General features: G+C 49.5%; 130 protein-coding genes, 1 other RNA gene and 1 riboswitch (2 of these 132 cut by a window edge). Of the genes, 18 read left to right on the top strand and 113 right to left on the bottom strand.

Annotation, left to right across the window (positions count from 1 at the left end):
• The 26 genes from RQP18_RS07250 to RQP18_RS07125 form a co-directional block, all read right to left on the bottom strand.
• Nucleotides 1-378 carry the 5' end (the start) of a HAMP domain-containing sensor histidine kinase gene (locus RQP18_RS07250; RefSeq protein ID WP_342387073.1) on the bottom strand. 987 nt of this gene lie to the left of the window's left edge, so the window shows 378 of its 1,365 coding nt (coding positions 1-378); its start codon is at nt 376-378; the stop codon falls past the left edge of the window.
• Nucleotides 375-1,049: a response regulator transcription factor gene (locus RQP18_RS07245; protein WP_342387072.1), complete on the bottom strand. Its 675-nt coding sequence runs from the start codon at nt 1,047-1,049 to the stop codon at nt 375-377. The genes RQP18_RS07250 and RQP18_RS07245 overlap by 4 nt, the downstream gene beginning before the upstream one ends.
• Before the next feature lie 248 nt (nt 1,050-1,297).
• On the bottom strand, nt 1,298-1,924 hold the full coding sequence (locus tag RQP18_RS07240) for a phosphatase PAP2 family protein (protein ID WP_342387071.1): 627 nt from the start codon (nt 1,922-1,924) through the stop codon (nt 1,298-1,300).
• The gene (locus RQP18_RS07235; RefSeq protein ID WP_342387070.1) at nt 1,921-3,000 is read right to left on the bottom strand and encodes an undecaprenyldiphospho-muramoylpentapeptide beta-N-acetylglucosaminyltransferase; all 1,080 of its coding nucleotides are present in this window, start codon (nt 2,998-3,000) and stop codon (nt 1,921-1,923) included. Before RQP18_RS07235 ends, RQP18_RS07240 begins: the two co-directional genes overlap by 4 nt.
• 98 nt (nt 3,001-3,098) lie before the next feature.
• On the bottom strand, nt 3,099-4,706 hold the full coding sequence (locus tag RQP18_RS07230) for a S41 family peptidase (RefSeq protein WP_342387069.1): 1,608 nt from the start codon (nt 4,704-4,706) through the stop codon (nt 3,099-3,101).
• A gap of 103 nt (nt 4,707-4,809) precedes the next feature.
• Nucleotides 4,810-5,529 carry a purine-nucleoside phosphorylase gene (gene deoD, locus RQP18_RS07225; RefSeq protein ID WP_342387068.1) on the bottom strand — a complete coding sequence of 240 codons (720 nt, stop codon included), beginning with the start codon at nt 5,527-5,529 and terminating at the stop codon, nt 4,810-4,812.
• Nucleotides 5,530-5,569: 40 nt separating this feature from the next.
• Entirely contained in the window at nt 5,570-5,791 is a 222-nt protein-coding gene (locus RQP18_RS07220; protein ID WP_342387067.1) for a YozE family protein, read from the bottom strand.
• Nucleotides 5,791-6,291, bottom strand: a complete 501-nt coding sequence (locus RQP18_RS07215; RefSeq protein ID WP_342387066.1) for a PTS sugar transporter subunit IIA — start codon at nt 6,289-6,291, stop codon at nt 5,791-5,793. The genes RQP18_RS07220 and RQP18_RS07215 overlap by 1 nt, the downstream gene beginning before the upstream one ends.
• A gap of 36 nt (nt 6,292-6,327) precedes the next feature.
• Nucleotides 6,328-6,753, bottom strand: coding sequence for a peptide-methionine (R)-S-oxide reductase MsrB (gene msrB / locus RQP18_RS07210; RefSeq protein WP_342387065.1), 426 nt, complete (start codon nt 6,751-6,753; stop codon nt 6,328-6,330).
• Nucleotides 6,754-7,275, bottom strand: a complete 522-nt coding sequence (gene msrA / locus RQP18_RS07205; protein ID WP_342387064.1) for a peptide-methionine (S)-S-oxide reductase MsrA — start codon at nt 7,273-7,275, stop codon at nt 6,754-6,756.
• Between the two features lie 16 nt (nt 7,276-7,291).
• Nucleotides 7,292-7,837 carry a DUF2140 family protein gene (locus tag RQP18_RS07200; RefSeq protein ID WP_342387063.1) on the bottom strand — a complete coding sequence of 182 codons (546 nt, stop codon included), beginning with the start codon at nt 7,835-7,837 and terminating at the stop codon, nt 7,292-7,294.
• Nucleotides 7,834-8,331 carry a dihydrofolate reductase gene (locus tag RQP18_RS07195; RefSeq protein ID WP_342387062.1) on the bottom strand — a complete coding sequence of 166 codons (498 nt, stop codon included), beginning with the start codon at nt 8,329-8,331 and terminating at the stop codon, nt 7,834-7,836. Before RQP18_RS07195 ends, RQP18_RS07200 begins: the two co-directional genes overlap by 4 nt.
• A gap of 10 nt (nt 8,332-8,341) precedes the next feature.
• Complete coding sequence (locus RQP18_RS07190) at nt 8,342-9,295, bottom strand: thymidylate synthase (protein WP_342387061.1); 954 nt, start codon at nt 9,293-9,295, stop codon at nt 8,342-8,344.
• 207 nt (nt 9,296-9,502) lie between these two features.
• Nucleotides 9,503-9,940 carry a BrxA/BrxB family bacilliredoxin gene (locus RQP18_RS07185; RefSeq protein WP_342387060.1) on the bottom strand — a complete coding sequence of 146 codons (438 nt, stop codon included), beginning with the start codon at nt 9,938-9,940 and terminating at the stop codon, nt 9,503-9,505.
• Between the two features lies 1 nt (nt 9,941).
• Complete coding sequence (locus RQP18_RS07180) at nt 9,942-10,670, bottom strand: virulence factor (protein WP_342387059.1); 729 nt, start codon at nt 10,668-10,670, stop codon at nt 9,942-9,944.
• A 95-nt stretch (nt 10,671-10,765) separates the two neighbouring features.
• Nucleotides 10,766-11,050 carry a NifU N-terminal domain-containing protein gene (locus RQP18_RS07175; protein ID WP_316640029.1) on the bottom strand — a complete coding sequence of 95 codons (285 nt, stop codon included), beginning with the start codon at nt 11,048-11,050 and terminating at the stop codon, nt 10,766-10,768.
• A gap of 10 nt (nt 11,051-11,060) precedes the next feature.
• On the bottom strand, nt 11,061-11,234 hold the full coding sequence (locus tag RQP18_RS07170; protein ID WP_084217600.1) for a zinc-finger domain-containing protein: 174 nt from the start codon (nt 11,232-11,234) through the stop codon (nt 11,061-11,063).
• Nucleotides 11,235-11,297: 63 nt separating this feature from the next.
• On the bottom strand, nt 11,298-11,699 hold the full coding sequence (locus RQP18_RS07165; RefSeq protein WP_342387058.1) for a ribonuclease HI family protein: 402 nt from the start codon (nt 11,697-11,699) through the stop codon (nt 11,298-11,300).
• An 11-nt stretch (nt 11,700-11,710) separates the two neighbouring features.
• A complete protein-coding gene (locus tag RQP18_RS07160; RefSeq protein ID WP_342387057.1) occupies nt 11,711-12,583 on the bottom strand; it encodes a 5'-3' exonuclease in 873 nt (290 codons plus the stop codon).
• Nucleotides 12,576-13,442 (bottom strand): sulfurtransferase, encoded by an 867-nt coding sequence (locus RQP18_RS07155; RefSeq protein WP_342387056.1) that lies wholly within the window; start codon nt 13,440-13,442, stop codon nt 12,576-12,578. Before RQP18_RS07155 ends, RQP18_RS07160 begins: the two co-directional genes overlap by 8 nt.
• Complete coding sequence (locus tag RQP18_RS07150) at nt 13,439-16,813, bottom strand: dynamin family protein (RefSeq protein WP_342387055.1); 3,375 nt, start codon at nt 16,811-16,813, stop codon at nt 13,439-13,441. Before RQP18_RS07150 ends, RQP18_RS07155 begins: the two co-directional genes overlap by 4 nt.
• Nucleotides 16,814-16,817: 4 nt before the next feature.
• A complete protein-coding gene (locus RQP18_RS07145; protein ID WP_342387054.1) occupies nt 16,818-17,945 on the bottom strand; it encodes a THUMP domain-containing class I SAM-dependent RNA methyltransferase in 1,128 nt (375 codons plus the stop codon).
• Between the two features lie 88 nt (nt 17,946-18,033).
• Nucleotides 18,034-18,423: RNase P RNA component class B (gene rnpB, locus RQP18_RS07140), an RNA gene on the bottom strand.
• A gap of 10 nt (nt 18,424-18,433) precedes the next feature.
• A complete protein-coding gene (gene gpsB / locus RQP18_RS07135; RefSeq protein ID WP_342387053.1) occupies nt 18,434-18,760 on the bottom strand; it encodes a cell division regulator GpsB in 327 nt (108 codons plus the stop codon).
• Between the two features lie 4 nt (nt 18,761-18,764).
• Nucleotides 18,765-19,304, bottom strand: coding sequence for an SLOG family protein (locus tag RQP18_RS07130; RefSeq protein WP_342387052.1), 540 nt, complete (start codon nt 19,302-19,304; stop codon nt 18,765-18,767).
• Nucleotides 19,301-19,630, bottom strand: a complete 330-nt coding sequence (locus tag RQP18_RS07125) for a DUF1798 family protein (RefSeq protein WP_342387051.1) — start codon at nt 19,628-19,630, stop codon at nt 19,301-19,303. Before RQP18_RS07125 ends, RQP18_RS07130 begins: the two co-directional genes overlap by 4 nt.
• Before the next feature lie 97 nt (nt 19,631-19,727).
• On the opposite strand from RQP18_RS07125, the gene recU reads away from it, so the two are divergent.
• Nucleotides 19,728-20,339, top strand: coding sequence for a Holliday junction resolvase RecU (gene recU, locus RQP18_RS07120; protein ID WP_342387050.1), 612 nt, complete (start codon nt 19,728-19,730; stop codon nt 20,337-20,339).
• 3 nt (nt 20,340-20,342) lie between these two features.
• Nucleotides 20,343-22,796, top strand: a complete 2,454-nt coding sequence (locus RQP18_RS07115) for a transglycosylase domain-containing protein (protein WP_342387049.1) — start codon at nt 20,343-20,345, stop codon at nt 22,794-22,796.
• A gap of 36 nt (nt 22,797-22,832) precedes the next feature.
• On the opposite strand, the gene RQP18_RS07110 is transcribed toward RQP18_RS07115, so the two are convergent.
• From RQP18_RS07110 to cmk, 33 genes are all read right to left on the bottom strand, one after another.
• Nucleotides 22,833-23,114, bottom strand: a complete 282-nt coding sequence (locus RQP18_RS07110) for a YpoC family protein (RefSeq protein WP_342387048.1) — start codon at nt 23,112-23,114, stop codon at nt 22,833-22,835.
• On the bottom strand, nt 23,111-23,767 hold the full coding sequence (nth, locus tag RQP18_RS07105; protein ID WP_342387047.1) for an endonuclease III: 657 nt from the start codon (nt 23,765-23,767) through the stop codon (nt 23,111-23,113). Before nth ends, RQP18_RS07110 begins: the two co-directional genes overlap by 4 nt.
• Nucleotides 23,757-24,377, bottom strand: a complete 621-nt coding sequence (locus tag RQP18_RS07100) for a DnaD domain-containing protein (protein ID WP_342387046.1) — start codon at nt 24,375-24,377, stop codon at nt 23,757-23,759. The genes nth and RQP18_RS07100 overlap by 11 nt, the downstream gene beginning before the upstream one ends.
• Nucleotides 24,378-24,422: 45 nt before the next feature.
• Nucleotides 24,423-25,712, bottom strand: coding sequence for an asparagine--tRNA ligase (gene asnS / locus RQP18_RS07095; protein ID WP_342387045.1), 1,290 nt, complete (start codon nt 25,710-25,712; stop codon nt 24,423-24,425).
• Nucleotide 25,713: 1 nt separating this feature from the next.
• Nucleotides 25,714-26,901, bottom strand: coding sequence for a pyridoxal phosphate-dependent aminotransferase (locus tag RQP18_RS07090; RefSeq protein WP_342387044.1), 1,188 nt, complete (start codon nt 26,899-26,901; stop codon nt 25,714-25,716).
• Nucleotides 26,902-26,931: 30 nt separating this feature from the next.
• Nucleotides 26,932-29,448, bottom strand: coding sequence for an exonuclease domain-containing protein (locus tag RQP18_RS07085; protein ID WP_342387043.1), 2,517 nt, complete (start codon nt 29,446-29,448; stop codon nt 26,932-26,934).
• Between the two features lie 17 nt (nt 29,449-29,465).
• Nucleotides 29,466-30,428 (bottom strand): biotin--[acetyl-CoA-carboxylase] ligase, encoded by a 963-nt coding sequence (locus RQP18_RS07080; RefSeq protein WP_342387042.1) that lies wholly within the window; start codon nt 30,426-30,428, stop codon nt 29,466-29,468.
• On the bottom strand, nt 30,385-31,599 hold the full coding sequence (locus RQP18_RS07075; RefSeq protein ID WP_342387041.1) for a CCA tRNA nucleotidyltransferase: 1,215 nt from the start codon (nt 31,597-31,599) through the stop codon (nt 30,385-30,387). The genes RQP18_RS07080 and RQP18_RS07075 overlap by 44 nt, the downstream gene beginning before the upstream one ends.
• The gene (gene bshA, locus RQP18_RS07070) at nt 31,592-32,737 is read right to left on the bottom strand and encodes an N-acetyl-alpha-D-glucosaminyl L-malate synthase BshA (RefSeq protein WP_342387040.1); all 1,146 of its coding nucleotides are present in this window, start codon (nt 32,735-32,737) and stop codon (nt 31,592-31,594) included. The genes RQP18_RS07075 and bshA overlap by 8 nt, the downstream gene beginning before the upstream one ends.
• A 5-nt stretch (nt 32,738-32,742) precedes the next feature.
• A complete protein-coding gene (gene mgsA, locus RQP18_RS07065; RefSeq protein ID WP_342387039.1) occupies nt 32,743-33,120 on the bottom strand; it encodes a methylglyoxal synthase in 378 nt (125 codons plus the stop codon).
• 176 nt (nt 33,121-33,296) lie between these two features.
• A complete protein-coding gene (locus tag RQP18_RS07060; protein ID WP_342387038.1) occupies nt 33,297-34,031 on the bottom strand; it encodes a zinc metallopeptidase in 735 nt (244 codons plus the stop codon).
• 24 nt (nt 34,032-34,055) lie between these two features.
• Nucleotides 34,056-34,631, bottom strand: coding sequence for a DUF1405 domain-containing protein (locus RQP18_RS07055; RefSeq protein ID WP_342387037.1), 576 nt, complete (start codon nt 34,629-34,631; stop codon nt 34,056-34,058).
• A 77-nt stretch (nt 34,632-34,708) separates the two neighbouring features.
• Complete coding sequence (locus RQP18_RS07050; RefSeq protein ID WP_342387036.1) at nt 34,709-35,491, bottom strand: c-type cytochrome; 783 nt, start codon at nt 35,489-35,491, stop codon at nt 34,709-34,711.
• A 24-nt stretch (nt 35,492-35,515) separates the two neighbouring features.
• Nucleotides 35,516-36,190, bottom strand: coding sequence for a menaquinol-cytochrome c reductase cytochrome b subunit (gene qcrB / locus RQP18_RS07045; RefSeq protein ID WP_031544828.1), 675 nt, complete (start codon nt 36,188-36,190; stop codon nt 35,516-35,518).
• A 16-nt stretch (nt 36,191-36,206) separates the two neighbouring features.
• The gene (locus tag RQP18_RS07040) at nt 36,207-36,710 is read right to left on the bottom strand and encodes a ubiquinol-cytochrome c reductase iron-sulfur subunit (protein WP_342387035.1); all 504 of its coding nucleotides are present in this window, start codon (nt 36,708-36,710) and stop codon (nt 36,207-36,209) included.
• 142 nt (nt 36,711-36,852) lie between these two features.
• The gene (locus tag RQP18_RS07035; RefSeq protein ID WP_342387034.1) at nt 36,853-37,287 is read right to left on the bottom strand and encodes a DUF2487 family protein; all 435 of its coding nucleotides are present in this window, start codon (nt 37,285-37,287) and stop codon (nt 36,853-36,855) included.
• A gap of 17 nt (nt 37,288-37,304) precedes the next feature.
• A complete protein-coding gene (locus RQP18_RS07030; protein WP_342387033.1) occupies nt 37,305-37,766 on the bottom strand; it encodes a YpiB family protein in 462 nt (153 codons plus the stop codon).
• A complete protein-coding gene (locus tag RQP18_RS07025) occupies nt 37,753-39,024 on the bottom strand; it encodes a tetratricopeptide repeat protein (protein ID WP_342387032.1) in 1,272 nt (423 codons plus the stop codon). Before RQP18_RS07025 ends, RQP18_RS07030 begins: the two co-directional genes overlap by 14 nt.
• Nucleotides 39,025-39,026: 2 nt before the next feature.
• Nucleotides 39,027-40,301, bottom strand: a complete 1,275-nt coding sequence (gene aroA, locus RQP18_RS07020) for a 3-phosphoshikimate 1-carboxyvinyltransferase (protein WP_373445993.1) — start codon at nt 40,299-40,301, stop codon at nt 39,027-39,029.
• Nucleotides 40,302-40,309: 8 nt separating this feature from the next.
• Entirely contained in the window at nt 40,310-41,359 is a 1,050-nt protein-coding gene (gene aroB / locus RQP18_RS07015; RefSeq protein ID WP_342387030.1) for a 3-dehydroquinate synthase, read from the bottom strand.
• A 1-nt stretch (nt 41,360) separates the two neighbouring features.
• Nucleotides 41,361-42,527, bottom strand: a complete 1,167-nt coding sequence (gene aroC, locus RQP18_RS07010) for a chorismate synthase (protein ID WP_342387029.1) — start codon at nt 42,525-42,527, stop codon at nt 41,361-41,363.
• A gap of 75 nt (nt 42,528-42,602) precedes the next feature.
• Nucleotides 42,603-43,049, bottom strand: a complete 447-nt coding sequence (gene ndk, locus RQP18_RS07005) for a nucleoside-diphosphate kinase (protein WP_342387028.1) — start codon at nt 43,047-43,049, stop codon at nt 42,603-42,605.
• Nucleotides 43,050-43,117: 68 nt separating this feature from the next.
• The gene (locus RQP18_RS07000) at nt 43,118-44,071 is read right to left on the bottom strand and encodes a polyprenyl synthetase family protein (protein ID WP_342387027.1); all 954 of its coding nucleotides are present in this window, start codon (nt 44,069-44,071) and stop codon (nt 43,118-43,120) included.
• Entirely contained in the window at nt 44,068-44,778 is a 711-nt protein-coding gene (locus RQP18_RS06995; RefSeq protein ID WP_342387026.1) for a demethylmenaquinone methyltransferase, read from the bottom strand. Before RQP18_RS06995 ends, RQP18_RS07000 begins: the two co-directional genes overlap by 4 nt.
• Nucleotides 44,779-44,789: 11 nt before the next feature.
• Entirely contained in the window at nt 44,790-45,161 is a 372-nt protein-coding gene (locus RQP18_RS06990) for a hypothetical protein (protein WP_373445992.1), read from the bottom strand.
• Nucleotides 45,162-45,344: 183 nt separating this feature from the next.
• Nucleotides 45,345-45,617, bottom strand: a complete 273-nt coding sequence (locus RQP18_RS06985; RefSeq protein WP_031544853.1) for an HU family DNA-binding protein — start codon at nt 45,615-45,617, stop codon at nt 45,345-45,347.
• 120 nt (nt 45,618-45,737) lie between these two features.
• Nucleotides 45,738-46,460, bottom strand: a complete 723-nt coding sequence (locus tag RQP18_RS06980; RefSeq protein WP_342387024.1) for a hypothetical protein — start codon at nt 46,458-46,460, stop codon at nt 45,738-45,740.
• The gene (locus RQP18_RS06975) at nt 46,453-46,641 is read right to left on the bottom strand and encodes a DUF2768 domain-containing protein (protein WP_373445991.1); all 189 of its coding nucleotides are present in this window, start codon (nt 46,639-46,641) and stop codon (nt 46,453-46,455) included. The genes RQP18_RS06980 and RQP18_RS06975 overlap by 8 nt, the downstream gene beginning before the upstream one ends.
• A gap of 22 nt (nt 46,642-46,663) precedes the next feature.
• Nucleotides 46,664-47,722, bottom strand: a complete 1,059-nt coding sequence (locus tag RQP18_RS06970; RefSeq protein WP_342387022.1) for an NAD(P)H-dependent glycerol-3-phosphate dehydrogenase — start codon at nt 47,720-47,722, stop codon at nt 46,664-46,666.
• A gap of 15 nt (nt 47,723-47,737) precedes the next feature.
• Nucleotides 47,738-49,048: a ribosome biogenesis GTPase Der gene (gene der, locus RQP18_RS06965; protein ID WP_342387021.1), complete on the bottom strand. Its 1,311-nt coding sequence runs from the start codon at nt 49,046-49,048 to the stop codon at nt 47,738-47,740.
• 103 nt (nt 49,049-49,151) lie between these two features.
• Entirely contained in the window at nt 49,152-50,384 is a 1,233-nt protein-coding gene (gene rpsA / locus RQP18_RS06960) for a 30S ribosomal protein S1 (protein ID WP_342387020.1), read from the bottom strand.
• 74 nt (nt 50,385-50,458) lie between these two features.
• Complete coding sequence (locus tag RQP18_RS06955; protein WP_342387019.1) at nt 50,459-51,034, bottom strand: lysophospholipid acyltransferase family protein; 576 nt, start codon at nt 51,032-51,034, stop codon at nt 50,459-50,461.
• Nucleotides 51,035-51,036: 2 nt separating this feature from the next.
• On the bottom strand, nt 51,037-51,693 hold the full coding sequence (gene cmk / locus RQP18_RS06950; RefSeq protein ID WP_342387018.1) for a (d)CMP kinase: 657 nt from the start codon (nt 51,691-51,693) through the stop codon (nt 51,037-51,039).
• 71 nt (nt 51,694-51,764) lie between these two features.
• Between cmk and RQP18_RS06945 the strand changes: the two genes are divergently transcribed.
• Complete coding sequence (locus RQP18_RS06945; protein WP_342387017.1) at nt 51,765-52,724, top strand: asparaginase; 960 nt, start codon at nt 51,765-51,767, stop codon at nt 52,722-52,724.
• Nucleotides 52,725-52,772: 48 nt separating this feature from the next.
• On the opposite strand, the gene RQP18_RS06940 is transcribed toward RQP18_RS06945, so the two are convergent.
• On the bottom strand, nt 52,773-53,741 hold the full coding sequence (locus RQP18_RS06940) for a YpdA family putative bacillithiol disulfide reductase (protein ID WP_342387016.1): 969 nt from the start codon (nt 53,739-53,741) through the stop codon (nt 52,773-52,775).
• A 13-nt stretch (nt 53,742-53,754) separates the two neighbouring features.
• Nucleotides 53,755-54,741: a LysM peptidoglycan-binding domain-containing protein gene (locus tag RQP18_RS06935; protein WP_342387015.1), complete on the bottom strand. Its 987-nt coding sequence runs from the start codon at nt 54,739-54,741 to the stop codon at nt 53,755-53,757.
• Between the two features lie 214 nt (nt 54,742-54,955).
• Here RQP18_RS06935 and RQP18_RS06930 point away from each other — a divergent pair, with 214 nt between their 5' ends.
• Nucleotides 54,956-55,180, top strand: a complete 225-nt coding sequence (locus tag RQP18_RS06930; protein ID WP_342389387.1) for a ferredoxin — start codon at nt 54,956-54,958, stop codon at nt 55,178-55,180.
• 45 nt (nt 55,181-55,225) lie between these two features.
• On the opposite strand, the gene RQP18_RS06925 is transcribed toward RQP18_RS06930, so the two are convergent.
• From RQP18_RS06925 to RQP18_RS06885, 9 genes are all read right to left on the bottom strand, one after another.
• Nucleotides 55,226-55,774 carry an ECF transporter S component gene (locus RQP18_RS06925; protein WP_342387014.1) on the bottom strand — a complete coding sequence of 183 codons (549 nt, stop codon included), beginning with the start codon at nt 55,772-55,774 and terminating at the stop codon, nt 55,226-55,228.
• A gap of 5 nt (nt 55,775-55,779) precedes the next feature.
• Nucleotides 55,780-57,390, bottom strand: coding sequence for a HAMP domain-containing sensor histidine kinase (locus tag RQP18_RS06920; protein WP_373445990.1), 1,611 nt, complete (start codon nt 57,388-57,390; stop codon nt 55,780-55,782).
• 86 nt (nt 57,391-57,476) lie between these two features.
• Nucleotides 57,477-58,184 (bottom strand): response regulator transcription factor, encoded by a 708-nt coding sequence (locus RQP18_RS06915; RefSeq protein ID WP_342387012.1) that lies wholly within the window; start codon nt 58,182-58,184, stop codon nt 57,477-57,479.
• Between the two features lie 18 nt (nt 58,185-58,202).
• Nucleotides 58,203-59,402, bottom strand: coding sequence for a c-type cytochrome biogenesis protein CcsB (gene ccsB, locus RQP18_RS06910; protein WP_342387011.1), 1,200 nt, complete (start codon nt 59,400-59,402; stop codon nt 58,203-58,205).
• Between the two features lie 6 nt (nt 59,403-59,408).
• The gene (locus RQP18_RS06905) at nt 59,409-61,040 is read right to left on the bottom strand and encodes a cytochrome c biogenesis protein ResB (RefSeq protein ID WP_342387010.1); all 1,632 of its coding nucleotides are present in this window, start codon (nt 61,038-61,040) and stop codon (nt 59,409-59,411) included.
• A gap of 12 nt (nt 61,041-61,052) precedes the next feature.
• A complete protein-coding gene (resA, locus tag RQP18_RS06900) occupies nt 61,053-61,622 on the bottom strand; it encodes a thiol-disulfide oxidoreductase ResA (RefSeq protein ID WP_373445989.1) in 570 nt (189 codons plus the stop codon).
• Between the two features lie 53 nt (nt 61,623-61,675).
• On the bottom strand, nt 61,676-62,407 hold the full coding sequence (locus tag RQP18_RS06895) for a pseudouridine synthase (RefSeq protein WP_342389386.1): 732 nt from the start codon (nt 62,405-62,407) through the stop codon (nt 61,676-61,678).
• Nucleotides 62,404-62,925, bottom strand: a complete 522-nt coding sequence (gene scpB, locus RQP18_RS06890) for an SMC-Scp complex subunit ScpB (protein WP_373445988.1) — start codon at nt 62,923-62,925, stop codon at nt 62,404-62,406. The genes RQP18_RS06895 and scpB overlap by 4 nt, the downstream gene beginning before the upstream one ends.
• 8 nt (nt 62,926-62,933) lie before the next feature.
• Nucleotides 62,934-63,647, bottom strand: coding sequence for a segregation and condensation protein A (locus RQP18_RS06885; protein WP_342387007.1), 714 nt, complete (start codon nt 63,645-63,647; stop codon nt 62,934-62,936).
• A gap of 32 nt (nt 63,648-63,679) precedes the next feature.
• Here RQP18_RS06885 and RQP18_RS06880 point away from each other — a divergent pair, with 32 nt between their 5' ends.
• A complete protein-coding gene (locus tag RQP18_RS06880; protein ID WP_342387006.1) occupies nt 63,680-64,207 on the top strand; it encodes a DUF309 domain-containing protein in 528 nt (175 codons plus the stop codon).
• A gap of 79 nt (nt 64,208-64,286) precedes the next feature.
• On the opposite strand, the gene deoB is transcribed toward RQP18_RS06880, so the two are convergent.
• The 4 genes from deoB to RQP18_RS06860 all read right to left on the bottom strand — a co-directional run bounded on the left by deoB (nt 64,287) and on the right by RQP18_RS06860 (nt 67,461).
• Complete coding sequence (gene deoB, locus RQP18_RS06875) at nt 64,287-65,471, bottom strand: phosphopentomutase (protein WP_342387005.1); 1,185 nt, start codon at nt 65,469-65,471, stop codon at nt 64,287-64,289.
• 9 nt (nt 65,472-65,480) lie between these two features.
• Nucleotides 65,481-66,371 (bottom strand): site-specific tyrosine recombinase XerD, encoded by an 891-nt coding sequence (gene xerD / locus RQP18_RS06870; protein WP_342387004.1) that lies wholly within the window; start codon nt 66,369-66,371, stop codon nt 65,481-65,483.
• 5 nt (nt 66,372-66,376) lie between these two features.
• Nucleotides 66,377-66,823 carry a Fur family transcriptional regulator gene (locus tag RQP18_RS06865; RefSeq protein ID WP_342387003.1) on the bottom strand — a complete coding sequence of 149 codons (447 nt, stop codon included), beginning with the start codon at nt 66,821-66,823 and terminating at the stop codon, nt 66,377-66,379.
• An 86-nt stretch (nt 66,824-66,909) separates the two neighbouring features.
• Nucleotides 66,910-67,461: an NUDIX hydrolase gene (locus RQP18_RS06860; RefSeq protein ID WP_342387002.1), complete on the bottom strand. Its 552-nt coding sequence runs from the start codon at nt 67,459-67,461 to the stop codon at nt 66,910-66,912.
• A gap of 161 nt (nt 67,462-67,622) precedes the next feature.
• On the opposite strand from RQP18_RS06860, the gene RQP18_RS06855 reads away from it, so the two are divergent.
• Both RQP18_RS06855 and RQP18_RS06850 read left to right on the top strand, forming a co-directional pair.
• Nucleotides 67,623-68,537 (top strand): aldo/keto reductase, encoded by a 915-nt coding sequence (locus RQP18_RS06855; RefSeq protein ID WP_342387001.1) that lies wholly within the window; start codon nt 67,623-67,625, stop codon nt 68,535-68,537.
• Nucleotides 68,534-69,454 carry an alpha/beta hydrolase gene (locus tag RQP18_RS06850; protein ID WP_342387000.1) on the top strand — a complete coding sequence of 307 codons (921 nt, stop codon included), beginning with the start codon at nt 68,534-68,536 and terminating at the stop codon, nt 69,452-69,454. The genes RQP18_RS06855 and RQP18_RS06850 overlap by 4 nt, the downstream gene beginning before the upstream one ends.
• On the opposite strand, the gene RQP18_RS06845 is transcribed toward RQP18_RS06850, so the two are convergent.
• On the bottom strand, nt 69,429-70,355 hold the full coding sequence (locus tag RQP18_RS06845; RefSeq protein WP_342386999.1) for an MBL fold metallo-hydrolase: 927 nt from the start codon (nt 70,353-70,355) through the stop codon (nt 69,429-69,431). The two genes, RQP18_RS06850 and RQP18_RS06845, sit on opposite strands and share 26 nt — an antisense overlap.
• A 114-nt stretch (nt 70,356-70,469) precedes the next feature.
• Between RQP18_RS06845 and zwf the strand changes: the two genes are divergently transcribed.
• Nucleotides 70,470-71,954, top strand: coding sequence for a glucose-6-phosphate dehydrogenase (gene zwf / locus RQP18_RS06840; protein WP_342386998.1), 1,485 nt, complete (start codon nt 70,470-70,472; stop codon nt 71,952-71,954).
• A gap of 19 nt (nt 71,955-71,973) precedes the next feature.
• A complete protein-coding gene (locus tag RQP18_RS06835; protein ID WP_342386997.1) occupies nt 71,974-72,825 on the top strand; it encodes an AraC family transcriptional regulator in 852 nt (283 codons plus the stop codon).
• A gap of 45 nt (nt 72,826-72,870) precedes the next feature.
• Here the strand turns inward: RQP18_RS06835 and gndA are convergent, their stop codons facing one another.
• On the bottom strand, nt 72,871-74,274 hold the full coding sequence (gene gndA / locus RQP18_RS06830; protein ID WP_342386996.1) for an NADP-dependent phosphogluconate dehydrogenase: 1,404 nt from the start codon (nt 74,272-74,274) through the stop codon (nt 72,871-72,873).
• Nucleotides 74,275-74,279: 5 nt separating this feature from the next.
• Nucleotides 74,280-75,401 carry a M20/M25/M40 family metallo-hydrolase gene (locus tag RQP18_RS06825; RefSeq protein ID WP_342386995.1) on the bottom strand — a complete coding sequence of 374 codons (1,122 nt, stop codon included), beginning with the start codon at nt 75,399-75,401 and terminating at the stop codon, nt 74,280-74,282.
• An 82-nt stretch (nt 75,402-75,483) separates the two neighbouring features.
• Between RQP18_RS06825 and prli42 the strand changes: the two genes are divergently transcribed.
• Nucleotides 75,484-75,585: a stressosome-associated protein Prli42 gene (gene prli42 / locus RQP18_RS06820; RefSeq protein ID WP_156956073.1), complete on the top strand. Its 102-nt coding sequence runs from the start codon at nt 75,484-75,486 to the stop codon at nt 75,583-75,585.
• A gap of 41 nt (nt 75,586-75,626) precedes the next feature.
• On the opposite strand, the gene RQP18_RS06815 is transcribed toward prli42, so the two are convergent.
• The 8 genes from RQP18_RS06815 to RQP18_RS06780 all read right to left on the bottom strand — a co-directional run bounded on the left by RQP18_RS06815 (nt 75,627) and on the right by RQP18_RS06780 (nt 83,951).
• Nucleotides 75,627-76,064 (bottom strand): BrxA/BrxB family bacilliredoxin, encoded by a 438-nt coding sequence (locus RQP18_RS06815; protein WP_342386994.1) that lies wholly within the window; start codon nt 76,062-76,064, stop codon nt 75,627-75,629.
• Between the two features lie 92 nt (nt 76,065-76,156).
• Nucleotides 76,157-77,440 carry a dihydrolipoamide acetyltransferase family protein gene (locus tag RQP18_RS06810; RefSeq protein ID WP_342389385.1) on the bottom strand — a complete coding sequence of 428 codons (1,284 nt, stop codon included), beginning with the start codon at nt 77,438-77,440 and terminating at the stop codon, nt 76,157-76,159.
• An 8-nt stretch (nt 77,441-77,448) separates the two neighbouring features.
• Nucleotides 77,449-78,432, bottom strand: a complete 984-nt coding sequence (locus tag RQP18_RS06805) for an alpha-ketoacid dehydrogenase subunit beta (RefSeq protein ID WP_342386993.1) — start codon at nt 78,430-78,432, stop codon at nt 77,449-77,451.
• Nucleotides 78,425-79,420 (bottom strand): thiamine pyrophosphate-dependent dehydrogenase E1 component subunit alpha, encoded by a 996-nt coding sequence (locus RQP18_RS06800; protein WP_342386992.1) that lies wholly within the window; start codon nt 79,418-79,420, stop codon nt 78,425-78,427. The genes RQP18_RS06805 and RQP18_RS06800 overlap by 8 nt, the downstream gene beginning before the upstream one ends.
• Nucleotides 79,421-79,433: 13 nt before the next feature.
• On the bottom strand, nt 79,434-80,852 hold the full coding sequence (gene lpdA, locus RQP18_RS06795) for a dihydrolipoyl dehydrogenase (protein WP_342386991.1): 1,419 nt from the start codon (nt 80,850-80,852) through the stop codon (nt 79,434-79,436).
• A gap of 11 nt (nt 80,853-80,863) precedes the next feature.
• Nucleotides 80,864-81,928, bottom strand: coding sequence for a butyrate kinase (gene buk, locus RQP18_RS06790; protein ID WP_342386990.1), 1,065 nt, complete (start codon nt 81,926-81,928; stop codon nt 80,864-80,866).
• A gap of 9 nt (nt 81,929-81,937) precedes the next feature.
• Nucleotides 81,938-83,032, bottom strand: a complete 1,095-nt coding sequence (locus RQP18_RS06785) for a Leu/Phe/Val dehydrogenase (protein ID WP_342386989.1) — start codon at nt 83,030-83,032, stop codon at nt 81,938-81,940.
• Nucleotides 83,033-83,051: 19 nt separating this feature from the next.
• The gene (locus tag RQP18_RS06780) at nt 83,052-83,951 is read right to left on the bottom strand and encodes a phosphate acyltransferase (protein WP_342386988.1); all 900 of its coding nucleotides are present in this window, start codon (nt 83,949-83,951) and stop codon (nt 83,052-83,054) included.
• A 162-nt stretch (nt 83,952-84,113) separates the two neighbouring features.
• Between RQP18_RS06780 and RQP18_RS06775 the strand changes: the two genes are divergently transcribed.
• On the top strand, nt 84,114-84,380 hold the full coding sequence (locus RQP18_RS06775; protein WP_342386987.1) for a DUF2627 domain-containing protein: 267 nt from the start codon (nt 84,114-84,116) through the stop codon (nt 84,378-84,380).
• Nucleotides 84,381-84,395: 15 nt separating this feature from the next.
• On the opposite strand, the gene recN is transcribed toward RQP18_RS06775, so the two are convergent.
• From recN to RQP18_RS06710, 13 genes are all read right to left on the bottom strand, one after another.
• Nucleotides 84,396-86,069 (bottom strand): DNA repair protein RecN, encoded by a 1,674-nt coding sequence (gene recN / locus RQP18_RS06770; protein ID WP_342386986.1) that lies wholly within the window; start codon nt 86,067-86,069, stop codon nt 84,396-84,398.
• A 15-nt stretch (nt 86,070-86,084) separates the two neighbouring features.
• The gene (gene ahrC / locus RQP18_RS06765) at nt 86,085-86,537 is read right to left on the bottom strand and encodes a transcriptional regulator AhrC/ArgR (protein ID WP_342386985.1); all 453 of its coding nucleotides are present in this window, start codon (nt 86,535-86,537) and stop codon (nt 86,085-86,087) included.
• An 82-nt stretch (nt 86,538-86,619) separates the two neighbouring features.
• On the bottom strand, nt 86,620-87,411 hold the full coding sequence (locus RQP18_RS06760) for a TlyA family RNA methyltransferase (RefSeq protein WP_342386984.1): 792 nt from the start codon (nt 87,409-87,411) through the stop codon (nt 86,620-86,622).
• Entirely contained in the window at nt 87,389-89,281 is a 1,893-nt protein-coding gene (gene dxs / locus RQP18_RS06755) for a 1-deoxy-D-xylulose-5-phosphate synthase (protein WP_342386983.1), read from the bottom strand. The genes RQP18_RS06760 and dxs overlap by 23 nt, the downstream gene beginning before the upstream one ends.
• Nucleotides 89,282-89,371: 90 nt before the next feature.
• Nucleotides 89,372-90,250: a polyprenyl synthetase family protein gene (locus RQP18_RS06750; RefSeq protein ID WP_342386982.1), complete on the bottom strand. Its 879-nt coding sequence runs from the start codon at nt 90,248-90,250 to the stop codon at nt 89,372-89,374.
• Entirely contained in the window at nt 90,243-90,452 is a 210-nt protein-coding gene (locus RQP18_RS06745) for an exodeoxyribonuclease VII small subunit (RefSeq protein ID WP_342386981.1), read from the bottom strand. The genes RQP18_RS06750 and RQP18_RS06745 overlap by 8 nt, the downstream gene beginning before the upstream one ends.
• Nucleotides 90,433-91,785 (bottom strand): exodeoxyribonuclease VII large subunit, encoded by a 1,353-nt coding sequence (xseA, locus tag RQP18_RS06740; protein WP_342386980.1) that lies wholly within the window; start codon nt 91,783-91,785, stop codon nt 90,433-90,435. Before xseA ends, RQP18_RS06745 begins: the two co-directional genes overlap by 20 nt.
• A complete protein-coding gene (gene nusB, locus RQP18_RS06735) occupies nt 91,772-92,173 on the bottom strand; it encodes a transcription antitermination factor NusB (RefSeq protein ID WP_342386979.1) in 402 nt (133 codons plus the stop codon). Before nusB ends, xseA begins: the two co-directional genes overlap by 14 nt.
• A gap of 24 nt (nt 92,174-92,197) precedes the next feature.
• Entirely contained in the window at nt 92,198-92,545 is a 348-nt protein-coding gene (locus RQP18_RS06730) for an Asp23/Gls24 family envelope stress response protein (protein WP_031544961.1), read from the bottom strand.
• 13 nt (nt 92,546-92,558) lie between these two features.
• Entirely contained in the window at nt 92,559-93,905 is a 1,347-nt protein-coding gene (gene accC, locus RQP18_RS06725) for an acetyl-CoA carboxylase biotin carboxylase subunit (protein ID WP_342389384.1), read from the bottom strand.
• Entirely contained in the window at nt 93,905-94,339 is a 435-nt protein-coding gene (accB, locus tag RQP18_RS06720; protein ID WP_342386978.1) for an acetyl-CoA carboxylase biotin carboxyl carrier protein, read from the bottom strand. The genes accC and accB overlap by 1 nt, the downstream gene beginning before the upstream one ends.
• A 103-nt stretch (nt 94,340-94,442) precedes the next feature.
• Nucleotides 94,443-95,000 (bottom strand): elongation factor P, encoded by a 558-nt coding sequence (gene efp / locus RQP18_RS06715; RefSeq protein ID WP_342386977.1) that lies wholly within the window; start codon nt 94,998-95,000, stop codon nt 94,443-94,445.
• 29 nt (nt 95,001-95,029) lie between these two features.
• On the bottom strand, nt 95,030-96,085 hold the full coding sequence (locus RQP18_RS06710; RefSeq protein WP_342386976.1) for a M24 family metallopeptidase: 1,056 nt from the start codon (nt 96,083-96,085) through the stop codon (nt 95,030-95,032).
• 182 nt (nt 96,086-96,267) lie between these two features.
• On the opposite strand from RQP18_RS06710, the gene RQP18_RS06705 reads away from it, so the two are divergent.
• The 3 genes from RQP18_RS06705 to RQP18_RS06695 are packed head-to-tail and all read left to right on the top strand — an operon-like array spanning nt 96,268 to nt 97,984.
• Nucleotides 96,268-96,834 (top strand): hypothetical protein, encoded by a 567-nt coding sequence (locus RQP18_RS06705; RefSeq protein ID WP_342386975.1) that lies wholly within the window; start codon nt 96,268-96,270, stop codon nt 96,832-96,834.
• A 20-nt stretch (nt 96,835-96,854) separates the two neighbouring features.
• Entirely contained in the window at nt 96,855-97,757 is a 903-nt protein-coding gene (locus RQP18_RS06700; protein WP_342386974.1) for a DUF1385 domain-containing protein, read from the top strand.
• Nucleotides 97,758-97,759: 2 nt separating this feature from the next.
• Nucleotides 97,760-97,984: an SA1362 family protein gene (locus tag RQP18_RS06695; RefSeq protein ID WP_342386973.1), complete on the top strand. Its 225-nt coding sequence runs from the start codon at nt 97,760-97,762 to the stop codon at nt 97,982-97,984.
• Nucleotides 97,985-98,011: 27 nt separating this feature from the next.
• Here RQP18_RS06695 and RQP18_RS06690 read toward each other — a convergent pair whose 3' ends face one another.
• The gene (locus tag RQP18_RS06690; protein ID WP_342386972.1) at nt 98,012-98,845 is read right to left on the bottom strand and encodes a lipoate--protein ligase family protein; all 834 of its coding nucleotides are present in this window, start codon (nt 98,843-98,845) and stop codon (nt 98,012-98,014) included.
• 87 nt (nt 98,846-98,932) lie between these two features.
• Between RQP18_RS06690 and RQP18_RS06685 the strand changes: the two genes are divergently transcribed.
• The gene (locus RQP18_RS06685; protein ID WP_342386971.1) at nt 98,933-99,319 is read left to right on the top strand and encodes a rhodanese-like domain-containing protein; all 387 of its coding nucleotides are present in this window, start codon (nt 98,933-98,935) and stop codon (nt 99,317-99,319) included.
• A 49-nt stretch (nt 99,320-99,368) separates the two neighbouring features.
• Here the strand turns inward: RQP18_RS06685 and gcvPB are convergent, their stop codons facing one another.
• From gcvPB to RQP18_RS06635, 10 genes are all read right to left on the bottom strand, one after another.
• Nucleotides 99,369-100,850, bottom strand: coding sequence for an aminomethyl-transferring glycine dehydrogenase subunit GcvPB (gene gcvPB / locus RQP18_RS06680; protein WP_342389383.1), 1,482 nt, complete (start codon nt 100,848-100,850; stop codon nt 99,369-99,371).
• A complete protein-coding gene (gcvPA, locus tag RQP18_RS06675) occupies nt 100,843-102,186 on the bottom strand; it encodes an aminomethyl-transferring glycine dehydrogenase subunit GcvPA (protein ID WP_342386970.1) in 1,344 nt (447 codons plus the stop codon). Before gcvPA ends, gcvPB begins: the two co-directional genes overlap by 8 nt.
• Before the next feature lie 21 nt (nt 102,187-102,207).
• On the bottom strand, nt 102,208-103,293 hold the full coding sequence (gcvT, locus tag RQP18_RS06670) for a glycine cleavage system aminomethyltransferase GcvT (RefSeq protein WP_342389381.1): 1,086 nt from the start codon (nt 103,291-103,293) through the stop codon (nt 102,208-102,210).
• A 64-nt stretch (nt 103,294-103,357) separates the two neighbouring features.
• Nucleotides 103,358-103,446: riboswitch (glycine riboswitch) on the bottom strand.
• Nucleotides 103,447-103,533: 87 nt separating this feature from the next.
• Nucleotides 103,534-104,019, bottom strand: coding sequence for a shikimate kinase (locus RQP18_RS06665; protein WP_342386969.1), 486 nt, complete (start codon nt 104,017-104,019; stop codon nt 103,534-103,536).
• 158 nt (nt 104,020-104,177) lie between these two features.
• The gene (locus RQP18_RS06660) at nt 104,178-104,597 is read right to left on the bottom strand and encodes a ComGF family competence protein (RefSeq protein ID WP_342386968.1); all 420 of its coding nucleotides are present in this window, start codon (nt 104,595-104,597) and stop codon (nt 104,178-104,180) included.
• On the bottom strand, nt 104,581-104,850 hold the full coding sequence (locus RQP18_RS06655; protein ID WP_342386967.1) for a hypothetical protein: 270 nt from the start codon (nt 104,848-104,850) through the stop codon (nt 104,581-104,583). Before RQP18_RS06655 ends, RQP18_RS06660 begins: the two co-directional genes overlap by 17 nt.
• Nucleotides 104,840-105,274 carry a prepilin-type N-terminal cleavage/methylation domain-containing protein gene (locus RQP18_RS06650; RefSeq protein WP_342386966.1) on the bottom strand — a complete coding sequence of 145 codons (435 nt, stop codon included), beginning with the start codon at nt 105,272-105,274 and terminating at the stop codon, nt 104,840-104,842. Before RQP18_RS06650 ends, RQP18_RS06655 begins: the two co-directional genes overlap by 11 nt.
• A complete protein-coding gene (gene comGC / locus RQP18_RS06645) occupies nt 105,249-105,578 on the bottom strand; it encodes a competence type IV pilus major pilin ComGC (RefSeq protein ID WP_342386965.1) in 330 nt (109 codons plus the stop codon). Before comGC ends, RQP18_RS06650 begins: the two co-directional genes overlap by 26 nt.
• Nucleotides 105,579-105,588: 10 nt before the next feature.
• Nucleotides 105,589-106,641 (bottom strand): competence type IV pilus assembly protein ComGB, encoded by a 1,053-nt coding sequence (gene comGB, locus RQP18_RS06640; RefSeq protein WP_342386964.1) that lies wholly within the window; start codon nt 106,639-106,641, stop codon nt 105,589-105,591.
• Nucleotides 106,607-107,602, bottom strand: a complete 996-nt coding sequence (locus tag RQP18_RS06635; protein WP_373445986.1) for an ATPase, T2SS/T4P/T4SS family — start codon at nt 107,600-107,602, stop codon at nt 106,607-106,609. Before RQP18_RS06635 ends, comGB begins: the two co-directional genes overlap by 35 nt.
• Before the next feature lie 212 nt (nt 107,603-107,814).
• Here RQP18_RS06635 and RQP18_RS06630 point away from each other — a divergent pair, with 212 nt between their 5' ends.
• On the top strand, nt 107,815-108,063 hold the full coding sequence (locus tag RQP18_RS06630) for a DUF2626 family protein (protein ID WP_031545000.1): 249 nt from the start codon (nt 107,815-107,817) through the stop codon (nt 108,061-108,063).
• A gap of 54 nt (nt 108,064-108,117) precedes the next feature.
• Here the strand turns inward: RQP18_RS06630 and RQP18_RS06625 are convergent, their stop codons facing one another.
• Nucleotides 108,118-108,741 (bottom strand): MBL fold metallo-hydrolase, encoded by a 624-nt coding sequence (locus tag RQP18_RS06625; protein WP_342386962.1) that lies wholly within the window; start codon nt 108,739-108,741, stop codon nt 108,118-108,120.
• A gap of 90 nt (nt 108,742-108,831) precedes the next feature.
• On the opposite strand from RQP18_RS06625, the gene RQP18_RS06620 reads away from it, so the two are divergent.
• The gene (locus RQP18_RS06620) at nt 108,832-109,071 is read left to right on the top strand and encodes a DUF2759 domain-containing protein (protein WP_031545006.1); all 240 of its coding nucleotides are present in this window, start codon (nt 108,832-108,834) and stop codon (nt 109,069-109,071) included.
• Between the two features lie 50 nt (nt 109,072-109,121).
• On the opposite strand, the gene argH is transcribed toward RQP18_RS06620, so the two are convergent.
• Nucleotides 109,122-110,501, bottom strand: coding sequence for an argininosuccinate lyase (gene argH, locus RQP18_RS06615; protein WP_342386961.1), 1,380 nt, complete (start codon nt 110,499-110,501; stop codon nt 109,122-109,124).
• Complete coding sequence (locus tag RQP18_RS06610; RefSeq protein ID WP_342386960.1) at nt 110,494-111,699, bottom strand: argininosuccinate synthase; 1,206 nt, start codon at nt 111,697-111,699, stop codon at nt 110,494-110,496. Before RQP18_RS06610 ends, argH begins: the two co-directional genes overlap by 8 nt.
• Nucleotides 111,700-111,865: 166 nt before the next feature.
• Here RQP18_RS06610 and RQP18_RS06605 point away from each other — a divergent pair, with 166 nt between their 5' ends.
• Complete coding sequence (locus tag RQP18_RS06605) at nt 111,866-112,594, top strand: SDR family NAD(P)-dependent oxidoreductase (RefSeq protein ID WP_342386959.1); 729 nt, start codon at nt 111,866-111,868, stop codon at nt 112,592-112,594.
• A gap of 30 nt (nt 112,595-112,624) precedes the next feature.
• Here RQP18_RS06605 and RQP18_RS06600 read toward each other — a convergent pair whose 3' ends face one another.
• A protein-coding gene (locus tag RQP18_RS06600; protein ID WP_342386958.1) for an ROK family glucokinase crosses the window boundary here: on the bottom strand, nt 112,625-112,720 show its end. It continues 864 nt past the right edge of the window; only the last 96 of its 960 coding nucleotides appear in the window; its start codon lies beyond the right edge, outside the window; the stop codon is at nt 112,625-112,627.

Genomic DNA, 112,720 nt, shown 5'->3' with positions numbered 1-112,720 from the left:
GCTTCCTTCAAGGAAGCTGCCATCTTCGTTGTTCATGGGTAAAATTTCTCTGTCGTATACCGGTTCGAAATCGCTCTCGAAATTCATCGGAACACCCGTAGTGGCGCTGAAGACTTCTTCGCCGCTCTGGGTGTAGAGGACCATCTTCTGCCTGTCATACAGGCTCGAATAAATCTCATTCTGGCTGATCGTATTGATCGGCTGCGACTCATACAGGCTCTCGAGTTCTTCAAGACTCCTGTCCACTGAACGGTATTCCTGATCCTTCAGATACATGCTGGTGAAATAGATGAGCAGAGAACTGAATATCAGATATGTGATGGAGATGATCATCGTCGAAAGGCGCAGCCATCTGTATTTCAAGGATTGCCTGTTCATGATCGGATCACATACCCTACACCCCTGACGGTTTCTATCAGTCTGTGCTTGTCGAAAGGTTTCAGCTTATTGCGCAGATATCTGATATAGACATCCACTACATTCGTCTCCACTTCGCTGTCGTATCCCCATACATGGTCCAGAATGGTCTCCCGCTGCAACACGACACCTGCATTCTTCATCAATAGGTGAAGCAGTTCATACTCCGTTTTGGTAAGATCAAGTTCCTTGCCATCCAGAGTGACATGATAGGCGGAAGTATCCATCGTTATACCATGCAGTTCCAGTATTTCCCGCTTGTCCTCCTGTGAACTGGATCGTCTCATGATGACACGTATTCTTGCGAGCAGCTCTTCTATTTCAAATGGTTTCACAATATAGTCATCGGCGCCATAGTCCAGGCCAATCACCTTATCATATGTTTCTCCCTTGGCTGTAATGATGATGATCGGAGTATCCTTCTCTTTCCTCAGCCTGCGGCAAACTTCCAGCCCATTCAGTTTCGGAAGCATCAGGTCAAGCAGTATACAGTCAAACTCGGAATCGAGTGCCTTGTTCAAACCATCCTCTCCATCGTTGGAAAGAGTGACATGGTAGCCTTCATGAACCAGTTCAAGTTCTATAAATCGTGCAAGATTCATTTCGTCTTCGACAACCAGAATATGTTTCATCGTAATCTTCCTATCATTCGTTTTTCCCCATCATAACATTTTAGGCCAGTACGGATGTGCATCCTATCCCGTCCTCTGGCCAATGGGCAGTTTATTTTTCAATGATATTATATGAGTAATATAAAAGAAATGGCAACGTCCTTAAGGACGCTGCCATATGTTTATGGATATATAACCTTGTCTTGAAAATGATCTGTTAAATAAGGGGGGCTTATTCATTCTCATTGATAATCATTTTCAATTACATTCTATATAGGGGACGGCAATCTGTCAAGTTTTTTATGCATGATGAAGCTTGTGGCAACGACGACAGCTGTTCCTGCAACAATTCCTGCGATTACATCGGTAGGATAATGGACGCCCAGGTATACTCTTGAAGAGGAGATCATCAATATGAAAAAGGCGCACACGCCATATAGCATGCCCTTATTGTTCAGTCCGCTATTTTTGACCAGGGTCATCAAAGAACCGAAGAAGATCGTAGAACCCATCGCATGTCCACTTGGAAAGCTGAACCCTGTTATATCGATGAGTCTCAGCATGGAGGGCCTCTCCCTGTCGAATGAATTCTTCATTACCGGAATCAGAATGCTGCTTGCCAGCATTGATATAATCATGAACAGGGTTTCGAATTTCAGACGATACAGCATCAGTATCGTGATCATTATAAGTGACAGGATGACCATGGACAGGACTTCACCGACCTGGGTGAAACCAAGCATCAGCGCTGTTGTAATGAAGCTTTCGGACGCATAGATGAATTCATAGACCTCGGTATCGATCCAATGTCCAAGGCGGGATTCATGAAAATAGGCAATGATGCCAAAAATAAGGGTGAAAACCAGAAAGAGGGACAGTTTCTTCAGCCGGTTCATCGATTACCCTCCTTGCCGAGCAGGAGGTCGACAAGTGATTCGGGCCTGAAGCCACCCTCAAAATTCTTCATGCATTCCACGATGGATTCCTTGTTGCCTTCGATGCGGGACAAGGTCGTCTGGAACGTCTCAAGGTCCAACGCATCATCCTGGATGATTTCAGCATAGCCCTTTTCTTTGAAATACTCGGCATTCTCGACCTGATCCCCTCTGCTCTGTGAAAGTGGCAATGGAATGAGTATCATCGGCTTTTCGTTCAGGAGGAATTCATAGATTGCGTTTGAACCGCTGCGTCCGACCGCAATATCTGAGATTTTGAGAAGGTGTGGCAACTCTTTTTTTACAAATTCAAACTGTCTGTAATTTGGATTGTCGAGCCCTTCCTGGTAATTGCCACGGCCGCACAGGTGAATGATCTGCCATTCTTTTGTCAGCGCCTCCAGATTGTCCCTGATGAAGTTGTTGATTGAACGTGCACCGAGGGAACCTCCCATTACGATCATAATGGGCTTTTCAGCATTGAATCCGGTCAGCTCATATCCGATATCCTTATAGCCCCTCTTAAGCTCATCCCGTATGACAGGCCCCAGATACTCGGATTTGCCGCTCGGGAGATACTCCAAAGTCTTTTTGAAAGTGACATAGATTTTAGTGGCAAACTTCCCTGCAATGCGATTGGCCAGTCCTGGAGTGATGTCAGACTCATGGATATACACTGGGATGCCGAGAGATTTCGCTGCCAGTACCACCGGTACACTGACGAAGCCACCTTTGGAAAAAACGAACTCGACCTGCTCCTTCTTCAATACTTTGCGGGCATCACTGATGCCCCTCATGACTTTGAATACGTCTTTGAAGTTCTCAGCAGAAAGGTAGCGTCTTAATTTTCCACTTGAAATATTATAGTATTTAATGGATGTTGCACCGATGATTTCCTTTTCAATGCCCTTTTTTGAACCAAGATAGACGGGTTCAACCCCTCTATTTATAAAGCAGGGTATGAGCAGTTTGTTAAGCATTACATGTCCGACGGTACCCCCGCCTGTGAGGACAACTTTTCTCTTTTTTGGTTCCATACTTTCCTCCAAAACTCTTTTATGCTAATTACTTTAAACCATTTTTACAACGGATACAATATAAAGCCGTATAAACACTATGTTCATACGGCCCTATACTATTCTTCTGTCGTCTCTTCCTCTGTAGATTCTTCTTCGGCAGACTGCTCTTCGGAAGTTCCTTCTTCATCGGATTCCTCTTCAGGTTCCTCGATTTCCAGATGTTCTGCCTGATTTTCCGCGTAGTCCTCTATTTCTTCCTCGGTGTACTCTCCATTGATATAGTCCACCAGATAGTTGAGCTGGGCATCATTGTCGTTGATGTAGTCCCTCAGTTCACTCATCAGGGTGGTTGATGTTTCGCCTGTTACATCTCCAGTCATTTCCAGGTCGTTATCGGCCTGGAACTCACCAACTGCTGTTGTGAGCGAAGCATCAAAATTTTCGTCGAAATCTTCAACTTCGTATCCAAGAGTATCCAGGGCAACTTTGATGGAGGGAACGGTCTCATTGGAAATTCCCTCTGTGTATACTTCTTCAGGACTCAGCATGTCGACCCTGTAGTAATCAGGATTGACGAGACTTATGTCCGGAGTGATTCCTTCCCCATGTATCCAGTGGCCATTTGGTGTCAGCCACTTTGTGTTTGTATATTTCAGCAATGAATCATCGCCAAATTCGACTGTCTGCTGGACGACACCTTTGCCGAAGGATTCCGTTCCTGCGATAGTAGCATCAGTGAGATCATCCATCGCTCCTGCAAACACTTCGGAAGCACTGGCAGACCCTTCGTTGATCAGAATGTACACATTAAAGTCCTCGGTGTTCGGATTCGCCTCTTGGCTTGTGGCTATTTCCGTACGCTCGCCATTGTTATCTTCAAGATACAGGACGGTCCGGCCGTTTTCAATGAACTGGTTGATCATGTTGACTGCCTCATCCAGCAGGCCGCCAGGATTGTATCTGAAGTCGATGATGACATCCTCCACTTCATCTTCGGCAGCTTCATTCAGTTTGCTCTCAAACTCTTCGGTCGTACCTCTCTGGAACCGGTTGACACTGATATGACCGACACCATCCACTTCTTCATACGTAACGCTGTCGATATGAATCGTATCCCTCGTAATCGTGATGTCGATTGGGTCCCCTTCGCCCCGTACAATGGTCAGAACAACGTCCGTCCCTTTCTCACCACGTATGAGCTGGACGGCTTCCTGGGTTGTCCAGCCTTCAATGGACTCGCCATCGACCGCAATGATTTCGTCGCCGGGTTCGAGTCCGGCCTCTTCCGCCGGGGAGCCACGCATTGGTGAAGTCACGATGATGCGGTTGCCCTCCTGCATCACCTCTGCCCCGATACCTTCAAAATCTCCGGTCACCGTTTCCTGGAAGGCTTCCATCTCTTCGTTGTTCATATATTCACTGTATGGATCATCCAGTCCTTCAACCATGCCCTGGATGGAAGATTCGATCAATGCGTCCCGGTCCACTTCTTCGTAGTAATTGGAATTGATAGTATCGTACACATTGTACAGTTTGGAAAATTCACTTCTTGTATCCGTGCCGACATTGACGGCCTTCTCAGTTCCAGCTTCCAGACTGAGCGCAGTAATGATCGCCGTAGCAATGACCGATGTCAATAAAATGATGATGAACCAGAAAAGCTTGATGTTGATCCGGCGTCCACCTGGATTTTTCGTCTCATGACGCTCATGTTCTTCGTTCAAAACTTACACCTAATTTCTACTTGAATAATTAAGTTTTAGTTTACCAGTTTAAGTATGAAAGTTAAAGAAAAAGAACAGTGCATTGCACTGTTCCCGATTTTCACTATTTGTTTTCTTCAATGAAAGGCAGACTCGCATCCAGTGCAACTTCGATCATGTCGTTGAATGTCGTCTGGCGTTCTTCACTTGATGTCGCTTCCCCTGTCAGTACATGGTCGGATACTGTGAGGATGGATAATGCTCTGGCATCGAACTTCTTGCTGATTGTGAAAAGCGCGCTCGATTCCATTTCCAGCGCCAGCACACCATATTGGGCCAACTGCTCGATATTTCCATTTTCATCATAGAAGGAATCCGCTGTAAAGATGTTGCCCACTTTGACGTTGAGCCCCTTCTTCTTCGCTTCGTTGTAGCTTGAAAGCAGAAGTTCAAAGTCTGATGTCGGCGCATATTCGATGTTTTTGAACAGCTTTCTATTCTGGTAGGAGTCGCTTGAAGCACTCTGTGCAAGGATGACATCCCTTACTTTGACATCTTTCTGTATTGCTCCGCAGGTGCCGACCCTGATCAGATTTTTGACCCCATACTCATCCATGAGTTCGTGGATGTATATGGAGATGGAGGGTACCCCCATTCCCGTCCCCTGTACGGAAATGCGTTTTCCTTTGTAGTACCCGGTGAATCCGAGCATATTGCGGACTTCATTGTAGCAGACGACATCGTCCAGGAAGTTTTCTGCAATATATTTCGCTCTCAGCGGGTCTCCCGGCAGCAGGATCGTGTCCGCAATATCACCTTTTTTTGCATTGATGTGAATACTCATGATCAAAATTCTCCTTTAATAGTGTTAGGCCCTACAACAGCTAATGCTGCAGCCAGTTGCGGTAGTCTTCAAAAGCTGTATCATAATGCGAAAGTGGCATGTCCTCGTAAGGGTTCCTCTCAAGGTAGTCTGATATTTCAAGGTAGTCATCGGAATACTTCGGGAACATCGCGTCTTTCGCAATATGCTCGGCCAGACGGCCGATGGGTGAAGCTTCCCCTCTTCGTGTTTTGATATATTGGTAGAAGGAATAGTTCTTCATTATTTGATGGACGCACTCGCTACAACAGTGTCCGCCCTGTCTACATCTGTAACTTCCTTGAGCTCGAATGAGTCGAGAATGTCACTATTTGTAATGATGACAGGGGATATAGTGCTGTTCGCTTCCGATTTTACTAGGTCCATATCGAATGTTACAAGCTTGTCCCCCTTCTCGACCTTATCGCCTTCCGATACGTGTCCTTCAAAACCTTTCCCTTCCATGGCTACAGTTTCCAGACCGATGTGGATGAGCACTTCCAGTCCGTTTTTGGTCTTGATGCCGACTGCGTGATTCGTAGGAAAGACCTGCATGACGGTGCCTGATACCGGAGCCACGACCTCTCCATCGGTCGGCTCGACACCAAACCCTTCACCCATCATCTTTTCGGCGAAAACGGGGTCGGGAATATCTTCCAATTTAACATACTTCCCGTTTATTGGACTTGTGATTTCGATATCTTTGTCTACATCATTCTTTTTTCCAAATAGATTTTTAAACATTTGAATTCTCTCCTGTCCAGGTAAGTTTTTGAAAGTCTACTCGAAGTATTTCAAGTATTCACCGTATCCTTTTTCTTCAAGCTCATCTTTCGGAATGAACTCCATTGCAGCTGAATTGATGCAATAGCGCAAACCGCCAAGTTCCTGTGGGCCATCGTCGAATACATGACCGAGATGGCTGTCGGAAGCTTCACTTCTGACCTCCGTCCGGCGCATTCCGAAGGAATCATCGAAATGTTCTGTCACATCTTCTGAGATGCTCTTTGCAAAACTTGGCCATCCACAGTCGGAAGCGAACTTGTCACGTGAAGTGAACAGTGGTGTACCTTTGAGCTTGTCCACATACAGGCCATCCTCGTAGTGGTTCCAGTATTCATTCTGGAATGGCGGTTCTGTGCCGTTCTCCTTCATCACCTTGTATTCTTCTGCAGTCAGTTCTCTTTCATTTCTTTCAATTGCCATCTATTCCACTCCCCAATGCTCTTCTAAAAATGATTTTCTGCCGGAGCCCTTGAAGTATGCATTATAGTGTGCACTGTTCGTCCTATAGAAATCCTGGTGCTCTTCTTCTGCCCGATAGAAGTTCTTATAGGGAAGAACCGGTGTCTTGATGGGCCCGTTGAAAATGTTCTGTGAATCAAGCGATTCTATTGTTGATTCGGCAACACGTTTCTGTTCGTCATCATGATAGAATATTGCAGGCATGTACTGTGGGCCCCTGTCACCAAACTGGCCACCTGTATCTGTCGGATCGAATGTTTTGAAGAATATATCCAACAGCTGTTCATAGGACATCACATTTTCATCAAAATCGATCTGAACTGCTTCGACATGCCCTGTCGTTCCACTGGTCACCTCTTGGTATGTCGGGTTCTCCACATGCCCGTTAGAGTATCCTGAAACTACAGAGTTTACACCCTCAAACTGGTCGAAGGGTTTTACGAGACACCAAAAACATCCACCTGCTAATGTTGCTATTGCCAAATTGCTCACCTCTTAATTATCTTGTTATAGAAAAATACCACTCATCATTCTCATAATCAATTGAATCGACTTTCACATCCCATTCAAGCTGCTCTGTGAATACGCCGGAATCGATCACCAGTGCCCGTTCCTGCTCCCTGAATCTGATGCCTTCAGGCAGGTCGCTCTGGTCTCTGATCAGATCATACATCATGTCCTGTGAAAGCGGCAGATCTGAAATATTGATATCCACCAGTTCAAAGACCACTTCTTCTCCCGTCGACACGGGTTCCAGTTCGATGGAAGTCTCGATGGATAATCCAAGTACCTGCCTGACGACATCCAATGCTATCTGCTGTTCGTCTATGGTGATGGTCAGACTGTCATCGTCAATCGCATCATTGATGATGGACTCCATGGCACTGTTATTCATCTTTATCTCTATACCCGATTCTTCAGGAACATAATTATCATTTTCTTCCGAAGGGGCATCATAATTGCCGTTCAAAACTGTAAAGAGCCATATGATGACTGCCATGTTCAACACCAGCAGCCCGATGAAAAGCCATTTCCAAATATTCAAAGAGCTCCCCCCTGCGGCTTCGCTTTGCGTCTGAGATGGAGGAACTCGTGGGGATATCTGTTCTTCCCATCGATGACCCCCTCTTCCCTGGATACGAGCTCCCATTCCGCCATATCATAATCCGGAAAGAAGGTATCTCCGGCAAAGGTTTCATGTATTATGGTGATGTGCATTTCGTCGACAAGGTGCATCGTCTGCTGATAGACACCACTGCCGCCGAAGATGAACACTTTTCCGTCCAGTCCTCCGATCTCAAACACATCGTGGATGACATCGATACCTTCTGCAGAGAATTCCGGATTGCGGGTCAATACGACATTGCGTCGATTGGGCAGCGGCCGTCCGAGTGATTCGAAGGTTTTCCGTCCCATCACGATTGTATTGCCCTGTGTCAGCCTTTTCACATGCTTGAGGTCATTTGGCAGATGCCACGGCATCTTATTCTTGAATCCGATGACATTCTGTTCTGCATGACATACGATTAACGATACCATTTCCTTCCTCCTATACAGCGATTGGTGCCTTGATATAAGGATGTGATTCATAGTCCACGACTTCAAGGTCCTCATAGTCCAGTTCGAACATGGACCGGTCACCATGAATCCTTATCCCCGGGGCTCCGAAACTTTCCCGCTGAAGCTGTGTTTCCACTGCGTCGACATGGTTGCTGTAGATGTGGGCATCCCCAAGTGTATGGATGAACTCGTGGGGACGAAGTCCACATTCCCTCGCAACCAGATGCAGAAGCAGGGCGTAGCTTGCGATATTGAACGGCACACCGAGGAATACATCTCCACTTCTCTGGTAAAGCTGGAGGCTCAGCATGCCGTCATTGACATAGAACTGGAAAAAGGCGTGGCAAGGAGGGAGGGCCATCGTCTCGATCTCCGCCGGATTCCAGGCGGTCACGATATGGCGTCGCGAATCCGGGTTGGACCGGATGCTCTCCACCACATCCTTCAGCTGGTCGGTAAAGCTGCTGTCGGGTCCTTCCCAGGCGCGCCATTGGCGTCCGTATACATTGCCAAGGTTTCCATACTTTTCAGCGAATGCATCATCCTCGAGGACACGTGTTTTGAAGCTTTCCATCTCCTCCTGATAGACCACCTTGAACCCGGCATCCTTCTGTGCACGGTTTCCGAAGTCGGTCATGTCCGGGCCATTATATTCATCGGATTCGACCCAGTTCTTGAAAGCCCACTCGTTCCAGATGTTGTTGTTGTACTGAAGCAGGAAACGTATGTTCGTACCCCCGCGTATGAACCAGATCAGTTCGGTTGCAAGCATTTTGAAAAGCACTTTTTTTGTGGTGAGCAATGGAAATCCGTCATCCATGTTAAACCGCATCTGATGGCCGAAAATGGAATATGTGCCGGTGCCGGTCCGGTCATCCTTGTATTTGCCCTCATCCATGATCTTCTTCAGGAGATCATGGTATGCCTCATCGAAAGGATTCATCGTATCCTCCCCTTTTCTTTTTATGGTTGTTTATATATAATAATACATGAATTCGAATAAATAAATTTCTTTTGGAGTGTGGCTTATGGAAATTATCATGACAATCGGTCTTACGCTGCTCGCTTTATATATGATCTCGATGAGCATCTACGACTAGAAAGAATAATGTCAATAAAAACAGGAAAGGCTCAGCCTTTCCTGTTTTTTTCATGAACAGTGGTCGTCAAAAGCTTCTTTGATGTCCATCATGATATCATTGACGTCCCTGCCCTCGATATGTTCACGCGGCATGAAATGCACAAGTTCTTTGCCTTTGAACAAAGCCATGGATGGACTTGAAGGTGCCTGGCCGACATATTCACGCATACGTTCAGTAGCTTCCTTGTCCTGGCCGGCAAACACGGTCGCTTTCCTGTCAGGGCGCACAGGATTCTGTTCAGCTACAGTTACAGCAGCAGGCCTTGCAAGTCCTGCTGCACATCCGCAGACGCTGTTGATGACGACGAAGGCTGTTTCGCCTGATTCCAGACTGTCCATGAACTGGTCCACTTCCTCCGGTGTCGTCAGGTCATCGAACGCCCTCCCGGTCAGTTCTTCACGCATTGGCTGGGCAACTTCCTTCATGTATGCTTCATATGGATTCATACTACCGCTCCCTTTCTTGGATTTGTTTCCAGACACTGCCAAGTGCATCTTCCCCCTGCTCGATCCTTGCGATGGCCATTTCAATCTGCAGGCGGACATCATACTGGGGCTCATCGATATGCGCCTTGAGGTATAGCAGACTCTCTTCGTCCCCCACTTCGTAGATGAACATTGCAGCACGCCATCTGACGATGGGGCTCCTGTCATCGAGAAGGGGATAGATGTCCTCGAGTCCTTCCTTATACCCGAGATCGCTGTAGGCATCCCCCGCCGTCCTCCTGACGGGTACCGAACGATCACCGAGTGCGCGCTTCAGATATGGCAGCGTCGTCTTTTCCTCAATCATGGCAAGCAGGCTGACTGCTTCCCTTCTCACCTGCATCTTGTCATCCTCGAGTGCCAGGGAAAGCACTTCATAATCCGCTTCCGTCGGCGTCTCCATATGATTCAGGAGCCACAGGCGGTCCTTCCAGTTCTCTTTTGAACGGAAGTCTTCGACGGAAACCTTGAAATACCGTTTCGGCTCCGGTGTCGTCTTTGTCCTCGCTTCCCGGACAAGCTCTGCAAGCCTTTTTTCATCATAGAGTGCATCCAGTTCCTCCGACAATTCCCCGAATATCTCTTCAGGTTCACCATAGCGTGTACCATAGTCCTCCCATTTCCTGAGAAGGATGATGTTGTCTTCCGGCAATGTCGCCTCCTCCACCGCTTTCAGAAAATGCTCAGGCAATTGCTTCCGGTGCTCCTCCCCATCATTCAGCTTGATTTGGTAGGGTATATTCTTGAATGTCAGGACCTGTGTAGTGACCGCCCCGAAATCACTCTCTAATTTTGGTTTTTTTTTACGTCCTGCTCTCCGGATGTGAACGTCTGTTCAATCTCCGGTATCAGGGTTTCCCAGTCGGCTTTCGGGGACTTGTCCACAGAGATGAAATCAAGGGCGTGGAAGACGCTCGTTACATCATCGAGTTCAAGGATCCTGTTGATGAAATCAGGAGCTTCATCCGTCACCTGACGGTATGTGGATGACTTCATCTCCGCTTTCTCTTCGCTTACTGTGATCTTCATTGTGTTCGGACTTGGTGTCGGTTCAATTTTTACGATTTCCATTGTAATCCTCCTATTGCAGCTTATTCCCATGTGACCGTATGGCTATGCCTACAGAGCACTCGTGAATGCAAAAATTATGTGCAGCCGTCCGGGTGCCTTCGGAACGGTTCAGTTCCTTGAGAAGACAGCCCTGGCAATACTTTTCTTCAAGGGCGTTGATCTTATCCAATACTTCGATATTCACTTTTCAACCTCCTTTTTCAATTATACCGAAATGTACTGTATAAAAAAAGGCTGATCTCCTGGATCAGCCTCTTCTGTTCCTATACAAATACAAAGTTTCTTTCGCCCGTTCATCGGCCCGCCGGTTTTTACCCCTCGGTGTCCAGCTGACGATGAACAGGTCGAATTTTTCAAGATGTGGTGCAATCCGGTCGAAATATTTTCTGTAGACCGGGTTTTTGACATGGTTCCGATCGAAACTGTCCGCGATGATCTTTGCATCGGTATGGACGATCAATGAAGTGAGGGAATGCTCCAGTGCCTTCTCCACCGCAAATTCCAGAGTTGCCCATTCCGCTTCGTGGTTATCCATCTCCCCAAGGAAGAGGGTGAACTCCAGGTCGACCCCTTCATCCTTGAAGACCACCGCCCCGGCAGCCATCTTCGGATTCATGGATGCGGCTGCGTCAATGTATGCTCTTGCCATTGCATCACCCCCTACAGATCCAGAGTCTGTACATACTTGCTGCTGATCTTAAGATCGTGCGCATCAAGGATGGTCTGGATCTGGGGTTTTGAAATGTTCAGGGCACTGCGTGCTTCAATGAGGGTGAGGTCGATCGGCACATCGGTTATGATCCTGGCGAGCCTGTGGGAAATCTTCAGGGATTCGAGATCCGTTTCGATCTTTGAACGTACCGCAGGTGTCAGCTGATCGAGGTTCATCAGGAGATTCTCCACACTTCCGAATTCACGGATGAGCCTGAAGGCCGTCTTCTCCCCTATGCCCTTGACACCCTTGTAGCCGTCACTGGCATCGCCCATCAGTGCCTTGACGTCGATGAACTGGTCCGGTGTGATGCCGTGTTCCGCTTCAAACCGGGCTTTCGTGTACTGATCATATACCGTGTACCCCTTTTTCGTCAGCCACAGGGCATTGTCTTCATCCAGCAGCTGGAGCAGGTCACGGTCTCCGCTGACGATGACGATGTCCCTGTACGCTTTGGAGAGTGTACCGATGATGTCATCCGCTTCATAGCCCTTGAGGCCTATCTGGAACATGTCCAGGTCATCGAGCACTTTCTTGACATAATCGAATTGGGGGATGAGTTCATCGGGCGGTGCCACCCTGTCCTTCTTATAGTCCGCAAACCATTCATTCCTCACGGTCTGCGATCCCATGTCCCATGTAATGATGAGCTGCTCCGGCCTGAGGGTCTCAATCAGTTTCAGCACATGGCGGATGACCCCCTGTACGCCGTTCGTCGGCCTGTCGTAGGCATTGTACATGAACTGCTGACGGAAGCTTGTCGCATAGAAATGACGGAACAGCAGTGCCATGCCGTCCACTACCAGTATATTGTTATTCATTTTGAGAAACGATCCTTTCATTCAGGGGGGAATCCCCTGTTTCGATGCTGTTGGTCCCATCCGTGATCCACTCCGAGAAACTGCCGCCATAGAGCTTAACAGGCAGCCCCATTTCATGGAGCACGAGGAACGCGGGTGTCGCGCTCATCCCCGAGCCGCAGTAGACGATGATTTCCCTGAAACTGCCGAGGAAGTCCCGCATATCTCCGAGTGCATCAAAATCGATCCTTCCCGAATGGAAAAGGTCTCCGTAGGGAATATTCACAGCCCCCGGTATGTGCCCCATCTTATGGTCGATGGGTTCTTCCTCACCGAGGTATCGCACACGTGCCCTGACGTCTATCAGCAGAATGTCTTCGTCATCCACCGCTTCCCGTACTTCATCCATCACGGCAAGGAGATCTCTTTCGGCATCTTCATATGTCCCTTTCCGCTCCAAGTCTTCAGAAGGAAGGGAGCCAGCATTATTCCTGAACTCTGCTGACAACAAATCCAGATGTTCCAGCGCGTCATTCCACAGCATAGCATTGAAGCCATACAGCCTGAAGAGGTAGTAGAGCCGTGTGTGGAAAAACTGCTTTTCATCATCGATGAGGAGCAGCGTATCTCCCGCATCCTGCTTCAATGCCTGATGGAGGGCTGCCACCACGCTCCTGCGCGGTATCGGATGCCTGCCTGCGTTAAGGCCGTCTGCATCGAACATCCATGGACGCTGCGGCACATGCACAGCCCCCGTTATGGGATTGCCGTCCACTTTCCGCTGCGACGCTTCAACATCATCCATCACATTCCTGCAATCGACCAGTACAAGGTTTTCAGGAATATCATCCGCTGTTGTCATGCCATCTATAATCGTCATGCTTCAACCACCTCCAGATTCTCAATCGCCTGGTTCAGTTTCCTGTCTTCTTCATATTCCGCATCGCTGATTTCAGGCAACGGTTCCTTCAGGGCTTCCTGGATGCTTTCCAGTTCCCCCTGCATCTTCTGATCCGTATTTTCCAGATATCCATCAACCATATGGGTCATTTCGGACGCCATCGCCTCCTCATCCATGGACTGGACGAGGGCTTTCGCCATATCGAGCAGCAGGGTGCGGAAATCCCTTGGCTGATTTTTTGCCTGGTGAAGCGGCTTCTGGAAATCGAGCAGACGGTCCGGATCGATTTTTGCTTCCGGCTGCGGCCGGTCCACCTGGACCGTTTCGATATGATGGGCAGTCTGGGCCTCCTTCAGCGCTTCATTCAATTTTCTGATGTTCTGCGCCAGTTCCCTATCGGCCTTGTGATAGATGGCATTGAAGCTTGTCGCGAGCTCAAGTGACAGGTGCTGGTTGATGCTGTTGGTAAGGAAGGTCCGATTCTCTGCAATGAACTTCCTGTTCCTCATATCCGACGAAGAGACGAGTGCCTTCAGGTAGTCATACAGCTTCAGGGTCAGCTGCTTCTCCACATGTGAGAGGATGATGTCCAGTTCCTGATGCAGCGTCGGTGCCACACTCTGTGCCGTGAACTGGTCGAGTGCTGCAGTCAGATCCTCCCTGACCGACTCGATGTGCGCCTGCTCTTCATACTGGTTATGGTACCGCTTCATATTGCCGGCTATGGAATGCTTCAGCTGCTCCCCTGTTTCCTTGAGGGACTGGTACTGGATTTTCGAAGCATTGCGGTGCGCGAGCGAGATGATCTCCTCCTTGGCATGATCGAACCGCTCGTCCCCGTTTTCAAGCGCCTGCTTGGCGGAGAGCGGGAAAATCCGGTTCTTTATTTCCAGCTGGCCGAGGGATGACCGGATATAGTCGAGCACTTTCTCGAGGTCCGATTCCGATTTCATCAGATCGACGGCATTGACGATGAAGATGACGGGGAAGTCTTCGCCCTTGATGGACTTGATGTACTGTAGGAAGCGCTCATCGGAACGGCTGAATACGTGGTTGTAGTAGGAGACGTAGATGATCATGTCACTGGCTGATAAGATATTATGCGTCTCCTTCGTATGCCGCTCATTGATCGAATTGATCCCGGGGGAATCGATGATCGAAAATTTATCCGTCAGGTCATTCCTGATGGACAGGAACGCCTTATGGATGAAGATGGCTTCCTCGTCCGCACTAATCATGTCGATCAGTTCCGACGTCGGCATGTCGACGTCGGTGCCGAGGTGGTCACGGTGCCTGTCATAGTGGGTTTCGATTCCGGTCAGAAACGGAATATATGCCTCTTTGACCGTCTTTTTATGCTTTCTGATCCACGGCAGGAAGTCATTGACCGATCCCCCCTGCCTGTTCGTTATGATTTCCAGGGACTGGACGAGGTCCGCTTCGGTCTTATACAGTGCATGGCTTCTTTCGCCGTCCGCAATTTCAGTGATGGTTGCGGTCGTAGGATTCGGGCTCGTCGTCAGACGGGCCTCCCCCATCAGTGCATTGATGAAGGTCGTCTTGCCGGCACTGAATCCCCCGAAGACGCTGATGTTGACCTGGCCGTTTTCAATGCGTTCGAGCTTGTCTTTGATGATTGTTCTGAATGCGCCATATCTCGGATGGCCATCCAGCATCCGGGCCAGCCTGCCGAAGTACGGTGTATCCATCTCATCCGCTTCAGCCGGTCCATCACTGTCGCTGTAATGTTTCCTGTCAGGCTCTGCATCGCCGAAGTCATGGGTGATCGGTTCGGTCAGTTTGAGCCTGTCCATCTCATCATCCAGATGGATGTAGAAGTGCCTGTAGTTGTCCGTCTCAAGCGACGCCTTCAGATCCAGTACCTCCCCGAGGGACTTGTACAGCCCGATCTCTTCAGCGAGGTGTGCGTCGGTATCCTTCTGCTCCAGGTGCCCCGCTTCAAGACTTTCCAGGTGATCCAGCGCTTTTGCCGTTATATCGGATTCGATCTCCCGCTTCAGCTTGTCCAGATAGTTCATGACGTAGTTTGAAGAGAGGGAGGTGATCTCCTCCTCAATCAGGACACCCGGATTCCATTCATACTTGAACGGTGTGCCTTCGAGGCCGAGTGAATCGAACATGCCATTGACCGGTGCATTGATCTCGGTCTGGAGCACTGGGGCGATCTCCTGTCCAATCTTCTCTTTGTGCTCCTCATAGAGCATCCGGGCCTTCTTCCTTTTGCCGAACAGGCCGCCCGGCTGTATTTCACCGGCGAGCACTTTCAGGAAGTCGGTTATGACGGACTTCACCTGATGCGGGTACATATAGCTGTTCGCGACGATGTCCTTGAGCGCTTTTTGCACATGTGCGCGAAGGGCCTCCGGGTCCTCATGCAGGCGTGCAATTTCACTATTCTCCACTTCCCGCTCGAGATAGGCCAGATGCGCCTCGACTTCATCCCGTGACGGGTGCCCTGATATATCGAGCTGTCCACGGAGGTCCGCTTCGGCATCCCGGAGGTATTGGAGCTGCCTGTCCTCGATGTTTTTGATTATCCGTCCATGGTACGCGGACTCATATGCCTCCCGCGCCCCCTCTATTTCTGCGATGTGCTTCGTCACCTGATTGATCTCATTATAGGGGGAATCATAGATGGAGGTCGTAAATATGTGTTCCGGTATGATGTTCCACTGGTCGAGCGTCCGCCTGATGCGGGAGAGGAACGTCTCCATGGTCAGCTCCCGGTCATCATGCTTGTCGATCTGGTTGATGATGAGCGAAAATGGAATATCGAGCTCGGCGATCTCCTTCAGCAGCTTCATGTTATGTTCACTCTCGACATGGTTGTATTCGACGGTGAAGAAGATGTAGTCGCTGTTGAGGAGGAAGCGGTTGGCGCTCTCCCCATGGCTGCTCGTGTTGGAATCCACACCCGGGGTGTCCTGGAAGACGGTCCGTTCCCGAAATAGTGCGTGCGGCACATTCATGGAGATGGATGTAATGTCGAGATCCCGGGTATTCAGTTTCCTGAGCGCCTCGTAGTTTTCAAGGGGGATGTACCTGTACTGGTCCACGAAAGCCTTGATCTCCTCGCTGTCGCCGATTTCCACCGAGACGGTGTTGCTGGTGGTCGGCACCGGGGAGGACGGCAGGATGTCCTGATTCAGCATATGGTTGATCAGGCTCGACTTGCCAGCCGAATAGTGGCCGATGAAGGAGAAGACGAGCTGGTCCTTGTAGGTCTTCATGATGGCGTGGTCGATCTGGGAAACAAGGACGTCATTTTCAGATTTGAGTATTTCCTTTTTCAGTTTGTATAGGATTTCAAGTGTCTCTGTCGCAGCCAATGGATCATTCCCCCCGTTTTCCCCAGTATTGGAAGTATGTCGTTTCGATATAGCCGTTGAACAGCTTGCGGCGTTTCGTCGCCTTCTTCCCGACGATATGTTCGAACATCTTGTTCGATGTCATGAGATAGACGCTCAGTGTCGGATCCTTCGCCATCATTTCACCGATCTTGCGGTACATCTCCTCCACCGCCTTGGCTTCCCCGATACGTTCCCCGTATGGCGGATTGGTGACGATCTGGACATTCCTTTCCTCCAGTTCAAGGTCATGGATGTCCCTTGTTTCGAACTGGATGTTATCAAGCAGCCCCACCTCCAGTGCGTTGTCCCTGGCAATGCGGATCATTTCCGGATCGATGTCGGATGCCAGGATGCGTACATCCCTGTCGTAGTGGGCCGCCTCTTCGAGTGCCATCCGCGTGTGCTTCCATTCCTCTTCCGGGATGATGTCCCATTTCTCTGCATCGAATGTCCGGTTTGAACCTGGTGCGATGTTCAGTGCCATCATGGCTGCTTCGATCGCGATGGTCCCGGAACCGGCGAATGGGTCGAGCAGGGTATTCGAGCCGTCATAGTTGGCAAGCTTGAGCATGGTTGCAGCGAGCGTCTCCTTGATCGGCGCCTCGCCCTGTCCCGTCCGGTAGCCGCGCTTGTGGAGGGCGTCCCCGCTCGTGTCAATGGTGAGTACGGCACGGTCTTTGAGTATGGAGATGTCGACCTTGTAGCGCGGGCCGGTCTCCGGCAGCTTGGTCCTGATGCTGAATGCATCCTTCAGATGTTCGACGATGGCCTTCTTGACGATCCTCTGGACGTCGGGGACGCTGTAGAGCGTCGACTTGTGGGAGCGTCCGGTGACGGGGAAAGCTGCGGCAGGTCCGAGTATATCCGACCATGGCAGCGCCTTCGTCTTCTCGAACAGCTCGTCAAAGGTCTCCACGCTGAAGTCGCCGATGATGATGCGTATGCGGTCGGCGGTCCGCATCATCAGGTTCGTCCGTATGATGGCCGCCTCATCCCCCTCGAAGTACACGCGGCCATTCTCCAGTTTCGTTTCGTAGCCGAGCGCCTCGATTTCATCCGCAACGACCCTCTCTATTCCCATTGGTGTGTTTGCCAGCAATTTGAACTCCATCCAAAAACCCTCTCTTTTATATGTATTATTGTTTGATTATATAATAAAAGCTCTCCATTACAAATGGAGAGCGCATCTAGTCCGGTATCTCTGTAAGCCATGTTCTGTACCGCTGTGCTGAGGCGTGCACTAGTTACACTTGCACATTGGTGATAATCATCTGTCTATACTACAGTGTAGTATCTTTCCTCAGGTTGAATTCCCATTGGAAAGTGCTCCTACCTAATTTGGATTGCTCACTCGAGGGGTTTACCGCGTTCCACCTCCTGCATTTCTGCAGGAGCTACGTCACTGTGGCACTTTTATAGCTAATTGGGCCATATGCTTCGCACTTAGGCCCGTTCACAGCCGTCAGCCGTCCTGGGACGGGCTGCCCTGACTTATGGTTTCGTCAGGCACGAACACTACGATCATCTCAGAATCGTGTGAGCATGGACTTTCCTCTATGCATATGCATGCATAGCGATTATCCGAGATACCGCTTTAAACTAATTGACCTTGGACTGACCAAACACCTTCTTCTCCAGATTGCTCAACCGTTTCAGGATGTCTATCTGATTTGTCTGTGCCTGGTTGTCCACGGACCTCGATTTCGTCGCCACGCGAATCCGGAGTTCTTCAACTTCCTTCTTCAGCCGCGCGTTCTCTTCCTCGAGTCTTTTGAGATTGTTGTTCATGTCAGCCATTTTTTGATAGTCGCTGATGACATCATCAAGGAAACTATCTACTTCAATGGGCTTGAAACCTCTAAGGGACTTCTCGAACTCTTTTTCGAATATATCTTTTGCCGAAAGCTTCAGCGTATATTCGTTCATTATATCACCTCTCATAAGCGGAATCTATGAAAGCATTGATTTCGTCAAATTGTATTCTTTCAATATTATACGGATTATTCTCCTGGAATTCAAGCATTTGCTCGTATATAAAACGGGTTTTCGACTCCACCTCCTCATCGAACACGACGAGCGCCTGGTCGGAATGCTCGATCAGGAACCGGTTGATCATCCTGAACATCTTCGGCGACTCATATTCCCGATCGAAGATGAAGTTGTGGAAGTCGCTGGCTTCGAGGATGCGGTTCAGCTTCAGCTGGTCCTCCTCCTTGTACCTGTCGTCAAACTTGTGGAAGGGCTTCAGCACACAATATTTGAAGCCGTACTCCTCCTGAAGTTCCATGATGGCTTCAGCCGCGTAGAATTCGATGCCTGTATACCCTTGTATGATGAACCATTCCGTACCCGTCTCGGCATAGGTCCGCACCTTCTCCCGCATGAACTGCTTCAGTACTTCGGCTTCGGGCTGCGTATCCTTGAAGATGCCGAGCTCGTATGGGCGGTATCCCGCAATCAGCGTCTTCATCCGAACAGCCCCTCCCTGTGTGCATGTGAAAGCCACATGTTGATGAACTTGTACTTCTCCCGGTACAGCTTCAGGCTGAACCGTCCTGCATGGCAGGCCATCAGGAGTTCCATGAACTCCTCGACGACCTTCTCCCGCGTCGGCGGATTGAACCTGAAGTCGGTGCCGATCTCGCCGATGGCATCGACGAGTTCCTTGTTCTCCTCGAGGAACGGTTCGACTTCGCTCGCAAAATCAAATTCATATCCCGACCTTGCCTTATCATATCTGCGGTCGACTTCATCGAGCAGCGCCCGCAGGCTTTCAAAAGATGCCTTTCTTGACAAAACTGCCACACTCCCTATAATTATCAATGGTTTAAGTCCACTGATCTGTTGTATAATGTTATATTATCATCATACAGAATAATGGAAGGCGATGTACATGAAATATCCCAAGGGCATCAAACCGCAGCCAAAAGGTTCTGCTCGCAGGACCCGCACGCTGGATGGTAAAGTGAAATATGGCTCCAGGGGAATGACGCTGGAGAAGGACCTGGACCAGACGAACGCCTACTATCTGGAGACGGGGCGCGCCGTCATACACAAGAAACCGACGCCGGTCCAGATCGTCAATGTGGACTACCCCTCAAGAAGAAAGGCGAAAATTGATGAAGCCTATTTCAAAGTTCCCTCGACAAGCGACTACAACGGCATATACAGGGGCAGATATATAGATTTTGAAGCGAAGGAAACGCGCAACGACAAGCGCTTCCCCTTCATAAACATACATGAACACCAGGTGGACCATATGAAGCGCTGCCATGACCAGGGGGGCATCGTGTTCATCATCATCAAGTTTTCATTATATGATGAAACCTACCTGATGCCGATCGGACATTTCCTCCCCTTCTGGGAAGCATTCCTCAACGGGGGCAGGAAATCCATCAGATACACGGACATAAAAGATGCGAGCCTGCTGCTGAAGCAGGGGATGAACCCGCGGATAGGCTACCTTGACGCAGTCGACGAATTTTATTTCGAGAATGGAGAATAGAATATGGAACAGAACTATAAAAGAACCAAAAGGAAGAATGCGGGAAACGGCACTCCCAAAAAAGGGGGGCAGCGTTCCAGAGCCTCCCTCATCAAGCGCGTATTACTGTGGATGGTTCTCATCGGTCTGATTTTCCTTGTCGTCGGTTCATTCCTGTTTGCGTACTATGCATCCAAGTCCCCGGCCTTCAGTGAGGAGAAGCTGAAGGACCCGATTCCGGCAAAGATCTACGACAAGGATGATGAACTTGTCACCACGCTATACGGAGGACAGAAAAGGGAACTGACAGATATTGACGAAACGCCCGAACACGTCACGGATGCCATCCTTGCTGTGGAGGACAACCGCTTCTACGAGCATGGTGCCATCGACTTTGTGAGGCTCGGCGCAGCAGTGCTCAACAACGTCACCGATGGATTCGGCAGCCAGGGAGCCAGTACGATCACCCAGCAGGTCGTCAAGCGGGTCTTCCTCACGGAGGAAAAGACGCTCGAGCGGAAAGCACAGGAAGCCTACCTCGCCTATCGTCTTGAGCAGGAGTATTCCAAGGATGAGATCCTTGAGATGTACATGAACAAAATCTACTACTCAGATGGCATATACGGTATCCGGACGGCCAGCCTCTATTATTTCGACAAGGAGCTCGAAGCGTTGAACCTGGCAGAAACCGCATATCTGGCCGGCCTCCCGCAGCTGCCGAACAGGTACAATTTGTATGTCGATCCGGAACTCGGCACCAGGCGTGCCCATACCGTATTGAACCTGATGCTGCATCATGAACGCATCACGGAAGCAGAATACAATGAAGCAATCAACACGGATATTACTGCCAACCTGGTTGCGCGTTCCGAGGACGAACGGGCATCGAACGAACCGGAGGATCCGGAATACGCCTCCTACATCAACGTCGTGAAACAGGAGCTCCAGACGAACGACAAGTTCAGGAACATGGAGCTTGGGGAGGCCCTGGCAAGCGGCCTATCCATCTATACCAATATGGACAGCGGTGTCCAGAGTCAGCTCCAGACGATGGTCAACGACAGGGACTACTACTACAATCCGAAGTTCAAAAGCGAGCATTTCAACCTCGCCTCGACCATCCTCGATACGGAGACCGGCAATCTCGTTGCCATCTCCGGCGGCCGCGACTACCGCGAAGTGGTCATGCACAACCAGGCCCTGGTCGAAAGGAACGTCGGATCGACCATGAAGCCTTTCCTCGCCTATGGACCCGCCATCGAACATCTCGAGTGGCGGACGGACCAGACAATTGAAGACGAGGCCGAATATCAGCCTGAAGGATTCGATAATGAAATCTACAACTATGACATGCAGGACCATGGGGAAGTGACCATGCGCGACGCCCTGAGACAGAGCCTCAACATTCCCGCAGTCAAGACATTCGAGACCGTGATGGAGGAAGAGGGCGAGAACACGCCGGAGGAATTTGCAGAGAGCGTGGGCCTGGACTACAGCACTGAAGAGGAGGAGGACCTTCCACTGACCTTCAATGATGTGCTCGGCGGCGGCGACCATTCCCGGTTCACTCCGTTGCAGATGGCCGAGGCCTATGCCACACTCGGCAATGGCGGCACGTATAATGAAGCCCAGGCGATCCGCCACGTAGTGACGGATGAAGGCGAAACGGTCGAATTCGAGCACGAATCGGAAAAGGCGATGGAGGACTACACCGCCTATATGCTGACGGATATGCTGAAGGGCACATTCGAACCGTACGGCAGCGCCGACTATATTCCGATGAATGGACTGAACATCGCAGCAAAGACCGGTACGACGTCCTATGGCGATGAGCTCAAGGAGGAATACAATCTTCCCGATAATGCAGCCAAGGATGCCTGGATCGTGGGCTATACCCCTGAATACACGATGAGCCTGTGGACTGGGTTCACGGCAAACGAGGAAGGCGGGGATACTTCATTCGTCGGGGCGGATGAACACATCACGCCGCAATGGTTCTTCAGGGACATCATGCAGTCGATCAGCACCTACAACGGCCAGGACTTCGAACGTCCTGACAGTGTGGTTGAGGTCAACGGTGATGAACTTTCTGTAAGAGGCAGTGAAAGCCTGCAGACATATGAAAATGAACAGCGTCAGCAGCGCAATACCCAACGCCAGCAGCCGGAGGAAGACATCGATGAGCCGAACCAGGTGATTACCGAAGAGCCTGAAGAGACGACCGAGACAGAACCCGCCACCGAAGAGCAGCCTGAAGAAGAGACGACCGAGGAACCAACTGAGGAAGAGGCCCCAACCATTGAGGAAACCGAAGAACCAACTGAAGCGCCGACGGAGGAAGAGACAGAACCTGCCACCGAAGAGGCGCCGACCACAGAAGAAACCGAAGAAGCCGAGACTGATGAGCCGGCTTCTGAAGAGACGACCGAGGAACCGGCCGAGGAACCGGTTGAGGAAGAGACAGATGAAGCTGCATAATAAAAAATCCCATGAGAATATTCTCATGGGATTTTTCTATCTGCTCTTTCTTATCCGGTAGGAGGCCGACTTCTTGATGAATTCGTCGTGGAGAGCCTTCAGCTGGATGATGCTGTGGTACTGGTATGGCCGGGAGAGGATATAGTCCATGCGCTCCCTGAAGTTGAAGGGAAGCACCTCGGCATGTGCCTCCCCTGGCATATCGCCAAGCACTTCGTCGATATGGGAGACTATGGCGGACCGGTAGGCATCATACAGTGCCGGGTCCGGGTTCCTGGCCTCTTCAAGAAGCTTCTGGTACATCTCTTCAATCGTCATTGGACATCCTTCCGCTTCATGCGCTTCTGCCCTTCCCTGCAGTCTTCAAGCAGCAGGCAGGTTTCACATTTGGGGTTTCTGGCTGTGCAGTGGTAGCGGCCGAAGAAGATCAGCTGATGGTGGGTCTTGCTCCACCTTTCTTCAGGCACCTTCTGCATCAGCGTCCTCTCCACTTCCAGCACGGAATCCTTGTACCGGGCGATCCCAAGCCTCTTCGATACACGTTCGACATGGGTGTCCACGGCGATTCTCGGAACATCGAAAGCCACGGAAAGAACCACATTGGCGGTCTTCCGCCCCACTCCCGCAAGGCTCACCAGATCCTCATAGTTGCTGGGAATTTCGCCGTCGAAACGGTCAATGACATCCCTGCACAATTTCTGTATATTTTTGGCCTTGTTCCTGAACAGGCCGATGGAACGGATATCATTCTCAAGTTCCGGCAGATCCACGGCCAGATAATCCTCCGGCGTCCTGTATTTCATGAAGAGGTCCCGGGTCACTCTGTTTACAAGGTTGTCGGTACATTGTGCGGACAGCAGCACTGCAATGGTCAGTTCGAATGGATTCTGGTGCACCAGTTCGCATTCCGCATCGGGGAACATCGTATCTATCTTGTCGATCATATCGACGGTCTTCTTTTTACTGATCAAAAACATCTTCTCCTTCCAGCCATGAACGTACAGGCATCCGGTCCGCTTTTTCAGCCGGTTCTTCCCTGCCCGTCTGGTTAAGGATGCGTTCGACATACTGGAGCGAAGTGATCTGGTTCTGGTACGCCAGATCGACGGCATCCCTGATGACTTGCGGACTGTACTTGGAATCTTCCAGCCAGCTGTTGATCCTTTCGAATTCATTCGGACTGATGACCCGTCCGTACAATCCTTCGACATATTCGAACAGGGATCTGATTTCCGACGGCTCCGCCTTTTCAGGTTCCGTCGACTCCAGAAGACGGGAGAGCTTCCTGTAGAGGGGTTCCAGATTGAAACGCTCGATATATTTGCCATCTTCCCTGATGGTCTCCACCTCGAGCAGCTCCTTCTGTATCAGTTCCTGTATCAGTCCCGCTATCTTGGCTTCAGACATCGTCGTCCCTTTGGCCAGGTGTGAAAATTCCGGGAGCTGTGAGGACCTGTGGTGGATGTCCATCAGCTTGACGAGGACGACGAAGCCGGATTCATCAAGCTCCAATGTGGAATAGCAGTCCAGCAGCACTTTGTTCACTGGTATATTCATATATCTTATATATTCTTCAAACATGCTGTGTCTCCTTATAAAAATATCGCCTGCCGGCGATATTTTTGTCTATGGATATAATCTGTTGAGCAGGCGGGGGAATGGTGCCGTCTCCCTGACATGCTGCACGCCGCTCAGCCATGCGACAGTACGTTCCAGCCCCAGACCGAATCCGGAATGCGGTACGCTGCCGTATCTCCTGAGGTCGAGATACCATTCATAGGCCTCAAGATCGAGACCACTGTCGACAATCTTCTGTTTGAGGATGTCGTAGTCATGGATCCTTTCACTGCCGCCGATAATCTCGCCGTACCCTTCAGGGGCGATCAGATCTGCGCACAGGACGGTGCGTGGATCCTCCGGATTCTCCTCCATGTAGAAGGACTTGATCTCCTTTGGATAGTTCGTGATGAAGACGGGCTTGTCGAAATGGTTCGCGATTTCGGTTTCATGGGGTGCACCGAAGTCCTCGCCCCACTCTATATCATCGAAGCCTTTCTCCTGCAGCAGTTCCACGGCTTCCGTATATGTGATGCGCGGGAAAGGTGCCCGGATTTTCTCGAGGACGCTTGTATCGCGATCCAATATGCCGAGGTCGAGCCTGCAATTTTCGAGCACCTGCTGTACGAGGTATTCGACATACTGCTCCTGCACTTTGAGGCTGTCCTCATGGTTGTAGAATGCCATCTCCGGCTCTATCATCCAGAATTCGATCAGATGCCTCCTCGTTTTGGATTTCTCCGCACGGAATGTCGGACCGAATGAGAAGACCTTGCCGTGTGCCATGGCAGCCGCTTCTGCATACAGCTGGCCGCTCTGTGAAAGGTATGCATCCTCATCAAAGTATTTTGTATGGAAAAGCTCTGTCGTCCCTTCCGGGGAGCTACTCGTCAGGATCGGCGGATCGATCTTCTTATAGCCGTTTTCAAAGAAGAAGTCATGCGTACTTCTGATGATCTGGTTCCTGATGTTCATGACTGCGTGCTGCTTCTTGGAACGCAGCCACAGGTGCCTGTTGTCCATGAGGAATTCAGGACCGTGGGCTTTCGGTGTGATCGGATATCCTTCCGAAGCATGGATGATGTCTATGCCGTCGACTTCCATCTCATAACCGAAATCGGAACGGTCATCCGCTTTGATCGTTCCCGAGACATACATGGACGTCTCCTGTGTCAGTCCTTTCGCCTTGTCGAACAGGTCTGCATCATTTTCCTTTACGACGATGCCCTGCATGAAGCCGGTGCCGTCCCTGAGCTGCAGGAACTGGATTTTTCCGCTGCCGCGTTTCTGCAGGAGCCAGCAGCCGATCGTCACTTGCTGGCCTTCATATTTGGGCGCCTGGTTGATTGAAATCTTCATGTCAAACTCCTTTGGTATGTTGTTCTACAAATTTCTTGATACGGTCCAATGCTTCCGTCATATCTTCGATGCTGAGGGAATAGCTGAGCCTGATGTTGTCCGGAGAACCGAAACCGGAGCCGGGCACTGCTGCCACATGGACTTCCTCCAGGACAGCTGAAACAAATTCATCGACACTTCCAAAGCTGCACTTTCTGGCGCACTCGGCAAAATTTGGGAACAGGTAGAAGGCGCCTTCCGGCTTGATGCAGTCGATGTATGGAATTTCCATCAGCTTCTCGTATGCCCTGTCCCTTCTTTCATTGAAAGTCCGGTTGTACTCTTTGAGGTATGCGCTGTCCATGTTGTAGGCAGCCACCGCCGCCCATTGGGACGGTGTCGCCGGATTGGATGTCGAGTGGCTGGTCAGTGCGGTCATGCCCTTGATGACATCGCTGTCACCGCACACGTAGCCGATGCGCCAACCGGTCATTGAATGGGACTTGCTGACGCCATTTACGATGAGTGTGTTCCTTTTCATCTTGTCACTGAAGGTTGCGATGGAGATATGCGGATGGTCATAGACGAGTGTTTCATAGATCTCATCCGCGACCACTACGATATCCGTCTGTTCAAGGTAGTCTGCGAGGTTTTTCAGCTCCGCTTCCGTATAGACCATCCCGCTTGGGTTGCTCGGGGAATTCAGCAGGAGCATGCGCGTCCTGTCCGTCACATGGCGCTCGATGATTTCCGGAGTGATCTTGAATGAAGTCGATTCATCCGTCTCCATGATGACCGGTTTGCCTTCTGCGAGCTTCACCTGTTCCGTGTAGCTTACCCAGTAGGGGGTCGGGATGAGCACTTCATCTCCCGGATCGAGTGTCGCCTGGAAGAGGTTGTACAGCACATGCTTGGCACCGGTACCGACAAAGATTTCCGATACATCATAATCCAGGCTGTTGTCCCGTTTCATCTTTTCAACGATGGCTTCCTTCAGCTCCGTGATGCCTGAAGCCGATGTATATTTCGTCTGGCCGGCCTTGAGGGCTTCATAGGTCTTTTCTATGATTTCATCAGGTGTATTGAAATCCGGCTCTCCAGCACTGAGGCTGATGACGTCAACCCCTTGGGCCTTCAGTTCCCTGGATTTGGCTGTAATGGCCAATGTCTGGCTGGGAGTAATGTTTTTGATGCGTTGAGAGAGTTGCATATTCCTTCTCCTTTAGAGTTGATATAGTCATTATAAATCACGGAGCAGCGCTTTGAAAGACTCTCCATCCCCCTGAACGACATTTTCAGAGGGAAAGTACTTCAGAAATGAATTCCTGTATCTCCTGTCGAGGATACGTTTATCGAACAGAAGCAGCAGTCCCCGGTCTTCAGGTCTCCGCTGGACCCGTCCGGCGATCTGCCTGAACTGGAATACAGCTTCCGGCAGATCATTCTTATAGAAGTTCCTGAAGTCGGACTTTTTAGGGACGGGGAATGGCAGTTTGGTCAGCATCAGGCATTTCGTTCCCTGCGCCTGCATGTTGATGCCTTCGTTGAAGCTCGATGTTCCGAGCAGCACACACCTGTCCAGCTGGTTGAACTGGGAAAGCAGCTTCTCGCTTGTGGTCATCCGGGTCTGTCTCAATATGACGAAATCTTCGAATGTCTGGACATCCTCCGTATATTCATGCACCTTGTCCAGCAGTTCAAAATTGGAAAACAGCACCATCAGCTTCTGGTCCGTCTCACTCAGATAGATGGCGATGTACTCTACGATGGCGGAGACGAAATCATCATCGCTGACATCATAGGAAGGGATATCCTCCGGAATGAAGATCTTCGTTCCGCCGAACAGGTTTTCATTCTGGATGATGAGCGATCTGAACGGCCTGTCGCCATACCAGTAGTCGAGATGGCCGAACCCCCCATTCACTTCGAGTGTGCCGGACAGCATGATCGTGGCCGCGATGTGCCCGGTCCGCTTCCGGAGGGATTCCATATCTTCCTGCTGCACATGCACTTTTATCTTCTGCAGGTTCCTGTTCCCTTCCAGAATATACCGATCCTGCCGGATGGCCGCCCCGAGGGATGACAGCATCTTCTGATAGTGGTGCATATGGTTGTAGATGACCTGGTAGTTCCGGGTGCCGCGTACGGCCCCAAGGAAGGTGGAAGCGTGTCTGATACCCGTTTCAATATGGTGCAGCAGGTCACTGGTATTTTTGGCGGCGATGGCACCGAACATCTTGTCTATGTTCTGGTTCAGGTGCTTCAGTATATCCTCCAGCAGGTAGATGGATGTCCCATCATTATGGCTGATATAGCTCGACAGCAGACGCTCCTGGCTCGGGGTGCCGATCTGTCCGATGAAGAACTTCATCGCCTGATAGCTGAATGTGGTCTTCGTCCGTTCCTCGAGTGAACGTTTGAGCTGATGGGCTTCGTCCACTATGACTGTATCGATATCCGGGAGATGGTCGATGCAGTCTGTGAGAAAGTAATGGTTCGTCACAGTGAAGGTGGCCTGCTCCGCTTCAGAGAGTGCCCTGTTGAAGAAGAAGTGTCTGGCATTCTCGCCCGCCTGTATGGAGGCTGTCCTGTAGTAGGCCCGCTCCGGCCCCCTCAGATGGATTTCCGACAAATCACCCGTATCGGTCTCAAGGAGCCACACAAGGAGCTTCATCTTCAGCTGGATAATCTCTGTATTGGTGTCTTCAAGCGACAGCAGGAGCTTGAACGCATCCAGGTTCAGATAGTTCTCCCTGCCTTTCAGGGCGACTGCAGGTATCGGCATGCCGACGGCCTCCTCCAGTGCCGCGAGGTCCTCGATGAGGATCTGGTGCTGCAGAATCTTCTTGGATGTCGAAATCAGCACCCTCCGGCCATAGAGTGAATGGAAGCTGATGGCGGCGATGAGGAAAGAAATCGTCTTCCCGACGCCGGTGTATGCTTCCAGTGCAAGGTTCTCCTTCTGCTCCAGCGCTTCGAAGATCTCATTGGCCAGGCGCAGCTGCTCCGCCCTGTACTGTCTGCCGGAATATGCGATGTAGTTTTCGTACAGCTCCCCGACAGTGACCGCCTCCATTTTCCGGACGTTCGGCTTCGGGCTCTTTATATAGAAATCCCCATGGCGCTCAAGACCTTCGGCCCCGCCCGTGCCGGATTCCGCAACGATTGAGAAGATGACATCCGACAGGTTGTACTTGAGTGGTTTCGACAGGTGATACAGATGCTTCAATGTCTCCGTATCGAGTGATATCATCTTCCGCAGCAGATGAAGAAGCAGGTCTGCTGTAGCCTTTGCGTCTTCATCCGCCCTATGTGCATTCGACAATTCCAGGCCGAGGGCCTGGGCGATTTCGTTGAGCTGGAAGCGCTCAAGCCTCGGAAGGAATATTTTCGACAACTCCACGGTATCAAGCAGATGATTGGGCTGGCAGTCGATGCCGCATGCTTTGAATGCAGCCTGCAGGAAGCCGAAATCGAATTCGACATTATGGGCCGTAAAGATGCAGCCATCGAGAAGACCGGCCACCCGGGCGGCGATATCCTTGAATTTGGGTGCATCTTCAAGCATGGAGGTTTCAATATTCGTCAGCTCTTTTATGAAAGGTGTCAATTCCGTTTCATCCGACAGGAAAGTAGTGTACTGATCGACTATTTTCAGATTCTGTACAATAACAATGCTCAGTTGGATGATACTATCTTTGTTTTTATTATTCCCGGTAGTTTCCAAATCGACTACCGCAAACTTCTGATTCAGCATCTCATCACCAGTTCCCACTATAGTTCTATATCTGCACTTATGACTTTTCTGATTTCACCTGATTGGTCGAGCACTTCGAGGAAGCCATCATCATCAATGTCGAGGGCCTTTGCCATATAGCTCTCCCCCGCTTCAGTGATCCTCAGTTCCTTATTGAATACGATGGCACGTGCCTTCCATTCTTCCCTGATTGCGCTGAATGGCTCATTGATGAACCGATTATAGTACCGCTCGATATTAGTGATGAGCGTCTCCATGAAACCATCCAGGTCCATATGGCTGTTCCCGTCCATCTCCCGTTCGATGGAAGTGGCATTTGGAATTGCCCCTACGCTCTCATCTTCAAATATATTGATGCCAATACCACAGATTATAGCATTGATTACACTGCTTTCGCTGACGACCTCGGTAAGGAAGCCGGAAACTTTCCTGTTGTTGATATAGATGTCGTTCGGCCATTTTATCCCGCTTTCCATACTGAAAGCCTGATCGATCGATTTGGAGATGGCCAGCGAAATGAACAGGTTGAAACGGATGATTTCCGAAATCGGTATGTTGGGCCTGAGGACGATGGAGAGGTAGAGTCCCCTGTTTTTGGGGGAGGACCATTCCCGGTTGAACCGGCCCCGCCCACTTGTCTGCTCCTCGGCCACCACAATGTAGGCCCCGCCATGGTGCTCGAGTTTCTGGAGCGCCTCCACCTGGGTGGACCCTGTGGTTTGGAGGTACTCCATATGGCTGAACAGGCCGGACTGTGCCACGAGCAGCTCCAGTGCAGTCGGGCTTATGTAGCGCGGGTGCTCAGTCAGATGATACCCTTTGCTGGTGACGGATTCGATGCTGTACCCTTCGCTCTTCAGGGCATTTATGTTCTTCCAGACGGCAGTCCGCGAAACTTCCAGTCTGTCGGCCATCTCCTGGCCGGAAACGAACCGGTCATTCTTCAATAATTTTAATATCTCCTGCTTCATATTCGACATGTGCATCCACCCACTCCATTATTTTCTTTCTGTCATTCTCCAGGTTGCCATCCAGTATCTCCAATTCTATGGCTGAAAATACCTTTCTGATCCATCTGCCGCCACGCGCATTGAAGAATTCCATGAGCATGTTTCCGTCCAGGTCGATATCGGCAATACCCGAAATCGGCAAGTGCGGCTTCAGTCCAATGGCCGACCGGATGAGTTCCCTTTTCTCCTTCAATCCATTGAAGGTATTCGACGCCATGATGGCAGACGCATTCTCCAGTATTTTCGTTTCATGGCTATAGGCGACTTCCCTCACGGTGGCCGGGCTGTGGAGCATTTCGATCAGCCCGGTTGTGTTCTGTATCTCCTTTTTCATATCGTTGGAGAGTTTCAATTCATGAAGGTGCCGCTTCAGCCCTGGGTCCCTCCACATCTGAAGTGCAATCTCGTTTTCCAATGAACCGACTTCCGTATCCAGAAAATCCTCATCCCCTATGTTTTCAAGGAAGGTCAGATGATCTTTCAGACGGGTCTTTACCATCAGGGCTTTCGCCGCCTTGACGCCCGGGCCCCTGTACAGTTTAAGGAGTTCGACAACACACCGCTCCACAGCGACATGTTCGAGGTTTCGGGCATGTTCGGCCATTGCCCGTTCTGTTTCGGGGGCGACCTGGAATTCGAGATGGGATGAGAACCGGGCGGCTCTCAGCATTCTGAGCGCATCCTCGTTGAACCGCTCTTCTGCACGTCCGACGGTGCGTATGATCCTGTCCCCTATATCCTCCCTGCCGCCATAGGGATCGATGATCTGGAAATCATCATCCATGGCCATCGCGTTCATTGTAAAGTCCCTGCGTTCGAGATCGCTGTTGAGCCGGCTCGTGAATGCAACCTGGTCCGGCCGGCGGAAGTCGCTGTAGCCCGACTCCGTACGGAAAGTGGTCACTTCAAAGGGCGTGTCTTCAATGAGCACAATGATTGTGCCATGCTCTTTTCCAACATCGATGGTGCGCTCAAAGATGCGCTCAATATCATCCGGAAGAGCGTCCGTGGTGATGTCTACATCATTGATGGAACGCCGCATATGATAATCGCGGACACATCCACCCACAAAATATCCCTTGTATCCATTCGCTTCCAAAGTGGTCAATATCTTATTGCCTATGAGAAAAAGTTCATGCATCGCCATCTTCTCCGATCAGTTGCCTGTACAAGGATTCATATTTACTGACGATGACATCGGAATGGAAGCGTCTCCTGATATCCTCGAGCATGCGGGACTGGAACTCATTGTACAGGGATTCGTCCTCCAGAATATCGATGATGCGCTCCCCTGCCCGGGCGTAATCCCCGATTTCCACGAGATATCCCGTCCTTTCATGCTGGATGACCTCGCTTATGCCGCCAGCGACAGTGCCGACGGGGACCGCACCGCAATTCATCGCTTCCAGCAATGCCAGACCGAAGCTCTCCTTTTCACTCATCAACAGAAAGATGTCGCTCATCAGATAGAATCTCCTCACATCGGTCTGCTGCCCTGCGAATATAACGGCATCCTGCAGCCCGAGGGTTTTCACCAGCATGCGGACACTGTTCATTTCGGGCCCGTCCCCAACGAGCACGAGAACGCTGTCGATCCTCCCATGTACACTGTGGAACGCCCTTACGATGTCATCGATCCGCTTTATCTTTCTGAAATTTGACGTATGCATCAGCACTTTCGTCTGCTGCCGGATGCCATACCTTGTTTTCATTTCCGCCTTGACCGCATCCCGGTCGGTCATATTGAAGTACTCCTCATCCACAAAATTATGGACGGTCTGTATCTCCTTCTCGGGTTCTATAAGCGAGAGGGTCTGTTTTTTCAGGCTTTCCGAGACGGCTGTGACGATATCGGATCCATTGATGCCGAAACGTATCGCACTGACCAGGGACATGTCATATCCGAGAACCGTTATATCCGTCCCGTGCAGGGTGGTGACGATGCCTACATCCTTCTTTGCCATCTGGCGTGCCAGTATGCCACAGACGGCATGGGGGACGGCATAGTGCATATGGATGACATCCAGGTCATATTCTACAATGACTTCGGAGATCTTGCTTGCCAGGGTGATGTCATAGGGCGGATAGCGGAACACACTATAATCATTTATATCCGTCTGATGGATGTTTATGTTCGGATGGTTCGCATCCAGGCGGAACGGAACATTGGAAGTGATGAAGTGCACTTCGTGTCCGCGTCTGGCCATCTGTATGCCGAGCTCAGTGGCGATGATGCCGCTGCCGCCGACACTCGGGTAGCAGGTTATGCCTATCTTCATCCTCCCTACCCCCTGTCTTTATGGCTCAGGTGATAGAGCACCGCTTCAGCAGTGCCCTCATTGGTGGCCAGCGGTACATCATATACATCGGAGAGCCGCAGCAGTGCACTGACATCCGGTTCATGGGGCTGGGCAGTAAGCGGGTCCCTGAAGAAGATGATGCAGTCTATCGTGTTGTTTGCGACCATGGCACCGATCTCCTGGTCACCTCCAAGTGGTCCTGATTTGCACCTGTGGACCTCAAGCCCGGTATGCTTGATGATCCTGCCGCCGGTCGTCCCTGTTGCATACAGTACCTGTTCCTTGAAAAATTCAATGTGCTTGTCTATGAATCTGAGGAGGTCATCCTTCTTTTCGTCATGTGCAATCAATGCGATCTTCATATTATCATCCATTCCTTAGGTTGCTAGTATTGATTATAGATAATCTTCTGTCTGGTGTGAAGCCGATTCCGGTGTTTCATCATATGATGACGGAAGGCTTCGTATCATATCATAATAATATTAACAGAATTCCGGACAAATAAAAAAGGAACCCTTTATGGGTTCCTGAATTATTTCTAGTTGCCGCTTCTGGCAATCAGAATGAATCTGACAAGTTCGGCCACGGCGACTGCAGTCGCTGCAACATAAGTCATTGCTGCTGCATTCAATACCTTCTTGGCATGGCGGTACTCTTTTTCGTTGACGATGTTCAGTGATTCAATCTGGTTCATCGCCCGCTTCGATGCGTCAAATTCGACGGGCAGCGTTACTATCTGGAACAGGACAGCGAATGCCATAAGGGCGATTCCGCCCCACAGAAGCATGTCTCCAAGTCCCCCGCCTGCATTGCTCTGGGCATATGTGATGAGCATGCCTGCAATGATCAGGAAGTACGAGAAGTTGCTCCCCAGTTGTGCGAGCGGGAAAAGTGCAGAACGGAAGTTCAGGAATGCATAGCCTGTCGCATGCTGGATGGCATGTCCGACCTCATGGGCTGCAACTGCCGTTCCGGCCACACTCGGTGTATCATAGTTGTGTGGGGAAAGGACGAGCTTCTTATTCTTAGGATCGTAATAGTCGCTCAGGAAGCCCTTGCCTCTTTCAACGGAGACATCATAGATGCCATTTTCCCTGAGGATCTCCTCGGCAACCTCACGCCCGGTCAGACCACTCGTGGAACGTACCTTGGAGTACTTGTTGAATGTGGACTTTACGTTCATCTGCGCGAGCATTGGAACAACCATTAAGATCACAAAATATAAAATTATATACACGTGGATTCCAACCTCCAAAAGTTTTTCATACTTCATTTTACTTCAATTTTTCCTATATAGTCAATCAGAACGCCTTGGCACAAGCTGATGGAGCAGTACAAGCACGAATACGCTCAGCCAGAAGGCGAAATAGCCGATGTGGGCCTCATATTGGGCCAGGTTGCCGTAGACCGGGTACTGGCCATATACGTAATCGATGATATCGTTATGGAACAGCCAGATGGCTGTGATGTACAGGTGGGCGGGTCTGATTTCAAGGTGGGGCAGAAAAAGGATTGCCTGGAGGGCCATGATGCCGTGTGAAGCGATCAGCATCAGGCCGATCCATGACACAAAGCCCGTTTCCATGAAGGTGAGCAGGTTCATGACCACTGCCCATACACCATATTTAATCAGTGTTGTAAATGCCAGTGCATCGATCAGCCCCCACTTCCTCCCGAGGAGGATCATGGCGATGAGGACCGAGAGGAAGAGTGTTGCGGTCGGGCTGTCCGGAACAAATGGGAGGAAATACCACTCCGTATCGGACAGCTGCCCCCTGTACCACCAGTAGCCGTATATCGTTCCCAGCCCATTGGATATCAGGAGCAGAACCAGGAACCATCTGTTGTACATCAGGTTGATAATTTTATGCATTCGAACAAACCCCTATTAAAAAAAGCCCTATTGCTAGGGCTTTTCGTTTATTTTCCAGAAATATCGGAGACATTTGTCTAGTTCTCCGCCTCATCTCTTGATGTCAGCTCAAGATTCGCTACAAATTCGGAGATCTGCTGGATCTCTTCCTCTGTCAACTGATCTTCGAATGCCGGCATATCACCAGAACCATTTGTTACGAATGCGTTAACTGTTTCAGCGTTGAGGTCCGGTTCGATCAGGTTTGGCCCCGATCCACCAGTCAATTCACCGCCGTGGCAGCTTGTACAGTTCGAACGGATCAGATCCTGGAAGACAGGATCTTCAGTGTCCAGGTTGGAGAATACAATCTGTCCCTGCTGGTTCTGTGTTTCCCAGTCATGATAGGCAACCGACTCCCATGTAGTGTAGAAGATGATGCCGAACGAGATGAGCATCATGGCAGCTGCTACGGGACGCTTTGTCCAGCGGCGCTCCTTGTTGTTGTCGAGCCAAGGCGCAAGTAGAAGCGCGCCCACACCGAGACCTGGGATGACCATTGCACCGATGATGTTGAACGGTCCTGATGCATATGTGTATTTAAGAATTTGATAAAGGAATAGGAAATACCAGTCTGGGAGAGGTATATACCCTGTATCTGTCGGATCAGCCACCCGTTCGAGTGGTGCTGGATGTGCTACTGTCAGACAAAGGAAACCGATGAGGAATACTGCACCGGTCACCCATTCCTTCAGAAGAAAGTCTGGATAGAACTCTTCAGTACGACCCGGGAATTCCGAATAGTCGCGGTTAAGTTTTGGTTTGTCATATTTCTGTATTCGTGAATCGCCGACGAATGTCAACCCTTTTCCACGTTTCATATCATTTTACCTCCCTTGTCATTCCTATAGTGGTCCTGAAATACCTTGTCTACGTATCATGATGAAATGGATCGCCATCAATACAAATAGAGCAGCAGGCAGGAAGAATACATGGATGGCAAAGAAACGTGTCAATGTCTGTGCACCGATGATGGTTTCATCACCAGCAAGCAGTGTCTTGATCCATTCACCGACAAACGGTACACTCTCTGCAATATCCAAACCTACTTTTGTGGCAAACAACGCCTTCATGTCCCAAGGCAGCAGGTAGCCTGTGAATGCAAGTCCGAGCATTACCAGGAAGAGCAGTACGCCGACAACCCAGTTGAGTTCACGCGGCGCTTTGTATGAACCTGTAAAGAATACCCTTAGAGTATGTAGGAACATCATTACTACTACCAGGCTGGCGCCCCAGTGGTGCATGCCTCTGACGATCAGTCCGGCTGCAACATCATGCTGCAGGTAATAGACCGAATTCCATGCATTGACGATGTCAGGTACATAATACATTGTCAGGAACATTCCTGATAAAATCTGTATAACTGTAATAAAAAACGTTAACCCACCGAAGCAATAGACGAACGCCGAGAAGTGGTACGCGGGGTTAACATGTTCCGGCACTTCGTGGTCGGCAACATCCCTCCATATAGGAGTGATATCAATGCGATCGTCTATCCAATCATAGATTCTGTTAAGCACATTTTTCCCTCCTATACTAGTTTACGAGTTCATTGGCCTGCATTTCGCCAATTGTGATGTAACCATCGGACACGCCGACTTCATACTGATCCAATGGCCCTCTTGGAGGTGTACCCGGTACATTCTGACCATTCTTCTCGTAGAGGCCATTGTGGCATGGGCAGAAGAAACGGTTCGGGTTCGCTTCGTCACCGGCCCAGGTTACCGTACATCCAAGGTGTTTGCATACTGGAGACAGGGCGATGATATCCTCCCCGTCACGATATACCCAGACGAAATCGGTGACTTCACTTTCATACCAGCCATCCTGCTGTTCATAGGAAAAGTCAACCTTAATAGGTGTTTCCGTAATCTCATCAGCTGATACACTTGTTGTGATCATGGAGCCTGCTGCTTCCTCCTGGAACAGCGGGTCAAGTGCGAATCTTCCCATTGGCAATATAACACCAGCCGCCATGAAAGACCCTACTCCCATTAAGGAATAGTTCAGGAATTGGCGTCTTGTTACTTTTTGCGACATTCATATTTCCCCCCTCAAACGCGCGTTCTTTTACATATATTAATATAACTAGGACATTTCAATTTTAGCCTATTAGCTGATACCGGTCAATAAGCTATCTCAACTTTTGATATTGACGGGTGGCATAATCGTGTAAAACTGCCTATTTCTTAAGGTTCCAGATTGAAATGATTCTTTTCATGACATCTTTGACTTCATCATTGATGAGACTCATTTTCATTTCGATGCTCATGTCCTCCAGAGGAATCCGGTTCAGGACGACGAAATGGGCATCTTCCATGGTGAGGTCATGATGGGTAAGGATGACGATTTTCTTAAAACCATAGGATTTCAGCTGCTCAACATATGCTTCAAGCACTGAGGTGATCTGTTCCACTGTCATTATGGCGGGGGTGATGAAAAGACGCCCCTTGAGCTGCTTTTCCAATTGTATTGTCACCATCTGGATCATTTCCATATCGCTCGCATTGGATCTCGAGTCATCATTCATGTCCGCACTGGCAAACGGGATCACTGCAGTATCGACAAATTCTATTTCATCCTTCAATACTTTCAGGTCCTGATGATTGTAGAGCATTCTCTCACCTTTTCCACTTATTTTATCTGATTGAGATACTCAGTCAGCCTGATGAATCTCTTCTGATCTTTTGCATCAAGTGCTTCATCTATCTGTTTAATGACGGCTTCGTGCCCTATCCTCTCCAAAGTGCTGTCCATGTCCGCCTCCAGTGATTTCACCTTCTGATATCGTGCATCATGCCGGCTGAGGTTGAAATGGAGGAACAGTGTTTGATTCTGGTTCATGTTCAGCTCATGGAAGATGACTTCGCCATCGACAGTGACCGTATTCCCTTTTTCAAAAAGGAGCGTCGGACTCCCGCTCCCCCTATCGGAGATACGCAACTTCCTGTCCACAGTGCCTTCATCAAGAAAAACGACATTTTTCGAAACCGTCGGGTGTGACTTGATGAAATTCAGGATCCATACCGCAACCCGGTCGTCAAATTCATAATTGTACAGGATATAGTCAATGAAATCTTTTCTATATTTGGTCATATTCATCATCCAAACGCTCCTTCTCGAACTGCCAATCTATATTGTCAGGTTCCAAAGTGATGAGTTTCTCCAGTACATCCTTTCTTGAAGGATGGCGGATTTCCGTCAGGTACTCATAATAGTCCGTATGGAATTCGATGGAATCCCCAATCAGCTTTGAGGCTTCCTGATAGAGGGATAGTGCATTTTCATCATTCTCATTTTCCTGCTGGATCTTTGCAAGCAGATACAGGCTTTCCCCTGAGAGCGCGTGGGTGTCGAGCCGTGATGTAAACTCCCCGATTTCAGACGTCCGCCCGGTCTTCAGGAGTGTCTCGAAAAGCATCAGATAGGCATCATCATAATCCTGGTCAAGCGAGATCGCCCTGTCGAAGCTCTCGAGTGCCCTGCCTTCTTCCCCGTTTCGGAAATGGAGCCTGCCCAGATGGAAAAAGAACAGGGGCTCCGTATCGTCCTCTCTGATATACTCCTCCAGCAGTTCTATGGCCGCATCGAGATCATGCTCCGTCTCATGGACATTCATGAGCAGGATATAGGCATTGATGTAGTATGGTTCATTCTCTATCACCCGGGCGAGGAGATTTTTGGCGGATTCATATGACTGCAGCTGGTATTCAAGAAGCGCCTTCCTGTAGTAGTCGTCATTGGAATAGTATTTCTCATCCGCAGCATCAAAGTACGTCTGGGCGTTCTCCAGGTCCAGCTGATTCATATGCAGCTCGGCAAGACGCAGGTTCAGCTCCACGCCATTCACTTCCTGGATGCCATTGCTGATGAGGATTTCATAATGCCGGATGGCATCGGGGAATTCCCCATCCTCATAATAGATTTCCGCCAGGGCGAAATCCAGTATGGGGTCATCGCTCAATGCCTTAGCTTCAAGAAGTGACCTTACGGCGACATCACTCATATTGAGCTGCTGGAAGATTTCCGCTTTCAGCATGAGTACAGGCGGCGTCTTTTCCGCTTCGTTCACCAGACTCAGCGCTTCATCGAGACGGCCGTCGGTGATCAGTATGTCCACGAGGTAGGACAGCACTTCATCATCATGTCCGGTATGGCTGTAAAGATGGGAAAATATGGTCTCTGCCGGCTTGTGGAGGCCCGATGCCACAAGTGTATCTCCAAGAATGAAGAGTGCTTCAAGATCCATTTCATCGACAAGCTGACCGATATTGCCGAGTACCGTTTCCAATTTCTTTTCAGGGTACTCTCCTTTTTTCAGTTGATCAATAATCTCATATATCTGGTCCTGCATATTTAGGCATCCTTCCTTAATGTTTCCAGATCCTCCATAAATCCGGGATAGGATATATCAATCGCAGATATATCATCTATTTCTATCGGCGTATCCATGACTATGGAGGAAATAATCAGCATCATGATGATGCGATGGTCATTATACCCTTTTGTCTCTGTATTTTCCTCTATGGAGACTTGACCCGGGTGGACAGTGAACCCATCATCATATTCCGTAAACCTGATGCCGAACTTCGAAAGTTCATCGATGACAGCGCGGATCCGGTCCGTTTCCTTGTATCTCAGTTCGTCCGCGTCCCTTATTGTACACGCTTCAGAACTGAATGCGGCAAGCAGTGCGAGGATGGGGATTTCGTCGATCAGACGTGGAATCATGCCGCCGGAAATTTCAAACCCTTTGAGATGGGGCGTATAGGAAGCATGTACTGTTCCCAATGCTTCGCCAATATGGGAGGTCTGTTCGACTGTCACGTCGGCACCCATCATTTCGAGTACGTCGAGGATCCCGGAACGCGTGTCGTTGAGGGAGACATTTTCAATTGAAATGCTGGAACCGGGTTTCAGCACAGCCAGTACAATTGGAAAGGCCGCAGAAGAAATATCCCCGGGAACCGTAACATCAGACGGCGACAGTTCATTGCCGCCTTCAAGCCTGATCACGCCGTTCTCTGCCGAGACGTCAGCACCGAACTGTTTCAGCATGATTTCCGTATGGTTCCGTGATGGAGAAGGTTCATGGATGACAGTCGTCCCTTCGGTATACAGGGCGGCCAGCAGGATGGCACTTTTCACTTGTGCGCTCGCCATTGGCATCGTATAGCTGATGGGGGAAAGTTCGGCCGGTCTGATGACAATCGGCGGAAACTTGTCATCTTTCAGGGAAATGTCCGCGCCCATTTCAGCAAGCGGCCGCTGGATACGGTCCATCGGCCGTTTCGCGATGGATTCATCCCCCTCCATCTCGGCAGACAGTCCAAGTCCGGCGATCAGTCCGGTGAGCAGACGGGTCGTGGTGCCTGAATTGCCCGTATATAATCTCTTCCCGGGGGCATGGAGATGCCTCGCTCCCGGTGATGTGACGACCCACTCTTCCTGCTTCTCCTCCACTTCGGCTCCAAGGGCCCGCATGCACTCCATCGTACGGCGGGTGTCCTCGCTTGGCAGTGGATGATGGACGCGGGTCGTCCCTTCAGAGAGTGCGCCGAACATGAGGGCGCGATGGGTGATCGACTTGTCTCCCGGGACCTTCAAAGTGCCATGGAATTTACTGTTCATTAAAGACTTCATAAGCTCTCCTTTAAATAAGAAAGATATTTTTTAAGTTCTGTGTTTTCTATTTCGGTGAAATGGCACCGGCCTATGGATTTCATCAGTACAAAGCCGATCGCCCCACGGCTCTGGTTCTTCTTGTCTCTTCCCATGAGCGCCATCATTTCTTCTTCATCGATGGATTTCAATTTCTGGATCGGATAGCCGTGATGGATGAAATACTGTTTGAAATGGTCAAGATCGAACAGTTCCCGTCCCTCCACCCTGTTGGATAGGAACATCATGAAATAGAGGCCGAGTACTACCGCGATGCCATGGGGCATCTTATATTTATATTCTATGGCATGCCCGAGGGTGTGTCCAAGATTAAGGTGTTTTCTGATCCCGGACTCCTTCTCATCGTTCAGGACATAATGCATCTTGGTTTCTATGCCCCTGATGATGAACGGCTTCAGGACATCGAGGGAGATCTGTTCCTGTGTTTTGGCCATAAGGTTCCGTACAGTCTCTTCATTATTCAGCAGGGCATGCTTGAACACTTCCCCGAAGCCGCTGAGCATTTCATCATCCGGAAGTGTCTCGAGAAAAGCCAGATCATAGATGACCGCCTTGGGCCGGTAGAAGACACCAATCAGGTTTTTGCCATGCGTACTGTTGATGGCTGTCTTGCCGCCTATGGAAGAATCATGTGCAAGCAGTGTGGTGGGCACCTGGATATAGTCGACGCCGCGCAGTACCGTTGCTGCAGCAAAGCCGCCTGCGTCGCCTACGGCCCCGCCTCCGACCACTACGATCAGATGATGTCGTTGGACGCCTCTTTCCAGCAGAGCTTCGGTAATACGCTTGAAGGCATCGAAAGATTTCGATGCCTCGCCGCCTTCCAGTATGATGGGACTGTCAATGAAAGACAGTACGCTGCTTTTGTATAGTTCATATACGTTGTGGTCCACAAGGAAATGCACGGCATCGTAACCGGCCGAGTAATTGGCGAGACGGCTTTCCAGTATACCGTGGTCCACGTGGATCGTGTAGTTGTCTGCAGCATAATTTGTCCTTATTTCCATCCTAGTACTCACTCAATCTGCCCTTGTATTGCGAGACGGCGGATTCCAATTCATGAAAATCATCATGGGGGAACTTTTCAAGGATGGCCCTGGCCATCTCGATGGCCACCATATGCTCACAGACGACGGAGGCTGCAGGGACGGCACATGCATCACTGCGTTCAATCGTAGCTTTGAAAGGCTCCTTTGTGTTGATATCCACGCTGAAGAGCGGCTTATATAGTGTAGGAATCGGCTTCATTACAGCTTTGACCACAACAGGCATGCCGGTCGTCATGCCGCCTTCGAAACCACCGAGGTTGTTGGTGCGTCTGTAGTATCCCTTTTCCTCACTGTATAGGATTTCATCCTGTACCTGTGAACCGGGGGTTTCGCCTGCCAGGAACCCGATGCCGAACTCGACGCCTTTGAAGGCATTGATGCTGACGATGCTGGCTGCAATCTTCGCATCCAGCTTGCGGTCATAATGTACATAGCTGCCGAGTCCGGGAATGGGATTTTCGACGATGACTTCCACTATGCCACCGATGGAATCCCCTTTTTTCTTCGTCTCGTCAATGAGCTGTTCGGCTTCCTTCGTCTTTTCCTCGGAAACCATGCGTACAGAGGAATCATCCGGACGGGTGGCGCGTTCCTCGACGCTGTAGTCCCCCTCATCCTTGACAGTGCCAATCTGGTTCACACGGCTGAACATGCGTATATCGAGTGCATGGAGCAGCTCCTTGCACAGTGCACCGACGGCGACCCTTGATGCTGTTTCACGTGCCGAGGAGCGTTCAAGTATGTTGCGGAGGTCGCGCATGTTGTACTTCATTCCACCAACGAGGTCGGCGTGTCCCGGGCGGGGTTTTGTGATGACCCTTTTCATGGACTCCTCTTCTTCCGGAGTCAGCGGTTCGCTGCCCATGATCTTGCTCCAGTGTTTGAAATCATCATTTGTGATTTCAATCATGATTGGGCTTCCAAGCGTCTTGCCGTGCCTGATGCCGCTGCCGAATTCGAAAGTATCCTTTTCAATCTGCATGCGGCGGCCCCTGCCATAGCCGCCCTGCCTCTTGATGAGTTCCGCAGTCATTCTCTCCTTGTCAATCGGAAGATTTGCCGGAAATCCCTCCACTATGGCCGATAATTTCGGCCCATGCGATTCCCCTGCTGTCAAAAATCTCATTTATATAGCCTCCTCTTATTTAAAGATATTAAAAAAAGCTGAGTGCTTTACCCAGCTTCTGCTATTCGATTCCCTCTAGTAGATCCAGGCGCTGTTGGACAGGCTGTAATCAAGAACTTCACTGTCATCGAAGAAGAGTGAAATTTCACGCTCAGCACTCTCAGTGGAGTCTGAACCGTGAATGATATTCTTGCCTACTGTGAGTCCAAAGTCTCCACGGATTGTTCCTGGAGCCGCCTGCTGAGGGTTTGTGGAACCGACGACAAGACGTGCAGTCTCGATCACATTTTCCCCTTCAAGCACCATGGCGAAAACAGGTCCTGAAGTGATGAAGTCCACAAGCTCACCGAAGAACGGTTTGTCCTGGTGCTCCTGGTAGTGTGTTTTTGCCAGGTCCTCGGACACTTGCATCAGTTTGGCACCTGCCAATTTGAATCCTTTGTTTTCAAGGCGTTCCACGATAGTACCTACCAGGTTTCTTTGGACGCCGTCCGGTTTGATCATTAAAAACGTTTTTTCCATTTCGTATTCTCCTTTAGTTGAAAATCCAGTCCATATCATTCTAACATTATCATTTTTGATTTTTCAATTTAATTCAGACGATTTGAAAGTTTTTCTGCAATTTCCTGCAAATATTTTCTGATCGGCTCTTCTATTTCTTCGATGGCAGTCAACGCCTCCCTGATATGGGAATTGCTGATGGAAATCGCCTGATCTATTGCATCGGAGCGAAGCAGCCCTTCAATCAGTTCCTCGAGCTGTTCCTCTTCTCCATCGAACGCTTCCAGCTTCCGTCTGAAATCCGGGTCTTCATTCCTCAGAATCAGCACCGGCAACGTGTAATGTCCGTTTTCCAGATCGGAGAACTTGGGCTTGCCAAGCGTCTTTTCATTTCCGATGAAGTCCAGACAGTCATCGATGATCTGAAAGCTCATTCCGATATGATATCCGTAATCAAGCAGGACATCCAGCGTTCTCTGGTCGACATTTGAGGCATAGGCTCCCATTTTGATGCTGAGCTCTATCAGCAGCGCCGTCTTTCTATAGATCTTTCTATAATAGTCATCCATGGTCTGATGGGCGTTGAACTGATGGTCAAGTTGGAAGAGCTCCCCGTCGATGATATCCCGGATCGCTTTTGAAAAGGCTTCGTGGAGTGCCCGATGTTCTATCGTACTCACCAGTGAGAGGGAAGTTGACAGCAGATAGTTTCCGGTATTGACCGCCTGCAGATACCCATGTTCATAATATACCGTCGCCCTGCCCCGGCGCAATTCACTGTTGTCGATGATATCGTCATGTACAAGGCTTGACATATGTATCAGCTCAAGGCTTGCACTCGCCCTCAATACATCGGGGAATTTGTCACTTTCACCAAGTTTTCCAACGAGTAGGGTGAATGAGGGACGGATCTTCTTGCCGCCCGATATGAAAAGTTCGTAGCTTTTATCATTGACGAGCACTTCATTCGGATTGAGGTGTTCCTTTATGATTTCGGTGACCGCTTCGAAATCTGAAGCGAGATACTGCTTGACTGTCTTCAATTGCGACCCACCCGTCCAAGCGGTTTGTATCCGATGTGGGTGGCGGCGGTGCCGAAAGTATGGGGGATGACCTTAAGGTTGATGAATCCGCTCTCGTCCATCATTGATCTGAGTGCATCTTTCGACAGGAATGAACTTGTCGATTCATACAGCCATTCGTACTCCTTGGTCCGATTGGCTATAATTCCGCCAAGGGTCGGCATGATTGTGCCGAAATAGAAATCGAACCCCCGGCTGACCAGCCTGTTTTCAGGATTGGAAGTCTCAAGGACCACTAGCGTGCCCCCCGGCTTCAATACCCTGTGGAATTCGTCTATTGCCCTGCCATATTCCGGAAGGTTTCTGAGTCCGAAACCGATCGTCACATAGTCGAAAGAACCATCGTCAAATGGGAGTGCCATGGCGTTCCCCTGAATCAGTTCTATATTGGAATGGGCCGCTGTCTTTTCGGCTGCAACTTCCAGCATCTTCTCACTGAAATCGAGGCCTATGACTTCCGCTTCCGGTGCTTCCTCAGCCAACTGTATCGTCCAGTCTCCGGTGCCACAGCACACATCCAGTATGTCATGGTCATCTTTTACAAACATTTCCTTCATTGTCCTGTTGCGCCATAGATTGTGCTGGTTGAAACTGATGATGTTGTTCATCAGATCATAATCAGTGGAAATAGAATTAAATATGTTTTGAACTTTTTTCTCTTTATCCATTCAACTCACCTTTACTTTGGGTTTATGTATGGAAGTGAAGTGATATCCAGCTGCTCCAACTGGTCATCTATGACATCATTCAAACGCCTGTCTATGTATTCATTGGAGATGAGATAGAGGATTGGCCCATATAGGAGCCATTTCACCTCTTCCAGATGAGGTCTGTCACCAGCCATTGCCAATTCGGATTTCTTTGAACTCAGCGCCTTTGACATATCCATCATATCATGAAGAACCCTGTATTCCTCATGTTCGGCCAGCATCATATAGAACTTGCTGAACAGATAATCGCCAGCCAGCACATGCAGTTCCCTGCTGTCATCATCCGGCACAGCATCCAGAAAGTTGAGGGCAGTGTTGAAAAGCAGAACCGCCTGGTTCACATGGGGACTATGAAGGATGTATTCCCTATTTGAAAAAAACTCAAAAAAAGGATCATTATGTAGGTCGAGGATCCATGAGTTGGAACCCAGATCGGATTCTAGTTCTTTCCTTAGAGCATTCATGACAAATATCACCTTATAAATTAATAGACCTAACCATGACGTTAGGCCTAAAGTAATCAATTATTTTACCGCATCTTTAAGTGCTTTGCCTGCTTTGAATGCAGGGACTTTGGATGCTGCAATTTCAATTTCTTCTCCAGATTGTGGATTACGTCCTTTTCTTGCTGAACGTTCACGTACCTCGAAGTTACCGAAACCAATCAGTTGTACCTTTTCACCATTTTTCAATGATTCTTGAATAGTGTCAAATACTGCATCAACAGCAGCACCTGCTTCTTTTTTCGTGAGGTCAGCTTGGTCACTGACAGCATTGATCAAATCTGTTTTGTTCATCAGATCCACCTCCTTATATGACTATAATGATAACCATGATTATCATTATGTTTTGACTTTAACACAGTGGTTGTTGCACTGCAACGGATTTCACCGTTTTGGAGCCAAAAAAAAGCCGTATTAATCGCTTTTGTGGCGGTTCGTCATGAAGATCGGCTCGTTTTCTCCGTTGACGGTGATCTCCGGTGAATAGAGGGGAACGACAGGTGTAAATTCATACAGGACATGCCGGACATCCTCCCCGGTTTCGAATGACAGGCCGTTCTCATTGATGATTCTGGCGATGTCCTCACGGTAGTCCACGATGAACTCCTCTCCACCATTGTAGTATACATTCAAAGAAGCGTCTGTATATGGGCTGGTTACAGTCGGATTTTCATCCAGGTTATAAAAGTCGAGGTCCAGCGGATACACATTCGGACCGATCGGATCATCCAGTTCGACATGTTCGCCCATGGCGTTCAGACGGATATTCAGGGACCTGACCTCTTCCGTGATCCTCAAGTCTGCGAGCTTCACTTTAGGATCCTCTTCGGCATCTATGATTACATACTGGTAATGGCCGCCCATCTCATAGGCGCTCTCCGGCCTCTCTTCAAGATAGTTCGGCACCAGCCTTTCAAAGTCAATCTGGTACTCCAGATATTCTCTCTGGCCTTCTGTCGTCTTTATCGGCAACAGACCATCGGAGTCTTCCCTGAACTGGTCCACTGCATTCTGAACCATCTCTATCTGCATCTCTTCCGGCATCTGGTTCTGAACCTGTTCCGACTCCGGATACAGGCAGCCTGCCATGAGGAGGCTGCTGGCCAGGGCGACGAAGATCAATCTGAATCTACGCATGGGTACTCCCCCCCAGTACAGGTATCATCAGCAGGAATGCGATGATGAGCAGTGCCCAGGCAATCAGCGACACAATGGTGCTGATGATTCTGGAAGATATCTTGTATCTTGCGACATAGATAAGTACAGCGGCAAGGGCCATTGCACCCAATGAATAGAACGATATCCACATTAAATCCATTCTCGATATATCAAACATCTTATCACTCTCTAGTCCAATCTTTATATTGTTTCTCCAGAACTTCCTTCAGTTCATCGGTTTCTCCGGTCTTCTCGCGCATCATCAGTGCATAGAAGGCCTCTTCTTCGCTGATGTCTTCAAAAAGGTACTGGTAGAGCACTTTTGTAATCGGCATCTCGACATCATATTGCGCTGCAAGCTCATATGCCGCACGGGTGGTATTGACCCCTTCCACGACCATGCCCATCTCCTGCTGCGCCTCTTCTATGCTCCTGCCCTCTGCGAGCATGATGCCGCATCGATAGTTCCTGGAATGCATGCTCGTCGCTGTAACGATGAGGTCCCCCATGCCTGTAAGCCCCAGGAAAGTGAGGGGATTGGCCCCCATGCGTGTGCCGAGTCTTGCGATCTCCTGCAGTCCGCGTGTAATGATTGCTGCTTTGGCATTGTCGCCAAAATCCAGTCCATGCAGCAGACCGATAGCCAGTGCGATGATATTCTTCAATGCGCCTCCGATTTCCACACCGGTCATGTCATCATTGTGATAGACGCGGAAATACTTGTTCATGAAGACATCCTGGATGACCCTGGCGCTTTCAGGCTTGAGCGAAGCCGTACTTACAGTCGTTGGCGACTTTCTCGCAACTTCCTCGGCATGGCTCGGTCCACTGAGCACACCGATGTCATGGACGGTATCCCCGCTCGTTTCTTCAGCAATGACTTCGGAAACCCTCAGATGGGTATCCAGTTCCAGCCCTTTTGCGACATGGACGATCAATACCTTTTTGCCAAGGGATTTCAAAAGTGCGTTGATGTCCCTTGTCACGCTTCTTACGGCTTTGACGGGGACGGCAAGGACGATGATTTCGGCATGGCTGACCCCTTCTTCAAGATTGGAAACCGCTGTGACACCGTCGGGGATGGAGACATCCTTCAGATACTGGGTATTTGTATGCCTCTCATTGATCTCCTTGACGACATCCTCGTTCCTGCCGTAGATGAGCACATCATGATCATTGTCGATAAGCACCATAGCCAGACTTGTACCAAAGCTTCCGGTGCCGACCACTGTAATTTTCATAAGGCCTGCCCCCTCCTAATTCCTTTTTCTGCTGAGGATGTGTATTGGTGTACCAGTAAAATCAAAAGCTTTTCTCAGCTGGTTCTCCAAATATCTCCGATAGCTGAAATGCATCAGATCGACATCATTGACGAATAATACGAACGTCGGTGGGGCCACACTGACCTGTGTACCATAGTAGATGCTGAGCCTGCGTCCCTTGTCGGTGGGCGTCGGATTCATGCTTACACTGTCTACCAGGACTTCATTCAATGTACTTGATTGGACACGTTTCTTGTGAGAATCATTGACCAGTTTGATCAATGGAAAGAGCGTCGCAAGACGTGACTTTTTCAACGCAGAAACGAAGGTGATGGGTGCATAATCCAGGAACTGGAATTCCCGTCGTATCTTGTCTTCGAACTTCTTCATTGTTTTGTCGTCTTTTTCAACAGCATCCCACTTGTTCACTACAAGCACGACCGCACGTCCGGCTTCATGGGCGAGCCCGGCGATTCTCTTATCCTGTTCGATGATGCCTTCTTCACCATCTATAACTACGAGGACGACATCCGATCTTTCTATCGCACGATTCGCTCTCAGTACGGAATATTTTTCTGTGGCTTCATATACTTTCCCTCTTTTTCGCATGCCGGCAGTATCGACCAGTGTATAGTGTTCATCATCATAATAGTATTCTGTATCGATTGCATCACGTGTGGTGCCTGCAACATCCGAGACGATGACCCTCTCTTCTCCAAGGATCGCATTGACGAGGCTCGACTTTCCGACATTCGGACGGCCGATCAGGGAGACTCTGATGGAATCATCTGCCTCCACCTCTTCTTCTATGGATTTGAAGTGTTCGACCGCCTGGTCGAGCACATCACCGAGTCCGAGTCCGTGGGATCCGGAGACAGGGAATGGATCTCCGAGACCCAGATTGTAGAATTCATATATCTCGTTGCGCATCTCAAAGTTGTCTATCTTGTTTACAGCAAGCACAACCGGCTTTTTGGATTTCTGCAGAATACGGGCAACAAAAAGGTCATCCTCTGTAACCCCTTCCCTGCCATTGGTGATCATCAGGATGACATCTGCTTCCAATATCGCGATTTCTGCCTGCATTTTGATCTGTTCCTGGAATGGCTCATCTTTTATCTCTATTCCACCTGTATCGATGACATTGAATTCATGATTGAGCCAATCTCCCGCAGCATAGAGACGATCCCGTGTAACGCCCGGCGTATCTTCCACAATCGCTTTTCTTTCTCCAATGATGCGATTGAACAGGGTGGATTTGCCGACATTCGGTCTCCCTACTACGGCTATTGTTGGTTTGTACATATCCTACCTCCTATATTTAAGGTCATTTTAACATAAAAATAAAATAAAGAGCGATACTATCGCTCTTTAAGTCAGTTGTTTCACCTATTGATTTGAAGTCGTTCTAGATATCCAAGTCCCTGAAACGATCACCGAAGACATCTCCGAGTGTTGGACCTTCATCGTCCGAATCATCCCGATAGACTTTGGCCTGCTCGTCCCTGGATGGTCTCTCAGATGTTTCCTTGATGGAAAGGGATACTTTTTCAGAGTCCTCATTGAGTGAGAGGATCTTAACTGTTACCGTCTGTCCTTCTTTCAGTACGTCGGATGGCGTAGCAACATGTTCATGACTGATTTCGGATACATGGACAAGTCCTTCAACACCTGGCGTCACTTCGACAAAGGCACCGAAGTCGACGAGTCTTTTCACTGTGCCTTCCAATACTTCGCCTTCGGAATGTTCATTGATGAAGGCATCGAAAGGACTTTCCTGTGCCTGTTTGAGGGAAAGGCTGATCCGTTCCTGTTCAGGGTCTACGTCGAGGATCTTCACCTGGACCTTGTCGCCGATGTTCACTGCATCTTCGACTTTCTCGACCCTGCTGTAGTCAAGCTCTGAAATGTGCGCGAGACCGTCGACTTCACCGAGGTTGATGAATGCGCCGAAAGTAGTGATGCGGACAACTTCACCTTCAACGATGCTGCCTGCTTCAAGGGATTCGAGCTGTTTCTTGCGCTCTTCCGCTTTTTCCGCTTCGACGATGCGTTTACGGTTAAGGATGACACGGTTCTTCTCCGGTTCGATATCTTCCACTTTGACTTCCAGTTCCTGTCCTTCAAACTGGTCGAGGTCTTCAATGTACGCATCGGATAGTAGTGAAGCAGGAATGAATCCCCTGACACCGACATCCACGACAAGGCCAGCTTTTACAACTTCCATTACTGTGCCTGTGATTGTCTCGTCATTATCCTTTGCAGACTGCAGCCTGTCATAGGCATTGGTTTCATCAAGTTTCCTGATGGAGAAGATGACATTCTTGCGGTCTTCCTCATTTTCCACCTTGATGACTACGCCCTCGATTGTATCCTCTTCAGAAACAATCTCTTCAGGACGTTCGATTCTTTTGTTGGTGAGTTGGCTGATTGGAACGATACCTTCAAAATCGGAATCCTCAATATGCGCTTTTACGAATTTATCTTCTATTTTGTAAACGGTACCCTTCACGGTATCACCGATTTCAAATTCGCTAGAAGTATTGCCATTCGTCTCTTCGGAAGTGTTCACTTCCTCATTCAGTTGTTCCTCATTGTTCTCTTCATTGTTCTCTTCGTTCATAATATTATCTGTCGTCATATGCCTGCCTCCAATTACATTACTAAAAAGTGTATATATCTAAGTTCTTACAAATATATTGATTTGTCAAGTGATTATGCGGAAATTAGAAGATTGTTGATGTCTTCCCTGATTCTTTCCGTTATTTCTTTGCGATTCTTGCCCTCTGCAACCAATGCAGCAGTATCAATAGGTTTGCCAAATACTATTGTAACACCTTTTTTCCTGTCATAGGTCCCTTTAATCGCAGTCGGTACAATCTTTGCGCCGGATTTCACTGCCATGAAGCTTGCTCCCTGCTGCAGGTCCTTCAATGTCCCGGACTTGTTTCGGCTGCCTTCCGGAAAGATGAGCAGCAGGTTTCCTTCCTTCAGCACTTCGATGGATTTCTTCAATGCTGCCCTGTCCCCTTTGCCGCGTTCTACAGGAAATGCATTCAGATGGCTGATCAGAAAACCGATGACCGGGATCCTGAACAGCTCCGACTTCGCAAAGAATGACATCTCCCTTTTTACACTGATGGCCACAAGGGGCGGATCCAGTTCGGAAACGTGGTTGCTGCAGATTACTACAGGGCCTTCGGGAGGAATCCTGTCCTCGCCGATCACCCTGACTTTGAATCTTGTGTGATAGAACCTTTTGACCATTGCTTTAGTTGCGTTGTAAAACATCTCTAATCCTCCCTCAACAGGTCTTCAGCCATTCTGATGATCTTATCCTCGACTTCGGGAATGCTCATGTGGCTCGTGTCGAGCAGCACGGCATCATGCGCTTTTACAAGCGGGGAAATCTCCCTGTTCATATCCAGGTCGTCCCGACGGATGATCTGGTCGGTCAACGTTTCGAGATCGATGTCGGTGCCCCGCTCCTTTTCCTCCTTCAGCCTGCGCCTTGCCCGTATTTCGGGAGAAGCTTTCATATAGACCTTGAGCTCCGCTTCGGGCAGTACCGTAGTACCGATATCCCTGCCATCCATCACCACACCCTTGTCTTCGGCAATCTTCCGCTGCATTGATACGAGATAATTCCTCACCGTGGCAAGGCTTGAAACTTCACTTACACTGTTCGTCACTTCCTGGCTGCGTATGTCTCCGGATACATCTTCGCCGTTCAGGTATATGGAAGTGCCGTCGGTGCCAAAACGTATATCCAGGTCATCCAGCTGGTCGATGACACTTTTCCCATTGCGGATGACATGGAGGGTGACCGTGCGGTACATTGCGCCGGTATCGATATATATGTAACCCATCCTCTTGGCCACACGTTTGGAAATCGTACTCTTGCCTGCTGCAGCAGGACCATCAATCGCGATATTGATTTTCATATTCATATAAACCCGCCTTGTTCATTGTTCCAGTTTATTTTATCATAGTTTTATAAATTCGTTTAGGAGGAAGTCATATGCAGAAGAAAATTTTGGCGATTCACACAGGGGGGACGATCAGCATGTCCTCAACAGAAGGCCTGATCACCTCAGGGGATGAAAATCCGGTGAAGATAGACCGGGCAGAGGATCTGGGCATCATACTGGAGGAGACCTACCCCGTGAAGAAGCCATCCCCCCATATGACCCTGGACGATATGATCGAAATCAGGAACATCATCCGCCAAGAAGCGCATGATTATGACGGCTTTGTCATCACCCATGGTACGGATACGCTTGAGGAGACTGCATATTTCCTCGACCTTACCCTGGATATCCCCCAGCCTGTGGTGATTACGGGGGCAATGCGGTCGTTCAATGAAATCGGTTCGGACGGCATGTACAACTATCTGTCCAGCCTGCGCACCGCGATGGACGACCAGTCTGCTTCAAGAGGTGTCCTTGTCGTCTTCAATGATGAAATACATACGGCGAGGAATGTCACCAAGACACATACATCCAATATCGCGACATTCCAGAGCCCGAACCATGGACCGATCGGCATACTGACGAAGGATGACATCCATTATCATCACCAGGTGCGCGTCCAGGACCAGTTCGAACTTGCCGATTCGACCAGGAAGGTGGGCCTGATCAAAGCCCATGCCGACCTGGATGACACCTTCTTTGATGCCCTGGTCGAGAACGGGTATGATGGGCTTGTAATCGAGGCACTCGGGCAGGGCAATCTGCCGCCGAGGGCACTCGGCGGTCTCCAGAGGGTCCTTGATGCCGGCATCAGCACCGTCCTTGTCTCACGATCCTTCAACGGCATCGTCGGCAGCTACTATGATTATGAAGGTGGCGGCCATGATCTGAAAAACAGGGGAATCATCTTCTCAAATGGTCTGAATGGCCAGAAGGCACGGATTAAACTGCTTCTGGCACTGTGCAACGCACTTGATGGAGAGGGACTGGAGGAGGTTTTCCAGCATTAGAAAAAAGGATGCCCTTTGCCTGAGCAGGCAAAGGGCATCCTTATGGATTTATTTCTTCTTCGATATATCTTCGGCGATGGCGCCCCCATGGAATCTGCCATTCTCTATGAAGATGGTGTTGGCATCATTGCCGGCGGCGATTACGCCTGCGATGTATAGATTATCCACATTGGTTTCCATCGTCTCCCTGTCGTGCATTGGGGCGACACCGTGTTCGTTCTCATTCAGCGCGACCCCGAACGACTTCAGCAGCCGATAGTCGGGATGATAGCCAATCATGGCGAATACATAGTCGTTCGGAATTTCGAATGCTTCACCCTCCTTTTCAAGTACGACGCTGTCATCCTTGATATCGACGACTTCCGTATTGAAATGCATCTCTATCCTGTCATGCTTTACAAGGGAGTCGAACTGTGGAAGGACCCATGGCTTGACACTCTTGGAATAGGCTCCCTGGCGATAGACGACCGTAACATTACTGCCGGCCTTCTCGAGTTCGATGGCTGCATCCACACTGGAATTCTTTCCACCGATCACGAGTACATCCTGGGTGAAGAAGGGATGGGCTTCCTTGAAGTAGTGGAATACTTTCCCCTTGTGTTCTCCGGGAACATTCAGCTGGTTCGGCTGCCCGTAATAGCCTGTGGCAATCACGAGATGATCGCAGCTGTAGCGGCCTTTGGATGTCTCGAGTATGAACTGGTCTCCAGCCTTCCTGCCGGATGAGACTTCTTCATAAGTATTGATGTTCAGATCAAAATGCTTCACTGCCTCACGATAGTAGACCAGCGCCTGGTTCCTTTTCGGCTTATGCTGTTCTGTAATGAATGGGAAGTCACCTATGGAGAGTTTCTCGCTTGAAGAGAAGAATGTCTGATGGGTCGGATATTTGTAGATGGCCTCGACGATATTTCCTTTTTCAATGACGAGATAGTCCATCCCCCTCCTCTGCAGCTCGATGGCTGCAGACAGGCCGCAAGGCCCCGCCCCTATGATGATGGTTTCGATATGCTTCATGTATAACACCTTTCTATTCTGGTATTACCAGTTCCTGTCCGACTGACAACGAGTCGGCATCCACACCGTTGTTGGCATCCTGGATCTTTCTGATGTTCTCGGAGCTGCCGCTGCCATAGTATCTGATTGCGATACGGAACAGGTTGTCCTCGGGGCGCACTATATGGGTCGTGTTGCCTGAAGGCGTCTCTTCGCCTGCAGGATCTTCTTCGGCCTCTTCAGCCGTTTCCTCCTCAGGTGCTTCCGGCTCATCTACAACGCTTGTGCTGGAGTCGGGGGCTTCCCCCGACTCCTTCTCTTCTATGGCTGTAGCAGCCGCCTCTTCAAGTTCGGCCTCCTGATCATCGCTCAATTCAAGCTCCACGGCGCCGGTCCCCAGGTCGTTCTGATCCGTCTCTTCCCTGGATTCAGCCAGCTCACGCTCCATTTCAGCCTTCTGGTCTTCAAGTTCCTCATCAACTTCCTCCGAAGGCGCTTCAGGCGCCTCTTCAGTGGGTTCCCCGGCATTGTCTGCCACCTCTCCGGCACCATCGCCGGATGGCCAGAAGTTGCTGATGATGAGTACTCCCAATATGACTGTCAGGGGGAGTATGAGAACACCTGCGATAATGGCAGGTACCAGGCGCCTTTCCCTGTTGTCCTCCTTATCTTCATCGGAGCGGGTTTTCTGTGGCTTGAGTTCCGACAGCTTTTCTTTCGATACTTTGATTTCATCTCTGAACCTTCTATTGTAGGAGGAAAGTTTACCTGCGAAGAATGCCTTTCCCTTGTCAAGATTCTCCCTGTTGATATATCTGGTGAATTTGCCGCTCCATGCTCTGAACCGTTCTCCGGGCTCCATCTTCCGCCCGTCCCTGTCCTTCGGCCTATGGCGTTCTGCCCGGCTCAGATTGCTGGTGTCTTCCCCGCCCGTCGCCGATGATTGCTTTTTGTCGCTCTTCTCCTTTTTTGCTTGGGAAGCACGCTTATGTTCTACATCCTTGTAAAAATCATCTTTCATAGACATTCTCCTCAAACTGGTATCGTTCCTTATAATTATAGTATGTTTCCATTCCATTTTAAAGAGGTATCACTCCAGGTCTGCGACTATAGTTGTATTGTGGGCGCCCTGGCCGAATATAATTGAAATATCGTTTGAATAGCCGTAAAATAAAGTAGAAAGAAATGGTTGAGAGGTGAAAATAGTGAGTGAAAAGAAATACACCATCGTCGACATGGATACATGTATCGCCTGTGGGGCCTGCGGCGCAGCAGCACCTGACATATATGATTACGATGATGACGGTATTGCATATGTCATACTCGATGACAACCAGGGCACAATGGCTGTTCCTGAAGAACTGCTGGAAGATATGGAGGATGCATTCGACGGCTGCCCGACCGATTCTATCAAGGTCGAGGCACAACCATTCGATGGCGACCCTTTAAAATATGAATGATATAGATGAATCCCTTGGAAAATGTATTTCCAAGGGATTTTTTTCTTACCTTCTGAGCTTTGGGATCAATTTTACATAGACGAGATAGGCGACGAGACATACAAGGATCCCTTTTATCAGATTGAAGGGGATGATGCCTGCAGTCACCACGGCCCTGATATTTTCGATCAGATCCGAATGGTCGATGATGATTCCGTACATCGGCAGCAGGACAAAGTAGTTCAGGACGGCCATCATTACAGTCAAAACAATGATGCCGGCTACAAATCCGATGAGCAGGGACTTCTTTGTCCGATACCTTTCATGGATGAAGTATATCGGCAGCAGCAATGAAAATGCAGCAAGCATGTTGGCCAGCGGCCCGATCGGCTCACTGGCCATCAGAAGGCCATACAGCACGATCTTCATGATGATGATGAGTGAGCCTGCCACTCCACCGAAAAGGATGAACCCTATGAATGCCGGGATATCCGAGAAATCGACAGTCAAAAATGGCGGTAAGAAAGGGATCGGGAACTGGATGAGCATCAGTATGAACGACAGTGCAGCAAGAATGCTTATAATGATCAGTCTTTCCAAACGGTTTCTCTTCATGCGCATCATTCTCCTGTGTGTTTTTTTGGAAGTGTAATGCGGAAGGAGGTGCCCTCCCCGAATGTACTTTCCAGGTCTATGGTTCCATTATGCCTGTGGATGATGCTTTTGACAATGTAGAGGCCGAGGCCTGTACCATGCTGTCCCCGTGTCCGGGATTCATCCACTTTGTAGAAGCGTTCGAAAATGCGCTGCTGATGTTCCGGCCTGATGCCTGTCCCAGTATCCGTCACTTCGATTGTGACATGGCGTTCCGTCATGTCTGCATTGATGGTAATATGATCGCCTTCTGATGTATAGCGGATTGCGTTGTCCAGGAGGTTTGTAAACACCTGGCTCAGCTTGTCGAAATCGAAGTCGAAGACCAGGTCCCCGTCTCCTTTGGTGATGGCAAAGTGGATGCCATTCTCCACCATTTCATGCCTGAAACGGTTCCCCAGCTTATCAAGCAGCTGTGTAAAGTCATTTTCTTCGATATTGAAGAAGTCTGATCTGCTGTCCATTCTGGCGATGGTGATCAGTTCATTGACCATCGTATTCATGCGGTCGGACTCATCCTTTATGATTCCGATCATTTCCTTTATCTCCGCGGGATCGGTGACGATGTCATCGAGCAGCGCTTCGGAATAGCCGCTCAGCATGACCATCGGAGTCTTCAATTCATGCGAGACGTTGGCGATGAATTCCGAACGCAATTTCTCTGCATCCACTTCCTCTGTCACATCCCGGACCAGCAGTATGACCCCATATACGACATCCCCTTCTTCAACAGGTGTGTAGGACAGCTGCAGATGGCGGTTCTGCATCTCCATCCGTTCGATTGCGGACTCCCGGTGCTCTGCTATTTCTTTTATATTTTCGCTGAAGCGGTCCGACTCGGATTCATGTCCCCTAATGAGGTCATAGAGTTCATTGCCCTTTTGGTTGCTGTATATCAGCTCGACCTCCCTGTTGAAATAGAGCACCCCTTCGTTCATATAGGTGAAAATCTGTTCCCTCAGATTCCTTTCGTGGGTGATTTCGGAAATGTTATGGCGGATGTCATTGTTCATCTTGTTGAAAGCCAGGGTGAGCTCTCCTATTTCATCACGGCTTTTCACTTCCAGCGTATTATAGTTGCCCTTTGCCGTGGAAAATGCCGCATTTTTAAGATTGATCAGCGGTCGTGTGATCCTGTTGATCAGGAAGAATGCAAAAGAGGTGGTGATCAGAAAAAGGACAAGGGCACTGCCGATGATGATGGTGGTGACTGCCCGCATCGACTGATTGATATCCTCGAGGTCCCTGTACTTGATGAGGGCCACATCGCTATCGAAGTAGTCGCTCAAGTTTGATACTTTGACCATATAGTCATGTTCGTATATGTCCTCAAGGATGAAAGTGTTCCCTTCCCCCTCGCCAGAGAGTATGCGCTGATAGATCGCTTCATCAGTTGAAGACTGGTGAGAAATCATCGATCCGTCCGTATACAGTATCAGATTGTCCTCCCGGAGCAGTATGGAATCGAGGTCATCGATATCATGCTCCGTCAATACAATCTCCTCCGCCCGGGTAATCTCCTCCTCGAGCAGTGTCTCGGTCGAATTGAGTACGTAGTTGCGGAAATAGAGGCTCAAAATGATCGATAATATAATTAAAACTGTCGTTACTATCAGAATGATAGTTAACCACAGTTTTGTTACGACGCTGTTTATGACATTCATTATTCATTGACCTCGAACTTGTAGCCGATGCCCCATACAGTGTGAATCATGTCACTCGCCTCCGGGGAAACTTTATTGAGCTTCTCCCTGAGACGTTTGACATGGGTATCCACCGTTCTCAAATCACCATAGAAGTCATAGTGCCAGACTTCCCTGAGGAGTTCTTCACGGTCGAACACCTTATCCGGACTCCGCGCCAGGAACAGCAGCAGTTCATATTCCTTCGGCGTCAGATTCACTTTCACATCATCGGCGAGTACCCTGTGGGCGTCATTGTCGATCACCAGGTGGTCGTACACGATGACGTCTTTCGTCGATGAATCCGCCTCTATGAATGTCGTTTCCGATGAACGGCGGAGTATCGCTTTGACACGCAGTACGACTTCCCTCGGTGAGAAGGGTTTGACGATGTAGTCATCTGCACCGACTTCGAACCCCTCCACCCGATTGTTCTCCTCGCCTTTGGCCGTCAGCATGATGATTGGAGTGGACTTCTGGGTTCTGAGGCGCTTTGCCACTTCGATGCCATCCATCCTCGGCATCATGAGGTCAAGGAGGATGCAATGGAAATCCTGCTCGAGAGCAAGCTCCAGAGCATCTTCTCCATTATCCGCTTCGGTGATGTCATACCCTTCCCGTACAAGATACATGTTGAGCAGTTTTCTGATGCGTTCTTCATCATCCACTATGAGAATTCTTTCAGACATATAAACCCTCTTTTCGTTTTATGCGTAGGAATGCAGGCCTGCAACGAGCAGATTTATGGCAATCAGGTTGAAAAGGATGAGCAGGAAGCCGATGATAGCAAGCCATGCCGATTTTTCGCCTTCATATCCCCTGTTGAGCCTGAGGTGCAGGAAAACTGTATAGAACATGAACGTAATGAATGCCCATGTCTCTTTGGGGTCCCAGCCCCAGAAACGGCTCCAGGCAATTTGTGCCCAGATGGCGGCAAAGAATATGCCTCCGAGTGCAAAGATCGGGAAGCCGATGATGACCGAACGGTAGCCGATTTCATCCATAAGGTTGAGGTCTGCCCTGTTGGACCACGGTTTCAGCATTGCGATGATCCGCTTCCTCAGGATGAGACGTATGATCCCATATGCGACCAGACCGAGCAGGAAGGACCATAAGACGGTGTTCAGCTTCTGTGAATCGATCAGCGGAGGGAGGTTCACGCCACTATGGAAATGGTCCGCCTCCTCATAGTTGTTTTCCCCCACATGCTCTACAGGCACAGCCCCCTCGAAATTGACAAGGCTCGGCAGGTGGTATTCAGCAATCTGGTTCTGGCCCTGCTTGTCCTGATAGAGGAAGTCATCCTGATAGCCGATTACATTCTGCATGAGTACTGTCGTTGCAATGAAGACAAGCACTATGACTATACCCGCCATGATCGCTTCCAAAAAGCGTGCACGCCATGATTTTTCATCCGCCGGGACAGCCTTCAACAGATAGATCAGGCCGGCGACGGCACTCATTGACAGTATACCATAAGCCAGGGTCACTGTAATGACATGGATGGCGAGCCAACTGCTCTGCAGTGCAGGGATCAGCGGTTCCACCTCTCTTGAGAACATGCTGCCATAGGCCATGAGAAGCATGGATACCGGAAGTGCAAACAGGCCGAACAATCTGGTCTTGAAATAGAAGTATGTGATCAGGTAGCCGCCTATGATCATGATGGCGAACATGGTGATGAATTCATACATGTTCGATACAGGCGCATGGCCCTGCGCAATCCACCTTAAAATGAAATAGGATACCTGCAGGATAAACCCAATGATTACCATGGTGATGGCTATCTTCACAGGCTTGTTCGATTTTGATTTGATGCTCGTCGCCAGGGGGAGCATCGCGACGAGGTATAGTATGAAAGCTGCATAGAGCAGCGTACTACTGATTGATACAAGTTGGGATGCCATATAGTATTACTCCTTGTTTTTGTCTTTGTCTTCATCATCCATTTTGTCATTGACGGCTTCGAGACCGTTGGATTCGAGCACTTCGTTTATTTCGCGCTTCATACCGAAGTAGTTTTTGTTGGTATGTGCTGCGAGCAGCAGGTTCTCGTCTGTCCTGATCCAAATCCTTCTATGATTGATATATGAGCCTGTGAAAAGGCCGATCAGGAAGATGATGAATCCGGTTGCGATGAAAGGTATCGTCAGATCCTTCTTCAGTGTCAGCACGCTTGCCATATGTTCTTCAGCCTCCACAAACCGTATGCTGTAGTCGTTGTTCTGGGTGATGTCGGTGCTGTTCATGATTTGGAGCAGACTGAGTTCACTTTCTTCGCCGTCTGCAACTTCAAAGACGAACGCCGGATTTCTCGGAACCGGTGTGGCTGACACCAATGTACCATTGTCATCGATTTCAAGGAAGTCGGGAGAATATGCCCTCATATTGACGGATACCCCATCAGTAATTTCAAAAGACTCTTCCGGGTCATTGAGGTTAATTGTGAAATTATCGCCAACGGTGTTGCCGTTTTCCTCCTCCAGCCGGAAAGTCATGGACTTGAGCTGTGAGTTGTCATAGCTCGACTGGTAGAGCTCATAGTTTCCGAAACGATATGGATGGTTGACGCGGATGCTGTATTCGTCGATTTCTTCAAGATCTGGGGAGGAGCCCACGATGTCCGCACTATTGTTTTCATAGAAGGTGATATCGGTCTGGAAATTGCTTATGACCATCGTATTGCTGCTCAATGCCTGATCGAAGACTTCTCCCGCCTCCTCATCGTAAGTATCGAGGGTGAACGCTTCGTTCCTGACGAAGTACTGGCCTTCCGTAGTCGGCAGTTCTTCCGTCTCACCCTCATTGATATGGACGATCTCATCCACATACATGCCCGGGAAAAACCTCAGCATGCTGCCGAAAAGCAGGATGATCAGGCCCGTATGGTTGATGTAGGGGCCATAACGGGACAGGCGCCCCTTCTCGAGCAGGTAGCTGTCCCCGTCCTTTCTCACCTTGTAGCGCTTTTTCGAAAATGCATCAATAAGGCTGTTGGTATCGGCAGGACGCTCCGTATTAAGAAAGAGCCTCTGTCTGCGGAAGAAGGAGTCATGCTTTTTGACGCGCTGTTTGTTCAGGGATTTGAACAGCGGTATCCCGCGGTCTATGCTCGCTGCTATGATCGACAGCGCCAGCAGGCCGTTCAGCACGAGGAACCACCAGGAGGAATAGAGGTTGTGGAACCCGAGGGAGTAGTAGAGATAGCCGAGGGTCCCATAGTTTTCCTGATAGTATTCCGCCGGATCGACACCGAGCGGGATGAAGTACTCCTGTGGGAAGATCGTTCCGATCGCAGCCGCAACGGCGATGGCCAGTATGATGGACACACCGATTTTGACTGAAGTGAAGAAGATCCAGATCTTGTCGAAAATGCTTTTCGATCTCGTCTTGGACCTGACTGCGCTGCCATCATACCTCATCAGGTCTTTGATTTTATTCTTATCATAATCACTGTTGATCATATTACCGCAGGACTGGCACAGCTGTGTCCCGGGCGGATTGACGTGACCACATGATTCACATTTTATTTCTTTTAGCTCCATTGCTCATTCATCCTATTCTGTGGATTCACTGATAAACGCGGTAATATCATCATGAGTGAGCTGATATTCCTGCTTTTTGACGACGATCCCCTCTTTGTTTACGGCAATGGTCGTCGGTAATGGGCCGATATTATAGGCATCGGTTACACTTTTCGAACGATCCAGTGCAATGGGGAATTCCAGGTCGGCATCAAGACCAGAGATGAACTGGCGGATCTGCTGTTCATTTTCGGCAACATTGACGGCGACGATTTCATAATCGTCATGTCCCTGTGTATAGACATCGTTCATATCCGGCATTTCCTCGCGGCATGGCTTGCACCATGTGCCCCAGAAGTTCAGGATGACGCCCTTGTCTTCGGTCAGCTCGGACAGCTGGATCTCTTCCCCTTCAAGTGTCGTCAGCCTGAAGTCCACGGCTTCATCGCCGACTTCGACCGCTTTCGTGCCTGAAGTCAGGTTGAACCATACTGTAATCCCTATGAGCAGGGCAATGGTCACTATGATGCTCACTCTGAGGATGTTGCGCGTACGTCCCTTCATATTTATCACCTGCCTGTCGTTCTGATTCATGATTTTCATTATAGCATTTTATAAAATTGCCCTGTATGACAGTATTATGACAATTGGAGGTGTCAGGACGCTTTGGCGTTTGCGATCAGCTTCTTGACTTCATGCGGTTTGAGGAACCGGTATTCCCCTTCTCCAAGCCCTTCCAGCGTCAGGAAATCATAGCTGATGCGCGTCAGTTTGATCACTTTCAGTCCGAAGTGCTCGAACATGCGCCTCACCTGGCGGTTGCGCCCTTCATGTATCGTCAGTTCCAGGATCATCTGCCTGTCCTTCTTGTCACGGATCACCTTTACATCTGCCGGCGCTGTGACACCATCCTCAAGTTGGATGCCCTTGCGCATCTGCTTCTGTTCTTCTCTCTTCAGGATGCCGTCGATCTTCACCCGGTAAGTCTTTCTGACTTCATATTTGGGGTGTGTCATATACTGGGTGAACTCTCCATCGTTCGTCATGAGCAGAATGCCGGAAGTGTCATAGTCCAGGCGGCCTACGGGATACAGGCGGACATCCATCCGTTCGAAGGCGTCCACTACAGTCCTGCGGCTCCTCTCGTCTTCTGCCGTGGAGATCTCCCCTGCCGGTTTGTAGTAGAGGATATAGACCTTCTCCTCCTGGCTGAGCGGTACACCATCCACTTCGATCCTGTCGTTCTGCTTCACTTTCGTACCGAGTTCCGTGACCGTCTCGCCATTGACCTTCACCCGTCCTTCTTCAATCATCACTTCGGCCTTTCTCCTTGAAGTGACGCCACTGTTTGCAATTGCTTTCTGTAATCTTACTTCTTCCATTGCTATTCCTCCTCTATACTTTCAAAAAATAAATCCATTTCTTCCTGTTCCATGATATCCTTCTGCGATGGCAGCTCTTCGAGCGACTCCAGTCCGAAAAGCTGCAGGAAGTAGTCCGTCGTTACAAAATGGGCGGCCCTTTCATCGTGCATGCTCTTCTTTGCGACCAGTCCCTTTCCGAGAAGCGTGGAGACCGGCCCGTCCGATGCCACGCCCCTCATCGTTTCTATGTCTCCTCTTGAGACGGGCTGGTTGTAGGCGATGATGGACAGGACTTCAAGCGAAGCCTGGGAGAGCTTCTGGCCCGGCCTGTCGTCCAGAATCCGCTGTATATACTTTTCCATATGCCGGGTCGTCTTCAAGAAATACTTGTCGCCATGCCTCTGGATGGTGAAGTTCGGTCTTTCATACGTCTCCACCACCTTGTCGAGCTGTGATTTCGTAATCGGGACATGCATGATCAGCTGTTCTTCCGACAGGCCGGCATCCCCTGCAATATACAATAAACCTTCAATGATTTCCATTTTCTCCATTAGTCATACAGCCTTTCAATTTCAAAATCATCCCGGCCCCTTGGATGGATGGCCAGCTGATTGTCCTTTACGAGGTCCAGGAGGGTGAGGAACACAGCCACGACTTTGGGCTTCGACTCCGAAAAGGTGAAGATGTCCCGGAGCCCGAGCGTTTTCTTTCCTGAGAAGCATTGGCGCAGGAATGACTCGGCAAACTCCCGGGAGACGGACTCCCTTGTGATTGTGATGTTCCGTGGCCGGTCGACCGAAACCCTGGCCCTCACCTTCTGGTAGGCCGCCATCAGATCCGCAAGCGAAACCTCAAGCGGGGCATCATCGTCCGCCTTCTCCTCAAACGCATGGGGCGCCTTGATGTAGATCTTTTCATTTTCCTTCTTCAGCTCGGCCAGTTGTTCGGCATACTGCTTGTAGTTCTGGTACTCGATGAGCTGTTCCATCAGCGATTCCCTCGGGTCTTCATACTCCTCTTCCATATGGGGCGGTTCGGGCAGAAGCATATGGCTCTTTATTTTCAGCAGTTCGCTGGCCATCACGAGATATTCGCTTGCAACATTGATTTCAAGCTCTTTCATTTCATCGATATATTCCATATACTGACGTGTGAGCGTCTTCATCGGTATGTCATAGATATCGATTTCAAGCTCTTTGATCAAGTGCAGCAGAAGGTCCAGCGGGCCTTCAAACACATCAAGTTGTACTTTGTATCCATTCATAAAAAATTACCTCGATATCAGGAGACGATAACATGAAACTGTTACATCTTATAGATTTCTATAACGAACTCATTATAAAGCAAGATTACTTCGAATGCCATGAAATCATGGAGGCGGCCTGGAAGTCGAAGCCCGACTTCTCCAAAAATGATCCAGAAGTGTTCCTCATTCTGCTCGCCACCGGAGAATACCATTACAGGCGTGGAAACATCAATGGGGCCATAAGGTCATATCGGCGGGCGATGAAACTTCATGATGAAAACATGTATGACCTGGCTGCTCTCGGCATGGATGATGCACTGATCGGGATGATGGCACAGAGGATGGACGATATGGAAACCGAACCGTTCCGTCCCCTGCCCTTTCCGCTGACCGCAGACATGTGGCTGGTGCTGCACCGTCATTACGGCGGCCCATTGGACATCGGAGCCTTCAAAACATGGGCGGAAGGCCGGTTCGTCCGCGATGCATCCATCGTCTTCAAGCACCGCCTGAGGGACCGGTCGGATGTCATCCTTGAAAGGGAGGCCGCCATCAAAAAAAGAAAACATCGGAAATGATGTTTTCTATAGAACAAGCACCCAGTAGACGAAACCCCATATCAGAGCAAGGAGTACAATCACGATTAAGGTGAAATATTTATTCTTCATCTTCCGTGATCTCCTTGAACAAGCTTTCGCCATGAGTATCATATTCAATTTCGAAGTTTTCGGCAATCGTTGCTGCGATGTCGCTGAAGGTATCGGAATCCCTGAGTGGGCCGTATGCCCTCTCTCCGCCCGCCTTCATCAGGAGCGGCACATTCTCACGCGTATGGTCCGTGCCGGTGTATGTCGGGTCATTGCCATGGTCCGCAGTGATGACCAGGAGGTCATCCTCCCGAAGCTTAGAGACGATTTCAGGCAGACGGTCGTCGAATGCCTTGAGCGCATTGCTGTATCCTTCAGGATTCCTCCTATGGCCATAGAGCGCATCGAAGTCCACCAGGTTCAGGAATGAGATGCCGTTGAATTCCCTGTCCATCACTTCAAGCAGCTTGTCCATGCCATCCTCATTGTTCTTCGTACGGACCGAATCCGTGATGCCGGAACCGGTGAAGATGTCGTTGATCTTGCCTATGGCGATGACGTCGTTGCCGTTGTCCTCAAGCGCATTGAGCACTGTCCTGCCGAACGGTTCGAGCGCATAGTCATGCCTGTTTTCCGTGCGTGTGAAATTCTCGCTGGAGTCGCCGACATACGGCCGGGCGATCACCCTGCCCACCAGGAAATCCGGATCCGTCGTCATTGCCCGGACCTTTTCACAGATGGTGTAGAGTTCATCGAGCGGAATCACATCTTCATGGGCAGCTATCTGCAGGACGGGGTCGTTCGATGTATAGACGATCAGGTCGCCGGTCTTCATCTGGTGCTCACCGTACTCCTTGATGATTTCCGTGCCGCTCGCAGGCTTGTTGCCGACGATGTCACGGCCGGTCGCTTCCCGGATCCTATCCAGGAGCTCCTCCGGGAATCCATCAGGATAGACCTTGAACGGCTTCTTGATGTTCAGGCCGGCGATTTCCCAGTGGCCCGTCATCGTATCCTTGCCCTGGGACACTTCGCTCATCTTGCTGTAGAAGGCATGGGGTGTATCGGGGCAGCCGAGGCCGGGAAGCGTATCGATGCATCCGAGTCCGAACTTCTCAAGGTTGGGCAGTTCTACAGGGTGGCTCTCCAGAGTGTGCTTCAATGTATGCGTACCCGTATCGCCAAATTCGGCAGCATCATGCTGGGCACCGATGCCTACCGAGTCGAGGACGATCAGATGAATTCTTTTGAACATTCTTATCTCCTACTTTCTTGGATGGAATTTTTTATACATTTCTCTGATTTTTACAGCGGAAATCTGGGTGTAGATCTGTGTTGTACTGATGTCGGAGTGACCGAGCATCTCCTGGACCGCTCTCAAATCTGCACCATTTTCAACCAAATGTGTGGCAAATGAATGCCGGAAAGTATGCGGGGTGATGTTCTTGCCGATTCCGCTTGCAAGCTCGTATTTCTTGATCGTTTTCCACAATCCCTGCCGGGTGAAGCCTCTGCCCCGATTTGTGATGAACAGCTCTTCGACGACATCGTCCTTGAGCAGGGCCATCCGCTCATTCTCCATATACTGTTCCAGGAGTTCCCCTACAAAGTCGGTGATCGGAACGATCCTCTCCTTGCTCCCCTTTCCCATGATACGGATATAGCCCATATCCGTATTCAGGTCGGAAGTCCTTATGTCTATCAGTTCGCTCACCCTGAGCCCGGATGCATAGAGCAGCTCCATCATTGCCTTGTCCCTGACGCCCGCCACCGACTGGTCGGGGGTGGACAGGAGCTTTTCCATCTCCTCCACTGTCAGATAGACAGGAAGCTTTTTGGCCTCCTTGATCGAATGCAGCCGGAGTGCCGGGTTATGGGAGGTGATGCCATCATTGACGAGAAACTGGTGGAAATTCTTGAGCGTCGATTGCATGCGTGATATCGTTTTGGCACTTTTGCCCCCATGACGCAGCTCCTTGAGAAACCTGATGAGCAGCTCCGTGTCGATCCGCGAGGGATCGAGTGCATCCCGGTCGGCCAGGAAGGCCTCATACTGCATGAGGTCCTGGCGATAGGAGCTGATGGAGGATTGGCTCAATCCTTTTTCGACGCTTAAAAAAAGCAGGTACTCCTCAATATGTCTCTTGAAATCCATATCCATTAGTCCTTCTTGCTCTGGCAGTCGCCGCATATTCCGTGGAAAGTAAGGCGATGGTCCGTCACTTTGAAGTTATAGTCATTTTCAACAATTTTCTCTACATCTTCCAGCAGATCTTCTTCTATTTCTTCTACTGCTCCGCATTCCATGCAGACAAGGTGATGGTGGAAATGCTTGGCGCCCTCTTTTCTGAGGTCATAGCGGCTGACCCCATCGCCGAAGTTGATTTTGTCGAGAATCTTGAGTTCACTTAATAGCTCGAGTGTGCGATAGACTGTAGCCAACCCTATTTCAGGGTATTTATCCTTCACTTTCAGAAAGACATCTTCGGCACTTAAGTGATCACGTTCATTCTCGAGCAGGACCCTGACCGTAACCTCCCTTTGAGGTGTCAGCTTATACTGGGCCCCCTGAAGTGCTTCCTTGATTCTCTGAATCCGATTTTCCACGTGTTCACCTACTTTGTATGATAATCAAAAACATTATAACCAATTTATAACGTTTTTAAAAGTCCTTTGTACCTTATTTAGAATTATTATAAATTGTAAGCCGCTATTACATGCTGTACTGCGATGATCGTTTTCGAATCCCTGAAGGCCCCCGCCTGAAGCAGTTTTTTCAGATCCTGCAGCTGGACTGTGACGATATCGAGGAATTCATCATCATCGAGCTCCTGGACATCGATCGTCATATCTCTTGCCTCATACAGGTAGACATACTCATTGGAGAAGCCGGGTGAAACGTAGAATTCCTGGATCTCCTCCAGTTCTTCGGCGACACCACCTATCTCTTCTCGCAGTTCCTTGATGGCCGTCTCGCGGGGCGCTTCCCCCACCTCGATCTTGCCGGCGGGGATTTCCAGCAGAAAGTCATCCGGAGCCACCCTGTACTGACGGACGAAATACATTTCCTCCTGATGGACCGCAATGAGGGCAACGGCACCTTTATGGTATACTATCTCACGGTCGGCGGTCCCGCCGTCGGGCAGCTTCACCCTGCTGTGGTCGACTTTGATGACTTTACCGTCAAAAATCCTATTATTTGAAATGATCTCTTCTTTAAGATGGGAGTAATCATTATTTTCCATATCCACATGCCTCTCCTTCTTACTGATACAATTGATGCTACAGTTAGTATATTACCATAGCGGGAAATAATCATATAGTATGGACAAAAAGGCAAAATAATGCAAGAAATCACCCAGTGTTGGTATAATTCTAAATGACTAATTAATGGAGGCATGAACTTATGAGAAACATTCAGTTAAAAGATGATATCACCCTATCCGAACTCTCCCTTGGATGCATGAATCTGCCATTGGACGACAGATCAGAAACTGAAAAGATCATCCGTTTCGCACTGGAATCGGGCATCACCCACTTTGATACTGCAGATCTTTACCAGTTTGGTGAAAATGAAAAGGTCCTGGGTGAAGTGATGCAGCAGTTCCGTTCGGACTATACATTCACAATCGGCACCAAAGCCGGCAACGAATTCGATGCAGAAAAGCGGGAGAAGATCGGATGGAATCCGTCCGCCAGCCATATCAAAAGTGCAGTCAAGGACTCCCTCGGCCGTCTTGGCATGGAGGCGATCGACCTCTATCAGCTGCATGGCGGCACAATTGAAGACAACAAGGATGAAACCATATCTGCATTTGAAGACCTCAAGAAGGAGGGGGTGATCAGAAGTTACGGCATCTCCTCCATCCGCCTCAACGTCATCGACTACTATCTGAAGCACAGTGATATTTCGACGCTGATGATGCAGTTCAACCCGATTGACAACAGACCTTTGGAAGTGGCCGACAATCTGAATAAGGAAGTGAAGATACTTTCCAGAGGCCCTGTGATGAAAGGACTGTTGAGCGGCAATTCCCGGAAGGTGTTGGAGAACAAGTTTGAAGACGGTGTGCTGGAGTATTCATATGAAGAGCTGCAGGATACCATCAGCAGGCTTGAGAAGATCAATGGCGACCTAACCGCCCTCTCCTATGCCTTCCTGAGACACAACGATGCTGTAATCGTAAACGGGGTGAGCAGCCTTGCCCAGCTTGAATCCAATGTGGAAAGCTACAGAAGCATGCCTGAACTTTCACAGCAGGAGTATGAGAACATCCTGGATGCAGTCAAACTGATCAGATATGAGGAGCATAGAGCATGAAACCTTTAATAAAGTGGCTGACCGCACTGGCCAGCTCCATCATCATCCTGTTCATTACACTTGGCTACTATGCATCGAGCCAGGCCCTGTTCTTCAAACTGAGGGACGTAGAGGTCATCAAAAGGCGGGAGACAAGGGCCAAACGGCTGAACATGGAAACTTTCCAGGGCCTGCCCCAGGATGACCTCCTCATCCCGTCGAAATTCGACTACAGCATCAATGCCATCTTCGTCCATCCGAATGAGACGAACAAGTGGATGGTGCTGTGCCATGGAGTGACGGAGAACAAGATCAGTTCGATCAAATACCTGAACATGTTCACGGACATGGGATACAACTGTGTCATCTATGATGCCAGACGCCATGGAAATACAGGGGGCATCCATTCGACCTATGGCTTCTACGAAAAGTATGATCTTGAAACCGTCGTGGACTACCTCTTCGACCATTACGGGCCGGACATTGAGGTCGGGATACACGGCGAGTCCATGGGTGCTGCCACGATGCTGCTCTATGCAGGTGAACTTTCCAACCGGGCCAAGTTCTATATTTCGGATGCTTCCTTCTCCACTCTGGGGGATGAACTGACGAACATATTCAGCCAGTATACGAAAATAGGGTCTCCGCTGATCCTGATATTCACGAATATCTTCTTCCGTATCAGGAGCAGATTCTCACTATTCAAAGTTTCTCCCATCAGGGTCATTGAAAAGATAGAACAACCGGTTCTCTTCGTCCACTCGAAGCCTGACAAATTCATTCCCCACAGCCATACAGAAGAGCTGTATAAAAAGAAAAAGCCGCCAAAGGCGGCATGGTACCCGGAACGTGGCGGGCATGTCGAAAGTTATAACAAAAACCCCGAAAAGTACCGCAAAGTCGTTGCAAGCTTCATCGCGAATCACGTGGGATGGTGATTTCGAGGTAGTCATATGCAAGTACTGCACGGTCTCCGAGCCGCTCTTCGACGCCCTGTATCATTTCAGCGTCATAGCGGTTGCTGATGTGACCGAACAGCAGCTGGCCATATGAAATAGGGGACAGGTTCCTGAGCACACCATTAATTTCCGAATGGAAATACTGGTGTGCTTTTTCCTGTTCTCCTTCAAGATAGGTCGCTTCGTGGACGATGAGATCGGAACCATCGAGAAGTTCCAGGTAATCTGCCCTGTCGATTATCCTCGTATCCCCATGGACGGCGACCTTCCTCCCCTTTACCGGCGGACTCAGGAAATCTGCCGTATCATATGTTTCCTCCCCGTGACGGAAGGTGTGTGAATTCTTGATTTCCCTATAGACCGGTCCGGGCATAATGCCGATGTCCTTGAGCTTTCCACTGTCCAATGCACCCAATTTGTCCGGTTCGATGAAGACATACATGAAGCTGTCGACTGCGTGATCCAGAAGATAGCTCTTCACCGTGAAGCCTTCGACATCATATTCCCCATTGTGGAAGACTTCCACAAAGCGGATGGGATAGTTGAGGTGGGACCCGCTGACCTTGAAAGTCATCTCGACCCATTCCTTCAGACCGGGCGGTCCGTAGACCACAAGCGGTACCCCTTCCCCGCCCTGATGGGCGCGGGAGGAGAGGAATCCGGGCAGGCCGAATATATGGTCACCATGAAGGTGTGTAATGAACACGTGTTTTATTTTTGATGGCCTGATCGTCGTATTTAGTATTCTGTGCTGCAGGGCTTCCGAGGCGTCGATGAGGAAGTACTGGTTGATCTCCTCGACGACATCCAGTACGAAACTTTGGGTGTTTCTCGTTCTGGATGGAATGCCTGCGCCAGAACCTAGTACTTTGAATTTCATTCTATCACCTGTTTTTGAAATGTTGGTCCATTATATCATATTAAAGAGTTGTGTTTTTAAGAATACAGTGGAATAATGATAAAAGAAAAATTTTGACTAAAGGACTTGTTGGATATGACGACTCAACCATTTAAAGTAGCAATCGCATTGTTCGGAGCAACAGGCGATCTTTCAAGGAGGAAGCTCCTGCCTTCCATTTTTCACCTCTTCCAGGAAGGGGCTTTGAAGAAGGACTTTGCATTGATTGCTGTCGGCAGACGGGATCTGACGGACGCGGAATTCAGGGATATTGCCAGAACCTCCATAAGCAGCAATGGCAAGCTTGAAACATTGGAGGGGCTCGAGGCATTTCTGAAGCATATCCATTATGTGAAGGTCTCCGTCACGGACAGTGCCAGCTATGCTGCATTGAAGGAAAAATTCGAATCAGTTGAAGAAAAGTATGATACAGCAGGAAACAGGCTTTTCTATCTGGCGATGCCGCCCCAGTTCTTCACGGATATTACAGACAACCTGAGGATTTCCGGTGTGACAGAAACGGACGGCTATAAGAAGCTGATTATAGAAAAGCCTTTCGGCAAGGATTACGAAAGTGCACACAAACTGAACGAAGACATCTCAAAGTCGTTCAGGGAACATGAAATCTACCGTATCGACCACTATCTCGGCAAGGAGATGGTACAGAATATAGAGGTCATCCGTTTCAGCAACAGCCTGTTCGAGCCTTTATGGAACAACCATTATGTATCGAATGTCCAGATCACCTCTTCCGAATCGCTCGGCGTGCTGGACCGGGGGGAGTATTATGAGCGGAGTGGTGCTGTACGCGATATGTTCCAGAACCATATGCTCCAGATCGTCTCCCTTCTGGGCATGGAGCCGCCGATCAGCCTGAACAGTGATGATATACGGGAAGAGAAGATCAAGGTGCTGAAAAGCCTTCGCAAAGTCGAAGAGAAGGATGTCAATAAATATTTTGTCCGGGGCCAGTATGATGAAGGTCTCGCAGAGGGCGAACATGTACAAAGCTACAGGGAGGAAGCGGATGTCAGCGAGGATTCCAATACCCCCACCTTCATAGCAGCCAGGCTGTTCATTGATAATTTCAGATGGGCCGGCGTGCCATTCTATGTCCGTACAGGAAAGAGGATGAAGGACAAGGAAACAAAAATCGTTGTGGAGTTCAAGGAAGTTCCCAAGAACCTCTATTATCAGAAGGAAGAGGATGATGTCCTCGCCAAGAACCTTCTCGTCATCCGCATCCAGCCGAATGAAAGCATTACGCTGCACCTGAACGTCAAGGATTATGCGGGGGAGCAGGACACCAAAGAGATCAAGCTTTCGTACTCGGTCGACAATCAGGATCTGGCACGTACAGTGGATGCCTATGAAAATCTGGTCTATGACTGCCTGAACGGGGACGCGACCAATTTCACCCATTATGAAGAACTGATGAATGCCTGGTCATTCGTCGACCCCGTCAACAGAGCATGGGAGAAGGAGATTGCACCTTTCCCGAACTATCGTTCAGGCTCTGACGGTCCGGTCAAAAGCAGCCTCCTTCTGTCCAAGGATGGATTCAAATGGTGGAACGTATAACTGGAGAAGTGAGGATATAATGGAAACAGTAAATTTTGTCGAAAAGTTCATCATCTATATAGAGGATCATCTGCGTGAACGTATAGACTACGACAGTGTGCTTGATAACATGGGGGTGGAGCCCAAATCGTTCATCACCATATTCACTTCACTTGCCGGCATGACGCCCTACGAGTATCAGACTAGACGGAAGATGACGGAAATCGCCCATGAGCTGCAGGCGGGCCACCTCAGACTGGTGGATATCGCAAAGTTCTACGGCTATCGGGATATCGACTCTTTCAAAATTGCGTATCTTGAAGCTTTCGGGATTTCCCCCTATGAAACCGAAAAGCATTTCGATGCCCTGGATCTACAGGAGCGCATATCTTTTGAAGTGGTACCTGTGGACCGTCCGAAGTACCCATCAAGAAACGCCTATATGGAAAGCTTCCGGATTACAGGATTCGTCCGGAATTTCCCCCTCGAGAACTACAGGAGTGGGATGAAATATGACTTTCTTGCGTATCTTGAGGAAAATGATGTATTGAATGAACTGCTGAGATATAATGACGGCGGCATAAAAGGCATCATACTGCATGAACGCTATGTCGATGGCGGAATGGAACTGACCGTCGGGGTCTCCTCGACACTCGCCAGCCCTTTCGAAGAGACATATACGGAGAGCAGTGAATTTGTCATCTTTGAATCCGTCGGTGCTCCGGCAGAAGCGGCCGGGGATATATACAGATATATCTTCCGTAGATGGCGTTTCAAGGAAGAGAAGGATCTCAACTGTAATTTCTCCATGGAGGTCCTGAAAAGCCGGAACGACTTTGTTTCCGGAGATTCCAAAGTCCAGGTGTGGCAGGCGCTGTATCAGGATCTATAAAAAATTCGTCCATCCCCTTCATTGGGATGGACGAATTTTTTTGTGTTACTGCCACTCGGTATGGAATACACCCGGCTTATCCAGCCGTTCATAGGTATGCGCCCCGAAATAGTCGCGTTGGGCCTGGATCATGTTGCTTGAAACCCTCTCTTGCTTCATGCTGTCGAAATAGGACAGTGCGCTCAGGAAGGCAGGCATCGGTATTTCATTTTCTATCGCAAGCACCCCGATGCGCCGCAGGCTCGGATGGCTGGATTTGACTACATTTCTGAAATAGTCGTCCAGCAGCAGATTGGTGAGTGCAGGATCATTTTCGTATGCCCTGTTGATCTCTTCCAGGAACTGGGCTCTTATGATGCATCCTTTTCTCCAGATCATGGAAATTTCACCGAGCTGCAGATTCCAATTGTAGATTTCACTTGCTTCACGGAGCAGTCTGAACCCTTGGGAATAGCTCATCAGTTTGCTGATATACAAAGCATTCTTCAGGTCCTCAAGCACGGAATCCTTCTGCTCGGGAGACAGGCTATTCATTTCACTCTGATATGCTTCGCTTATAAGTGCCCGTTCCTCTACCAGACTGGAAAGGCACCTCACGAATACGCTGTCTGTAATCAGGGACAGTGGGATGCCAAGCTTGAGACCTTCGATGCCCGTCCACTTGCCTGTCCCCTTCTGACCCGCCTTGTCCAGAATCAGATCGATGATGTAATTGCCGGCGTCATCCTTGAACTCCAGTATGCGTGCAGTAATTTCAATCAGATAGCTGTTGAGGTCGCCCTGGTTCCATTCGTCGAAGACGGCACTCATTTCATCATTCGACATGTTGAGGCCATGCTTCATGAAATAATAGCTCTCTGCAATCAGTTCCATATCGGCATACTCAATACCGTTGTGGATCATTTTTACGTAATGGCCGCTTCCATCCTCACCGATATAGGTGACGCAGGGCTTCCCGTCATCCGCTTTGGCAGCGATCTTCTCAAGTATGCCGCTGACATTGTCATAGGCTTTCCGCTGGCCGCCAGGCATCAGTGATGGACCGTTCAAAGCGCCCTCTTCGCCTCCGCTTACGCCCATGCCGATGAAATTGATACCCTTTTCAGTCAGCTGCATATTGCGACGACGTGTATTTTCATACTGCTCATTCCCGCCATCGATCAGTGTATCGCCTTCACCAAGGTAAGGTGCAATCTGTTCGATGGTCTTATCCGTCACTTCCCCCGCCTTCACGAGAAGGAGGATGTTTCTCGGCTTTTTCAGACTTTCAATAAAATTTTCCAATGACGATGCGATATCCACATTCTCTTCTTTAAGTTCAGTCATGCGGTTTTCCCTGACGTCTTCAAAGAAGTCGAAAGTGACCACCTTGAAGCCGTTTCTTGACATATTTTTTGCGATGTTCGTCCCCATAACACCAAGACCGACTACTCCAATATCATAGATCATGCGCTCTACTCCTTATCATTCTGGACTTTGATGATTTCAATGACCAGTTCAGTAATTTTATGCAGTTCCTCTATCGGCATTTTTTCTTCCGTCGTATGGATGTTTTCGTATCCAAGTCCGAGTATCGCCGTATCCAGTCCTGCTCCGGCGAATATATTGCCGTCACTCCCGCCGCCGAGGCTGATCAGGTCGGGTCTGCGGCCGATATTTTCTATCGCCTGTACTGCCGTCCTGACGACATTCGAGTCTTTGGATGCATTCAGTGCGGCATACATCACTTTTGTATCCACTTCTGCACGGCCGCCCATATCTTCGGCGATGCGTTCGAAGGTCTCCTTCATATGCTTTGTCTGAGCTTCCATCTTGGCATCATCCAAGCTTCTCGCCTCACCCAGCAGATAAACATAGTCTGTGACGACATTCGTCGCGCTGCCGCCTTCAAAACGGCCGATGTTCGCCGTCGTCTCTTCATCGATACGACCGAGTTTCATCTGGCTGATCGCGCGGGCCGCGATGTTGATCGCACTGACGCCTGTTTCCGGAGCGACGCCTGCATGTGCCTTTTTGCCATGTATATGCGCTTCAATCTTGCTTTGGGTCGGTGCGGAGGTAACCACAGTACCTACTTTGCCCGTGGAGTCGATCGCATAGCCGAACCTGCTTTTCAGTTGGGAAGCATCAAATGCCTTCGCCCCCACGAGCCCGGACTCTTCCCCGACGGTGATGATGATTTCGATGTCACCGTGGCACATGCCGGATTCCCTAATGGAATGAATAGCTTCGATGAGTGCCGCAATCCCCGCCTTGTCATCCGACCCGAGGACCGTTGAACCATCGCTGACGATATAGTCCCCATCGATGGACGGTTTTACACCCACACCGGGTGCGACGGTATCCATATGCACTGTGAAATAGACCGGTTCGGCCTTGGAGTTGTCTCCTTTGAGCTTGACGAGTATGTTGCCCGCCCCGTAGCCGGTTATCTCCTGTGTATCATCTTCATGGGCTTCGATACCCATGTCTTTGAATGTCCTGATCAGATAGTCGGCCATTTCCCTTTCATGACCGGTTTCGGAATCGATCTGGACCATTTCCATAAATTGATCGACGAGTCTGTCCTTGTTCATAAATAGCTTCCTCCAATAGTTGAGTTGATTGTACAGTAGACGTGTATTATAATTAAAAGAACAAATTCTTAAGGATGGTTTTATGAACAACAAAAAAGTTCAGAAAGCAGTGATCTGGTTTATGATAATTCTCATTGTCATCTCGGGCCTGCTTTTCGGAGTCAGCATGCTGACAACAGTGTAACCAAATTAAAGAGGTCCCTCGGGACCTCTTTTTTTCGTTCATCAGATTTCTTTGCCGTGTTCTTCGAACCATGCCTGCAGGTTGGTGATGACACTCATTGTTTCATGACCTTCAATTTCATGCCTCTCGATCATATCCACGACCTGGCCATTCTTGAAGAGGGCAAATGACGGGGAGGATGGGAGGTATTCAGGCGCCTTTTCCCTGACATGTTCAGTCGCTTCCTTGTCCTGTCCGGCAAATACAGTGAGCAGCTGGTCCGGCAGTTTGTCATAATTGAGGGCGTGTTTGGCAGCCGGACGTGCAATGCCGCCGGCACAGCCACATACCGAGTTGACCATTACAAGTGCGGTTCCTTCTTTTGAAAGATGCTGGTCGACTTCTTCCGGCGTGGTCAATTCCGTATAGCCGGAATCCCTCATTTCGCTTCTTGCCTGACTGACGACATCGTTCATATACATATTGAAATCCATATTCATTATAAAAACTCCTTTTGAAACAGCCCCATGGAGAGGATGTGATTTCAGTTCCTTTTATATAATTCTATAGCGGATGAAGGGTTTTGTAAAGCTTAGTAGACCGAAGTGGTTTCAACAGAATATGCTTCAATTCTTTCTTTGACGGCTTTCAGGAACTGTCCTGCCACCAGACCATCCAGAATACGGTGGTCGATGGAGAGGCAGAGGTTGACCATATGTCTGACGGCGATCATATCATCAATGATTACAGGCTTTTTGACAATGGATTCTACTTGCAGGATGGCAGCCTGGGGGTGGTTGATGATGCCCATTGACTGGACGGAACCGAATGCCCCCGTGTTGTTTACGGTAAACGTGCCCCCTGCCATGTGGTCCTGGGTGAGCTTGTGGTTGCGGCCGAGCGCGGCAAGTTCACCCACCTGCTTGGCAATGCCTTTGATGGAAAGATCGTCTGCATTCCGTATGACCGGAACATAGAGCTTGTCATCCCCGGCCACAGCAATGGAGATGTTGATGTCCCTGTTGATGACGATTCTGTCCCCCTGCCATGAACTGTTCAGCATCGGGTACTCCTTCAATGTCTCGGCGACCGCCTTGACAAAGAAACTGAAGAAGGTGAGATTGAACCCTTCCCGCTCCTTAAATGAAGATTTGTGCCTGTTGCGGACATTCACCAGGTTGGTGGCGTCCACTTCCATCATCAGCCATGCATGGGGGATTTCCTGGCTGGACTGCACCATCTTGCTGGCGACTGCCTTCCTGACACCGGTCACCGGTATCTCATCCCCCGCCACGATATTCTGACCGGCCGGGGCAGGCGTTGCCTCCTGCTCTGGAGACGCTGCTGCCTTCGGCTGTGTTTCGGCTGCCTGAGGACCGGCTTCGATCGTTTTCAGAACATCCTTCTTCGTAATACGACCTTCAAATCCTGTACCTTCAATCGTGTTGAGGTCGATATCATTCTCATCGGCCAGACGCATCACGACAGGTGAAATCCGTGATTTGCCATTCTTCGGTACGTCTCGGGTGCCTGTATGCCCGGAAGACGGCGTCTCCTCCACCTGTTCTGAAGCTGGGGGTGCCTCCTGTGACGGTTCCGCGCCACTTTCATCTTCCTTCCCGGCTTCTGCAGCACCTTCTGTTTCCATGAGACATATCGGTGTGCCGACTTCCACTGTATCCCCCTCATCGACGAGGAGTTCCTTGATCGTTCCATCGAATACGGAAGGCACTTCGGCCGTCACCTTGTCGGTGATGACTTCACACAAAGGATCGTATTCCCCCACCGTATCCCCCGGCTGAACCAGCCAATTTTCAATGGTTCCTTCTGTAACACTTTCGCCGAGCTTCGGCATCAGCACTTCTTCCATAGGTATTGTCCTCCTTAATGCTCCGCGAGCTCTTTCATTTTGGCTTCTATCTTGTCGGGATTGATCATGAAGAAATCTTCCATCGGTGGCGCATATGGCATGGACGGGACGTCCGGCCCTGCCAGTCTCATGATGGGCGCATCCAGATCGTACAGGCAGTTCTCTGCTATGATTGCTGCTACTTCACTGATGATACTGCCCTCAAGATTATCCTCGGTAACAAGCAGTACCTTCCCTGTTTTGGAAGCTGCCTTGATGATGCTTTCCTTATCCAGTGGATAGATGGTCCTGAGATCGAGTATCTCCGCTTCATATCCATCCTTCGACAGCCGCTCGGCTGCCTGGAGGGCATAGTTGACACAGAGGCCATATGTAATGACCGTAATGTCGTCCCCTTCGCGCTTGATGTCCGCCTTGCCGATTGGTACGGTATGGTCGCCTTCAGGTACTTCTTCCTTGAGAAGACGGTAGGCCTTCTTGTGCTCAAAGAACAATACGGGATCGTTGTCCCGGATTGCAGAAATCAGAAGTCCTTTGGCATCGGCTGGTGTGGATGGCACAACGACTTTCAGTCCGGGGGTCGAAGCGAAGATGGTCTCAACCGACTGGGAATGGTAGAGTGCCCCGTGAATGCCGCCGCCGAACGGCGCACGGATGACAATCGGACAGTTCCAGTCGTTATTGGAACGGTACCTGATTTTCGCCGCTTCACTCAGTATCTGGTTGGTTGCGGGCAGGATATAGTCTGCAAACTGGATTTCCGCCACAGGTCTTTTTCCCATCATGGCAGCACCGATGCTGGTGCCGACGATGTTGGATTCTGCCAATGGTGTATCAAGGCAGCGCAGTGCGCCGTATTTTTCCTGGAGACCGGCAGTCACCTTGAAGACGCCGCCTTTCTTGCCCACATCCTCACCGAGGACGAATACACTCTCATCCTGGCCCATTTCATAATCGAGTGCCTGGTGGATCGCTTGCAAATATGATATTTTAGCCATGCTGAACCTCCTCATACACATGCGTCAGGGCTTCCTCGGGATCCGGATAAGGCGCTTTTTCAGCTGCCTTTGTCGCATCGGTGATGACTGCTTTGGCTTCTTTTTCCAGTGCTTCGAACCATGCCTCGTCTGCAACACCGTGCTCCAGAATATAGGATCTGAATTTGATCAGACAATCCGATTCCTTCATGGTTTCACGTTCTTCCTTCTCCCGGTAGCTGTCATCATCGTCGGAAGAATGGGCGGTCAGTCGTGTGGACATCGCTTCGATGAGCGTGCCGCCTTCTCCATTGACTGCGCGTTGCCTTGCTTCCTTGACAGCCTTGTATACTGCTATCGGGTCATTTCCATCTATATGCTCGCCATGCATGCCGTATCCGAGCGCCCGGTCTGATAGCTTTTCCGCACCATACTGGAGCTCGCGGGGTACGCTGATTGCGTAATCATTGTTTTCGATGATGCATATGAAGGGCAGGTCATGCACACCGACAAAATTCAGACCTTCGTGGAAGTCCCCCTGGTTCGAAGAGCCTTCCCCGAGCGTTGTCAGAGCCACCCGCTTCTCATCGTCCATCTTGAACTTGAAGCTTGCACCGACTGCATGCAGGAGCTGTGTTGTTACACTGGAGCCCTGTGTCATGATGTTGCAGGATTTTTTACTGAAGTGCGAGGGCATCTGCTTTCCGCCGCTTGAAACATCACCCTTCTTGGCAAAAGCGGACAGCATCGTCTCCTCTGCTGTCATGCCAAAATGCGTAACGAGCGCAAGGTCCCTATAGTATGGGCTGATGATGTCCACGTCGCGGTCAAGCGCATATCCAGCGCCGACCTGTGTCGCCTCCTGCCCCTGGCAGGAAATGACGAACGGCAGTTTTCCGGCACGGTTGAGCAGCCACATCCGTTCATCAAGTTTTCTTGCAAGATGCATCGTACGATACATTTCCTTCAGGTCCTCGGGTTCGAGGCCTTCTTCTTTATAATCCAACAATGTAGTGTCCTCCTTATACATGGATACCGATTCCTTCTGCATCAAGGCCGAGCTCCATCAATACTTCCCCTATGGAGGGATGGGCATGGATGGCGCTGCCGATTTCAAGTGCTGATGCATCGAGAAATTTGGCCAGAGCCGCTTCGTTGATCAATTCGGTGGCTCCGGGGCCTACGAGGGAGAGGCCGAGTATATCCTTTGTTTCCGGTTCTACAAGTATTTTACCAAATCCTTTGTCCCCATGGGAAATTACCGCTTTTCCGACCGCTGCAAATGGCACTTTATGTATGGAATATTCCATACCTTTCTCTTTCAATATCTGTTCGGTCATGCCGATCGAAGCCACTTCAGGATGGGTATAGATGCATCTTGGTACAGCATTGTAGTCGAGGGTGTATGGTCGATGCTCCGCCATATGTTCGACTGCAGTGACCGCCTCTTTCGTAGCCACATGGGCCAGCTGCATGTTGCCGATGACGTCACCTACAGCATAGATGTTTGCGTCTTTTGTCTGGTAGTACGCGTTGGTGGAGATATATCCGCCATCAAGCTGTATCTTCGTATTGCCAAGTCCGAGATCTTCAGTATTCGGGGCCCGGCCGATGGCAATCAGAGCCTTGTCAAAAGTCTCCTCTCCTTCATCGAACTGAAGTGTGATGGTACTTTCATCCTTTTTGATACGCTCTTCGTCCAGGGCAATGCCGATCTTGAAGACGACGCCTTGGGCTTCGAGCGCTTTTTTCAGTGCCCCTGCAACATCCTTGTCCTCGTGGGGGATGATCTGGCTGCCTGCTTCGACCACGGTGACATGCGCACCGAGATCCGTCAGTATGCTCGCAAATTCAAGACCGATCACTCCACCCCCGATGATTGCCATCCTGGAAGGGACGTGATCGAGCGTCATCATGTCATCGCTTGAAAGTACGAGATTGCCGTCGAACGGGAGGAAGGGCAAGGGACGCGGATGGGATCCTGTGGCAATCATTACATGCTGGTTGATGAGGATTTCACTTTCCGCTTCTTCATCCTCCGGATGTTCGACCGCGACCGTGCCTGCCATCGGTGAAAATATGGAGGGGCCGAGTATGCGGCCATGTCCGTTGAAGACATCGACCTTGTGCTTTTTCATGAGATGTTTGACCCCATTGTACATCTGGTCCACCACATCCCGCTTTCGCTCCTGTATCTTCGTCATGTCAATTTCGGGTTCCACCGCTCCAATTCCGAAAATGTCGGCATGTTTCATGGTATTGGCCACCTCTGCGGATTTGAGCATGCTCTTTGTCGGTATGCACCCTTTATGGAGACATGTCCCTCCAAGCTTCTCCTTTTCGACGATTGCCGTCCTCAGGCCGGCCTGTCCCGCCTTGATGGCTGCAACATAGCCGGCAGTTCCGCCACCCAGTATGACCAGGTCGTATTCGTATGCCATTATATCCACTCCTACATATAGGTTTTCATTTCTTCCCTGCCTGTCAGAACACGGTACGCCCCTTCTGCCAGCGCCTGCATCTCTTCTTCCCCAGGGAAGACCGAGACGGGCGCAATGAATGAAATATAGGGTCTGACGAGGTCGATGAGATACTTGCTGTGGGCCAGCCCCCCGGTAAATATGATCTGATCCACCTGCCCTTCCAGCATGGCAGAACGGGAGCCGATCTCCTTCGCAATCTGGGCGGCAAGCGCTCTGAAGATTTTCTGGGTCGCTTCGTCTCCAGAGGCTGCGCGCTTTTCAAGTTCAAGGGCGTCCTGGGTGCCTGCAAGTGAAATGAACCCGCCCTCTTTAGTCAATATTTCGTAGATGCTGTCATAATCCAGGTTGTTCTCGATGATGAATCTCGCGAGACCGCCGTTGGGCAGGGAACCTGTACGGGTTGGACTCATCGGCCCTTCGCCGGAGAGGCCGTCATTCACATCGACGACCCTGCCTTTTTTGTGCGCCCCGATGGTAATGCCGCCCCCCATATGAGAGACGATGACATTGACATCAGAGTAGCTTTTTCCGATGGACGCAGCATATTTGCGTGCGATAGCCTTCTGGTTGAGTGCATGGAAGACAGACTTCCTTTCGATGTCCCTGAGCCCGGTAAGGCGCACTTCCTCAACCAGTTCGTCCACGACCACCGGATCAGTGATGACCGCTCTGCACCCATATTTTTCGCGGAATCTGTCTGCAATGACGCCGCTCAGATTGGAAGCATGCTTGCCATATCTGTTCGTCTCCAGGTCCTCGACCATCTTGTCATTTATATCATATGTCCCGCCCTTTATCGGCTTCAGGAGTCCTCCACGGGCGCTGACCATATCGATGGACCCGGGGTCGATGCCGTTTCTTGTGAGAAAACCCCTGATTGCTTCAAGCCTGAAGTCTATCTGCTCATCCAGAGGTCTGACGATTTCATCAGTCGGATGTCTCATTGTTTCATGTACAAAGCTTTCAGTGTTCTCATATAATGCAACTTTGGTGGATGTCCCTCCGAGGTTGACTACAAGGATGGTGTATCGCATGGGTGGCACCTACCTCCTGCCGAGTGTTGTCACTTCATTTAGTGAGAAAGTGCTTCTGACGCGCATCATGCTGTCGATGCGTTCTTCGGCGAGGCGGTCTGCTGCGACAGTCGGGGTAACGCCATCGCGTTTCGCAATTGAGAAGATCTTATCCATCTGGTTGTATATTTCCTTCACTTTGCTTTTCGCACGCTCTGCATTATATCCCTGGAGCTCGTCCGCCACATTGATGACACCTCCGCAGTTCACTACATAGTCCGGTGCATAGACGATACCGCGCTCCTCGAGGAGGCTCCCGTGCTTGTCGCTGTCCAGCAGCTGGTTGTTGGCGCTGCCGCACACGGCCTTCACCTTGAGTTCGGGGATGGTATCGTCATTCAGGATGCCCCCGAGGGCACATGGTGCAAAAATGTCCGCATCGACTGAATAGATATCCTCTATGCCCACCGCTTCGGCTCCGAAGTCATTCACGGCCCGTTCGATGGAATCACTATTGATGTCCGTGACGATCAGTTTGGCCCCTTCTTCATGCAGATGCTTGCAGAGGCTGTATGAAACGTTTCCGACCCCCTGGACGGCGATTGTTCTGCCTTCGAGTGAATCATCATCAAAAGCTTCTTTCGCCGTGCGCTTCATCGCCATGTATACACCGTAGGCCGTCATCGGACTCGGGTTGCCCCCGGAACCGTATGACTCGCTGATGCCGCATACATATGGCGTCTCCTGGTAGATGAGGTCCATATCATTGACTGTAGTGCCTACGTCCTCAGCTGTGATGTACCTGCCCCCCAGGCTGTTGACATATCTGCCCAACGCCCTGAAGAAGGCTTCGGATTTGTCTTTCTCAGCGTCCCCGATGACGACTGTCTTTCCACCCCCGAGGTTGAGCCCTGCAGCAGCATTCTTGTAGGTCATGCCTTTGGCCAGGCGCAATACGTCTTCTATAGCTTCTTCTTCAGTGTCATATTTCCACATTCTGCAGCCGCCCAGTGCGGGTCCAAGCGTAGTGTCATGGATACAGATGATTGCTTTCAGTCCGCTTGTTTCATCGTGGCAGAAAATCAGCTGCTCGTAGTCGTATTGCTCCATCTTTTCAAATATCATTCATTATCACTCCAATAATTTATTTGGAAATCATCATTGCCAGGTTTATGGAATTATATCTGTCTTCGGCACTGTCTGCCCTTGATGTCAGTACGATGGGCACCTTGGCCCCGGTAATGACGGAAGCGACACTCGCTCCTGCAGAGTAGACCAGTGATTTGTAGAGGATGTTCCCCGCTTCGATATTCGGTGCAATCAGTATGTCCACATCCCCAGCGACCTCGGACGAAATGCCTTTATGCCGGGCCGCGTCTTCTGATATTGCCACATCGAATTGCAGTGGTCCCTCTATTGTACTATCAAATTCATAGTTTTTGGCATCTGAATGTGCAAGCATGTCTGCTTCAATGGTCGAAGGCATCTTATCGGTGACTTTGTCCACTGCAGACAGAAGCGCCACTTTCGGACGCCTGACCCCAAGTCCATGCGCACAAGCCAGTGCATTGTCGACGATCTGCCTCTTCTGTTCGAGAGACGGTGCAATATTCATGCCCGCATCACTCAGAAAGACAGCTTTGTGATAATTTGGCATATCGAACAATGCCAGATGGCTGAGCAGGCGGTTATGTATCAGTCCATAATCCTTCTTCAGCACTTCCTTCAATAGAATGGAAGTTGGAATCAGCCCCTTCATCAGGACATTCGCTTCTCCCGAAGTGATGAGCCCAAGTGAGACGGCGGCTGCCTCATTGTCATCCGCGGCATGATGGATCTTGATTTCCTGATCGATCATATGGTCGGCTTCGAACGAATGCAGCATGGATTTCAATTTCTCCCGGTCATCTACAAGATGACATACTATCCCTTTTTCTTCAATTATGCGGATAAGGGGTTTTAGCACTTCACGGTCGGCCGCCCGGCATACTGAAAGCGCTGTCATTTTATTTTTATCCCCTATGAAAATTTCATCAAACTTCATGATTCTACCTCCCCTACAGTTTTTATTATACATATTCACATACCAATTTGCAGGATTTTAACCAAACATGGAATATTCAGAAGGTTGTCAAAAAATCATTTGTTTTATTACTCATTCTACATGGGTTATAATGGGGATATACAAATATTCAGGGTGATTTTCATGCAGAAGGTGATTGCGCTCGTCATACTGGTCATACCGGTATTTCTGGCAGGACTGGGCATCAAATATATGAGGGACAGTATTTTCGGCATTGTCAACGATCCGTTCACTCTTACAGTGGTACAGTTCGTCATCGGACTGGTTCTGACGGTGCTTGGCGTCTGGTTCATCGGTGGATATATACTGCATCGGGAACAGCGTCAGAAAAGGGTCCAGGAACGATTCCTGGAAAAGTCCAGACAATTGAAAGACGAGGATAAAGAATAAAGAGACGAATTGTGATCAATTCGTCTCTTTATTCTTTGCTGCTATCAATGTCTTCGCGTTTTCCAGTGCTGCATCTGTAATATCGGACCCGCTGAGCATCCTGGCAATCTCATAGACATGATCATCAGCGTCGAGATAGGTGGCGCTTGATGCTGTCCGCTGGTCGGCCGTCTCCTTGGATACATACAGGTGATGATCCGCGAGCGCTGCTGCCTGGGGCAGATGGGAGATTGAAATGACCTGCCGTGTCTTGGACAAAAGCTGCATCTTCTCGGCCATCCGTGTCGCCACGAAGCCGCTTACGCCCGTATCAATCTCATCCAGAATCAGCATGCTCTGTGCATCGAACTCCGTAAAGATTGTTCTCAGCGCGAGCATCACCCGGGCGATTTCACCGCCTGAAGCAATGCGGTTCATGGCTTTGAGCGGTTCTCCTGCATTGGTGGAGATGAGGAATTCGACACCGGAATACCCCCGTGAATCGAATGTCGTCTCCTTGACGCTGACTTCAAAGTCCGCTTCAGGCATATCCAGATCCTGGAGCTCCTTCTTTATTCTGTTTTCAAGGAAATGCTTCTGTTCAATCCTGTAGTCATGCAGGTCCTTGGCATGCTGCTCCATCTGCTTCAGCATTTTCGCCTTTTCCTTTTCAAGAGCATCGAATGACTGCGCGATGTTCTCGAGCTGTTCGATGTCATCTGCCAGCATACTACGGTATTCAATCAGTTCATCCAATGTCTTGTTGTACTTGCGCTTCAACGAGTTGAGGCTCGAGAGGCGGGCCTGCTTCATGTTGAGGCTTTCTTCATCGTAGTCGAGGGTGGACAGGTCGCTCCCCACCCTGCTGTCCAGCTCATTCAGCAGATGGTAAGCCTCAAGCACCGTGTCGCCGAACTCCCTATAGCTTTCGTCGTAGCTGGACAGTGTTTCGATATGGCCATGGATGTCATAGAGCAGTGTCTGCGGTGCATATTCGGAACTGAGCTGCGCGTGGATCAGGGAAAGCGTATTGTTGATCTTTTCAAAGTTGTCGAGGTAGCTTATTTCCTCTTCGAGCTTCTCCTCCTCCCCCTCCACCAGTTCCATGGCTGTAAGTTCCTCGTACTGGTGCTGGTACATCTGCAACTGCTGGACCCTGTTTTTGTCCTTGTATTCAAGTTCCCTGATTCTTGCTTCAAGCGCTTTGAAACGCTCGAAGCTCTCCTGGTATTTCCCGAAAGCCTCCCTATCCTTCACATCGATATAGCGGTCGAGATACCGTATATGCATGCTGTGCTCGAGCGCTTCGGACTGGGAGGACTGGGAATGGATGCTGACGACTTCATTCATGATTTCCTTGAGGGCTCCAAGTGTGATCATATGGGAATTTATCTTGATGATGCTCTTGCGATTCTGCATGACTTCCCTTCTGACGATGTAGAGTTCGTCCTCCTCTATATCATTCTTCCCGAGCAGATCCTGCATCTTTTCCGATTCCGGGAAATCAAAGACGCCTTCAATGACGGCGCCCGCCGTTTCATGACGGATGTCCTCGACGGACGCGCGTTTTCCGTAAAGGTATCTGATTGCTTCGATGATCATCGATTTCCCGGCACCGGACTCACCGGATATGACAGTGAGTCCGCTGTCGAAATCCAGTTCTATATCCTTGAGGACTGCCAGGTTTTTAATGTTTAGACGTATGAGCAAATTAAACACTCCAATTTAGATCAAATTGAATATCCGATCCCTGATTTCCTTCTGTGCTTCTTCGTTTCTGCATATCATCAGGCATGTATCATCACCGCAGATGGTGCCGACGACTTCCTCCCATTCAAGCTGGTCGATGATGGCACCGATCGACTGGGCATTTCCGGGCAAGGTCTTTAACACCAGTAGATTATCGGCATAATCCAGCTTTACGAAGCTATCCATGAGATATCTGCCCAGTTTTTCCAAGGGGTGGAACTTCCGGTCCTTCGGCATGCTGTAGACGTAGGAGCCGCTCGGCGTCGGTACTTTGATGAGCTGGAGTTCCTTGATATCCCGGGATACCGTCGCCTGCGTGACATTGAAGTTATATTCGTTCAGCCGTTCCACCAGGTCCTCCTGTGTCTCGACCTTACTGTTGGTAATGATTTCCCTGATCTTTATCTGTCGAATTGATTTATTAGACATGGTTGTCCTCCTCGCGTACCCCTTTTGTATATTTATACATATAATATCACAAAATGAATGTGTATAACATAAAAAAAGGACATCAGCCATAAACACTATGCTGAATATCCTTTTCTTCTATGGACGTTTCGGTTCCTTTGGCATATTTCAGGTAAAGCAGGTACTCGGTGTTCCCTTTGGTCCCCGTAATGGGAGACCGGTCGAGACCGGCCGCTGATAGCCCGAGGGCCTCACACTCGGCGAGTACGCGCTGGATTACATTTTCATGCGTTTCCCGGGATGTGATGATTCCGCTCTCCTCCCTTTCCTCAAGGTAGGATTCGAACTGGGGTTTGATCAGGGCGACAATTTCATATTCATGGTCGAACAGCTGGATGATATGACGCAGTATCGGAACGATGGAGGTGAATGAGACATCTATCGTGAATATGTCGGGCAATCTGGTGAAATCGTATGATTCGGTATCCTTGAAATTCGTCTGCTCCATGACGGTTACACGGTCATCGGTACGCAGCCTGTAATCCAGCTGGTTCGTACCGACATCGACTGCATAAACATGTATGGCCCCCTTCTGCAGGGCACAATCTGTAAACCCGCCGGTGGAGCTGCCGATGTCGGTCACGACTTTGCCCGAAAGTTCCATCCCAAAAGATTTCACAGCGTGATCCAGCTTGATGCCGCCTCTTGAAACATAGGGTTTTATATTTTTGAACCGTACATCGGCTTTCGTGATATCAATGATTTCGGAAGGCTTGTAGACCGGTTGGTTGTTGTTGAGCACCTTTCCGGCCATGACAATCCGCCTGACTTCCTCCAGTGTACCCAGATTGAAGTTCTGATGAAGATAGTCATCAATTCTTGATTTCTTTTTCATTTTCCCACTCCATAAGGGTCTTGGACTGCAGGATGATATTATCTGTAGTGATGCCGATATCTTCAAGCAGTTTATTGACATCTCCGTGCTCTACATATTCGTTGTCGATGCCAATCCTTCTGATGCCGTTCTTGAAACCATGATCGGCCATGAAGGCAGCAATCATGCTTCCAAGTCCACCATTGAGCATGGTTTCCTCGACTGTGAGTACGGGCCTGCCCGCGTATCCGATTGACTGGAGCATCTCTTCATCCATCGGCTTGATGAACCGGGCATTGATGACTTCGGCGTTGATACCCGTTTCCTTGAGGGCCACTGCTGCGTCTATCGCGAGATCCAGAGTGGGACCGAAGGAGATGATGGAAAGGTCGTCACCCTCCACTACCGTTTCCCAGCTGCCGTACTCCAGAGGTTCACGCGGAGCAGGTGCTTCGATGCCTTTGATATTGCCGCGCGGGTACCTGAGGGCGACTGGCCCCTCATGTTCAAAGGCGAAGTCGATCATCTGTTCCGCTTCCACTTCATCCTTCGGCATCATCAAGGTCATGTTCGGCAATGGAGAAATGAAACTGATGTCGAAGACCCCCTGGTGGGTTTCTCCATCAGCGCCGACCAGCCCGCTCCGGTCGATGCCCAGGAAGACGTTCAGATTCTGACGGTCCACATCATGCAGCAGCTGGTCATATCCCCGTTGCAGGAAAGTGGAATAGATTGCAAGGTACGGACGCATGCCGCTTGCTGCCAGACCGCCCGACATGGTGACTGCATGCTGTTCGGCGATGCCGACATCAAAGAAACGTCCGGGCAGTTCATTCTGGAATTTCGTCAACTTGCTGCCGACGGGCATGGCAGGTGTCAGTGCAACGATCCGCTCGTCCTTTTTGGCGCGTTCCAGCACCGTGTTGGACATGAATTCACTCCAGGACGGTGTGGATTTGCTGCCCAGCACCTCGCCCGTATCTATCTTGTATGGGCCAAGGCCATGCCATTTGCCAAGTTTGTCGTCTTCAGCCGGATGGTAGCCCTTGCCCTTCTTGGTGATGACATGGACGACTACCGGGCCCTTGTAGTCCTTCGAGATGTTTATGGCGTTGGACAGCTCCTCAAAATCATGGCCGTCCACCGGCCCGATATACTTGATGCCGAGTTCCTCGAAAAACACACCATCGACGACGAGGTATTTCATACTGTCCTTTATTCTGTCGGCCATGTCCCTGAGTCTCGCGCCCACCTGCGGCAGGCGGTTCAGAAAGTCTTCTATATCATGTTTGACCCTGTTGTACTGCGTGTTCGTACGCATTCTGCCGAGCATGTTATGCATCGCTCCTACGTTCGGTGCGATGCTCATTTCATTATCGTTCAGAATGATGGTCATGTCTGTTCTGTCAGAGCCGATATGGTTGAGTGCCTCAAGGGCCATGCCGCCTGTCAATGCCCCGTCACCGATGACGGGAACAACATGGTGTCCCTCCCCTTTTATATCGCGTGCTTTTGCGATGCCCATGGCTGCTGATAGACTGGTGGATGAATGACCCGCCTCCCAGACATCATGATCGGATTCGCGCATCTTTGGAAATCCGCACAATCCTTTATATTGTCTGAGCGTTTCAAATTCACTGATGCGGCCGGTCAGAATCTTATGAATATATGCCTGATGACCCACATCGAAAATCAGCCGGTCATCCGGCGAATCGAAATGCTTATGCAGGGCAATCGTCAGTTCCACTACGCCAAGGTTGGCTCCGATGTGGCCGCCTGTCCTCGAACATGACTGGATCAGAAATTCCCTTACATCCTGTGCCAGTATTTTTAGTTCCTCATCATTCTTCTGTTTCAAAAATGATGGGTCTTTTATACTATATAGATTCATATAGCAACCACCTTTAAATTTGCTAATGCCAATTATACCACTTTTATCAACAGGGAAAAAATAAAAATGATAATTCATGGGTATGAATTATCATTGGTCTCTGACTGCAAACATCTGCAGTACATTATGAAGTTCCTGTGTATCGACCTTTCCGGACAGGCCATCGAGTATTTCACCGGCACTATCAGTAAGGTTTACAAGCTCCTCGTGGGCACCTTCCAGCCCATAGGTGCTGACGTATGTCATCTTGTTCTTGCGTTCATCACTGCCCACCTGCTTGCCTGTAACAGCCATATCACCTTCCACATCCAGTATGTCATCCCTGATCTGGAAGAGGATGCCCAGCTTTTCAGAAAACTCCAGCAGCCGATTCCTGATTTCCCGGGGCGCATCTGCAATGATGCATGCACATTCTACGGGCAGGACGATCAGCTGGCCGGTCTTGTACTGGTGGATGTGTTCAAGCTGGCGGAAACCGATTTCTTCCCCTTCGGCTTCCATATCCAGCATCTGTCCGCCGATCATACCATTGAAACCGGCTTTCGATGCGGTCCGGCTGATGATGGCGAGACGCTTCTCTGCAGAAAGTGCCTCGTCCGATGCCATGATGCTGAAGCTCTCAGTGAGGAGGGTGTCCCCCGCCAGAATGGCTGCCGCCTCGCCGAATACCTTATGGTTGGTGGGCTTGCCCCGCCTGTAGTCATCGTCATCCATGGCAGGCAGATCATCATGGATGAGCGAATAGGTGTGGATCATCTCGATGGCTGCTGCCGTATGGACGCCCTTCATGGGATCCTTCCCAAGCGCTTCCAGTGTGGCAAAGAGAAGGTAGGGGCGGAACCTCTTCCCGCCCGCCTTTACAGAGTAGCTGCTGGAAACTCGGATGGTGTCTGATACATGGTTGCTTTCGAGGTGCGAAAGGATACGGGCTTCGGTTTCCTCAAGATATCCCTGCATGTCCCTATTCATCCTCTGCTCCCTTACGGTTCAAGGTTTCAACTTTCAGTTCGGCATCTTTCAATATCTTTTCGCACTCTGCAGTCAATTCTACACCCTTCTGATAGAGCTTGAGTGATTCTTCGAGGGAAACCTCATCTTCATCGAGCTGCTTCACGATGTTCTCCAGGTGCTTCATCTTATCTTCGAATGTCTCACTTTTGGTTTCTGTCATCTTCGTTCACCTCTGTCACTTTCGATACAATGCTTCCACGCGCAAAAGTCGTCTGCACTTCGTCCCCGGCTTTGAGATCGCCTGCATCTTTGACGATGCCATCTTTACCTGTGGTGAATGAATATCCCCGCAGAAGTACATTGGTGGGACTCAGTGAGTTCAGGCTTTCGACCATGCGGGTGAGGCTGTGCTTCGAATCGTTCGTCCTTATTTTTATGGAACGGTTGAGACGGGCCTCCCGGTCTTCCAGTATTTCAAGGTTCCTTCTGATCGCGGGCCCGGGCGTATTGTACTTCACGCCCTCCTTCAGAGCTGAGAGGCGGTAGTTCTTTTCCCTTATGGACTGCTGCATCTTGTCGTCGAGTCCATCTTTCAGGGTGAGGAGCTTCTCAGCCTGCTGATCGTAGAGCAGATCCGGGTTCTTAAGCTTATAATAGTTGCTGAGTGCATCGAGACGGCTTCTGCCCATGTCCAGCTTCCGGGCAAGACGGTCTGATATGAAATTGCGGGCCTGGACCAGCCGTTCCATGATGTCCCTCTGGTCAGGCACCGCCATTTCAGCCGCTGCTGTAGGCGTCGGCGCCCTCATATCCGAAATGTAGTCCACCAGTGTCGTATCCGTTTCGTGTCCAATGCCGGTTATGACGGGAGTCGTCATGCCGAAGACCTTCAACGCCACTTCTTTCTCGTTGAAAGTCCAGAGGTCCTCTATCGATCCACCGCCACGCGCCAGGATGACGATGTCATTGCCCAGTGAATCGGCATGCTCCAGATTGTCGATCACTGCCTGCCTGCTCCTGGTCCCCTGCATCAGTGTGTTGATGACAGTGACTTCCACAAGAGGATATCGTCTTGAGAGTGTTGTGATCATATCCCTTATGGCAGCCCCGGTTTCCGAACTGACTATGGTGATGGTTCTCGGGTACCTGGGCAGGGGCTTTTTGTGCTCCTGGGAAAAATAGCCCTCTTCGGCAAGCTGCTTCTTGTCCTTCTCCAGCTGTTCAAACAAAATGCCAATACCGTCCATCTCCATTTTTTCGACATAGACCTGGTACTGGCCACTGGATTCGAATATGCTGACCCTGCCTTCGATGAGGACACTCTGGCCCTCCTCCGGCTTGAATCTCATCCCGTTCGCATACCGGGAGAACATGATGGCACGGATGACGGAGTTTCCATCCTTGAGCGCAAAGAATATATGACCGCTCGTATGGTGCTTCACGTTTGAGAGCTCACCTTTTAGAAAGACCCGTGTCAGATACGGGTCCTGGTCGAATTTATATTTGAGATATTTGGTCAGTGCACCGACAGTAAGATACTTAGTATTCTCCATTGGATTGCTCATCCGTTTCCGTGATGAAGTTTTTCAAAACGCCGTTTACGAAACGGTAACCATCCTTCTCCCCGTACAGTTTGGTAAGAAGTATCGCTTCATTGATGACGACCCGATGCGGGGAATCCCCATGAAGCAGCTCCGAGATCGCTGTTCTCAGAATATTGCGTTCGACCTTCGGAATCCTCTCGAGCGTATAGTTGGTCAGATGGTCCCTTATGCCGGCATCCACCGTTTCGCTGTTCTCGAGGTAATAGTCCACAATCGTATTGATGTAGCCGTATTCCCGGTAGAGATGATGGAATGCAGTCTCCTCCAGTGTGACCAGGCCGTGATCGACCTGGAAGATGGTCTGGAAGATTTTTTTACGTTGCTCGTGTCTGTTCATTATTAACACCTATCTAATGTTCTTTTATTTAATATTTACGATGTGTACATTGACTTCTTTGACATCATGATCCGTCATGTTCCGTATCGTCTGGCTGACATTCTTCTGAATGTGTTCGGCGGTCTCATGGACGTTACGATGTGTGGAAAGAGAAACATAGATGGAGATTCTGACTTCATTGTCCTTGGTTTCCACCTTTACGCCGCGGCCCCTGTACTTCTTGCCGATCTTTTCGAAGTTTCCACTGGCAAAGTTGTTCTGCAACGCATGCACACCGTCAGTCTCAGTCACTGCAATACTGGCAATTACCTCGAGTACCTCTGGTGATATTTCTATTTTTCCAAGATTTGTCTTGTCTTCTTGAATTCTCATGTTAACCACCTCGTCAATTCATTATATCATGATTTGACAGGAAATCAGTATTATATTCATTCGACCTGAATGATTGGTGGAGCAGCAGATTCGTATGGAATGGGATGGTCGTATCCACCCCGCCGATCTTGAATTCACCAAGCGCCCGGAGGGCCGTCTGAATGGCTTCTTCCCTTGAATCGGCATGTGTGATGAGTTTGGCGATCATCGAATCATAGTACGGCGGGATGACGTATCCCGAGTAGCAGGCTGAATCGAGCCTGACGCCGAATCCGCCGGGTGTGATGAATTCGCGGATCTTCCCTGCCGACGGCATGAAGTTCTTGTATGGATTTTCGGCATTGATGCGGAGTTCAATGGCATGGCCCCTGAATTCGATTTCGTCCTGTTTGAATGGAATTGGTTCCCTTCTGGCAATCTTTATCTGCATCTTGACGAGGTCTATGCCCGTAATCATTTCTGTGACTGGGTGTTCGACCTGGATGCGTGTGTTCATCTCCATGAAGTAGAATCGGTCTTCATTCAGGTCATAGATGAACTCGATCGTGCCGGCACCGATATAGTCGATGCTTTTTGCGGCAGTCACTGCGGTATCACCCATTTCCATCCTTTTCTGTTCTGAGAGGATCGGACTCGGCGCCTCTTCCACAAGCTTCTGCATGCGGCGCTGGATTGTACAGTCACGCTCGCCCAGATGGACGACATTTCCATGATAGTCGCCGAGCACCTGGATTTCGATGTGGCGGAAGTTCTCTATATACTTTTCGATATAGAGGCTCTTGTTGCCGAAGGCACTCTCCGCCTCCTGCTCGGTCATCTTGTAGTTCTGGATGAGCGAAGCTTCGTCGCGTGCAACACGGATGCCTTTGCCTCCCCCGCCGTAGCTTGCCTTGATGATGACGGGGTATCCGATCTCCTCGGCGATCTGCTTTGCATCTTCAACAGAACCGACTACACCTTCGCTCCCTGGAACGGTCGGGACGCCCGCCTTTTTCATCGTATCCTTGGCGACATCCTTGACCCCCATGAGCGCGATGGTTTCATGCATCGGTCCGATGAATATGATGTTCGAGGCTTCACACATTTCAGCGAAGTCGCTGTTTTCTGCAAGGAAACCGTATCCTGGGTGGATGGCATCGCATCCGGTCTTTTTGGCGATGGTGATGATGCTGATCATGTCGAGGTAGCTGTCCTTGGAGAGCTTGGGTCCGATGCAGTAGGATTCAGTGGCGATTTTCCGGTGAAGGCTGTCCTTGTCTGCTTCAGAATATATACTGACCGAGTCGATGCCCAGTTCCGTACAGGCTCTGATGATGCGGACGGCAATCTCCCCGCGGTTGGCTACTAGTATCTTCTTGATCATCGTACTCTGAACAATGGCTGGTCGTATTCAACCATTTCTCCGTCTTCGACGAGGATTTCGACGATTTCACCGGAAATTTCCGCCTGGATTTCATTGAACAGTTTCATTGCTTCCAGAATACATACGACAGTAGAATTATCCACTTTGTCGCCGACCTTTACGTAGGCTTCGGCTTCCGGAGAGGAAGCTTTGTAGAATGTACCGACCATAGGGGCTTTGATGACCTTGCCCTCTTCCTGTGGAGCGGGTTCCGTGCTCTGTGCCGGCTGCGGTTGTTGCGGCGCGGCGGAGACAGGTGCACCAGTATTCCGCTGTTCATTCATGCTGTCACGTTTCAACTTGATATCCACTTCGCCATCCTTATAGGAGAGCTCCGTCAGGGATGCCTTTTCCATTTTGCTAATCAGTTCATCAATATATTCCAGTTTCATGTCTACTGCTCCTTAACATTCAAAATTTCTGTCTTATATTTTACGCAAGTGGTCATACCAATTCAAGGGAAAAATAAAAGCAGATTGTAATCTGCTTTTATTTTTATGCACGGGAGACATAATTGCCGGTATCCGTACTTATGACCAGCGTATCCCCTTCGTTGACGAACAGTGGCACCTGGAGTACAAGGCCCGTCTCGAGCGTTGCGGATTTCGTGGCACCGCTTGCCGTGTCGCCCTTGATGCCCGGCTCTGTTTCAGAGACCTGCAGTTCCACCGATTTCGGAAGTTCCACACCGAGCGTCTCGCCTTCGTACATGATCAGGGAAACATTCATGTTCTCCTTGAGATATTTCAACTCCTCCTGGATGGCTGAAGCCTGGAGTTCGACCTGGTCGTATGTGTTGTTGTCCATGAATACATGGCTGTCGCCATCGGCATAAAGGTACTGCATCTTCCTGTTGTCGATCTGCGCTCTGCCCACCTTTTCTCCTGCCCGGAATGTCTTCTCCTGGATGGCGCCGGTCCTGAGGTTTCTGAGCTTGCTTCTTACGAATGCAGCCCCTTTGCCCGGTTTGACATGCTGGAATTCGACGACTCTCCAAATGCCGCCATCCACTTCCACTGTAAGACCTGTTTTAAAATCGTTGACTGAAATCATGCTATTCCTCCTAAATTTCCACTTTAAAGTTATATGATGAAAAGCTCTTTACTGCTATGGGAAAGCTTTTCGAGACCATCGTCAGTAATGATGCAGTCATCTTCAATGCGGACGCCGCCAACATCATCGATATAGATGCCCGGCTCGACCGTCACGCACATATCCTTTTCAAGAACCATGTCACTGGACTTGGCCAGTCCCGGCATCTCATGGACCTCGAGACCAAGGCCATGGCCAAGTGAATGGCCGAAGTTTTCACCGTAGCCCTGCTCCGTTATGATGTCACGGGCAATGGCGTCGGCCTCCCTGCCTGTCATGCCGTTCCTGATTTTTTCCAATGCGGCCAATTGTGATGTTAACACAATATCATGCACCTTTTCCATTTCTTCTGTCACAGATCCGACACCGAACGACCTTGTGATGTCGGAAGCATAGCCTTCATAGTACGCACCGAAGTCGAGCGTCACCATTTCCCCGGACTCGATCTTTTTGCCGGAAGCGACACCATGGGGCAAGGCACCCCGCTCTCCACTGGCCACTATGATATCGAAGCTTGAACCTTCTGCACCTAGCTTGCGCATATGATGCTCGAGTTCGTTCCTGACCTCAAGTTCAGTCTGTCCGGGTTTGATGAATTTCAGAATGTGGTCGTATGTTTCATCAGCGATTTCACATGCCCTTTTTATCAACGAAACTTCATCTGAGGTCTTATACATCCGGATCTTTTCGATTTCACTGCTCAGGGGCACGAGATCGAATCTCGCATCCAGCTGTGCATAAGTATTATAATTTACGTGCTGGCCTTCGAAACCGATTGTTTTAAGCCCCTTGTCATCGAGGAATTCAATGATGAAATCAAGCAGGCCCTTATCCTGCAGGACGAATTCGAAATGTTCGGCCTGCCTTGCCGCCTGTGCCTTGTATCTGAAATCCGACAGGAGGAACCTGTGCTCCCTTGTAATGATTACAGCTCCGCTGGAACCGGTGAATCCCGTCAGGTAGCGCCGGTTGTAATCACTCATGACGAGCATGGCGTCCAGATTGTTCTTTTCAATCAAAGCTTCGACCTTATCAAATTTAATCATTTGCATCTACTCCACCTTTCAAAATATATTTTACATTAAATTCATGATGATTTCAGTAAAGCGTTGCTTCCAATATAAATATATGCAAATATTCATCAAGTGGAACAGGCCATTTGCAAATGAATATCATCTTTCATAATAACATGATAATATAATACAATGAGATACAGGAGAATGAGACTATGAAACGTATGATATATATACCTCTGATTGCACTCGTTCTGAGTGCATGCGGGGATCCCTCAATTGAACAGGAGCTCGAGCAGGCCAACGAACGCAATGAGGAGCTGAAGGGCATTCTGCAGACCGAGGAAGTCAACCTTCAGAAGAACACCCAGCGTCTTGAAGCCCTGAAGGAGGACATTTCCAAAATGAAGTCCGTAATCGGCAATCCGGACATCAACAGCTATGTCGACATCGTCACGGAGTATGCAGAGGAGATGGAAAGCGGCCTCTCTGAAATGGACAAGCTGATGGCCGGGAACGGCGACAGTGAAGACCTGGCAGACATGGAATCTGATTTTGAAAAAATTTCATCAGACATGATTGAAGCCATGGAGGCATACGACGACAGTGCCTCCGGTATAGAGCTTGACGAGTACCTCGAGCGGCAGCATAGTGCCATCCAGCTCGCCAATGGGGAGATAAGAGCAGCGCTCGATACGCTCGGAAATGGCATCAAAGCATCCAATCCCGCTCTGTATGAACAGGGACTAGAGCAATTGCGCAGTACACACGAATACTATTGATAGAAAGAAGCGTCGAAAAAATGGATAAACCGAAATTCGGTGGCCAGGCAGTGGTCGAAGGCGTCATGTTCCAGTCACAGAACAAAATGGTGACTGCAATCCGCCGGAGCAATGATGATATAGAGTACTTTGAAATGGAACGCCCTGAGAAGGAATGGGTGAAGAAACTCAAGAAGATACCGGTATTGAGAGGCAATGTGGCAATCGTCGAGTCGAGCATCTATGGAATGAAGCACATGGAGTTTGCGACAGACCGTTATGAAAGGGATCCGGAAGATGATGGGAAGATAGAACAGGAGAAACAGGAGGCCAATACTACAAAGATTGTCCTTTCCACAGTCATTGTGGGGATACTGTCATTTCTTGTTGGAAAATTCCTCTTTACACTGATTCCTGTCTTCATCGCTGAAGTATTTTCTGGAATCGTCACTTCGCATGTCGGTCAGGTATTTTTGGAATCCTTCTTCAAACTGGTCCTGCTGCTTGTCTACATCTACGCGATTTCGATGACACCGATGATCAGGAGGCTGTTCCAGTACCATGGCGCAGAGCATAAGGTGATCAACACTTTTGAAAGCGACAGGGATTTGAATGTCGGCAACGTACAGGCACACTCGCGCCTGCATTACCGATGCGGAAGCTCCTTCATACTCTTCACGGTGCTCGTCGGTTTTGTAGTGTACATGTTCGTGCCCGTCGATCCACTATATGTCAGGGTCCTCAACCGGATTGCACTCATCCCGGTTGTGATCGGTCTGTCATTTGAATTTCTCCAGTTCACGAACCGTGTCAGGAACATCCCTGTCCTTAAGTGGCTGGGAATACCGGGGCTGCTGCTTCAGCTTCTGACAACCAAGCAGCCCGATGACCATCAGGTCGAAGTTGCAATCAAATCTTTCAACAAATTATTAAGGAGCGTATGATAATGAAAAAGTTCCTGCTGTACCTGGTGCTCGCCATTGCGGCACTGGGTCTGGTAACAAACCTCGAATACTTCATGGGCATGATCGTCAACTCCCTCATATTCCTGCTGGTACTTGGTCTGATCATGTATGGCATCTACTATTTCTTCATACTCACGCCGAGCCAGAGAAAATATAAGAAGGCGTTGAGGAAGTCCAAAAGGAAATACAGAAAGACGAACCGATAAAAAAAAACCGCTCAGTGAGCGGTTTTTTTATCTTCTATAGTTCCATTCGTCCGAAGCATACTTCTTCTTGATCTCTTCTAGCCGTGCTTCATCGTCTGATGTAAGTTCATATGGTTCGGTAGTGATGCCAAGCCCTTTTTCAAATCCTTCTTTGAATGCGGGATAGAGGTCGTGTACTGTGAAGTGCCTGCTGCTGATTTCATTGATTGCGACTGCCTTCTCCCTGAATGCCTCCTTCATCTTGTTTTTGAATCTCTCATTCGTATATGTAAACATGTCAAAGAGATGGTCGATGTCGACATCCAGCAGTATCGAACCGTGCTGCATGATGATACCGTTCTGTCTTGTCTGGGCACTGCCGGCAATTTTGCGTCCTTCGACGACGAGTTCATACCAGCTTGGCGTATCGAAGCACACACTACTCCGGATATTCGTCAGCTCCTTCTTTTCCTCCTTCGTACGCGGAATGCTGAAGTAGGCATCCAATCCCAGATTTCTGAACCCCTCGAGCAGGCCATGGGATAGTATGCGATAGCTTTCAGTAACAGATTCGGGCATGTCCGGGTAATCTTCGGGAAGTACGACACTGTATGTCAACTCCTTGTCATGGAGTACCCCCCGCCCTCCTGTGGCTCGGCGCACGAGTTCATAGCCGTATTCCTTTACACGTGCCACATCGATTTCCTTCCTCATCTTCTGAAAGTAGCCGATGGACAAGGTCGGGGTCTCCCATTCATATAGACGGATGGCGGCCGGAAGTTCTTTTGCACGGACCTTTTCCATGAGCAGCTCATCCAGGGCCATGTTATGGACGGCATCATTTTTTCCACTTGCGATATAGTACCAAATGTTGCTTGTCATATAGATCTCTCCCATCTTTTTCTCTTTCAAATTATATCAAACATCTCTATAATAAACTTATGTGAAATTTTTAAGGAGAGATGTAAATTGGATACTTGGTTGATCATCCTGTTGGTTGCGGTCGTCGTCATACTGATTCTGGTGCTGAATGGCTACAGGAACATGAAGAGTGTCAAGGCACTGCCGGAAGAGGAATTCAAGAAGGACTTGAGACGCGTCCAGCTGATAGACCTGAGAGAGAAAGAAAAATACGAATACGGCCATATCATGGGTGCCAGGAACATACCGATGATGAATTTCTCAATGAAGATGAATTCGCTTCGGAAAGACAAGCCGATCTACCTTTATGACCAGAATGGCCGTCTATCCATAAGAGCCGGCAGAATGCTGAAAAAAGCGGGTTATACGGAAGTCTACATGCTGAAGAACGGCATCAGCAAATGGACTGGAAAAATCAAATCGAAAAACAGATAGTTCATTATAAAAAAGGCATCGCGCTCGTAGGAGCGCGATGCCTTTCGTTTTACTTCTCTTCTACGATGTCTTCACGCTGGAATCTCAAAACAGGCTTTCTTGCTGCCTGTGTTTCGTCCAGGCGACCGATGACAGTCGTGTGAGGGGCTTCCAGGACGATATCCGGGTTTTCTTCCGCCTCTTTCGAGATGCCGAGCAGTGTATCGACGAAGCCGTCCAGTGTTTCTTTGGATTCAGTTTCTGTCGGTTCAATCATCATGCACTCTTCAACATTGAGCGGGAAGTAGATCGTTGGTGGATGGTATCCGAAGTCGAGCAGGCGTTTCGCCATATCAAGCGTACGCACACCCATCTTCTTCTGCCTGGAACCGCTGATGACGAATTCATGTTTGCAATGCTGTTTATAAGGCAGTTCGAACGTACCTTCGAGCCTTCTCATCATGTAGTTGGCATTGAGTACGGCAATCTCCGAAACTTCCTTGAGGCCGTCCGGTCCCATCGTACGGATGTACGTATAGGCACGCAGATAGATTCCGAAGTTCCCGAAGAACGGTTTCACACGTCCGATGCTCTTCGGTACATCATGTTCTACTTTGAAGGAACCATCATCATTTTTGACGATGATCGGTTTCGGCAGATATTTCGCAAGCTCCGACTTGACTCCGATCGGTCCGGAGCCGGGGCCGCCACCACCATGAGGGCCGGTGAATGTCTTGTGGAGGTTGAGGTGTACGGCATCAAAGCCCATGTCCCCCGGTCTTACTTTTGCCATGATCGCATTCAGGTTGGCCCCATCATAGTAGAGCTTTCCGCCTGCTTCATGGACGATGTCACGGATTTCAAGGATGTCCTCCTCGAAAAGTCCGAGCGTGTTCGGGTTGGTCAGCATGATTGCCGCTGTGTCATCTCCTACAAGACTTTTAAGGTGATCGATGTCCACAAGGCCTTTGTCATTGGACTTCACAGTCACAGCTTCAAATCCTGCGACGACTGCACTTGCGGGGTTCGTACCATGTGCTGAATCCGGAACGATGACTTTCGTACGTTTGAAATCCCCATTGTCTTCGTGGAACGCCTTGATCATCATCAGAGCAGTCCACTCACCCTGTGCACCTGCTGCAGGCTGTAAAGTGATTTCGTCCATGCCGGTGATCTCCTTGAGATGCTCCTGCATATCGTAGGTGATTTCAAGGGACCCCTGGATCGTCTTGTCGCTCTGCAATGGATGGCTGAGCGCGAATCCTGGCATTCTCGCCACTTTTTCATTGATCTTCGGATTGTACTTCATCGTACATGAACCGAGCGGGTAGAATCCGGAGTCCACCCCGTGGTTCTTGTTGGACAGTTCAGTATAGTGGCGCATCAGATCAAGCTCACTGATTTCCGGCAGTTCCGCTTTCGTCTTGCGGATAAACTTACTGTCTATGATTTCGCTGATGTCCTGCCTCTCCACTTCCAGGTCAGGAAGAGAATAGGCAAAACGGTCTTCTGTGCTTCTTTCAAAAATCAAAGGACTGGATCCTTTAAGCATTGTATTCACCCAACCTTTCGACAAATCCATCTATTTCTTCTTTGGTACGCAATTCTGTCACTGCAATGAGCATGTGGTTGGCAAGCCCGGAATCCACTTTGCCAAGGTTGTATCCGCCGATATAGCCGTGCTCGAGCAATTCGTCATTGATTTCGTCGATATCCTTGGACAGTTTGACTGCAAACTCGTTGAAGGACTGGCCTTCCAGTACGGTGAACCCTGCAGACTGCAGCTGATTCTTCATGTAGTATGTCTTCTGGATGTTCTGCTCGGCCATCTCCACTGCACCATTCTTGCCGAGGGCACTCATCGCAACTGAAGATCCGAGGGCATTGAGCGCCTGGTTGGAACAGATGTTGCTTGTCGCCTTGTCCCTTCTGATATGCTGCTCACGGGCCTGGAGCGTAAGCACGAAACCGCGGTTTCCTTCATCGTCCTGTGTCTGGCCGATCAGTCTGCCCGGCATTTTTCTCATGAGTTTCTTGGTTGCCGCAAAATATCCACAGTGCGGGCCGCCGAACTGTGTCGGAATACCGAACACCTGTGTATCTCCGGTAACGATATCCGCCCCGAATTCACCCGGAGGTGTCAGCAGGCTCAGTGCGAGCGGGTTGCTGTTTACGACGAAAAGGCCTTTGTGCTTATGGGCAATCTTCTCCATCTCCTCAAGATCTTCGATGGATCCGAAGAAGTTGGGATATTGAACCATGACTGCTGCTGTGTCTTCATCGGAAGCCGCATCCAGTTTTTCAAGGTCCGTATAGGTGCCATCGAGTTCAACTTCCACCACTTCAATGTTCTGGGCCTTGCAATAGGATTTGAGTACTTCAATCGCCTGATAATGGACGCCTTTTGAAACGACGACCTTCTTCTTGCGTGTCTGGCCAGATGCCATTGTCGCCGCTTCCGCGAAGGCAGTCGGCCCATCATACATGGAGGAGTTTGCAACATCCATGGCAGTAAGTTCTGAAATCAGCGTCTGGAATTCAAAGATTGCCTGCAGCTCCCCTTGGGAGATTTCCGGCTGGTACGGTGTATAAGCTGTATAGAATTCGGAACGGGAGATGACATGGTCCACTACCGTAGGGATGTAATGGTCATACACTCCTGCACCCAGGAAGGAGACGTGCGTTTCCGATGTGATGTTCTTGTTGGAGATATTCGCAAGCTCACGCAGCAGCGATGTTTCACTCTTTCTTTCTTTAAGGTTGAGCTCCCCTTTGAACCTTACACTCTCAGGGATATCCTCGAACAGTTCAGAAATGCTTTCGATACCAATCGTATCGAGCATCTCCTTCTTATCTTTTTCAGTTAGTGGTAAATAACGATGACTCAATTCATACACTCCCTTATACTCTTAATTTTTATGGAATGGTGTTTTGACAAACTTGGCTTCTACATCCTTGTTTCTGACTTTGACATTGAATGTCTTGTCCATTTCATGGAAGTCGCGGTCTACGAGAGCAAGGCCGATCGAGCGCTTTGTTAGCGGAGACTGCGTACCGCTGGTTACGTAGCCGACCTTGTGGCCTTCACTGTCCGTCACTTCGTAGTCCGTTCTTGCGATTCCTCTTTCCAGCAGTTCAAAGCCTGCAAGCTTTCTCGGTGCGCCATTCTCTTTCTGTTCCTTTAGGACTTCTTTGCCGACGAAGTCGTCCTTGTCCGTTTTGACAGCGAAGCCCATATTCGCTTCGACTGGTGTAATCTCCTCGGTCAGGTCCTGGCCGTGGAGCGGCAGTCCGGCCTCGAGTCTCAATGTATCACGGGAACCGAGGCCGCATGGTGCAGCACCTTCATCGATGAACAGCTTCCACAGTTTTTCGGTATCCTCGGCGGCGCAGTAGATTTCAAATCCATCTTCACCGGTATATCCGCTCTGGGAGAGGATGACGGTGCATCCATCAATTTCGACATCTTTTTTGAAACGGAACATCTTCATTTCGCTGATGTCTTCATCCACGTGCTTCTGGACAGCTTCCCTTGCCTTTGGACCCTGGATCGCAATCTGGCCATATTCCTTGGAAACATTGGTAACAGTTGCATCATATCCCGAGATGGACTTGAGCCATTCGAAATCCTTGTCCGTATTGCCGGCATTCACCACGAGGAGATATTTGTTCTCTTCGAGTCTGTAGATGACAAGGTCGTCGATGACGCCGCCCTGCTCGTTGCACAGCATCGTGTACTGTGCTTTCGTATCGGTGAGTTTCGTTACATTGTTGGTCAGCGCATAGTTCACAAATGCTTCCGCTTCGCTGCCTTCGACGAGTATTTCACCCATATGGCTGACTTCAAACATGCCCATCGTTTCCCGTACAGCAGTATGCTCTTCTTTGATACTGCTGAATTGTACTGGCAGTGCCCAGCCTGAGAAATCGATGACTTTCACTCCTGATTCCTGGTAATAATCATACAATGGTGTTTTCTTAAGTTCAGACATGATTTTCCTCCTTTAATAAAAAACAGGGCAGCTGAACCAGCTGCCCTGTTGATTTCCTTCAGGAATGCGTCCCAATGCTGTTCTTTTGCCTGAGAGATTCGCCTGCTAGGCTTGCTCCTTCGGCGACGATTACTCGTTCTCTCGAGCATTGTTCATTCGCAAAATTTTCAATTATTAATCCGAATTCATTATAACCTCTACATTGAAAAAATAGCAAGCGGTTTTAGAAACAAAACGTAAGCCCTAACACCACTTTATTTTAAGAATTCCGGAAATCACTTCTTCGACCGGGAGCGAGGCGTCGATTTCATGGTCTGCCACCTGTCGATATAGGACAAGACGTCTGTCATAAAGTGCCCTGACCTGATCCTTCCTTTTTACGAGGGGCCTGTTTTCATCTCCTTCGATCCTGTTGTAGAGCGTCTCGAAATCTGCATGCAGATAGATCACCGGCTGCTCGGTAATTTTCAGGAAATCGTATGAACGGTCATATGTAACGACACCACCGCCTGTCGCGACGATGCCCTTGATTGAGCTGGTGCGTGCCAATGCCTCAAACTCCTTCTGTCTGAATCCCGCCTCCCCCTCTTCTTCAAAGATCCGGGGAATCTCTTTGCCGGCAAGCTTCACCACTTCCTCATCCAGGTCGATGGCTTGCATGTTCATCCTTTCGCCCAGACCGCTTGCGATTGTTGTTTTTCCGCTTCCCATGAAGCCTATGAGTATCATTTCATCTCTCCTAATCCATCAGACCCTGGATACGCATCTGATATATTTCAATGAAGTTCGACTGTATTTCCAGTATCATGAACATCTTATTATGATAATGGTAATATAAGGCCACCAGATATAGCAATATGAAGTATACGGAAAAGCTGAAGAAAGCATCATTTCGGGAAATAAAGTTTTTCAACACCCTCCCCCTCCCCTGTAGTCACCGACAGCTGTATATGGGAGGTGGTCTCCTGCAGACTGAACTGTTCCACTTCGAACATGACGGTTACAAAGCCGCTCTGTTCGACGCTTTTCACTATACGGCTGCCGTATTTACGATAGCTGATCTCTCCTTTCTCGGTTTTGAAGCTGATGACTCCATTCGTCCGGTCAACATGGACGCTGCTACTTTTTTCGTGAACCTCGGTAATTTCAAAAATGAAGAAATCCATTTCAAAATCGATTTTCGGCGACTGCGTCATATCAAACTGCATCAGGATCGACGGCATGAGCGACATTACAAAAGCGGCGATGGACAGGCTGATCAGTGCTTCGATATAAGTGAATCCCGTCGTCTCACTCAAAATATGCACACCGCTCTTCCTCTTTCCCATCACATATCCGGCTGCCATGGACGATATAGGCGGAGGTGTTTCTCCTGAATGATTCAAAATCTTCATACGCAAGCATTTCAAGGTACAGCCGCCGGTTGAATTCAAGTGTACTTTCGGACTCGGCCATCGTCTGTTCGAGCATCGTTACCGCCGGCAGCAGTATGCTTATGATGATGCTGAAGACCAGCATCGTCAGTACACTGTCGACCAGCATGAAGCCTTTATCTTTCAATTCTGAACCTCCCCCTCTGTATTTGGAAAATAAAGCTTGCGGACTGTCCAAGGCAATCGAATGAGACGGTGCCGAACTTGTCCGTATCCCCATTCAACTTGAAAATGATTCTTTCCAGCCCTCCTGGCTTCAGTATGCAGACGTTGAGGGGATAGGTTCTGATGATTTCTCCATTTCTGTTACGGAGCAGAAGGCGCTGATTTGGACGGTCCATTTCGACGATGTGCTGGGATGCGGTGCTCATGGCACTCGTCTGGGCACTCTGAAAAAAGTAGCCGATGGTTTCAATCTCCTGATCGATGCCTTTCTTCTCATCCGATGGCATACTGGCCACGCTGAGCAGCAGCAGGACGCTGATGATGCAGAGCGTGAGCATCATTTCCAGCATGGTGAAGCCATCATTCAGTGCGTATCGCCTGCCCATTGGTCAAGACGATCGCATCCCCATTTGCACATGTGATCTGTTCCGACGTCAAATATTCGGGAACAAGGCTGTCTATGGCTGCCGGAGGTCCTCCCTCATTCAGCGTATACGCTTCAACCTGGCTCTGCACCATGCGCACCTGTGCCTCGCAGCCGGTGTCCTGTACATTGGCGCTCTGCGCCGCTATGTTCGGTATGATCAGGATGATCAGCACCGATATGACGAGCAGGACAAGCAGCATTTCTATCAGTGTAAAGCCAGCGTCATTGTTCTTCTGAAACTTTTTTGCAATTAGATTTCTCATTTGTTTCCTCCTAGTTTATGGATGACATCATTTGGAAAATCGGAAGTACGATGATCAGATACAGGCAGATGATCAGGATGCCCAAAATGAGGAAGATGACAGGCTGAACCTTTCTTGTTATGTTCTCGATTCGCATGATCAGGCGTTCCAGGGTGTACTCGCTGAACATGATGAGCTCGTTGCCGACGCTGCTGTTCTGTTCCCCATGATTGACGAACACGGAAAGTTTGGCCTCCAACAGGCCGATGTGAGCCAGTGCCTGGGACAGTGAATCACCCGTCATCAGTTTCATTTCGATGCTTTTGGAGATGTGGCGCAGATAGGGATTTATTTCCTGGTGTATGAAGAGATCCAGAATTTCCTTCACTTCCAGGCCATTGTTGAGAAAATAGCCGAATTCACGTGAAAACCGGTATGTCTGGTAGCCGGTGAAGAAGAATCCGATGAAAGGGATTCGGGACAGCATCATGGATTTCAGGTCGATATTCTTCATATTCAACAGATACAGTATGATGCCTGCGGCAAGCATACCAATCATCAGGAAGGCGAAGATCGCAAGGGGAAGGGTCTCCAGAGCCATGATCAGTATTTTTACAATACCTTCGGAACTTGTGCCCATGGCGGAGTAGAGGCTTTTGAACTGTGGTATCACAGTGAAATTCAGCGTGATGAGTATAGTGATGAAAATGGCGACGAGCAGCAGCGGATACTGCAGGGATTTGACCAGTTTTGCAGAAGTCTGCCTTACATTGGTCAGATAGGCTGCAGAATCCCTGAGGTTCGCCAGCACTTCCCCATGGATTTCTGCGAATGAGACCTGTATGACTATGGAACTCCTATATCCCATCGCCTTCAATATGCTGCTCAGGCTGCTGCCGTCCCTGGCCATTGCCAGATACTGCTGCCGGTCCTGCTCCTTCAGTACGTCATATTGCTCCAGCAGGAAGACAAGTGCCTGCTGAAGGGTGAAACCGACTTCGAGCAGATCTGCCACCTTCATCAGAAAATGGGCATCATATTTGCCCAGCCTATTTGAATTTTTCCATGTATGAAAGATATTCATCCTCATTGAGCCTCCCTGTCTGGTAAAGGTCACGCATCTTGTCCACAAGAGTCCGATACTCGGTTGTACCGCCCTTCAGCAAAGTTTCAATCTGACTGTTGTCGAGCGACTCGTAGATAATGAAGCTCCCCTCCCGGGTGTAGATGATGCGCTGGTTTACAATCAGGGAGATGCTCTGGAGGATCTCTTCATCGTAGAGTCCATAGTCTTTCAGGCGACTCAGTGTACTGGCTGCCGATTTGCTGTGGAACGTGCTCAGCACCAGGTGTCCCGACAGACTGGCTTTCAGGAGCTGGGAGGCGATGTTGGCATCCCTGATCTCCCCGAACATGATGATGTCCGGATCGCACCTGAGCACCCCTTTCAGCAGAGGCGCATAATCGATGTTCGCCTTTTCATTGATCTCGACCTGTACCAGCCCGTCCAATTGATATTCAATCGGATCCTCGATGCTGATGACCTGTTGCCTGCCGTGTGAAACCACCTCCTGGATCAGACGGTACATGAGCGTGGATTTTCCTGAGCCCGTGGGGCCGGTGAAAAGTATCAGCCCTTGTTGACGGGCCATGTAGGGCAGGAAAAATTCGTAGTCCCCGCCCGTGTTGAAAAGTGTGGACGAAGGACGGTCTTCCATGGCGTTGAGCACACGGATGACGACGACTTCATTCATCAGGGAGATCGGCAATGTACTGACCCTGACGTTCAGCAATTCATCTTCAATCATGACCGCGGTTCTGCCGCTCTGCGGCACCTTGTGCTCGTTGATGTCAAGCTCGGCTATGAACTTCAGATAGTTTACGAACTTCCTGTATACCTCGATCGTGACCTCTCTGAGAGGATGCATCTCCCCCGCTTTCCTGAGCCTTACAAGCCCCTTCGAGCTTTCGAGTGTCAGATGGATGTCCGTTGCGTTCTGATGCATTGCATCTTTCATGATTTCTTCTATCAGCTGTTTCATCATTCACCTCCTACCCTATATATGGAGTAAAAGGACCGATTTGATTTTTTCTGAAATAAATGAAGGATTTTTGCATTATGGCGTTTATTTTGCTGTATAATAGGGATTAATGGAAATGGATTACATTACATTTATCCCAATAAGTATTTACTTTGATATGTAATTTATTTATAATTGACTATGATATGTTAAGTAACGATGAAAGGACTGTTCCTATGGATAAGTTATTCAAGACACTGGGATTCTGGACTGCAATGTTTGCAATCCTGTTCTATGTCGGTGATATGATGATGATGACGCTGTTCTTCATCGCCCAGACCGGATTCTTCATTTTACTCGGCTATATGAAGCTCACTGAAAGAATGTATATGTATGTATTTGCTGCATACCTGGTCTTTTTCTTTGTAGGATTTACATACTTTACAACATTCCTGCTCGAGCCGAGTTTCGGTAACCAGCACTAAAATAACCAGGCAGATATTAATCTGCCTGGTTATTTATTTTAACCTTGCCTTTCTTCATGTCCTGACGAAAGGGTTTCCCATCTTCTCGTCACCTATCGTCGTTTCCGGTCCATGACCGGGATACACAGTCAGGTCCTCATCAAGTGTGTAGAGCTTCTCCCTTATGCTGCTCAGGAGTGTCAGATGATCTGCCTGGTAAAGGTCCGTCCGGCCTATGCCTCCATTGAAGAGGACATCTCCCGAGACGATGAAATCTTCAAAAAGGTAGCTCATGCTGCCCGGCGAATGGCCCGGGGTATGGAGTACATGGAAGCTGAATCCGCCAATCTGGCGTTCCCCTTCCTCCATGGTTTTTGGCACTATGGAAGACTCGATGACCTCAAGCCCCATGTCCCTGTACTTGCCTGAACCGTTTTTTGAAGCGTCGGCGAGCCAGTCACGCTCTTCCCCGCCGATCCATGTCTCTGCTCCGAAATGGGACGCGACTGCATCAAGTGCACCGATATGATCGAAATGTGCATGCGTCAGCAGTATGCCCTTCACCGTCCTATCCTCTTCTATTGCGCCGATGATCGTCTCTGCGTCTCCCGAAGGGTCGATGATCAGCGCCTCATCATCATTTTCAAGAATGTAGCAGTTCGTTTCCAATGGTCCCAATGGTAATACTTTTATCTTCATGATGTTCCCTCCTTAAAATCCACTCGACAAAGCTACGTTTTAATTATACAATATATATGAGAATAAAGAGAACATTGGAGGTTGAGCAGAATGCCATTCATCGATACTGGTGAACTATTTGAAATTGGCGGTATTACCATCCATATCGGAATCAATGCCTTTTCGATTCTTATGCTGATGATTGCCATCGTCGGCGTATGGGGGCTTGTGGCTGCAATCAAGAACAGGAACCTGTTGGCAGTTCTTTTCAGTTTTGCAACAGTAGCTACATTTGGATTCTTTGCAATTGCAACTATCTTTACATACGGTTATCCGGATCTGAGCCACTAGATCCCGCCGCATGTACTAAAAAAGGCAAACCCTTCGGGGTTTGCCTTTTTTTATATGGTCAATGTCGATTCAGCTGCCGAAAGCTGCTTTTCGACCGCTTCGGTGCCTGTGCCACCGAGGCTCTTCCTTCTGTCTACGACCACTTTTGGTGACAGCACTGTATAGATGTCCTCTTCGATGGAAGGATGATGGCCCTGGAATTCCTTGAGGGAAAGATCCTTCAAGTATTTGCTGTCATTGATGCACTTCAGTACCAGTTCACCGACCACTTCATGCGCTTTTCTGAACGGCACACCCTTCTGCACCAGATAGTCGGCCAGTTCCGTTGCATTGGAGAAATCTTTTTCGACGGTCTGATCGAGCACATCTTCGTTTATTGTCATGGTCTCGAGCATTCCTGTCATGATGCGGAGTGACCCGGTGACCGTCGTCACTGCGTCAAAAACCCCCTCCTTGTCTTCCTGGAGGTCCTTGTTGTAAGTGAGCGGCAGTCCTTTGACGAGCATCAGCATGCTTGTCAGCGCCCCCGTCGTACGCGCACTTTTGCCGCGGATCAGTTCAGCCATATCGGGATTCTTCTTCTGCGGCATCATCGAGCTGCCGGTCGTAAACTGGTCGGACAGCTGCACAAAGTTCGCTTCCTCACTCATCCAGAAGATGATTTCTTCCGACAATCTGGAAAGGTGGACCATGACGAGACTGATATTGGAAAGCGTCTCGATGATATAGTCGCGATCGCTTACGGCGTCCATGCTGTTCTGATAGAGGTCCGAAAATCCAAGAAGCTCCTGTGTATGTTCGCGGTCGATATCGAATGTCGTCCCGCTGATTGCACCAGCGCCGAGCGGTGAAAGATCGATGCGCGCCAGTGAATCGTTGAAACGGTCCTTATCTCTTTTGAGCATCCAGAAGTAGGCCATGATGTGATGGGAGAAAAGCACAGGCTGCGCACGCTGCAAATGTGTATAGCCCGGCATGACAACATGGATGTTCTCCTTGGCAAGATTGAGTATCGTATACTGGAGCGTCTCAATGCTCTCTATGATCTCATATGCCTTCTCTTTGATATACAGATGCATGTCTGTGGCAATCTGGTCGTTTCTGCTGCGTGCAGTATGCAGTTTGCCGCCCACTTCTCCAATTTTGGAGATCAAGGCATGTTCGACGTTCATATGAATATCTTCATGCTGGACGGAAAGTTCGAGGCGTCCTGCATCATAATCATCCAGCACCGATTTCAGGCCTTCTATGATCTGATCCCTTTCCTCCGCTGTGATGATATCCTTTGCTGCGAGCATCGTCGCATGCGCTATGCTGCCGGTGATATCCTTCTCAATCAGCACCTTATCAAAATGGATGGATGCATTGAATGCATCCACCCATTCCAGGGCCTCACCTTGAAATCTGCCGCCCCAGGCTTTCTTAGTCATAAAGCTTCACGCCGCTTTCAAGCATGGATTTCACTTTCGTAGGAAGTCCGAAGATTTCTATGAATCCGACGGAGGCATCCTGGTTGAAGGCATCTTCATTCGTGTAGGTCGCCAGTTTTTCATTGTAGAGGCTGTTGTCGGAACGTCTGCCGGTAACAGTAACGTTGCCTTTATATAGCTCGACGCGGACTTCACCATTGACGGGCTGTTGCATATCCTTGAGCATATTCCTCAATGAGTCGGATAGTGGGGAGAACCACAGTCCATTGTATACCTGTTCAGCGAACTTCTGCTCGATGACCGGTTTGAAGTGCGCGATATCCTTAGTGAGCGTAATCGTCTCCAGGTCATGTTTCGCCGTAAGGATGACTTTGGCCCCAGGTGTTTCATAGACTTCACGGGATTTGATGCCGACGAGCCTGTTTTCCACATGGTCGATCCTTCCGACACCGTGTGCGCCTGCAATTTCGTTGAGCTTGATGATGAGGTCATCCAGATCATATGAGGCACCATTAATTGCAGTTGGGAGCCCCTCTTTGAAAGTAAGCACAAGCTCTTCCGCTTCGTCCGGTGCATCAGTGATGTTGCTGGTGAGGTCATAAGCATCTTCTGGCGGCTTGTTCCAAGGATCTTCCAGCACGCCGCACTCATTGCTTCTGCCCCAGAGATTCTGGTCAATGGAATAAGGAGAATCGAGATTGATTGGAATTGGAATATTCTTCTCTTTTGCATAATCAATCTCCTCTTCCCTGCTCCATGTCCACTCTCGTACCGGTGCAAGCACCTTGAGAGTCGGATCCAGTCCCTGTATTGCCACTTCGAAGCGCACCTGGTCGTTCCCCTTGCCTGTACATCCATGGGCAACGTAGTCTGCATTCGACTCCTGTGCAATCTCGACAAGCTTCTTCGAAATGAGCGGACGGCTGAGTGCAGAAACCAGTGGATACTTCCCTTCATACATTGAGTTTCCATATATTGCATATGCTACGAATTCATCAGCGAATTCCTTCGTTGTATCGATGACGTGGGATTCCACCGCCCCCATATCCAAAGCCTTCTGATAGACGACATCAAGGTCTTTCCCTTCCCCGACATCCAGGCAGACTGCCACAACATCGTATCCTTTATCAATGAACCATTGTATTGTTACACTTGTATCCAAACCGCCTGAATAGGCCAATACCACTTTTTCCTTCATTTCGGTCACCTCTATAATATTTTATATTGATTAATGTAATGATTAGAATGATAGCATTATAAAGATTCTAAATCAAGCATATTTATTCATTTTTATGCATGTTTTATATTTTACAAAGTTTTTTCCTTTATTTATACTTGTTTTAGTACAGAAGGAGAGATGATCAATGAGATATGTATTCATCACAGGCACAAGCCGAGGACTCGGGCACGCACTGCTCGATATATTTAGTGAGGACCGAATCATCAGCATTTCCCGTTCGAAAGTCGAAACGGACATTGAACTGTATAGGGAATTCCATGTGGACTTCCTGGATGAGAAGGCATTGGAAGAAAAAATTCCTGAAATCTTCAATTCCATACACCCTGAAAAAGGGGATGAAATCTATCTGATCAACAATGCAGGTGCTGTAAACCCCGTCAAGTCGATTTCCAATATGGATGCTCAGGGCTATCTGGACAATTACAAGATAAATGTCCTTGCCCCTGCCCTGCTCATGAAGGGGTATGTAAATGCATTCAGTGACCTGCAGGCAGCAAAGCGCATACTTACGGTTTCCAGCGGAGCGGCACTGAATCCGATGGAAGGATGGTCTGCATACTGCAGCTCAAAAGCTGCAGTCAATATGGTGAGTGATGTATTGCGGCAGGAGATGGACCGTCTGGACTACCCGATTTTCACAGCAACCTACCGGCCAGGTGTCATAGATACGGATATGCAGGGGGAAATCCGTTCCGCCGATCCAGATGACTTCCCCGATCTGGAAAAATTCAGGAAATACAAGGAATCGAACCGTCTCTATCCACCAAAAGTGGTGGCATATGTTGCACAGCGCATCATCACCTCAGACAACTTCGGCTTTTCCGAAAGCTACAGCATCAGCGATTTCCTATAGAAGAAGGGAGCACATATGTGCTCCCTTCTTCTATGCCAGATACTGTCGAACGAGGCGCGCGGCACCGTATATGCCGGCATCGTTCCCTAGCTCCGCCATGACGATTTCGGTGTTTTCATATGCAGG

Source organism: Salinicoccus sp. Bachu38, assembly GCF_038561955.2.
In the GTDB taxonomy this organism is placed as follows: Bacteria; Bacillota; Bacilli; order Staphylococcales; family Salinicoccaceae; genus Salinicoccus; species Salinicoccus bachuensis.
This window is presented reverse-complemented; position numbering and strand designations above follow the sequence as displayed.

What these genes read in the sequence shown, in the direction of transcription:
- RQP18_RS07245 (WP_342387072.1), bottom strand. Translation starts at nt 1,049, where the DNA reads ATGAAACATATTCTGGTTGTCGAAGACGAAATGAATCTTGCACGATTT.
- RQP18_RS07240 (WP_342387071.1), bottom strand. Translation starts at nt 1,924, where the DNA reads ATGAACCGGCTGAAGAAACTGTCCCTCTTTCTGGTTTTCACCCTTATT.
- RQP18_RS07235 (WP_342387070.1), bottom strand. Translation starts at nt 3,000, where the DNA reads ATGGAACCAAAAAAGAGAAAAGTTGTCCTCACAGGCGGGGGTACCGTC.
- deoD (WP_342387068.1), bottom strand. Translation starts at nt 5,529, where the DNA reads ATGAGTATTCACATCAATGCAAAAAAAGGTGATATTGCGGACACGATC.
- RQP18_RS07220 (WP_342387067.1), bottom strand. Translation starts at nt 5,791, where the DNA reads ATGAAGAACTATTCCTTCTACCAATATATCAAAACACGAAGAGGGGAA.
- RQP18_RS07215 (WP_342387066.1), bottom strand. Translation starts at nt 6,291, where the DNA reads ATGTTTAAAAATCTATTTGGAAAAAAGAATGATGTAGACAAAGATATC.
- msrB (WP_342387065.1), bottom strand. Translation starts at nt 6,753, where the DNA reads ATGGCAATTGAAAGAAATGAAAGAGAACTGACTGCAGAAGAATACAAG.
- RQP18_RS07195 (WP_342387062.1), bottom strand. Translation starts at nt 8,331, where the DNA reads ATGGTATCGTTAATCGTATGTCATGCAGAACAGAATGTCATCGGATTC.
- RQP18_RS07190 (WP_342387061.1), bottom strand. Translation starts at nt 9,295, where the DNA reads ATGAATCCTTTCGATGAGGCATACCATGATCTCCTGAAGAAGATCATG.
- RQP18_RS07185 (WP_342387060.1), bottom strand. Translation starts at nt 9,940, where the DNA reads ATGAATCCATATGAAGCATACATGAAGGAAGTTGCCCAGCCAATGCGT.
- RQP18_RS07175 (WP_316640029.1), bottom strand. Translation starts at nt 11,050, where the DNA reads ATGGAAATCGTAAAAATTGAACCGACACCAAGTCCGAACACAATGAAG.
- RQP18_RS07165 (WP_342387058.1), bottom strand. Translation starts at nt 11,699, where the DNA reads ATGGCAAGAGCATACATTGACGCAGCCGCATCCATGAATCCGAAGATG.
- RQP18_RS07160 (WP_342387057.1), bottom strand. Translation starts at nt 12,583, where the DNA reads ATGAATAACAATATACTGGTAGTGGACGGCATGGCACTGCTGTTCCGT.
- RQP18_RS07155 (WP_342387056.1), bottom strand. Translation starts at nt 13,442, where the DNA reads ATGACGATTATAGATGGCATGACAACAGCGGATGATATTCCTGAAAAC.
- RQP18_RS07145 (WP_342387054.1), bottom strand. Translation starts at nt 17,945, where the DNA reads ATGGAGTTCAAATTGCTGGCAAACACACCAATGGGAATAGAGAGGGTC.
- gpsB (WP_342387053.1), bottom strand. Translation starts at nt 18,760, where the DNA reads ATGAACGAATATACGCTGAAGCTTTCGGCAAAAGATATATTCGAAAAA.
- RQP18_RS07130 (WP_342387052.1), bottom strand. Translation starts at nt 19,304, where the DNA reads ATGAAGACGCTGATTGCGGGATACCGCCCATACGAGCTCGGCATCTTC.
- recU (WP_342387050.1), top strand. Translation starts at nt 19,728, where the DNA reads ATGAAATATCCCAAGGGCATCAAACCGCAGCCAAAAGGTTCTGCTCGC.
- RQP18_RS07115 (WP_342387049.1), top strand. Translation starts at nt 20,343, where the DNA reads ATGGAACAGAACTATAAAAGAACCAAAAGGAAGAATGCGGGAAACGGC.
- RQP18_RS07110 (WP_342387048.1), bottom strand. Translation starts at nt 23,114, where the DNA reads ATGACGATTGAAGAGATGTACCAGAAGCTTCTTGAAGAGGCCAGGAAC.
- RQP18_RS07100 (WP_342387046.1), bottom strand. Translation starts at nt 24,377, where the DNA reads ATGTTTGAAGAATATATAAGATATATGAATATACCAGTGAACAAAGTG.
- asnS (WP_342387045.1), bottom strand. Translation starts at nt 25,712, where the DNA reads ATGAAGATTTCAATCAACCAGGCGCCCAAATATGAAGGCCAGCAAGTG.
- RQP18_RS07090 (WP_342387044.1), bottom strand. Translation starts at nt 26,901, where the DNA reads ATGCAACTCTCTCAACGCATCAAAAACATTACTCCCAGCCAGACATTG.
- RQP18_RS07085 (WP_342387043.1), bottom strand. Translation starts at nt 29,448, where the DNA reads ATGCTGAATCAGAAGTTTGCGGTAGTCGATTTGGAAACTACCGGGAAT.
- RQP18_RS07080 (WP_342387042.1), bottom strand. Translation starts at nt 30,428, where the DNA reads ATGTCGAATATGAAGCAGGAGATATTAAAATTATTGAAGAATGACCGG.
- RQP18_RS07075 (WP_342387041.1), bottom strand. Translation starts at nt 31,599, where the DNA reads ATGCATGAACTTTTTCTCATAGGCAATAAGATATTGACCACTTTGGAA.
- bshA (WP_342387040.1), bottom strand. Translation starts at nt 32,737, where the DNA reads ATGAAGATAGGCATAACCTGCTACCCGAGTGTCGGCGGCAGCGGCATC.
- mgsA (WP_342387039.1), bottom strand. Translation starts at nt 33,120, where the DNA reads ATGAAGATCGCATTGATTGCACATGACGAAAAGAAGGATGACCTCCTC.
- RQP18_RS07060 (WP_342387038.1), bottom strand. Translation starts at nt 34,031, where the DNA reads ATGAAGTATGAAAAACTTTTGGAGGTTGGAATCCACGTGTATATAATT.
- RQP18_RS07055 (WP_342387037.1), bottom strand. Translation starts at nt 34,631, where the DNA reads ATGCATAAAATTATCAACCTGATGTACAACAGATGGTTCCTGGTTCTG.
- RQP18_RS07050 (WP_342387036.1), bottom strand. Translation starts at nt 35,491, where the DNA reads ATGAAACGTGGAAAAGGGTTGACATTCGTCGGCGATTCACGAATACAG.
- RQP18_RS07040 (WP_342387035.1), bottom strand. Translation starts at nt 36,710, where the DNA reads ATGTCGCAAAAAGTAACAAGACGCCAATTCCTGAACTATTCCTTAATG.
- RQP18_RS07035 (WP_342387034.1), bottom strand. Translation starts at nt 37,287, where the DNA reads ATGCTCTACAATCATCAGGACCTGAAAGTATTGAAGGATGAAATAGAA.
- RQP18_RS07030 (WP_342387033.1), bottom strand. Translation starts at nt 37,766, where the DNA reads ATGACCAAATATAGAAAAGATTTCATTGACTATATCCTGTACAATTAT.
- RQP18_RS07025 (WP_342387032.1), bottom strand. Translation starts at nt 39,024, where the DNA reads ATGCAGGACCAGATATATGAGATTATTGATCAACTGAAAAAAGGAGAG.
- aroA (WP_373445993.1), bottom strand. Translation starts at nt 40,301, where the DNA reads ATGAACAGTAAATTCCATGGCACTTTGAAGGTCCCGGGAGACAAGTCG.
- aroB (WP_342387030.1), bottom strand. Translation starts at nt 41,359, where the DNA reads ATGGAAATAAGGACAAATTATGCTGCAGACAACTACACGATCCACGTG.
- aroC (WP_342387029.1), bottom strand. Translation starts at nt 42,527, where the DNA reads ATGAGATTTTTGACAGCAGGGGAATCGCATGGGCCGAAATTATCGGCC.
- ndk (WP_342387028.1), bottom strand. Translation starts at nt 43,049, where the DNA reads ATGGAAAAAACGTTTTTAATGATCAAACCGGACGGCGTCCAAAGAAAC.
- RQP18_RS06995 (WP_342387026.1), bottom strand. Translation starts at nt 44,778, where the DNA reads ATGGATAAAGAGAAAAAAGTTCAAAACATATTTAATTCTATTTCCACT.
- RQP18_RS06985 (WP_031544853.1), bottom strand. Translation starts at nt 45,617, where the DNA reads ATGAACAAAACAGATTTGATCAATGCTGTCAGTGACCAAGCTGACCTC.
- RQP18_RS06980 (WP_342387024.1), bottom strand. Translation starts at nt 46,460, where the DNA reads ATGCGTAGATTCAGATTGATCTTCGTCGCCCTGGCCAGCAGCCTCCTC.
- RQP18_RS06975 (WP_373445991.1), bottom strand. Translation starts at nt 46,641, where the DNA reads ATGGATTTAATGTGGATATCGTTCTATTCATTGGGTGCAATGGCCCTT.
- RQP18_RS06970 (WP_342387022.1), bottom strand. Translation starts at nt 47,722, where the DNA reads ATGAAAATTACAGTGGTCGGCACCGGAAGCTTTGGTACAAGTCTGGCT.
- der (WP_342387021.1), bottom strand. Translation starts at nt 49,048, where the DNA reads ATGTACAAACCAACAATAGCCGTAGTAGGGAGACCGAATGTCGGCAAA.
- rpsA (WP_342387020.1), bottom strand. Translation starts at nt 50,384, where the DNA reads ATGACGACAGATAATATTATGAACGAAGAGAACAATGAAGAGAACAAT.
- RQP18_RS06955 (WP_342387019.1), bottom strand. Translation starts at nt 51,034, where the DNA reads ATGTTTTACAACGCAACTAAAGCAATGGTCAAAAGGTTCTATCACACA.
- cmk (WP_342387018.1), bottom strand. Translation starts at nt 51,693, where the DNA reads ATGAATATGAAAATCAATATCGCGATTGATGGTCCTGCTGCAGCAGGC.
- RQP18_RS06945 (WP_342387017.1), top strand. Translation starts at nt 51,765, where the DNA reads ATGCAGAAGAAAATTTTGGCGATTCACACAGGGGGGACGATCAGCATG.
- RQP18_RS06940 (WP_342387016.1), bottom strand. Translation starts at nt 53,741, where the DNA reads ATGAAGCATATCGAAACCATCATCATAGGGGCGGGGCCTTGCGGCCTG.
- RQP18_RS06935 (WP_342387015.1), bottom strand. Translation starts at nt 54,741, where the DNA reads ATGAAAGATGATTTTTACAAGGATGTAGAACATAAGCGTGCTTCCCAA.
- RQP18_RS06930 (WP_342389387.1), top strand. Translation starts at nt 54,956, where the DNA reads ATGGATACATGTATCGCCTGTGGGGCCTGCGGCGCAGCAGCACCTGAC.
- RQP18_RS06925 (WP_342387014.1), bottom strand. Translation starts at nt 55,774, where the DNA reads ATGAAGAGAAACCGTTTGGAAAGACTGATCATTATAAGCATTCTTGCT.
- RQP18_RS06915 (WP_342387012.1), bottom strand. Translation starts at nt 58,184, where the DNA reads ATGTCTGAAAGAATTCTCATAGTGGATGATGAAGAACGCATCAGAAAA.
- ccsB (WP_342387011.1), bottom strand. Translation starts at nt 59,402, where the DNA reads ATGGCATCCCAACTTGTATCAATCAGTAGTACGCTGCTCTATGCAGCT.
- RQP18_RS06905 (WP_342387010.1), bottom strand. Translation starts at nt 61,040, where the DNA reads ATGGAGCTAAAAGAAATAAAATGTGAATCATGTGGTCACGTCAATCCG.
- resA (WP_373445989.1), bottom strand. Translation starts at nt 61,622, where the DNA reads ATGAAAATCATGAATCAGAACGACAGGCAGGTGATAAATATGAAGGGA.
- scpB (WP_373445988.1), bottom strand. Translation starts at nt 62,925, where the DNA reads ATGGAAATCATTGAAGGTTTATTGTATATTGCAGGGGATGCCGGCCTG.
- RQP18_RS06885 (WP_342387007.1), bottom strand. Translation starts at nt 63,647, where the DNA reads ATGAATGGATACAAAGTACAACTTGATGTGTTTGAAGGCCCGCTGGAC.
- RQP18_RS06880 (WP_342387006.1), top strand. Translation starts at nt 63,680, where the DNA reads ATGAAACTGTTACATCTTATAGATTTCTATAACGAACTCATTATAAAG.
- deoB (WP_342387005.1), bottom strand. Translation starts at nt 65,471, where the DNA reads ATGTTCAAAAGAATTCATCTGATCGTCCTCGACTCGGTAGGCATCGGT.
- xerD (WP_342387004.1), bottom strand. Translation starts at nt 66,371, where the DNA reads ATGGATTTCAAGAGACATATTGAGGAGTACCTGCTTTTTTTAAGCGTC.
- RQP18_RS06860 (WP_342387002.1), bottom strand. Translation starts at nt 67,461, where the DNA reads ATGGAAAATAATGATTACTCCCATCTTAAAGAAGAGATCATTTCAAAT.
- RQP18_RS06855 (WP_342387001.1), top strand. Translation starts at nt 67,623, where the DNA reads ATGAGAAACATTCAGTTAAAAGATGATATCACCCTATCCGAACTCTCC.
- RQP18_RS06850 (WP_342387000.1), top strand. Translation starts at nt 68,534, where the DNA reads ATGAAACCTTTAATAAAGTGGCTGACCGCACTGGCCAGCTCCATCATC.
- RQP18_RS06845 (WP_342386999.1), bottom strand. Translation starts at nt 70,355, where the DNA reads ATGAAATTCAAAGTACTAGGTTCTGGCGCAGGCATTCCATCCAGAACG.
- zwf (WP_342386998.1), top strand. Translation starts at nt 70,470, where the DNA reads ATGACGACTCAACCATTTAAAGTAGCAATCGCATTGTTCGGAGCAACA.
- RQP18_RS06835 (WP_342386997.1), top strand. Translation starts at nt 71,974, where the DNA reads ATGGAAACAGTAAATTTTGTCGAAAAGTTCATCATCTATATAGAGGAT.
- gndA (WP_342386996.1), bottom strand. Translation starts at nt 74,274, where the DNA reads ATGATCTATGATATTGGAGTAGTCGGTCTTGGTGTTATGGGGACGAAC.
- RQP18_RS06825 (WP_342386995.1), bottom strand. Translation starts at nt 75,401, where the DNA reads ATGAACAAGGACAGACTCGTCGATCAATTTATGGAAATGGTCCAGATC.
- prli42 (WP_156956073.1), top strand. Translation starts at nt 75,484, where the DNA reads ATGAACAACAAAAAAGTTCAGAAAGCAGTGATCTGGTTTATGATAATT.
- RQP18_RS06815 (WP_342386994.1), bottom strand. Translation starts at nt 76,064, where the DNA reads ATGAATATGGATTTCAATATGTATATGAACGATGTCGTCAGTCAGGCA.
- RQP18_RS06805 (WP_342386993.1), bottom strand. Translation starts at nt 78,432, where the DNA reads ATGGCTAAAATATCATATTTGCAAGCGATCCACCAGGCACTCGATTAT.
- lpdA (WP_342386991.1), bottom strand. Translation starts at nt 80,852, where the DNA reads ATGGCATACGAATACGACCTGGTCATACTGGGTGGCGGAACTGCCGGC.
- buk (WP_342386990.1), bottom strand. Translation starts at nt 81,928, where the DNA reads ATGCGATACACCATCCTTGTAGTCAACCTCGGAGGGACATCCACCAAA.
- RQP18_RS06785 (WP_342386989.1), bottom strand. Translation starts at nt 83,032, where the DNA reads ATGATATTTGAAAAGATGGAGCAATACGACTACGAGCAGCTGATTTTC.
- RQP18_RS06780 (WP_342386988.1), bottom strand. Translation starts at nt 83,951, where the DNA reads ATGAAGTTTGATGAAATTTTCATAGGGGATAAAAATAAAATGACAGCG.
- RQP18_RS06775 (WP_342386987.1), top strand. Translation starts at nt 84,114, where the DNA reads ATGCAGAAGGTGATTGCGCTCGTCATACTGGTCATACCGGTATTTCTG.
- ahrC (WP_342386985.1), bottom strand. Translation starts at nt 86,537, where the DNA reads ATGTCTAATAAATCAATTCGACAGATAAAGATCAGGGAAATCATTACC.
- RQP18_RS06760 (WP_342386984.1), bottom strand. Translation starts at nt 87,411, where the DNA reads ATGAAAAAGAAATCAAGAATTGATGACTATCTTCATCAGAACTTCAAT.
- dxs (WP_342386983.1), bottom strand. Translation starts at nt 89,281, where the DNA reads ATGAATCTATATAGTATAAAAGACCCATCATTTTTGAAACAGAAGAAT.
- RQP18_RS06750 (WP_342386982.1), bottom strand. Translation starts at nt 90,250, where the DNA reads ATGAATAGGGACATGCAGGGATATCTTGAGGAAACCGAAGCCCGTATC.
- RQP18_RS06745 (WP_342386981.1), bottom strand. Translation starts at nt 90,452, where the DNA reads ATGACAGAAACCAAAAGTGAGACATTCGAAGATAAGATGAAGCACCTG.
- xseA (WP_342386980.1), bottom strand. Translation starts at nt 91,785, where the DNA reads ATGGAGAATACTAAGTATCTTACTGTCGGTGCACTGACCAAATATCTC.
- nusB (WP_342386979.1), bottom strand. Translation starts at nt 92,173, where the DNA reads ATGAACAGACACGAGCAACGTAAAAAAATCTTCCAGACCATCTTCCAG.
- RQP18_RS06730 (WP_031544961.1), bottom strand. Translation starts at nt 92,545, where the DNA reads ATGAGAATTCAAGAAGACAAGACAAATCTTGGAAAAATAGAAATATCA.
- accB (WP_342386978.1), bottom strand. Translation starts at nt 94,339, where the DNA reads ATGAAACTGGAATATATTGATGAACTGATTAGCAAAATGGAAAAGGCA.
- efp (WP_342386977.1), bottom strand. Translation starts at nt 95,000, where the DNA reads ATGATTTCAGTCAACGATTTTAAAACAGGTCTTACAGTGGAAGTGGAT.
- RQP18_RS06710 (WP_342386976.1), bottom strand. Translation starts at nt 96,085, where the DNA reads ATGATTAAATTTGATAAGGTCGAAGCTTTGATTGAAAAGAACAATCTG.
- RQP18_RS06705 (WP_342386975.1), top strand. Translation starts at nt 96,268, where the DNA reads ATGAAACGTATGATATATATACCTCTGATTGCACTCGTTCTGAGTGCA.
- RQP18_RS06700 (WP_342386974.1), top strand. Translation starts at nt 96,855, where the DNA reads ATGGATAAACCGAAATTCGGTGGCCAGGCAGTGGTCGAAGGCGTCATG.
- RQP18_RS06695 (WP_342386973.1), top strand. Translation starts at nt 97,760, where the DNA reads ATGAAAAAGTTCCTGCTGTACCTGGTGCTCGCCATTGCGGCACTGGGT.
- RQP18_RS06690 (WP_342386972.1), bottom strand. Translation starts at nt 98,845, where the DNA reads ATGACAAGCAACATTTGGTACTATATCGCAAGTGGAAAAAATGATGCC.
- gcvPB (WP_342389383.1), bottom strand. Translation starts at nt 100,850, where the DNA reads ATGCTTAAAGGATCCAGTCCTTTGATTTTTGAAAGAAGCACAGAAGAC.
- RQP18_RS06665 (WP_342386969.1), bottom strand. Translation starts at nt 104,019, where the DNA reads ATGATACTCATAGGCTTCATGGGAAGCGGAAAAACAACAATCGCAAGC.
- RQP18_RS06650 (WP_342386966.1), bottom strand. Translation starts at nt 105,274, where the DNA reads ATGGGCAGGCGATACGCACTGAATGATGGCTTCACCATGCTGGAAATG.
- comGC (WP_342386965.1), bottom strand. Translation starts at nt 105,578, where the DNA reads ATGAGAAATCTAATTGCAAAAAAGTTTCAGAAGAACAATGACGCTGGC.
- comGB (WP_342386964.1), bottom strand. Translation starts at nt 106,641, where the DNA reads ATGAATATCTTTCATACATGGAAAAATTCAAATAGGCTGGGCAAATAT.
- RQP18_RS06635 (WP_373445986.1), bottom strand. Translation starts at nt 107,602, where the DNA reads ATGATGAAACAGCTGATAGAAGAAATCATGAAAGATGCAATGCATCAG.
- RQP18_RS06630 (WP_031545000.1), top strand. Translation starts at nt 107,815, where the DNA reads ATGGATAAGTTATTCAAGACACTGGGATTCTGGACTGCAATGTTTGCA.
- RQP18_RS06625 (WP_342386962.1), bottom strand. Translation starts at nt 108,741, where the DNA reads ATGAAGATAAAAGTATTACCATTGGGACCATTGGAAACGAACTGCTAC.
- RQP18_RS06620 (WP_031545006.1), top strand. Translation starts at nt 108,832, where the DNA reads ATGCCATTCATCGATACTGGTGAACTATTTGAAATTGGCGGTATTACC.
- argH (WP_342386961.1), bottom strand. Translation starts at nt 110,501, where the DNA reads ATGACTAAGAAAGCCTGGGGCGGCAGATTTCAAGGTGAGGCCCTGGAA.
- RQP18_RS06610 (WP_342386960.1), bottom strand. Translation starts at nt 111,699, where the DNA reads ATGAAGGAAAAAGTGGTATTGGCCTATTCAGGCGGTTTGGATACAAGT.
- RQP18_RS06605 (WP_342386959.1), top strand. Translation starts at nt 111,866, where the DNA reads ATGAGATATGTATTCATCACAGGCACAAGCCGAGGACTCGGGCACGCA.